Origin of the sequence: Geoalkalibacter ferrihydriticus DSM 17813, from assembly GCF_000820505.1 — a bacterium.
GTDB classification, from domain to species: domain Bacteria; phylum Desulfobacterota; class Desulfuromonadia; order Desulfuromonadales; family Geoalkalibacteraceae; genus Geoalkalibacter; species Geoalkalibacter ferrihydriticus.
Genome location: NZ_JWJD01000005.1, coordinates 1 through 115,343, shown reverse-complemented (window position 1 = coordinate 115,343; position 115,343 = coordinate 1). Strand labels below are relative to the sequence as shown.

The window sequence follows — 115,343 nt, the reverse complement described above, 5'->3', positions numbered from 1 at the left end:
TCGGCGCCAATATCGACGTGCAGCTCGCCCACCAGGACTTCAACGTGCTCCAGCAGGCCGCGGCGCATCTCAAGGAGGCTCTGGCCGGCTATCCCGGGGTGAGCGACATTGTCGACAATTACGCCCCCGGCAAGCGCGAACTCAAGTTGCGCCTCACCCCCGAGGCCCTCACCCTGGGAATCACCGAGGAAGACCTGGGGCGCCAGGTGCGTGCCGCTTTTCATGGCGCCGAGGCGCTGCGCCTGCAACGCGGCCGCAACGAAGTTCGGGTCATGGTGCGCTACCCCGAAGAAGATCGCCGCAGCCTCTGGGATTTTGAGCAGATGCGCATTCGCACCCCCGACGGGGGAGAGCTGCCCCTGGATCGTGCGGCATTCGTCAGCGAGGGGCGCGGCTACAGCCAGATCAACCGCAGCGACCGCAAGCGGGTCATCAACATCAGCGCCGACGTCGACGAAAAAACCGCCAACGCCAACCAGATCCTGCAGGATTTGCAAGCGGGTTTCCTGCCGCAACTGCGCGCCGAGTTTCCCGGACTGAATTTCGACCTTGAAGGCGAGGAAAAGGAGCGGCGCGACTCGGTGGGCAGCATGCGTCAGGGCTTTGCCCTGGCCCTGTTCGGCATCTATGCCCTGCTTGCCATTCCCTTTCGCAGCTACAGCCAGCCGTTGCTGATCATGAGCGCGATTCCCTTCGGTGCGGTGGGCGCGATCCTCGGGCATCTGCTCATGGGCTATGATCTCACCATCTTGAGCCTGTTCGGCATCGTCGCCCTCTCGGGCGTGGTGGTCAATGCCTCGCTGCTGCTCATCGACCGCATCAACCGCAGTCGCCGCGACGGCAAGGATCTCCTGGAGGCGGTCATCGAAGGCAGCCAGCGGCGCTTTCGGCCCATCCTGCTCACCTCACTCACCACCTTCTTCGGCCTCGCGCCGATGATTCTTGAAACCAGCGTGCAGGCCAAGTTTCTCATCCCCATGGCCATTTCTCTGGGTTTTGGCGTGCTGTTTTCCACAGGCATCACCCTGTTGCTGCTGCCCTGCCTGTATGTAGTGCTGGAAGATATTCGCGGGCTGTTCGGCCTGCGTCCCACCCACGGCGACCACCAGAGCGATCTGGAATCGCCCCAGACCTGAAAAAAAGCCCCCTGGTTCTGGCGGTCCGTCCTGCGCTCCATCTGGACTCGGCGCGCTGCGATAACGGCCTGGCAACCCTGTGGGGGATGGAATTCGGCGGACTCAATGAGCCGCCTTTTTATTCTCGCTTTTTTTGACTTCAAGCAGCTCGATGTCGAAGATAAGCTCGCGGCCAGCCAAAGGATGGTTCGCATCCAGGGTCACGGTCTCATCGCTCACCTCTTTGACCAAAACCACGAACTTTTCCCCTTCATTCGGATCAACTTCCAACTGACGACCGGGTTCCAGAGCCAAGTCCGCAGGCAGCAGACTGCGTTTCATTTCTTCCACCAGTTCAGTGCGATGGGGTCCGTAAGCCTGCTCCGGATTGACGGTTACGGTCTTTTTGCCGCCCTGATACATGCCGATGACCGCCTCTTCGAAACCGGGGATCACCTCCTTGCGGCCGACGATGAAGTGCAGTGGCCGATCCGCCGGCGAGGCGTCGAAAACCGTGCCGTCATTGAGACGTCCGGTATAGTGAACTTTGACGATATCTCCCTGATCTGCTCGAATCATAAAGGCTCTCCCTTTTCTTAAAATAATGCGTTCTGCCGTTGATACCCCGCCCGTCCCACCTCTGTCAACCTCCTGAGGCGAACCGCGGTGCGCTGACCTGAGGCGCGTTACAAAAGCACTTGCTTTGAACCTTGGAGTTGACTTAAAAAAGTCCTTCGCAATTAAGCGCTTTCACGGAGGGACTTGTGCCTTACAGCGAAGACAACCTGTTTCGCCGCATCCGCAAACTGGCCGGCCGCGCCATCGGCGATTTCAATCTCATCGAAGAGGGGGATCGCATCGCCGTGGGCGTTTCCGGCGGTAAGGATTCCTACACCCTGCTGCATGTGCTTGAATCCTTGCGCCGCAAGGCGCCCATCCGCTTCGATCTGGTCGCTGTCAACGTTGACGCCGGGTATCCCGGCTACCGCAAGGAGGTGGTCGAGGAACACCTGCGCGCCCGCGGCTTTGTCTATCGCATGCAAAGCACCGACAGCTACGCCATCATCGAGGAAAAACGCCGCCCCGGTTCCTCCTACTGTTCCTTCTGTGCGCGCCTGCGCCGCGGAGTCCTCTACACCCTGGCCGATGAACTCGGCTGCAACAAGATCGCCCTGGGGCACCACCTCGACGACTTCATTGAAACCCTGCTCCTCAACCAGTTCTACGTCGGCACCCTGGCCGCCATGAGCCCCAAACTTGCAGCGGACAACGGCAGGCATACCGTGATTCGGCCCCTGCTCTACGTGGAAGAGCAGGACATCATCAGCTTTACGCGGGCCAATCAACTGCCCATCATCTGCTGTGCCTGTCCAGTTTGCGGAGTGGTGGATCAGAAGCGCAAACGCATGAAGCGGCTGATTCGCGACCTGGCGGCGGAAATTCCGCACATACGCAGCAGCATGATCGGCGCGCTGAGCAATGTGCATCCCGGACACCTACTGGACAAAAAACTGCAGAATTTTTAACAATTCAACCCCAACGTGCAACAGTGCGACAGTGCGGCGGGGTGCCGCGGTTGAGTGCAGTGGCAAATGTTTGAGCCGCAGGCGAGTTTTTGCCGCACACGATGCCGCCGCACCCTGCGGTGCACACTGAAACAGTCACCCAAACTTTTGACCCACGCCAGGGAACGGATCTTGCTCAGAATTTCCTGATCAGCTTCTTCTTTTCACCTGCGAAGGGACTAGCGCGGGACAGGATTTCCGCTACAATATGCACATTGCCGATCCGGGAGAACATTCATGAAATGCCAATGCGGGGGTGAATTCGAGTTTGCCCTGGCGCGCAATGTCCAACAACTGCTCTTTCCGAAAAGCTCGCCCAGCTGTCACTGGTGCTGTTTTGGCGTGAAAAACCATATGGCCAACGGTGTGGGAGGCGATTTCTTCGAATTTCTCACCCTGCCTGACGGCAGCCAGTCGGTTTTTCTCGGCGATGTCACCGGCCACGGCCTGCACGCGTCGGTGGTCATGAGTCTGCTCTACGGCTTTATTCACCGCGCCTGTCTGAAAAGCTGCGTGCCCCTCGAAGCGGTGCTTGAGACCAACGAATTTCTCCAGTCATTCGCCGAGCGCTCACAGAAATATGATCACTTTTTTTCGTCCACGCTTTTTTTTGGCAGCATTCACCCCGAAACCCTGGAAATGCACTACATCAACTGCGGACACCTGCCACCCATGGTGCGCCGCGGCGACCAGTTGTTCACCTTGAATTCGACAGGACCACCCATCGGCTTTTTCGACCATCCGGACATCGAAATGCGCTCTTTTCGTTTCGAAAAAGACGATCGCCTCTTACTTTACACCGACGGCATTTCCGAGGCCGTCAACGCCGAAGGGGTGATGTTCGGCTTGCGGCGCCTAAGCCAGTTGCTGATGACCAGCGATCTCAATTACCTTGAATTTCTCGACGAAATATTCGCCGAATTAAAGCGCTTCGGCGCCTGCAACCCGCCTCAGGACGACTGCACCGCCATCGTCATCGACTTTCATCCCTTCATGGCACCGATGTCAAAACCCGAGAACTTGCCCGAATAGCACAGGCCGCGGACACCTGTCCGCGGCCTGGGGAATCCATCCGCTTTCGATCCATGCAGCAGAACGGGCTCAGTCCTTTTTTCTCCGCCACAAACGCCGCAGCAGGCCGCGGTTCGGGCGCTCATTTGCGCGGCGCATTTCAATAAGGCGCAATTCACGCAAGGCAGGGACACAATCGGGGTTGCACATAACCGCGATCTCGAAGCGCCGCTCAGCTTCGCTCTCCCGCCCCTCAAGGCGCAACAAATATCCCAAACGCAGCTGCGTGACATCCGCGGCGGGATTGAGTTCGGCGGCGCGCAGCAGCATATCCCGGGCAGCGGTGGCCTGCACCCGATCCTCGGGCCGCAGTCGGTGCAACGCCCAGGCGCAGGCGCTCAGGTATTCCGGATCGTCCGGACGAATGGCGACCGCCGATTGCAAAAGCTTCAGCGCCCGGGCGGTGTGTCCCTCGCGCAGCAGCGCCTGACCCTTGCGAAACGCGACCTCGGCCTGCATCAAATTTTGCGACTCCCGCGTCTCCACCCCTTCGCTCGGCGCCTCGCCCTGCGGCCGGTCAAGGTAGGCGCGGCGCCGTGATGGGTCGCTGAGTGTTTCATAGGCCAAACGCAGACGCTGAAAAACTTCATCTACCCGCGCCTGCAAATCCGGGGTGAGATGCTCATGACGAAAACGATCCGGGTGATAACGCTTGGCTAATGCAAAATATGCACGGCGCAAACCTTCGCTGTCGGTTTCCGCCGTCACTCCCAGCAGAGAGAAGTAATCCTGTGCCAGCATCCGCCGGCAATCCCGCAAAATCTCGCTGCGCGTGCCGGTGCCGGAGGGGCGGGGCGCAGCCCTCGCGGGTTCCTCAGCCTTAACTGCTTGCCGGGGTTGCTCCAGGGGCTCAATCACCCGCCCCAAAATGAGGGCCGCCAGCAGCTTTTCCAAATCAGAGCGCACCAGCGGATGCTGATCGAGCAGAGCCGCGACACTCAGGTCGCCCCGGCATTGTGCCAGCAGACGCGCTTCGGCATCGCTCAGGTCCAGACTCTGAAAACGGTAATGGGGATTGGCCGTAACCACGGGGTAATTTTCAAGGTAGGCCGACAGAAATTCAGAGGCTTTCAGTGTCGACCAGTGCCTTTGCACGCCCTGCAGAATAAGCGCTGCGGGTGAGAGTTCAATAGCGGTGATGCCCTGCTTGAAACGACGCGCCGGTAAAAACCTATACGTGCCGTCCGGCCAGGAAAAAACCTCCAGCAGCTTCTCCGTGACCTGACGCTGCAGGGCCTCGTGCAAGAGATAGGGTGAAAGCAGGCCCATCTCCATCAATACCGTTCCCTGCAAACGACCCGATTCCTTCATGCCCGCCAGAGATTGTCGGCATTCCTCCTCGGTGAGAAGTTTTTCCCGTATCAGCATCTTGCCCAAACACTCGCGCACCAGATTGGAGCGCGCGAAGATTGGATAGCCATTGCGGCAATAAACAACCTTATGCACCTCGCGGTTTTCGAGGTAAAGCAGGCCGGTGGCTTTGAGCGAATAGAGATTGTGCAGCAGTTGCGGCAGCGAGGTCTCGGCGAGATCGCCGTCGATGGCAGTCGCCGCGGAAGCGGGCGGATCCAGTGGCGGACCGATGAGAGCTTCAATGCGCGATAATAGATCTTCCAAAGTAAAGGGCTTGAGCAAAACGGCGCTGGCGCCTGCCTGTTCCAGGGCCCGCCGCAGATCCTGGTCATCCTGATAAAAAGCGGTCATAAGAATGACCGGCAGGGAGCGCGTCGCAGCGTGAGCGCGCAGCGAGCGGCAGGCCGCAACTCCAGACCAGCCGGGCATCTGAATGTCGATCAGGGTCAGCTGGTAGTCGCCGCGCAAAAGCCGATCGACACCTTCATCGGCATTGGCGCAAGACTCGGCTCTGTAGCCCCGCAATTGCAGGGCACGCGTCAAAAAGCGGCAGATACCGGGATCATCGTCAATGACCAGCAGAGGTTTGGACATGGTTTCCGTATCAGATTTGGCCGTCGTTCGCCTCCGGTCCGAGGTAGCGCAGAAAAACGGCGCGGATATTTTCCGTCACCCTTCGGTAATCCTCGAGAAACACCTGGTCGGCGCGGCGCGGTCGCTCGGGATAGCCCAAGCGCCGCGCCAGCTTGAGCAGATAGCCACGCTCGCCGGACAGATCGTTGATGGATTGATCATGCACCAGACGCAGCTTGTTTTCAAGACGGCGCAGAAACACATAGCCGCTGCCCAGAACTTGAAAATCCTCTTCTCCAAGAATTTTCAGGCGGTTCAACACACCCAGCAGGTGCGTGGTATTGGCGATACGCAGCTCAGGATGGTCGCCACCGTGAAGCAGTTGCAGATACTGGGCGAGAAACTCCACATCGACCATGCCGCCGCGCCCGGTCTTGATGTTGAAATGATCGGCGCGCTCCCGGGCGATTTCGGTCTCCATGCGGGTGCGCAAGCGATAAATTTCGTCCTTGAGTTGCGGCGGCACCGGCCGGCAGTAAACCTGGCGGGTGCGGATTTCCTCCAGACGTCGGGCGAAATCCGGCGGACCCGTCACCACCCGCGCTTTGGTCAGAGCCTGACGTTCCCAGAGCGCGGCGCTGGCCTCGTGGTAGTGCTCGAAGGCGGGCAGGCTGGTGACCAGGGGGCCTTGGTTGCCCGACGGACGCAGGCGAGTATCGATCTTATAAACATGGCCCTCGCGGGTCTGCAGAGTCAGAACCGAGATGATGCGCTGCGCCAGACGCGAGAAATATTCCTGATTGGTCAGCTCACGGAAACGCGCGGGGTCGGTGCCGGGGGCGGGCACGTTGCCGCCGTCCGCCTCGTAAAGAAAAATTATATCGAGATCCGAATGGTAGGTAAGCTCATGCCCACCAAGCTTGCCCATGCCGAGGATGGCGAAAGCGGCTTCGCGTGGCGCCTCGCCCTCTTTTCTTAGCTGAGGGATACCAAAGCGCGGCAGAAGTTCACCGCGCGCGATCTCTACCGCCTGCTCCAGGCAAACATCGGCCAGCAGAGACAACTGCTCGGTACCCTCGGCCAAACTGAGTTTGCCGCTCAGGTCGTGCAGGGCGATGCGCAGGAATTCTTCATTGCGAAAACGGCGCAGCGCCTCAAGCTTGCCCTCATAGTCATCGACCCGCGCCAGGTGCTCTTGCAGGTCGCTGCGCAAGCGCTCCACATTTTTGCGGATGACCGCGGCCTGGCGCGAGACCAGCACATCGAGGATTTCCGGATGTTGAATGAAAATGCGCGAAAGAAACCGACTGGTGCCGAACAGGTTGACCAGCATGCGAATGATTTCGCGGTTTTCCGCCAGAAGGGAATAAAACGTCGAACGCGCGCGCAGGGCGCCGAGAAAGCGTACCAGACTGTTGAGGGCCATCTCGGGCTCGGGCGAATCGACGACCTCTTGCAACAGCAGCGGTGCGATACGCTCGAGAATGCGCCGGCCGCGTTCGGTGAGTTGCGTACGCGGGCCCCCGTCACGCAGCAGCAGCAGGTTCTCATAGGCACCCTCGACATTCCTGCAACCTTTCTCCTCCAGCAGATCCTTGACCAGATCGGGCTCGGCGGCGGAGTCGAAGAGAAACAGAATTTCGGGGCGCACTTCCTCGCGGATTTTTTCCTCGCTGGTAAAAAACAGGTCACGGTAAATGGCCTGGACCCCCTGGCGGTGGCCTTCGAGGACCCGCTTAAAAGCGGCCTCGTCGGCAAACCCGCTGCGCCGCGCGAGCAGCCGCAAATCCTCTTCTTTTTTGGGCAGATTATGGGTCTGGCGTTCCTGCACCACCTGGATGCGGTGCTCCACCGTGCGCAGAAACACATAAGCCTCGTGCAACTGGCGATGGTCTTCGTCCTTGATCAACCCCTCGCGGCGAAGCAGCTCCAGAGCCTTGAGGCTGTTGCGTTCGCGCAGATGGGAATTTTTCCCGGCATAAATGAGTTGCAACGCCTGGATAAAAAACTCGATTTCGCGAATACCGCCGCGGCCGAGTTTAAGGTTGAGTTCGCCTTCGCGCTGGCGCGCCAGGTTGCGGTCGACCTTCATCTTCATGGTCTTGATGTCCTCGACCATGCCGTAATCGAGGTAGCGCCGGTAGATAAAAGGGGCCAGATCCTTGAGCACACGCTCGCCGAGTTCGCGAGAACCAGCAACCGGTCGCGCCTTGAGCAAGGCGGCGCGCTCCCAGCTCTGTCCCCAGCTCTCGTAATAGACTTCGGCGCCGCGCTGGGAAATGGCCATCTCGCCGCGACTGCCCTCGGGACGCAGGTTGAGGTCGACGCGAAAAACAAACCCGTCGGCGGTTGCCTGACCGATGGCGCGGGTGAGCATCTCGGCGAGCTTTACGTAATACTGGTGCAGGCCGATGCGGTTGCGCACACCGCCGCGACCGTCGGGAATGCCGGCCGTTTCGCCGCGCTCGGAAGAATAGATATAGATAAGATCGATATCCGAGGAAAAATTAAGCTCACGGCCGCCCAGCTTGCCCATGCCGAGCACCGTGAATTCGGGCTCGGAGGCGGCACCGCCCTCATCGGACACAAGCCGCGGCGCGCCGTACTCAACCCGCAGCAGCCGCTCGCAGATCTCATAGGCGCGATGCAGACAGGCGCCCGCCAGATCGGAGAGGGCTGCGGTGGTTTCGACCAGATCGGCCAGTCCACACAGATCGCGGCCCCCGATGCGCAGGATCTCGCGACGCTTGTAGCGGCGCAACCCCTTTTGCAGCTCATCGAAGTCGGCTTCGTCGGCGATAGAGGCACGCAGGTCGTTCGCCATTTCGCTCGCGCCCCTGCTGCGTAGCAGATCCTTGTCAACCAGCAGCCGTTGAAAGTAGTGGGCATCGCGGCACAGGATGCCGGCGAGAAAAGGCGAGGCGCCAAGAATCCTCAGCAGACGCCGACGCAGCTCGTCGTCCTGCAGGACGGCAGTGAGATCCTCAACGGACAGAGCATTGGCAAGCCGTTCGAGGTGATTGAGGGCATCGTCGGCACAGGCTGCCTCCAGGGCATCTTCCAGCAAGGGAGCCAGCAGCGCCTCGCGCCCCAAGGTTTCGTGCAGAAGCACCAGGTTGGTGGCACTGCGCCGCCCGTCCTCATAGCCGCGTTCGGCAAGCAGCGTGGCAAGCCGTCCTTCATCCCGGGCCAGGCAGGCCTTGATCGCCTCGGAAAAGGAAGCGCCGCTCACTCAGGCACCCTTGGCCGCCAGGGCTTTGAGTCCCTGAGAATAGTCGCCGGTGACCACGCCACGCTCGGTGATGATGGCGCTCACCAGGCGCGCCGGTGTGACGTCGAAGGCCGGGTTGCGTACCGCAACGGCGTCCGGCGCCAGGCGCTGCTCGCCGACATGAGTGATTTCGCGCGAACTGCGCTCTTCGATGGGGATGCCGCTGCCGTCGGCAATGCTCAGATCGATGGTCGACAGAGGTGCCGCCACGTAAAAGGGAATTTGGTGCTCACGCGCCAGCACCGCCACCGTGTAAGTACCGATTTTGTTGGCGACATCGCCGTTGGCGGCAATCCGGTCGGCGCCGACGATGACGCAGTCAATCTCGCCCTTGCTCATCAGGTAGCCGGCCATGTTGTCGCAGATCAGGGTTACGGGAATCCGGTCCCGCATCAGCTCCCAGGCGGTCAGACGCGAACCCTGCAAAAAGGGGCGGGTTTCATCGGCATAGACCAGCAGTTCTTTGCCCTCTTCCACCGCCGCGCGAATCACCCCCAGAGCCGTGCCGTAGCCGGCCGTGGCCAGAGCGCCTGCGTTGCAATGGGTCAACACCCGTGCCCCATCAGCGATGAGCGGCGCACCGTTGGCACCCAGGGTGCGATTAAGTCGCTCGTCCTCCACGGCAATTTCCTGCGCTTCGGCAAACAATCGCGCCTTGAGTTCAGGCAGGGGCAGGTCGCGATGGATTTGCGCACAACCCTTCATGCGCTCCAGGGCCCAAAAGAGATTGACCGCCGTCGGACGGGTGGCGGCGAGCAGGGCGCAGGCTTTTTCAAATTCAGAGAAAAAATCTGCGTAGTTGTCTTCCTGGATGTGGCTTGCGCCGAAGGCCGCGCCAAACGCCGCGGCCACGCCGATGGCCGGTGCGCCGCGCACCACCATGGTGGTGATGGCCTCGGCGACCGAGGGGCAGTCAGAGTATTCGCGCCAGACTTCCTCGGTGGGCAGGAGGCGCTGGTCAATCATTTTCAGAATGCCGTTTTCAAACAAAATGGGCTTGATGGACATAAGCGATTCCTTGCGCCTTCAGCTGGTGAGTTTTTTCTTCAACAGATCATTGACCGCCGCCGGGTTGGCCTTACCTTTGCTGGCTTTCATCACCTGGCCGACGAAAAAGCCGAACACCTTTTCCTTGCCGCCGCGATATTCCTCGACCTGACCGGGATTGGCGGCGAGGATCTGGTCGATGATCGCCTCGATGGCGCCGGTATCGGTGACCTGTTTGAGGCCCTTTTCGGCGATGATGGCATCAGCGTCGCGGCCACTCTTCCACATCTCGTCGAAAACGGTTTTGGCGATCTTGCCCGAGATGGTGTTGTCATCGATACGCTTGAGCATGGCGGCGAGCATCGCCGGGGTCACCGGACAGGCCTCAATGGCGATGCCCTGCTCGTTAAGGCCACGAATCACCTCGCCCATCACCCAGTTGGCGCACACCTTGGCGGCACCGTGCAACTTGACGCAGGCATCATAATAATCGGCCAGAGCGCGCTCGGCGGTCAACACCTCGGCGTCGTATTCGGGGATACCGTAGTCCCTGACAAAGCGGGCACGCCGCGCCTCGGGCAGCTCGGGCATCTGCGCGCGCATGCGCCCGATCCACTCCTCATCCACCACCAGCGGCACCAGATCGGGATCAGGGAAGTAGCGATAGTCGTGGGCCTCTTCCTTGCCGCGCATGGAGCGGGTCACCCCGGTGCCGGGGTCGAACAGGCGGGTTTCCTGCACCACCTGGCCGCCCTCTTCGATGAGTTCGATCTGGCGTTCGACTTCGTACTCGATGGCCTGCTTGATGAAACGAAAGGAGTTGATGTTCTTGATTTCGGCGCGCGTACCGAACCGTTCCTGGCCGCGCGGCCGTACCGAGACATTGGCGTCGCAGCGAAAGGAGCCCTGCTCCATGCTGCCGTCGCACACCCCAAGGTAGACCACGATCTGATGCAGCTTCTTGAGATAGGCGATGGCTTCGTCGGATGAGCGCATGTCGGGCTCGGAGACGATTTCGAGCAGCGGCGTGCAGGCGCGGTTGAGATCGACCAGGGATGAGCCGGACGTTTCCGGCGTTTCGCCGTGCATGGACTTGCCGGCATCCTCCTCCATGTGAATGCGGGTGATGCCGATGGTTTTTCTGCCGCCCTCGGCGGTCTCGATGTCGAGGTGGCCATGCTCGCAGATAGGCAATTCGTACTGGCTGATTTGATACCCCTTGGGCAGATCGGGATAAAAGTAATTCTTGCGGGCGAAAATGGAACGCGGCGCAATGCGACAGCTGGTGGCCAGTCCGGCGAGGACGGCAAAATCAACGGCTTTTCGATTCAAAACCGGCAGGGCCCCGGGCAAGCCCAGACAGACCGGACAGGTCTGGCTGTTGGGCGCCTCCCCGAAGCGCGTGGAGCAGCCGCAGAAAATCTTGGTAGCAGTGGTAAGCTGGACATGAACCTCCAGCCCGATGACCGTTTCGTATTTGGAAGACATGTTCGTTCCTCGTATCTATTGTAGGGGCAAGGCATGCCTTGCCCTGGACGACGCGGCAAGGGTCAGGACGACGTATGCGTCGCCCCTACGGCCCAATCACAGCGGCGCTTTGCGCTTGTGCCAGTCCGTCGCCTGCTCAAAGGCATGGCCCGCACGCAACAAGGTCGCCTCATCGAAGGGCTTGCCCGCCAGTTGCATGCCGATGGGCAGGCCGGTCGCGGAAAAGCCACAGGGCAGAGCCAGCCCACAGGTACCGGCCAGATTTATCGGAATGGTGAAGATATCCGAGAGGTACATGTGCAGAGGATCATCGGTTTTCTCGCCGATGCGGAAGGCCGGGGTCGGGGCCACCGGCGTCAGCACCACATCGCACTTTTCAAAGGCGTCGAGAAAGTCCTGACGGATCAGGGTGCGCACCTTCTGCGCCTTCAGATAGTAGGCATCGTAATAACCTGAAGACAGAGCATAGGTGCCAAGCATGATGCGCCGCTTGACCTCGGCGCCGAAACCCGCCGCACGGCTCTGGGTATACATTTCGAGCAGATTCTGCGCCTGCTCGGCGCGCACGCCGTAGCGCACCCCGTCATAACGCGCCAGGTTGCTCGACGCTTCGGCCGGCGCAACCAGATAATAACAGGCCAGGGCATAATCGGTGTGGGGCAGGCTGATCTCGATGATCTCCGCGCCGAGATCGCGATAAACAGCAAGAGCTTCGTCCAGGGCCTGCTTGACATCGGCATCCAGGCCTTCGATGAAATACTCACGGGGCAAACCGATTTTGAGCCCCTTGACCCCGTCGCGCAACCCGGCGCGGTAATCTGGAACAGCCATGTCGACCGAGGTCGAGTCGAGAGGATCATAACCCGCCACCGCCTGCAACATCAGCGCGCAATCCTCGACATTGCCGGCCAGCGGCCCGACCTGATCAAGAGAGGAGGCATAGGCCACGACCCCGTAACGCGAGACGCGCCCGTAGGTCGGCTTGAGCCCCACCACTCCACAATGGCCGGCGGGCTGACGGATGGAGCCTCCGGTGTCGGTGCCGAGACTTGCCGGCACCTGACGCGCGGCGATGGTTGCCGCCGAACCTCCCGAGGAGCCACCGGGCACCGTCTCCAGGTTCCAGGGATTGCGCACCACACCGTAGGCCGAATTCTCATTGGAGCTACCCATGGCGAACTCATCCATGTTGAGCTTACCGAGAATCACCATGCCCTGCTCCTTGAGCCGCGCCACAGCCGTGGCATCGTAGGGGGCGACATAGTTGGCGAGAATCTTCGAGGCGCAGGTGGTCAGCATCCCTTCGCTGTTAAAGATATCCTTGAGGGCGACAGGGATGCCTGTGAGTTGCGCTGCCTCTCCCGCCGCAATGCGACGGTCGGCACGCGCGGCCGCTTGCAACGCCTGCTCATTACAGACCGTTATAAAGGCGTTCACCCGCTCGTCGGTCACCGCGATGCGCTCAAGAAAAGCGCGGGTCAGCTCTACGGAAGACACCTTGCGCGCCGCGAGCTGTTGCTGCATTTCAACCAGAGAAAGATCAATCAATGACATGCACAAGTCTCCATTTCATCTGTCATCCTTGCCTCGTCACTCGATGACACGCGGCACACGAAAACAACCATTGACCGCCGCCGGAGCATTTTTAAGAGCTTTGTCCTGTCCGATGGAGGGCCGCACCTGGTCGTCGCGCAGGGCATTTTCCACGGGCACGGCATGAGCGGTCGGCACGATGTCGGCCACGTCGAGCTCGTTGAGCTTATCGACATAGGATAAAATAGCGTCCATCTGGCTGGTAAGCGCCTGGATCTCGTCTGCCGACAGGGCCAACCGCGCCAGTCCGGCAACTTTTTCCACCTCACCCGAGGTAATTTTCATGATTGATCGCTCCTGAGCAACAAGATTTCCTGCAAAAATGGGAAAATTAACATGCCGGGGGCAGGGTTATCAAGGACTAAGACCGGCATGCGCAGGGCCACGACGACCCGACATCGACCGATATGGGGCGACGGCCATACCATTGGTGCTATGCAGCGTGGAAACATCGGAGTATAATACATTTAAATGTGACCACAGCACCATTCTAACAGGAGGATTAACCACCATGAAAAAAATCATCGTTCTACTGATGATTGCGGCACTCGCCGCAGCCGGCTGCGCCCAGCCGCCGACCAAAACTCAGTCCGGCGCCGCCATCGGCACCGGCGTAGGGGCCGCCGCAGGAGCCGGCCTCGGTCAAGCCATCGGCGGTGACACCAAGGGCACCTTGATCGGCGCCGGCATCGGCGCGGTCGTCGGCGGCATGGCCGGCGGCACCATCGGACGCTACATGGAGCAGCAGGAAGCGGCTCTTCAACAAGCAGTGGCCGGAGTCGAGGGTGCCAACGTACAGCGCAACGTCAACACCATCGCCCTGACGTTCAGATCCGACATTCTTTTCGATGTCAATTCGGCAAGCGTGAAACCTGGGGCTTACGACGAAATCAATCGAGTCGCCAACGTGCTGAATCAGTATCCCCAGACCAATCTCATGATCGCCGGACACACCGACAGCACCGGCAGCGAAGCCTACAACCAACAACTGTCCGAGCGCCGCGCCGCGGCCGTAAAAAACGCCTTGGTGAGCAACGGCGTCAGCGCCATGCGCATCAACACCATCGGCTTCGGCGAAAGCCGCCCCATCGCCGACAACAGTACCGACTACGGCCGCCAGCTCAATCGCCGGGTGGAAATCACCATCACCCCGCAGGGCTGAGCCCGACCCTTTTAGCGCATAACAAAAGGCCCGTGCAACCATCCGGTTGCACGGGCCTTTTTGCATCCGATCTTGACGGGATTTCTTTCTAAATCCCAACTGTTCTGCATGCACCGCAGGCTACTGTCGGCCTTTGCAGCTGAACGGATATTCTAAATCAAAAATTCCCGCCGCTTATTTCAGCAGGACCGAGAAGATTTCCAGAGAAAAACACGGAGATTATTCTCGCGAAATTCATCCTGTTTATCCTGTTCATCCCTGTTGACCTGAAGTCCTTTCGGCCTTTTTGTCCTCCAAGGTTCAGGCGCGCTTCAGATAGGCGTCAATCGCCGCCGCGGCGCGCTTGCCGTCACCCATGGCGAGGATCACGGTGGCCCCGCCGCGCACGATATCGCCGCCGGCAAAGACTCCCGGCAGGCTGGTCGCGCCGTTTTCGTCCGATTCGATATTGCCCCACTTGTTGAGCTTGAGTTCGGGCTCTGTCGCTGTGAGGAGCGGATTGGCGCGGGTTCCGAGGGCATTGACCACCACTTCGGCCGGCAGTTCGAAGTCACTGCCCGCCACCGGCATGGGGCGCCGCCGTCCCGAAGCGTCGGGTTCGCCCAACTCCATTTTCTGGCAGCGTAGCGCGCGCGCCCAACCCGCATCATCGCTCAGCACCGCCAGGGGCGCGGTGAGCATGACAAACTCAATCCCCTCCTGTTTGGCATGATGGATTTCCTCGACCCGCGCGGGCATCTCGCTCTCGCCACGGCGGTACACAATCATCGCGCGCTGCGCGCCGAGACGCCGCGCGGTCCGCACACAGTCCATGGCGGTGTTGCCGCCGCCGATCACCGCCACGTGACGACCGCGCATGATCGGGGTGGCACTGTCGGTGATTTGCCCGGCACCCATGAGGTTGACGCGGGTCAGATATTCATTGGCGGAATAGACGCCCTTGAGGTTCTCACCGGCAATGCCGAGCATCACCGGCAGTCCTGCGCCGTTGCCGATAAACACGGCATCGAACTGCGCACGCAACTGTCCAAGAGTCAAGGTCTTGCCGACGATGACATTGCATTCGATGTCAACCCCGGTGCGCACCAGGCGCGCAACTTCGGCATCAATGATGTTCTTCGGCAAACGGAATTCCGGGATGCCGTAACGCAGCACACCACCGGTGTCGTGCAGGGCTTCAAAAATGGTGACCGCATGACCCTGTCCCGCCAACTCACCGGCGGCGGTCAGCCCCGCCGGCCCACAGCCAACGACTGCAACCTTTTTACCGCTGGGAGCAACAGGAGCGGCGGCAGCCAACTCGGCGTCATTGGCCATGGCCCAGTCGGCAACGAAGCGCTCCAGATAACCCACGGCGACCGGCAAACCACGATTGGCGCGGACACACTTGGCTTCGCACTGCACTTCCTGTGGACACACCCGACCGCAAACGGCGGGCAGCGCGTTGTCGCGCATGAGAATCCGCGCCGCCTCAGCGAGATCTCCTTGCGCAAGATGTGTGACAAAGGCGGGGATATCCACCGCGACCGGGCAGCCGGCGACACAGGGGCGAGTTTTACACATCAGGCAGCGCTGCGCCTCGCGCACCGCCTGCTCCAGAGTGAGGCCGAGGTTGACTTCGGTGAAATTGCGGCTGCGCACTTCGGCATCCTGCTCAGGCATCTTCTCCCGCGCAATGGCCATGCGCTCTTTTGCGCTCAGATTGTTCAACATAGCTCAAAACCCTCAGTTTTCTTGATGCAGGCCGATACGGCACTGATCCTCATGGTCACGGTACATGCTCAGACGATCGCCGAGACTCTGGAAATCCACCAGATGGCCGTCAAATTCCGGGCCGTCGACGCAGGCGAATTTGGCCTCGTCACCAATCACCACCCGGCATCCGCCGCACATGCCGGTGCCATCGATCATGATCGGATTGAGGCTGACGATGGTGGGAATCGCCTGCGGGCGGGTCAGTTCAGCGACCGCGCGCATCATGGGCACGGGTCCGATGGCGAAGACCACCTCCGGACGGCTGGCGGAACTTGCCATAAGGTTCTCCAGCTCAAGGGTGACAAACCCCTGGCGGCCGCGGCTGCCATCTTCGGTGGTGACCCGCACCTGCGCGGAAAAAGCCGCGAGTTCCTCCTCGAGAATGATAAACGGTGCACTGCGTCCGCCGATGATGGTCGTCACCTGGTTTCCGGCGGCAGCCAGCGCCTTGGCCAGGGGGTAGAGCACCGCGGTGCCGACCCCGCCGCCGACACAGGCCACCCGTCCCCAGTTTTCGATATGGGTCGGCAGGCCCAGAGGTCCGGCGACATCACGCAGATAACCACCGGGTTCAACGGCGACAATCTTCTGGGTACCGGCGCCGAGGGCCTGCACGAACAGGGTGATGGTTCCGGCATCCTCATCGGCATCGCCGATGGTCAGGGGAATGCGCTCTTCACCCGCAGCGCTGCGCACGATGACGAACTGCCCCGGGCAACGCGCGGCGGCGATGCGCGGAGCACGCAGCAGCATACGATGCAGCCCCGGGGCGAGAATTTCATTGTTCAGGACCTCAAACATAGCCACTCCAAAACGGGGAAAGGGATTCAGCCCAGAACGCGGCGGCACTCAGCCCACCGGAGGATCTGCGAAAGAATCAGGAGAGAAGTATAAAACGATAAGGCGAGGGAGAAACTTTCCAACATCGCGCACTCCTTTGGGGTGTCGAAATCATCCCGGAAACATTTGTCTACACATCATCTTCAACCCTTAACCATCTGTTTTTCAATGGTTTTTCGTCTAACGGAGTTTCTTAAACAAGGTTTTGTCGGCACTTGTCGACCGGTGTATACATAAATAGGCTGTATTTTCGCTTCCTTAACCGGTCTTTGTGGCATTTGGCCAGCCTGGTAAAAAAATTTAAAAACATTCATTGTCTAAGCTGAACCGAAATACTGTTATCCTACTGTCTTCACCCCGATGGCACAAAGCCCCCTCGGCAGCAGGCGCCCTCATCCTTATCTCGGTTTTTCTTGACACCCGCGCCACGAACACCATAATAAATAGTGCCGCCGTGCCATCCCCGGGATGCGCCACAGGCGGTTTCGCCATTTGCGGCAACGGCGTCGGAGCCGTACCACCCTGTTTTAGCTTCGAGCCCGCGACAATATTTTCACGGAGGAAGAAAAAAGATGAAAAGAATCATGCTGTTCGTTATTACCAACCTGGCGATCGTTCTCGTCCTGAGCCTGGTACTGAGCCTGCTCGGGGTCGGGCGCATTCTCGATGAGCAGGGCGTCGGCCTGGATATGTACAATCTGGTCATCTTTGCTGCGGTGTTCGGATTCGGCGGCTCACTTATTTCGCTGGCCATCTCTAAATGGACGGCCAAGCGCCTCACCGGCGCCCGGGTCATCAAATCGCCGAGCAACGACGTCGAAGCCTGGCTGGTGCAGACCGTGCGCAAGCAGGCCGAGATCGCCGGCATCGGCATGCCCGAGGTCGCCATCTACGACGCCCCCGACGTCAACGCCTTTGCCACCGGCGCCCGTCGCGACAGCGCTTTAGTCGCCGTGAGTACCGGCCTGCTGCGTTCCATGGATCGCGATGAGGCCGAAGCGGTGCTGGCCCACGAGGTGAGCCATGTGGCCAACGGCGACATGATCACCCTGGCCCTCATCCAGGGGGTGGTCAACACCTTTGTCATCGTTGCTTCGCGGGTGGTGGGCCATTTTATCGACCGCGTGGTGTTCAAGACCGAGCAGGGCCATGGCCCGGCCTTCTACGTCACGGCCATCGTCACCCAGATCGTGTTCGGCATTCTCGCCAGCACCATCGTCTTCTGGTTCAGCCGTCAGCGCGAATTCCGCGCCGATGCCGGCGGCGCCCACCTGGCCGGCCGCGAAAAGATGATCTCGGCCCTGGAAAAACTCCAGAGGAGCGTCAACCAACCGCACCTGCCCGATCAGATGGCCGCCTTCGGCATCTCCGGCAATCGCAGCCAGGGAATTAAGCGCTTGTTCATGACCCACCCGCCCCTGCAGGAGCGCATCGAAGCACTCAAGAATTACAAGTAATCAACCCTTGATGCAAGCAACGACAAAGGCCGGATCCCGCTGGGGATCCGGCCTTTGTCGTTGCAGCTCAGTTGTAAGGCTTTCTGTTACCGCGCCATCTTGCGGTACTTGATACGGTGCGGCTGGTCGGCCACGGCGCCCTTTCTCTTCTTGTAGTCCGCTTCGTATTCCGAGTAGTTGCCATCAAAGTACACCACCTGGCTGTCGCCCTCAAAAGCGAGGATGTGGGTTGCGATGCGGTCGAGAAACCAGCGATCGTGGCTGATGACCACCGCGCAGCCGGCAAAGTTTTCCAGGCCTTCTTCCATGGCGCGCAAGGTATTGACGTCAAGATCGTTGGTCGGCTCGTCCAGCAGGAGAACGTTGGCGCCTTCCTTGAGCATTTTCGCCAGATGCACGCGGTTGCGCTCGCCGCCGGACAAGGTGCCGATCTTCTTCTGCTGGTCGGCGCCGGAGAAGTTGAAGCGCGCCACGTAGCCGCGGCTGTTGACCTGCTGTTTGCCGAGAGTCAGAGTGTCCTGACCGCCAGTGACCTCTTCCCAGATGGATTTATCGGCATCCAGGGCGCGACTCTGATCGACGTAGGCCAACTTCACCGTCTCGCCGGTACGAAAGGTGCCGGCGTCGGGCTGCTCCTGGCCGGTGATGAGGCGAAACAGGGTGGTCTTGCCGGCGCCGTTGGGTCCGATGACGCCGACGATGCCACCCGGGGGCAGGCTGAAGGAGAGGTTGTCGAACAACAAATGGTCGCCATAACCCTTGCTCACGCCCTGCGCCTCGATGACCACATCGCCCAGGCGCGGACCCGGCGGGATGTAGAGTTCCAGATCGCGGCCGCGCTTTTCCGCCTCCTGGCTCAAAAGTTTTTCATAGGCCGAAATCCGCGCCTTGCTTTTGGCGTGGCGCGCCTTGGGCGCCATGCGCACCCATTCAAGTTCACGCTCTAGAGTCTTCTGCCGCTCGCTCTCGGTTTTTTCCTCGCGCCGCAGACGCTCCTGCTTCTGCTCCAGCCAGGACGAGTAATTGCCCTTCCAGGGAATGCCCTCGCCGCGATCGAGTTCGAGAATCCAGCCGGCAACGTTGTCGAGAAAATAGCGGTCGTGAGTAACGGCGATGACAGTTCCCTCATAGCGCTGCAGGTGATGTTCAAGCCAGGCTACGGTTTCAGCGTCGAGGTGGTTGGTCGGCTCGTCCAGCAGCAGGATGTCGGGCTTTTGCAGCAGCAAGCGGCACAGGGCGACGCGCCGCTTTTCACCGCCGGAGAGTACTTTGACCGAGGCATCGCCGGGCGGGCAACGCAGGGCGTCCATGGCCATCTCCAGACGGCTGTCGAGATCCCAGGCGTCATGTGCGTCGAGTTGTTCCTGCACCTCGCCCTGGCGCTCGATGAGCTCGTTCATCTCGTCGTCGGACATCGGCTCGGCGAACTTAAGATTGATTTCCTCGAACTCCTTGAGCAGATCGACGGTCTGCTGCACCCCTTCCTCAACGACCTGGCGCACCGACTTATTCTCGTCGAGATGCGGTTCCTGCTCGAGAAATCCGACGCTGTAGCCGGGCGACAGCACCGCCTGGCCGACGAATTCTTTGTCGACGCCGGCCATGATGCGCAGCAGCGAACTCTTGCCCGAACCGTTGAGACCAAGCACGCCGATTTTGGCGCCGTAAAAATACGACAGGGAGATGTCCTTTAGAACCGGCTTTTTGTTGTAGAACTTGCCGACCCGCATCATGGAATAGATGATCTTGTTGGCTTCGTTACTCATGGTGTGCTTTTTGACCTCCTGCAAAGAGTGGAAAAGAGGGGAAATTAATTTCCTTGTTTTATGCCTCAACTTTTGTTAAGATGTTCTCAGAAAGAAAAAGTCATCGCTCTTTGATTCTCTGGGATGCGCGACCGACGTTAAGGAAACCCTCGTCGACACTGTTTTTTTTTAACCTCGCGTAAAATCGTGGTGAGCAGGACCGCCCCGTAGCGGGAAGCCTGAAGCGATTTTTAGAGGCCAGTCCTTCGGTTGAAGGGCGAGATGTTCCAGCACTCCGTCGGCATCCTGGAGACCAGCTCAGACAAAGGCCCCGTTCCCCGGAACGGGGTCTTTGTGTTTTGTAACCACTCAGCTGCAATGCCCAATCACGCCGCAGCAAGCTTTCACCGCAAGCGATGGTGCCGCAGCCTGGGGTACGTCAAGCAGTTCCTGCTTTTTTTTACCCTACCGGCTGATGAGCGCAAGCAGCAGCAAGACAAACCCCAACAGCGTCAACCCCGCACAGATCAGGTTGATCCAGACCAGCAGATGGTTGGGTTTGCGCAGGGCGTATTCACGATGCGGCCACAACAACAGGTTGTCGACGCGACCCCAGAATCCTTCGGCCTTGGGTTCTTCCGGGTTTTTGGCCTTGGCCCGCTGGCCCGCGACGATGATCCAGATAATGGTCAGGGCAAACAGGTGCATAGCGACCTGGGTTACGGCATCGACTGTCATGATCAGGTGATTCATGCTAAAAGGGCCTCTTCTCCATGGATTTCGGGCAGGGTAGCAAATCTCCCCGGCGAGTCAATCCCCATTTCCAATAAGCCCTGCCCGGAACAGCACTCCTGGGCGCAGAACGATTGACATGCCGGGGTTGCTGTCTATGCTAATAACATGAGGAGACAGGTTTTTATGGGCAAACACTTGGTACTGGTCGGCGGCGGACATGCTCATCTGACCACCCTGTTAAAGTTGGGCACTTTCGTCAAACGCGGCCACCGCGTCACCCTCATCAGCCCTTCGCCCTTTCACTATTATTCCGGCATGGGCCCGGGGCTTTTGGGAGGCAGCATTGGCCCCCGCGAAGCCCGGTTCAACATCCAGCGCATGGCTGAAGAGCGCGGCGGAGTCTTTCTCCAGGACCAGGTGCTGGAGGTGGCTGCAAGTCGGCGCAGCCTGTGCCTGGCGTCGGGCAACAGGATTGATTACGATCTGGTGTCTTTCAACATCGGCAGCACCCTGGCCTGGGATGCGGGGTTGTCTTCTGCGCGCCTGGTGCCGGTCAAGCCCATCGAAAACCTCTACCGCGCCCGCCGCGACATTCTCGCGCGCCCGGCGCAGAATCTGCGTTTCGTGGTGGTGGGCGGTGGACCGGCAGGGGTTGAGATTGCCGGCAACTTGCGCCACCTGCTGGACACCCAAAAATGCCGGGGCGAGATCCTTCTGGTGGCCGGCGGCGGACTCTTGAGCAAGCTGCCCCGACGCGCACGTGATCTGGCCCGCCACTCCCTGGAGAAGCGCGACATCCGCATTCTTGAGCAGGAATCCGTCGTTGCCGTCGACGACGACGAAATACACCTTGAAAGTGGCCGCGCCCTGCCCTGCGATCTGGCCTTCGCCGCCACCGGCGTGCGTCCGCCACCGGTGTTTCGTCACTCGGATGTGGCCGTCGCCGAGGACGGGGGTCTGCAGGTCAACGCCTTTCTGCAAAGCACCTCGGATCCGCAGATTTTCGGCGGCGGCGACTGCATCAGCCTCAAGGGTCACTCGCTACCTCGGGTAGGCGTTCATGCCGTGCGGCAGAACCCAGTGTTGTTGCACAACCTGCGCGCGGCTCTTGAGGACGAGGAACTACAGGAATATCGTCCGCAGAAAAATTTTCTGGTGATACTCAATATGGGGGACGGCACAGGCATTGCCGTGCGCGGCCCCTTCACCGGAAACGGCGCCGGCGCCTTGTATCTTAAAAACTGGATCGATCACCGTTTCATGCGTCGCTTTCAAGTGAGCGGAGAAGCCGAAGACGCCACGGAAATCGTCTGACCCCTGGGGGGGGCGAGAGAGGGAGAACTACCATGGGATTTTTCGATTTTTTCCGGCCCATCCCCAACATGAGCATCGATGAGGTTCGCAGGTTTCTGCTGGAACATAATCCCGAGGAGTTTTATCTGATCGATGTGCGCCAACCCAGGGAATATGAACAAGGGCACCTGCCCGGCGCCCTGCTGATTCCCATTCATGAGCTGCGCGAACGCCTCGCGGAACTTGATGCGGCCAAAACAGCGATCACCTATTGTACCGCCGGACCACGCAGTCGCGCTGCGGCGGCCACCCTGATCCAAGGAGGCTTCCACAGAGCATACAACATGGATGGAGGCATCCGCGCCTGGCAGGGTGCCGTCGTCGAGGGGGATCCGGCGGCGCAACGCGTGCGGTTCTCATCCGAACAGACGCCGGTGCAACACCTGGCCCTGGCCTGGATGCTCGAAGAAGGCAGCCGCGCCTTTTACGCCGCTGCGGCCGAAATGATTGACGAACTCGAAGCAGCGCACTTCATGCGCCGCATGGCCGCCGTCGAAGCAGACCACAAGGCGGCTCTGGCGGCTGCGTTTCTAGAGCTGACAGGCAACATGCCTGAAGAAGACTTCCCCCGGTCGGTGGTGGGAGAGGCGGCAGACGAAGTCTATGTTGAAGGCGGACTGCTACTGAGCGAAGTTCTAATCTGGCTGCAGGACAAGTCACCGGAGGCCATTGTGGAGTTCGCCATGGGCATGGAGGCCAACGCCTACGATCATTACCTTTTGCTGCGCGTCGATCTCAAGGAGGAGAAAAGCCGTGAGCTTTTCTCCCGGCTCGCCGAAGAAGAGCAGTCTCACCTGCGCGCGCTCACCGAACGCCTGGAGCGCTTGATCAGCAGCCGCTAGTGTCGCGTGCGGTTAGTCGTGTCAAATAATTCTGAGGTATTTTTGGTGCTGTCAAGGCGTCGCCAACGCAGGCCTAGCCGTACGCTAAGTCAAGTTGGCGCAACGCAGGCAGCGCCNGTCGTGTCAAATAATTCTGAGGTATTTTTGGTGCTGTCAAGGCGTCGCCAACGCAGGCCTAGCCGTACGCTAAGTCAAGTTGGCGCAACGCAGGCAGCGCCGAAAAGAGCCAGAATTAGAAGGCAGGATTAACCGCACGGGGCACCAGCTCTCCTCAGCCCTGCGGCGCCAGGCCTGGAAACTCCAACGGCAGAGTAAAAGAAACACTGGTGCCTACCCCGGGCCTGCTTTCCACCCAAATTCGCCCGCCATGAGCTTTCACAAGTGTCTTAACAATGTTCATCCCCAGACCGATGCCGGAGACGGCGGAATTGGAACTGTCGGCACGATAAAACTTATCAAAGATTCGTTCCACCTCGGCGGGTGTCATGCCGATCCCCTGATCGCTGACCGTTATCAGGTAATCTTCTTCCCCGCGCGTCCCGCGGATCTTGATCAACCCGCCGTTCGGTGAGTATTTAAGGGCGTTGGTCACCAGATTTTCCAGGACCTGGCCGATGCGCTGACGGTCGACGATCAGTTCAAAATCCTCATCCTCCAATTCGAACCGATAATCGTGCCCCTTAGAGCCCGCCTCCAAGACCGGCTCGACCTGCCGTATCAGATCACCCACCCGGCAGGGAAAGGGATTGAGAGGCGGGTGCCTGCCCGATTCGGCACGGCTGATATCGAGAAGGGATTCAACGATGCGGGTCAGGGCCCAGGATTTATCGTGGATATAACTGAGAAACTCGCGTTGCTCGTCGGCGGAGAGATCGCCACGTACCAAAAGCAGTTCGGAAAACCCCGTCACCGCCGCCAGGGGCGTGCGCAATTCGTGAGCGGCCGTTGAAATGAATTCGGATTTGAGCTGATCGACCTCGCGTTCGCGGGTGACATCGCGCAGATGCTCGATGATGTAGCGGATGCGCCCCTTTTGTCCGAACACCGGATAGGCGCGCACATCGTACCAGCGTTTCCGTTCCGCGTCGTAGACCTCTTTGCTGGCCGGCTTGCTGGTTTGAAGCACTTCGCGCGCGGGGCACACATCACAGGATTCCTCCCGGCCGATCAGGCCGTAGCAATGCCGCCCGATCACATCCTGGGGTTCGAGGCCGAAGAACTCATAGCCGGCACGATTGTAACGCTCTACTTTGAAATCAGGGCGCAACACCCCGATGATATCGGGGATGGCATCGAGAATGGTCTCAAGCTGCAAGGAGGTCTGTGCGAGATTTTTCTCCGTGCGTCGGCGCGCGGCGACTTCGCGTTTAAGCTGGCGGTTGGCCTCCAGCAGATCCGCGGTGCGCTCCGCCACCTGAGCTTCCAGTTGGCGGCGGTGATCTTCGAGGGAACGTTCACAGGCCAGCCGCGCGGAAATATCGCAGCCGATGCTGAGCACCCCGAGGAGGCGGCCGCTCGCGTCACGCAAAAGATCGTCGTGCCATTCAACCTGCACCACCGCCCCGCCCCGCGTCATTACACCGTTGACGTTGCCGCGGCCGGGCGTTCCTGCCACCACCTCCTGCAGCAACTGTTGAATCTTTTCACGCTCCGCCTGCGGGACGAAAAGCTCACACCAATCCTGCCCGCGCACCTCAGGCAAGGAATAACCGGTCAAGCGCTCGGTGTAGGGGTTGAAATAGACGATGCGTCCCTGCGCATCGAGCACCAGAATGACGATCTGCGCCGTCTCCACCAGACTGCGCGCAAAGCGGCTGTCCATTCCGAGATACCCCAGAAGGTCCATTTCTCTTGCAACATCCATGAATGTTCCCCTTGGCGTGTGGCGGGCCGGTAAAAACCTTATATGATAAGTAGAACCAAAAATCAGAAAAAGTAAACCCCGCGTCGACCGTTTTCTTTTGCGCTCCGTACCTTCAGCACAACAACAACCGATGCGCGATGATCTGACATTCAAGATGCGGCAGCAGATCCCTTCCCGCCGCCTTGTCTAATTGAGGCAACGCCCCTGGAAACCTGTCCTTGTTTTTCTTTCTCATCAAGCGCAGTGGGCACTCAGCCCTAAGGTTGCATTTGGTCGGGATTGCTTTAGTCTGTTTCTACTGTCATGGACCCGTCTCTTATACCTGAATCCGTGAGATCCAGGTTATCAATCAAGGAGGTATGCATGAAAATCCGCAAAAAGGTCTTTGAGTTCGAATACGAGGAAGTGTTGGACGTAAAAACTCGAGAGTTGATCCGGGTCGCCTGCGCGGTGGCGGTGGGCTGTCCCGACTGACTGGGCAAACACTTCGCGGTCGCGAAGGAGCAGGGCGCAAGCGCGGCGGAACTCAGGGAAGCTCTGGCCTACGGCATCATCGCCCCGGCGGGACGCGCCAAAAATTTTGTATTGAACATGATGGACAGCCTGGGGCTGGAGGAAGAATCCGAGGAATAAAAATGCCCGGCGCGAAGAAAACCGCCGGGCGAGAAAGGAAAACCTTTGCGCTGCCGGATCAGTCCGGCGGCAGGGCGCGACCGAGCAGCTCCATGAGGTGCAGCACGTCCTGCGGCATACCGGCTTGGCGGACTCCCCAGGCCAGTTGCAGATGGCAACCGGGGTTGGCCGTGATCAGAATATCAGCACCGCTGGCCTTGACGTTGTCAAGTTTTCGATCAAGCACCTTCTGGCTGTCCTGGGAAAACTTCAGCCCCCAAGTGGCCGCCGAACCGCAGCACCAGCTTGCTTCCTGCATTTCGCGCAGCTCGACGCCGGGAATCTGACGGATGAGCTGACGCGGCTGGGCACTGATACCCTGGGCGTGACACAGGTGGCAGGGCTCGTGATAGGTAACGCGGGCGCGCACCTCCTGCAATCCTTCCGTGCGCAAGCCGACTTCGACGAGAAACTCCGAAATGTCGCGAATCTTTTCGCGAAACCGGCTCAATTTCTCATGTTCGGCACGCTCCGCCAACAGTTCTTCGTATTCTTTGAGGGCCGCCCCGCAACCGGCACAATCCGTGACGATGTAATCCACATCCTGAGCGAGAAACAGATCGAGGTTGAACAGCGCCAGCTGACGCGCGGTTTCGCGATCGCCTTCGGACAAATGCGGCGCGCCGCAGCATTTGGTGTCCTTGGGGGTCACCACGTCAAAACCCTGGTGAGTCAAGACACGCACCGTGTTGCGTGACACATTGGGGTACATCAGGGTCATGACGCAACCCAAGAAAAAACCGACCCGCCCGCGCTTTTCCCCGCGTGCGGCAACGATGTCCGGCAATTGCGGCCGCAGAGGCTTTTCCAGCTCGGGCAGCATGCCTTCAGCTTTATTCATCCACTCCGGGCCAAGCTTGAGCACCTTGAGATGACGCACCAGCCACTGAATGCCGAGACGCTGATAGAGCCGTGTCGGCAGCATGGAGGTTTCCATCATTTTGGGCGAGGGCACCATCTTCTGCAGGATGAACTCGCGAAACGCCTTGCCCATCTTACCCAGAGGATAGAAGGCATGGGCCTGGCTGCGGCACATCTCCATCACCTCGCCGGCACGCACTCCCGACGGGCACGCCGTGGTGCAGGCGCGGCAGTCCAGACAGAAAAAGGCCTCTTCCTTGATGGCCGGGGTAAATTCAAGCTTCTTCTCCGCCACGGCCCGCGCCAGCGCCACCCGGCCACGCGGGCTGGAGCGCTCGCGCCCGGTCAGGGCATAGGTCGGACAGGTCGGCAGGCAGAAACCACAACGCATGCACTGCACCACATCGTCGTAGTGGGGAGCATCCTCGGCGGTAAAATTTCCCAACGGTTCAGTGCGAGACACGGAAACCCTCCTCCACATGCACCTGCGTACAGGGATCGCCTTCGTCGAAAATTTTTCCGGGGTTCAGGATACCCTGCGGATCGAAGACCTGCTTGATACGTTTCATCACCTGCACGCCACCCGGCCCGATCTGACGCGCAAGGTATTCCTTCTTGGCCAGACCGATGCCGTGTTCGCCCGACACGGTGCCGCCCCAGGCCAGCACCTGTTCGTAGAGTTCGTTGTAGAAGGCGTGCGCGCGTTCCATTTCCTCGTGATCGCGCTCATCGCAGAGCACTGTCGGATGCAGATTGCCGTCGCCGGCGTGGCCGAAAGTGCCCACCTTGAGACGGTATTTCTCGGTGAGGCGTTCGATTTCACTGAAGGTCTCAGCCAACCGAGAGCGCGGCACGGTGGCGTCTTCCAGCAAAGTGGTGGGCGACATCCGCGCCAGGGCCGAGAGCGCAGTACGGCGCGCCGCGGCAAGGCTTGCCGCATGCTCGGCATCGCGCGCCACATGGATCTCGGCGGCTTTGACCTGCTCAAGAATTTTCTGCACCCCGGCGGCCTCTTCCGCAACCGGTGCCGGATGACCGTCGACTTCGATGAGCAAGAGCGCGGCCATCTGCCGCGGCAGGCCGATCTTGACATAATCCTCCACGCAGTTGATAACCGCGCGATCCATGATCTCCATGGTCGAGGGGATGATTTTGGCGGCGATGATGCGCGACACCGCTTCGCCGGCGGTGCGCACGTCGTTGAAATAGGCAAGGATGGTGCGCTTGTCCTGGGGCGGCGGAATCAGCTTGACGGTGATCTCGGTCACAATCCCCAGTGTCCCCTCGCTGCCCACCAGCAGATCCTTGAAGCCGTAGCCGGCGACATCCTTGACGCTTTTGCCACCGGTGGCGATGAGGCTGCGATCGGCGAGCACCCCTTTGAGCGCCATCACATAGTCGCGCGTGACGCCGTATTTGAGCCCCCGGAGCCCGCCTGCATTCTCGGCGACGTTGCCGCCCAGGGTGGAAATCTTCTGAGAACCGGGGTCGGGGGGATAGAACAGCCCCTTGGCCGCCACCGCGTTGAACAGATCAAGGGTAATCACCCCCGCCTCGGCGGTGGCGGTGAGGTTCTCCTCGTCGATTTCCAGAATGCGGTTCATGCGCGTCAGGCACAGCACCATGCCACCCTTGACCGGCACGCTGCCGCCGGAGAGCCCCGTACCTGAGCCGCGCGGCGTCAGAGGCAGCCCTTCGCGTTCGGCGATCTCCATGGCGGCAATGACCTCTTCGGTGGTGGTTGGGTAGACCACGACCTCGGGCAGATGATGCACCCCGGGGGTGGAATCATAGCCCAGGGTGAGCAGATCTTCCTTTTCGTGCAGCACGTTGGCGTCGCCCAGCTTTTCCTTGAGGTGGGCAATGGCGGTCGAGGAAATCATGGGGGTTCTCCTTGCTCAGGTTGCAGGTGTCTCTAAAAAAACTCAGATCAACGCGCATTTTCTCACATGAGGAAGATTCCGACCAGCGCGGCGATCATTCCGTAGATGAGCATGGGCACCAGGGTTCGTTTAAAGACCCAACGTTGACGGGAGCATACTTACAGTCCCATCAGCGGGTCCGTCAGACCAAGGACATACACAGCCACAAGGCCCAGGATGCCAAGGGCAATCAGGTAGAACGTTGTCGGAATAATCGTCATGCGAATCGTCCTGCCTTCCTGCCCGAGCAGCCCGACAGTTGCCGAAGCAGCGACCACATTATGGATAGCGATCATATTTCCGGCTGCTGCGCCCATTGCCTGAAGGGAAAGCATCACCGCGCCTGAAACACTCAGGGCGTTTGCCACTTCAAGCTGGAACTGGGAGAGCATCATGTTGCTAACGGTGTTGGAACCGGCGATAAATGCCCCAAGGCCACCAACTGTCGGAGCAAAGAACGGATAGACGGAACCAAAGGTTACCGCCACATAATCGGCCATGGCCACGGGCATGGATACCAGATCAGCGCCGTTGATCCCTGAATTGATAAGAATCCGCACCATCGGGATTGTAAACATCAGAACAAATCCCGCGCCGAGCAGAGTTTTTCCGGCAGACCCGGCAGCAGCGGTAAACTGGGAGAATTTCATCCTGTGCAGGAACAGCGTCAGCACGCAGACAAACAATAAAATTCCTCCGGGCAGATAGAGTGGTTCAATACTGCTGCTGACACCCGCTTCGCCAAGAATATTTCGCCAGCCGAATGACAGGCTGAGCAACGCGGACTTGAGAGCGGGAAAGACCCGGCTGGCAACCAGAATCAAGGCCACCAGAATGTACGGGGTCCAGGCCATAGGCAGGGAGATTTTTCGCTCATCAAGACTGGGTTTTTTGGGGGTAATCGTACCAAACCACGCCTTCGGCCACTCTTCTTGTGGAGCAAAGTCCCAAACCGTTTTTGGTGTCAGGAAGCCTTTCCTGGCTGCCGGCACAACAATGGCCATGCCGAACAGGGCGCCGATGAGAGAAGGGAACTCCGGGCCGAGAAAGATCCCGGTAAGAGCGTAGGGAACAGCAAAGGCCAGACCGGTAAAAAGGGCGAATGGCGCCATGGCCAGCCCCTCTTTCCAGCTCTTGTTTTTGCCGAAAAATCGGGTAAGCATCATGACCATCAGCAGTGGCATCAGGGTTCCGACGATAGCATGGCCGATAGCGACTTCTGAAGTAATGATTTGCACAAAGGCTTCCCAGCTTGAGCCGGTCGCGGTGAGTTGGTTTCCGATGGCGATATGGTCCAGCCCATTGGTCACCCCGATGATGATTGGGGTTCCGACCGCGCCGAAGGATACCGGTGTTGATTGAATCATCATGCCAACCATGATGGCACCCAGGGCTGGAAAACCAATAGCCACCAGCAATGGCGCAGCGATGGCTGCCGGGGTGCCAAAACCTGAAGCTCCTTCGATGAAGCAGCCGAAAAGCCACGCCAGAATAAGAACCTGAACGCGTCGATCCGGACTGATGTTAGTGAAGCCCGCCCGGATTGTTGAAATGGCGCCGGAATTCTGAAGAGTATTGAGCAGCATGATCGCACCGAAAATAATCCAAAGCACTGCGACCGTAACAATGAACCCTTGAATCGTTGAGGCGAGAACACGGTTAAAGCTCATCTCCCAAAAGAACAGTGCGATGCCTGCCGCTGTGAGATAAACGATGGGCATGGCCCGTCGCGCCGGCCATTGAAGGCCAACGAGCAGCACGGCTGCGACAATAATTGGTGTTCCTGCAAGTAATGCCTGGATCCCTGGTGACATAAAATTTCCCCTTGCGAAAAAGATTAATTGTACTTCTGGAATATCTTGCGAAGGTGGAACATATGGGTTTGGGGCATCAGGTAGATCAGCAAAACGATGGGAAACAGCGAGAGCAGCAAATTCATGAGGCAAAGATCCTTTCCACGCGAAAATGGACCAGGGTAGCAGAGCCCTAAAATCCAAATGGCCTTACCTTTTAAAATTCTTACCTACATCCCGTGTTACTGTCAACACAAAATTCAAATCACGTTCTGATTGCTTCAAAAGCTGTTGAAATCACGTAAAAGCGGCTATTTACAGAAAGAAAAATGCATCAAAAACGTTGTTTGCCGTTGACAGAACAGCTTCCCCAAGATAGGATTCCCAAAATAGTGGTATGACCATTCTTCCCGGAGAGTTTTTATGATTGACGCAAAGCTTGTGCAGGGTTTCAGCGAAGCGGCATCGCGCGTCGGCGCCAAAGTTCTCCCCATGCGCGATGCCTCCGCCGCGGCCGATTACATCCATATGCAGGCCGGCGGGCTGGTGCTGCTCGCACCCAGTCCCAGCCTTGAGCGCCTTGGGTTGGCCAGGGGATTGCGCGAGCGTGGCAGCGACATCGCCACCCACCAGCCCCGCACCCAGGCGCCCGCCGCGGCCGCCGGTATCACCGGCGCCAATTTCGCCATTGCCGATACCGGCACGGTGGTACTGGAAAGCACCGCTGAAGCGACGCGCCTGGCCACGACCCTGCCCACGCGCCATTTCGTCCTCCTCGACCCGCGAAAAATTGTCGCCGACGGTCTGGCTGCCGTCGCACCTCTGCGCCGCCTGCAGCAACAAACGCCACGCAGCTTTCTCGCCTACATTTCCGGACCCAGCCGCACCGCCGACATCGAACGTGTGCTGACCATCGGCGTGCACGGTCCCTGTGAACTGCACATCCTGCTGCTGGAAGGGATTTCCGAGGATCCGCTGGAGAATTAGGAAGAGGATCGGGCGCACCAGGACGCGCCCCTGACAAGGGATAACGCCCATGAATAAGCAACGCACCCGCCAATACAAGCAACTCATCGATCAGGCACTGGCCACCCCTAAACTTCAGGACGCCCTGCACAAATTCGGCGACGCTTATCTGATTTCACGACAGAACGCGTTTGCCGGACTGGATTTTGAAACATTGCGCCAGGAAATCGCCGCAATGAAGGACCAGGTGCGCGAGGAGCACGAAGAGCTGCTCGCCCGCTTCATGCAAAACGCGCGCGCGGCCGGCGCCATAGTTCATCTGGCCCGGACCGGTGAAGAGGCCAACGCCTACATTGCCAATCTGGCAAAAAAACGCGGAGTGAAAACCGTCGCCAAGAGCAAGAGCATGGCGAGCGAGGAAATCCACCTCAACGATGCCTTGGCCAAAGCCGGCGTCAAGGCAGTGGAAACTGATCTCGGGGAGTGGATCATTCAGTTGGCGGGTCAACGCCCGAGCCACATGGTGATGCCGGCGATCCACATGTTCAAGGAAGAGGTGGCGGAACTCTTCGGCCAGGTGACCGGCCGCACAGAACCGGCGGAAATCGCTCACCTGGTGCAGGTGGCCCGCGAACAGTTGCGCCAGACCTATCTTGATGCGGATATGGGCATCACCGGCGCCAACATCGCGGTGGCCGAAACCGGCGGCATCGTCTTGGTCACCAACGAAGGCAACGCGCGCCTGGTAGCAACCCTGCCGAAGATTCACGTTGTCCTGGTGGGCATCGAAAAACTCGTGCCGACCCTCGAGGACGCCGCCAAGGTCATTCGCGTCCTGCCGAAAAACGCCACCGGCCAGCCCCTGACCAGCTATGTCACCTGGATCACCGGCGCCGTACCCTGCGGCGATGCCGACAAGGAGCTGCACATCGTCCTTCTCGACAACGGCCGCAGCGCCCTGGCTGCATCACCCCACTGCCAAGACGCCCTGCGCTGCATCCGCTGCGGCGCCTGCGCCAACGTTTGCCCGGTCTATCAAACGGTGGGCGGACATGTGTTCGGACACATCTATATCGGCGCAATCGGCATCATTCTCACCGCATTCTTTCACGGCCTGGACAAGGCCGCCGAAATCGTGCGCGCCTGCATCGGCTGCCGCGCCTGCGTTGCCATCTGCCCGAGCAACATCGATCTGGAGGGCATCATCCTGCACCTGCGTTCGGTGATCGGTGAAGAAGAAGGCATCGGTGCCGGCAAGTCCATCGTCTTCAAAAAAGTCATGCGCAACCGCAAGCTCTTTCACAGCCTGATCCGCGCTGCAAGCCTGCTGCAAAAGCCGGTGAGCAAGGGCGAACGCAGCATTCGCCACCTGCCCGCCTATTTTTCCTCGTTCACCGAATGGCGCACATTGCCGACGATCGCCGCCAAACCTTTGCGCGATCTGCTGCCCGAGGTTCCGCAGAACATCGAGAAGCCGCGCTACCGGGTGGCTTTTTTCGGCGGCTGCGGCAATGACTTCATCTATCCCGAGATGGGCCTTGATTTGGTCAAGGTGCTCAACCATCTTGGTGTTGAAGTCTACTACCCCCAGGAACAGAACTGTTGCGGCATCCCGGCCCTCTATTCCGGCGACCGCCAAACGGCGGTGGAACTTGCCGAACAGAATGTGCGGGCGCTGCTCGCCGAGGATCCCGATTTCGTCGTAACCACCTGCCCTACCTGCACCATGGCCCTGCGCCGCGACTTCGTCGAACATCTCAAGGACAATCCGGTGTGGGCGCAAAAAGCCGAACATCTGGCGGAAAAAACGCTGGATGTCTCAGCCTTCATTCACAACGTGCTGCAGGATACCGCCACCCTGGAGGCGCCCGCAGACGGAGAAAAACTCACTTATCACGACTCCTGCCATCTGCGTCGTGGTGCCGGCGTGTGGCGCGAACCCCGCGCCCTTTTAGAAAGTGCCGGTTTTGAACTGAGCGAGATGGCCCACGCCGACCGCTGTTGCGGCTTTGGTGGCTCCTACTCCTTTACCAGCCATCCACCGATCTCGCGTGAGATCACCAAAGACAAGGTCAACGACATCGCAAACAGCGGCGCCTCCGTCGTCGCCATGGATTGCCCGGGCTGCCTCATCATGCTGCGCGGCGCCCTGGAAAAACGCGATCTGCCGGTGCGCGCCGCGCATACCATCGAGTTACTGGCCGAGCGGTTGAAAAAACGCTGAGCCGGCGCGGTTCTGAAGAAAAAAAGCCCCCGGGATCCTTGCGCGGATCCCGGGGGCTTGGTTATTTTCTCATGCTTCGTCTGCAGCACCCCGTCGCGCCGCAGGACGTTGCGGTAGAGTGCCGCGGCCTTGCCTACTTCAGGCAATATTCATCCAGCATTTTGACCAGGGCGTGTATCTGCGGCTTGCTGATGTGTCCGTCCGCCCCCACCTCCTGGCATTTGTGGGCAAGTTGCTCGTTGATCAGCGATGAAAACATGATCACCGTCAACTCTTTCATGACAGGATCCGTTTTGATTTTTTTGCACAGGGTCAAACCATCCATGCTCGGCATCTCGATGTCGGAAATCAGCAGATCGGCATACTCGCGTAGATCCTGCCCCTTGTGCGCCGCTTCGGCCTTGAGCATATTCAGGCCATTCCAGCACTCCTCGCCGTTAACGAAGGACGTCACCTGTTCATAACCCGAACTTTTTAAAATAGAGACGATCTGATTGCGGATGATGTTGGAGTCCTCGGCGACCAGGATTTTGACCTCCTGACGGCTGCCGCGCTTGAAGGCATCGGCCTCCTCGGCTCCCTCGACTTCGCCTTCGCCGAAGATGGTCTGCTCGGGGAAAATTTCGGTAATCACGTGCTCCAGATCGACGATCATCACCTCGCGCCCGTCGACGGTGATACATCCGGTAAAACGCGGCTTGTAGGGAGTGAAGAAATCGTCCAGCGGTTTGACATCCTTCCAGGAGATGCGGTGAATCTGATTGACCCCATCGACGAGAAAGCTGTTGACCTCGCGGTTGAATTCACACACCAGCACGACCTTGCGCTCCACGGAGTTCTCAACTTGGCGCTTGCGCAGGTGGCTGCCGAGATCGACCAACGGCACCGTCTTGCCGCGCAGCAGCAGCATGCCTTTCATGGAGGGCCCGCTCTCCGGCAGGGAGGTCATTGCCTCGGGCTCATAGGGCACGATTTCGCGGAGTTTGTGAACATTGATGCCGAAAGACTGGCCGCCGAGATAAAACTCGATGATCTCGACTTCGTTGGTTCCGCTTTCGAGAAGGATCTCCCGCTTTTCCAGCTCACTTTTCATGAGGACTCCCGACATCCGGCAAAAGATGATCTTGCGGCGACGCTTATGCTGAGCCGCAAGGAAATTAAAACCATCTTAATGCCATTCATTGCAAATTTCAAATAAAAAAAAGATTGTGTACTTAATTTATGCGTAGCAGACCGTACTTCAGGCGTCGGGAAACTCCATGCGAAAAGTGGCCCCGCCTCCAGGGGTTTCCTCGACCCAGATGCGACCGCCATACAGGCGTACCACCTTGCTGACAATTGTCAGCCCAATCCCCGTTCCGTTGGGGGTGTGCGCTCTTAATTCACCACGGTAAAAAGGGTCAAAGATTTTGTCGGCGATTTCCGCAGGCACCCCGGGACCGTGATCACGCACGAACAGAGCGCAACTGCCTCCCTGGCGCCGACCGCCGATCTCAATCGGACCACCCGCGGCGCCGGCGTAGCGCAAGGCATTTTGGATCAGATTGGCAAAAATTTCACTGAGCAGGGTCCGCGGCAGACGCATCTCAGGGAGGGATTCGACGCGGATTTCAACGCCCTGCTCGCCAATCGCGGCGCGCATCTCGCCCTGCAGTTCATAAACCACGTCGGCCACGGAAACCGGTGTGTCGGGAGGATCCAGCCGGCCGACCCGCGCCAGGGTCAGGAGATCTTCCATAAGCGCCAGCATACGGGTTCCCTGGCTTTCAATGTCTTCGAGAATGGCCAGAGCCTGCTCATCAAGGCGGTCACGGTAATGTTCATGCAGAAATTGGGCATAGCCGATGATAGGGGTCAATGGCGTGCGCAAATCATGGGAAACCGTATGCACGAAGGCATCGAGTTCGTGATTGGCGGCCTGTAGGCGGGCGTGTTCTTCTTCAAGCTCCCGCGTTCGAAGGCGAACCTCTCGCTCGCGCTCGAAGGCATGGCGACGCAGCCGCCTTTCCAGCCCTTTCATGGGGCTTATGTCGACGAAAGATTCAACACCGCCGACCACCTTACCCAGCGGCGTTCGCAGCAAATCGACGCTTTTGGAAAGAGTGATGCGCTTGCCGTCGCGCCCCCGGATGGTGCAGGTGACATTCGTGACCGGCTTGGACACCGCGGGATCATAAAGCCCACAGCGGCGCCCGCAGGGGATACCCTGGAGAAAAGAGCAGTGCCGACCGACCGCCTCTTCAGGAGAAAATCCGGTGATGCGGGCCGCTGCAGGATTCCAATAGACGATGTGCTGGTCGCAATCGACCAGGAACAGGCCGAAAGGCAAGGTTTCCAGAACCTCGGTCAGGGAGAGGGCAGAGAAAAATTCAGCAGAAGTCGACGTCATGGACTGCACATCTCGCAGGGTTAAAGGGCGTTGGGCGGCCGCCGCCCCTGCAGGGCGGCGAGAATATTGTCGACCACCATCTCACCCATGCGGCGCCTGGTCTCGACAGTGGCGCTGCCGATATGCGGCAACAACACGACGTTGTCGAGTTCGGCAAGTCCCGGGGACAGTTGTGGTTCATGTTCATACACATCGAATCCGGCCCCGCCAAGCTCTTTCTTCTGCAAAAATTCGACCAGCGCGGCTTCATCCACCACCGGCCCACGCGCAGTGTTGATCAAAATGGCTTCGCGTTTCATACGTGCCAATTGTGTACGGCCCAACAGGTGGTGGGTCTCCGGGGTCAGGGGACAGTGCAGGCTGATGAAATCACTGTGCTCAAGCAACTCATCCAGGGAGACGTACTCCAGTCCCAGTTCCCGACCCAGATCTCCGGCCAAGGGCTTTCTCTGAGTATAAAGTAAGGACAGCCCAAAGCCACGTGCGCGGCGCGCCATGGCCTGACCGATACGCCCGCAGCCGATAATGCCCAGTGTTTTTCCGGAGATTTCATGCCCCAACAGCATCTGCGGCGCCCATCCATTGAATTCGCCGGCTCGCACCATGTGGTCGCCTTCCACGAGTCGGCGCGTCACGGCGAGAAGCAGGGCAAATGCGATATCCGCGGTGCTCTCCGTCAACACTCCGGGAGTATTGGTCGCCGCCACCCCACGCCGACGACAGGCGTCCAAGTCAATATTATTGTAACCCACGGCGTAATTGGCGACGATGCGCAACTGAGGACCGGCCGCTTCGAGCAGCGCCTCGTCGACGATATCGGTCAGATGACAGAACAGCGCATCGATTCCTGTCACCTGGGCGCGCAATTCAGCCGCCGAGAGCAGACCCTCGCCCTCATGAACACGCACTTCGGCAATGGCCGCGAGGCGCTCCAGGGGACCGGGAAGAATGGGACGGGTAACGAAAACGCAAGGCTTCATGTCAGAATCCTTTCGGGCAGGGTTTAGCGGTTAAAAAATCCGTGCCTGGCGCGAAGTCCGGGCCAGGGTGACCACCGCGACCTCCGCTGCGCCGGCCCGGATCAAAGCGCTGGAGCATTCAGCAACAGTTGCGCCGGTGGTCATGACATCATCAACCAGCAGCACGCGCCGCTTGGCGACTTCGCCCGTGGCGCAAAACGCTCGACGCAAATTGCGCCGGCGCTGAGCACCTGTCAGGCCCTGTTGGTTACCGGTGACCCGCACCCGCACCAAAAGCCGGGCCGGGGCAGGCAAACGCAAGGGCTTGGCCAGCGCGCGAGCCAACAACAGAGATTGGTTGTAGCTGCGCTCGCGCAAGCGCGTGACATGCAGAGGCACGGCAATCACTAGATCCGGGGCGAAGGCGCGGATGCGGTCGCCGGTGCGCTCCAGCAGCAGCACTCCCAGCGGCCGATCAAGATCAAGGCGTCCACCAAACTTAAAGTCCTGCACGGCCTGACGCAGGGCGCCTTCATAGTGACCGACAGCCGCGGCCCAAACGAAGGGCGGCTCTTGCCGCTGACAGGTCTCACACAGGTGATCGCTGCCACCTGGGGCCGGATAAGGAAGGGAACAACGGGGACAGCAGGGTGATGCCAGGAAACGCATGCCACTGCGGCACAGAGCGCAGAAACAATGGCTGCGAGCCTCGTCATCAGCCAGGCGGGCATCGCACAGAGGACAACAGGGCGGAAGAAAAAGCCGCAAAAGGCTTTCGGCATGGCCTAGCAACATTGGCCGCGAAGCCATAGGAGTCGCCGCGCTCCTGAACAAATTAATCGGACAGCAAGGACTTGCCGCTCATTTCCCGGGGCACATCCTGCCCCATCAGACGCAGAATCGTCGGTGCGATATCGGCAAGAATCCCGGGATTCAACTTCTTCCCGCGGCGATCGGGATCGACCAGTATCAGCGGCACCGGATTGGAGGTGTGCGCAGTGTGCGCCCCACCCCTGCCGTCGCTCATCTGCTCACAGTTGCCATGGTCGGCGGTAAGCAGCAACACGCCGCCTTGTGCCAGAACCGCATCAACGACGCGGCCGACACAGGTGTCGACGGTTTCCATGGCAGCCACGGCCGCATCGAGAAAGCCGGTATGTCCGACCATGTCGCAATTGGCATAGTTGAGAACGATCAGAGCATAATCCCCGGAGGCAATCCGCCGCTCTACCTCGTCCGTCACTTCGACGGCACTCATGGCGGGCTTCTGATCATAGGTGGCGACATCGCGCGGAGATGGGATCAAACAGCGATCCTCGCCGGGATAGGGCTCCTCGCTGCCACCATTGAAGAAAAAGGTGACGTGCGCGTATTTTTCCGTTTCGGCAATGCGCAGCTGTTTCAGGCCGGCGCCCGCCACGACTTCGCCAAGCAGATTGACCAGGGCCTCCGGAGCGAAAGCCACAGGCAGGTCAAAGGTGGCGTCATATTCAGTCATGCACACATAGGCCGCCAAGGCAGGAGATTTGCGCCGCGCGAACCCGGAAAATTTTTTTTCGGTAAAGGCTCGGGTCAATTCACGCGCGCGATCGCTGCGGAAGTTGAAAAAGATGATCCCGTCACCGTCATCCACCGTGGAGGCAGGTTGAACCACGCGCGGCGTGACAAATTCATCGCCCTGTTCGGCGGCGTAGGCGGCAAGAATTGCCTCGCGACTATCGACCGCCGCCTCGCCCACGCCTTCGGTCAGAGCGCGATAAGCCCGCTCGACGCGATCCCAGCGGGTGTCGCGATCCATAGCGTAATAGCGGCCGACAATGGTTGCAATGCGTCCGCAGCCCAGACGCGCCATCTCCTCTTCAAGTTCAGCCAGGTAGCTGATACCGCTGCGCGGCGGGGTGTCGCGACCGTCTAGGAAAGCATGGACGCAAACATCCTGGATTCCTTCTTGTTTCGCCAGTCTGAGCAGGGCGTAGAGGTGGCTGTTGTGCGAATGCACGCCGCCGTCGGAAAGCAGACCAATGAGATGCAGCTTGCCGCCGCTTTCGCGGATTTTTCCCAAAGCCCCGGTGAAGGCCGGATTGGTGAAAAAATCACCGTCGGCAATGCTTTTGCTGATGCGGGTAAAATCCTGATAAACGACGCGGCCGGCCCCGAGATTGAGGTGACCGACTTCTGAATTGCCCATCTGGCCGTCAGGCAAGCCGACATCCATGCCCGAGGCACCGATGCGCGTATGCGGATAGGTCTCAAAAAATTCGTCCAGCCGCGGCGTACGCGCCATGCAAACGGCATTTTGTTCACACTGTGGATTGATCCCCCAACCATCGAGAATCACCAGGGCGACGGGTCGCTTTGCCGTGGCTGCCATCATCAGGGTCCTCCCGGGGGAAGATCGCCGAATTCCACCGGCTTGATGGCACTGAGATCGCTGCGTCCGCTCATCACCAGGGAACCCCAGGTTCCGCAGCCGGTGCAGCGGCTACGCCATTCGGGGTAGTTCGCGCGACAGTTTTCACACTCGAAGGCCACCTGCAGCCGCTCGTCCATGCCGATGGCGCGCCGGTACTCGTCGAGAGCCTCGTCGGTGCGCTTGCGCCGCCGGTGCACTTCGGCAGCCAGGAGATGAATCAAGGGGTGATCAGAGCCGGCGCTTTCCAGAGCGAAGACCTGCTCGCCGGCCTCATCCACCATTTCCAGTCGCAGACACAGCTTGGCGTAGTAGAGACAGAGGATCACATCAGTCTCATTCTGGGCCATGGAAGTGCGGTAGAAAGACAGGAGCGTCGCCGGATCCTCGGCTTCGAGGAATAGCTCTTCAAGGCGCGCAAGAAAAATACCTTTGCCGAGCTTACGGTAGCCCTCCTGCCAAACGCGCGCGGCCTCTTCCCTGCGCCCCTGCAGCCGGTGGGCATCGCCCAGGGAGACACGCGCCGGCACGAATTCGGGATCCTGGCGAATCACCTCGGAAAACTCGGATTTGGCCGGCTCGATCTCGCCGGCCTCCAAATCGACCACTGCCACCTCGTACTTGATGTGCAGCAGGCGATTTTTTTCCTCGGGTAGCCGTGGGCTGCCCTGCATCACCTTGAGCAGGCGCTTTTGCACTTCCAGGGCATCACGCCAGCGATTTTCCTTCATGGCCAGGTCGCGCAGCCCGCGCAAGGCCTTGCGGTTATCCTTGTCGATGGCAAGAATTTCGCTATAAGTCTGCTCCGCGTCGGCGTCCTGCTCCAGGTCTTCATAGGTTGCGGCCAGCTTGAAGAGCACCTCGAGACTGCGTGGATCGGCATCGCGGGCCTTGAGCAGACACTGCAGGGCTTCCTGCGGCTGATTTTCCTGCACATTGAGGCTGGCCATGGCGATCAGGGTGTCGCTGCGCCGCGGGTCCTGATCGAGGGCCTTCTGCAGCAGCGCGCGCGCTTTTTTCAGATCCCCAGAAAGCAGCTTACCCACCCCTTCACGATAAACAGCATGAATATCCCGCGACTTCTTATCCTTGCGCTCGCGGCGCCAATCGCGCATCCGATAGATGAAGATGCCGTAGGTATAGACCGCAAGCCCGAGGACGAAGCCGATCAAAATCGCTGCCACCACCACAACCACCGGCGAAGTGGTAAAGGATTTTTCGGCAAAATAAAAAAAGGTGATTTGCTGGGGATTGATGGCGGCAAAGTAAACAAAAAATGCCAAAAAAAGGACGACGAGAACCAGGAAGCTGATCAGGGGCATGGCGCTCTCCCCGGGCATAGGCCCAGACTAGAAAACTATTGAAATTTTATTCGCCGAATTTTTCCACCTCGGTCTTGCATTCAACACAATAGCGCGAAAATGGCCGGACTTCCATACGTCGCGGTGCGATTTCTTCTCCACAGCGCAAACATTCGCCGTACTCCCCTTGATCAATCCGCTCAAGCGCGGCATCGATATCACGAACCAACTGGCGTTGCGTTTCGCTGAGATTCATCAACACGTCGCGATGGTAGGTGTTGGAAGAGATATCGCCGATATCCCCGCCGCCCTCCTGGCCGAGTTCTTGACTGGCCTTGCGCGAGTCCTTGACCTCCTGAAGGGTTTCGCGACGCATCTCGAGTAGTTGACGTCGTGCCTGATCTACCTGCTCTGGATCCATGCATCACTCCTGAGGCGGGACCTGTGCCCCGTCAGCGGTTGTGGTAGGGTTCGTTGCGTACGATGGTCAAGCCGCGATAAATCTGCTCCAGCAAAAACAGGCGCGCCATCTGATGGGTGAAGGTCATGTCCGAAAGCGACAGAATCAGGTTGCCGCGCTGCCTGACTGCTTCGGCCAGACCATAAGCACCCCCCAGAATGAAGGCGATTTCGGGGGTGGCCCGCACCATATGGTCTTCCAGAAACTGCGCCAGCTTCTCCGAAGACATACGGCGCCCGCCTTCATCCAAAATCACGACCTGGGCGGCGTCTGCCACCTTGGCCAGCAGCCGCTCGCCTTCACGGGCCCGGATCCGCTCCGTATCGGGTTTGCGTCCTCCTGCCTTCTCTTCCTTGATCTCAATGATCTCAAGGGGCAGATAGCGCTGCACCCTTGCTGCAAAGTCCTCAACACCGGCACGCAGATAGGCTTCGCTTAAGCGACCGACGCACAGCAGCTTGAGCTTCACTGGGCGGCGGCCTTGTTCTCCCAGTGATATTCGGCAGGAATGCTGACCTCGGGAGCCTCGCGCCAGAGACCGTCCAGATCATAGAATTCGCGCACGGAAGGCTGGAAAACATGGACCATGACATCGCCGTAGTCAAGCAACACCCAGCGCCCTTCGTTCATGCCCTCAACCGCCAGAGGCAGGGTCTGGTGTTCGTTTTTGAGCCCCAGCCGCACACTTTCGGCAATGGCCTGTACCTGGCGGTCGGATCGTCCGGTGGCGATCAGTAGAAAATCGGTCAGCGATGAGAGAGCGCGCACATCAAGCAGACGCACGTCGGATGCTTTTTTGCCCAAGGCATGGGCGGCACAGAGCAGTGCCCGCTTATCAGATTGCAAAACTAAAGACCTTTCGGAGCCCCGATAAAGGGCGTGCTGATGCAAATAAGTTTCAACCGCCGCCGGAATCAGATAACGCACCGAGCGCGCGGCGGCTACAAGTTGGCGGATACGCGTCGAGGAAATATCGAGAAATGTTTCCTCGAGAAAAATAACGGAAAATCCGGAGCGATGGACCAGCCTTTGCGAGGCGCAATCATAACAGAACTCATCAGCCACCGCAACCGGGAGCAAGTCCGGAGGAGCTCCGCCACGGCTGCCGGGACGGGCCGTCACCACGATGTGACATAACTGGAAAAGGCGGCGGAATTCATACCAGCTCGCAATCTCGGCAAAAGAATCCATCCCCATGATAAAGAAGAATTCTTCGCCGGGAGCTTCCTTGCGCAAAACCTCCAGGGTATCTACCGAATAGCTCTTGCCGCTGCGCCGGTTTTCCAGGTCGCTGACGGCGAAGGCCGGATTGTCGGCGATGGCCGCTCGCGTCATGGCGAGGCGATGGTGAAATGGCACCTCGCCTTCCAAAGGCTTGTGCGGTGGCGTGGCGGCGGGAATGAACAAGACGCGGTCAAGACCGCAGGCCTCGCGCACCTCTTCGGCAATCCGCAGATGAGCCAGATGGATGGGATTGAAGGTGCCGCCGAGAATGCCGGTTTTCATGAGCAAAGACCTCCTCGGCAGGCAAGTGGCCGAGCGGGAGAGTATCCAGGGTGCGGCATGCGCAGGCCCCTAGGCGCGAATCTGGCCGTCGCCGAGGACGATGAACTTGCGGGTGGTCAGATCCTCAAGGCCCATGGGACCGAACGAGTGCAGCTTGGTCGTGGAAATGCCGATTTCGGCGCCGAGTCCGAATTGGTTGCCGTCGGAAAAGCGCGAGGAAGCATTGACCATGACCACGCTCGAATTGACCTCGCGCAAAAAGCGCTGGCTGTTGTGATAGTCGCGAGTGACGATCACCTCGGTGTGCAACGAGCCGTAACGGTCGATATGCGCCACCGCTTCGCCGAGATCCTCGACCACCCGTACCGCCAGGATCAGATCGAGATACTCGGCGCCCCAGTCCTCTTCAGTGGCCACTTTGACGTCGGGGGCAAAGGAGCGGGTAATGGGACAGCCACGCAGCTCCACCCCCTTGGCGCGCATGGCCTGGGCGATGCGCGGCACGAAGGTTTCGGCAATGTCTTTGTGGATGAGCAGGGTTTCCATGGCGTTGCAGACTCCGGGACGCTGCACCTTGGCGTTGATGCAAATCTTTTCCGCCATGTCGAAATCGGCGTCGGCGTCGACGAAGGTATGACACACCCCTTTGTAATGCTTGATCACCGGAATGCGCGAATTTTCGGCAACAAAGCGAATCAGCCCCTCGCCGCCGCGGGGGATGATGAGATCGATAGACTCTTCGCACTTGAGAAGCTCGAGTACCGCCTGGCGATCGGTGGTTGCGACGACCTGCACCGCTGCCGGGGGCAGGCCCAGATTCTTCAGTTCGCCCTTGAGTATCGCGCCGATGGCGGTGTTGGAATGTATGGCCTCAGAGCCGCCGCGCAGCACCACGGCGTTGCCGCTCTTAAGACACAGGCCGGCGGCGTCGGCGGTGACGTTGGGGCGCGACTCATAGACGATCCCGATAACGCCCAGGGGAATGCGGACCCGACCGACCTGGATGCCGTTGGGACGCCGGCGCATGCTTGTCACTTCGCCCACCGGATCAGGCAGGGCGGCAACCTCGCGCAACCCAGCGGCCATGGCGCAGATACGCTGGTCATCGAGCACCAAACGATCGATCATGGCCGGCGACAGACCGCTCTGGCGCGCCGCCGCCAAATCCTTTTCGTTGGCCTCCACAAGGGTCGGTCCGGCAGCTTCCAGGGCGGCGGCCATGCGCAGCAGCAGATCATTTTTTACCGCAGAGGAAAGATTGGCGAGAATTCGGCCGGCCTGCCGAGCTTCAGCGGCCAGCGAGAGCATCTGTGCGGCGATGGTCATTTCCGTACTCCTTTTGCGCTGAGGGCGGACAGAGCCGCCGAATTCAATCCTCGTCTGTCTCAGAAGCAGAAGAGATCACCAGATTGTCGCGATGAATTACCTCATCGCCGTATTTATATCCCAGACTCGCTTCGATTTCCGAAGTCTTTTTGCCCATGATACGCAGCAACTCGGTTAGATTGTAACCAATGACTCCCTTGGCAAATTCGTTGCCCGCCGGATCACACAACCGCACCGAATCGCCGCGCTCAAAGCGCCCTTCCACTCCGGTGATGCCGGATGGCAGCAGGCTCTTGCCGTTTTCGAGCAAGGCACGGCGCGCTCCGTCGTCGACAAACACCTTGCCCCGCGGCTTTTTGGTAAAAGCGATCCAGTGCTTTTTCGCAGCCATGCGATCACGCGCCGGCAGAAAATAGGTACCGATCTCTTCCCCGGCAAAAGCTCGCCCCAGAGTCTGCGGCGTCCTGCCGTTGATGATGAGTGTGCCGATGCCGTTGAGAGACGCACGTCGCGCGGCCTTGACCTTGCTCGCCATGCCGCCGGTGCCCAGCACCGAACCCTCGCCGCCGGCCATGGCCTGTATCTGGTCGGTGACACGCTCGACCAGGGGAATCAGGCGTGCCTCGGGATGCTCCTGTGGGTTACGGTCATAGAGACCATCCACATCGGAAAGAATGACCAGCAGATCGACTTCAAGCAGCGACGTCACCATGGCGGAGAGGTTGTCGTTGTCGCCGAAACGGATCTCCTCCACCACTACCGTGTCATTTTCGTTGATGATCGGCGTCACGCCGAAATCGAGCAAGGTGACCAGGGTGTTGCGGGCGTTGAGATAGCGGCGGCGGTTGGCCAGATCGTCCCGGGTAAGCAGGATTTGTGCGGCCAGATAGCCGTGAGCCTGAAAGCCTTCTTTGTAGGCGCGCATCAGGCGCGGCTGGCCGATGGCGGCTGCGGCCTGCTTGAGAGGAATGGTCTGGGGCCGGCCGCTGATGCCGAGAACGCCCTTGCCTGCGGAAACAGCACCAGAGGAGACCAGAATCACCTCCAGACCCTGGGCGCGCAGGCGACAGACTTCGTCACAGATGACCGCAATGCGCGGAAGAAGCAGGCCCGTGTCGTCGGAAATAACATTGCTTCCGATCTTTATGACTGCCCGACGAACTCGCTTGAGAAAATTTTGGCGCATGGCGCAAACTACCTAAAGCACAGGGAATCTTAAGGGAAAAGAGCCGCTATCTTAGCCGTGTGAAGGATTCGAGTCAAGGGAGGCTTCCTCGCTCGATTCAGCCGCACCTTGCCGACGGGCCTCCAGCTCACTGCCGACCGCGGCGACCAGATCTCCGACGCCTTCGCCGGTCACCGCCGAAACGGCAAAAACCCGAAAACCACGCGCCTGAAAATACTCCATGTAATGCGGCACCGAATTTCGCACTTCGGTTACATCGGCCTTGGTCAACACGACCACCTGTGGCTTTTTCGCAAGATCCGGACTGTACCGGGCCAGCTCACGGTTGATCAGATCGAAATGCCCTTCAGGGCTCTGCTCCTCGGGTGTGAGCAAATCGAGCAGATGCAGGATCAGGTCGGTGCGCTCCACGTGGCGCAAAAAACGCGTGCCCAAGCCGTGGCCTTCGGCCGCGCCCTCGATGAGTCCGGGGATATCTGCCATGACAAAACTCTTGAAGCCCCCATAGCGCACCACCCCGAGATTGGGCACCAGCGTGGTAAAGGGGTAATCGGCGATTTTAGGGCGGGCCGCCGACACCGCCGAGATCAGCGTCGACTTGCCCGCGTTGGGCAAGCCCACCAGCCCCACATCGGCGAGCAGTTTAAGCTCCATGCGCAGGGTGCGCTCCTCGCCGGCGGTGCCCGGCTGGGTATGACGCGGGGCGCGATTGGTGCTGGTGGCAAAGCGCGCGTTGCCGCGGCCGCCACGGCCGCCGCTCAGCAGCTTGCGCTGCTCGCCCGGCGTGGTCAGGTCGGCGAGCAATTCATCGCTCTCGGCATCATACACCAGGGTGCCCGGCGGCACGCGAATCACCAGGGTTTCGCCATTTTTGCCGTGCCGGTTCTTGCCCATGCCGTGACCGCCGCGCCCAGCCTTGTAGTGGACTTTGTAACGAAAATCCATGAGGGTGGAGAGATTAGCGTCCACCTCAAAGACAATATCGCCGCCGTCGCCGCCGTCGCCGCCGTCGGGCCCCCCTTTGGGTATGAATTTCTCGCGGCGAAAGGACAGGCAGCCGCGCCCGCCGTCACCGGCCTTGACATTAATTTTGACTTCGTCGACGAAATGCATGAGAAAAACTGTCCTTGGTCCTTGATTCCTTGCTACTTGTTGACAACAAGGATCAACGTTCGGATCTCAGGGATCCAGGTCTAAGAAAAAAAGCCCGGCGTCCTGATACGGCACCGGGCTTTCCTGTTGGGTTTTGAATGACAATCAGGCCGTGTAGACGCTGATCTTTTTGCGGTCGCGGTCCTTGCGCTCAAACTTCACCACGCCGTCGATGAGGGCGAACAAGGTGTAATCCTTGCCCACGCCGACGTTCTCGCCGGGATGGAAAGTGGTGCCGCGCTGACGCACCAGAATCGATCCGGCGGTCACCTGCTCACCGCCGTAACGTTTGACGCCGAGACGTTTGCCTGCACTGTCGCGGCCGTTGCGGGTACTGCCGACCCCTTTTTTATGTGCCATGGATCAACCTCCTCAAACCTTAAGCTTCGATGCCCGTGATCTTCAGGCGAGTAATGGGTTGGCGGTGCCCGTTCAACTTGCGCTGGTTCTTGCGCCGCCTCATCTTGAAAACAAGGATTTTCTTGTCCTTGTCCTGTTCGACGATTTGCGCTTTCACCTTGGCGCCCTGCAGCAGAGGTGTTCCGATTTTGACCTCTTCACCGCCGACCATGAGGACTTCGCCCAGCTCGATGGTATCACCCACCGCGCCCGCGAGTTTCTCGACCTTTACCAGATCGCCTTCGGAAACTTTGTACTGCTTTCCTCCGGTCTTAATAACCGCGTACATATAGACATTCACCTCGCTCTCGATTAGCTTCGACATACCTTCCAGAACGCTGGAACTTACCCCAAACCACACTTTCTGTCAAGCATGAATTACCACTCCCCTATCCCGGCAGAATCTCATACTGCTCCTGATGAAAAACCGGGCGAGCGGTGATGGTGATCTGCTTGCCGAAGCGTTCTTCCAGCTCCTCGATGCCGTGGCGTTCCTCATCGTAGAGAATTGCGGCCACATCGGGATGCACCACCAGAGTAATGCGCGGCGCCGCAAGCTCGTTCATTTCACGGCGCAGCTCGCGAAAAATTTCATAAGCGAGAGTGGCGCGGCTCTTGATATAGCCCTTGCCCTCGCAGTACGGACAGGCCTCGCACAGCGTGCGGCCGATACTCTCGCGCACCCGCTGGCGGGTCATTTCCACCAAGCCGAGTTCGGAAATTTTGAGGATGTTGCTCTTGCTCTTGTCGCTTTTGAGGGCTTCGAGCAGGGCCGCATGCACCTTTTCGCGGTGCGGCTCCTTTTCCATATCGATAAAATCGATGATGATCAGGCCACCGATATTGCGCAGCCGCAACTGGAAGGCGATCTCCTTGACCGCCTCGAGATTGGTCTTGAGGATGGTGTCTTCGAGATTGTGCTTGCCCACATAGCGGCCGGTATTGACGTCTATGGCGGTGAGCGCCTCGGTTTGCTCGATGATGATGTAGCCGCCGCTTTTGAGCCACACCTTGCGTCCGAGTGCGCGAGCAATCTCCACTTCGAGACCGAAAGCGTCGAAAATCGGCTCTTCGTCCTCGTAGAGTTCCATGGAATATTTGAGCTTGGGCATGAAGGTGCCGATGAAACGCTCGATCTTGGCGTATTCATCGCGCGAGTCGACGACAATGCGCCGCACGTCCTCGGTGAGGATATCGCGCACGACCTTGCAGATGACATCGAGTTCGGAATGGATCAGGCTCGGTGCGCCGCTGCCGTCCTTGCGCCGCGCCACATCCTGCCAGAGGTTGAGAAGAAATTCCATGTCGACCTGCAGGTCTTCTTCGCTCTTGCCCTCGGCGGCGGTGCGCACGATGAATCCCGACCCGGCGGGGCGAATCTGTTCGACGGCGGCGCGCAGGCGATCCTTCTCCTCCTCGCTTTCAATGCGGCGTGAAATGCCGACATGGTCGACGGTGGGCATATAGACCAGGTTGCGGCCCGGCAGGGAAATGTGCGAGGTGATGCGCGCACCCTTGGTGCCCAGGGGCTCCTTGGCGATCTGCACCAGAATTTCCTGGCCTTCCTGCAAAAGATCTTCAATGGGCGGCAGGGTCCGGTCTTCAATATCGCCGTCCTCTCCCGCCACCGGCGGCCCCTGATTGCCGCCGTCGATAAAATGCTCGACCGCTTCGACTTCGTCGAACACGTCGGCGACATAGAGAAACGCGGCCTTTTCCAGGCCGATGTCGACGAAAGCCGCCTGCATGCCGGGCAGGACACGAATCACCCGGCCCTTGTAGATATTGCCCACGATGCCCCGTTCGCGTGCGCGCTCAATGTAGAGTTCGGCAATATGGCCGTTCTCCAGCAGCGCCACCCGGGTCTCCTGGGAGGTGGTGTTGATGACCAGTTCCTTGGCCATGGGGCCTCCTTCCAAACATAGAAATATAAAAAATTCCTTAAGAATCGATGATCAATCATGGCCCGGCCGGACTCTGGCGAAAAATCACGCCGATTTTACAGGCGGGCAGATCCCGCACCCGGGCTTCGTCGCAACCGAGAAGATAGGCGGCCACCGGTAGAGGACTGCCCTGGGCCATTTTCAACACCAGGGCATCGGCGAGCAGCTCGACGTCTTCCACCCCGGGACGCAGATCAACCCGCGTCTGCTGCCCCTTTTTCAGGCGCAGCGCCGGCACTTCATCGGCCGCGAGAAATTCGGCGATACGACCCGGCAGGTCGGAGGGCGCATCCGCCGGGAGTTCAAAACGATAGACGGTGCACTCAATACTAGCGGAAGGCGAGGCATTACGCCAGTCCAGAAGTGCCCCCTCGCGCACCCGAAAACCTTCAGGCAGGCAAGCGTTGAGACGGTTGACCGCACCCTCGGCCGAGACCGGTTCGGCCAGATCGAGATCGATGATTTCCGCCTCGCTCTCCATACCCTGAGAGAGAGCCTCGCTGAAAGAGATCCGCGGATGGGGGTGAAACCCCTGTGAATAGCGCACCGGCAGTCCAGCGCGGCGCACCGCACGATGAAACAGGCTCATGAATTCAAGATGTCCGATGAAGCGCCCCTTGCCGAGCTTGGCCAGACGCAGGCGCAGACGGCAGCGCTGCTCCTCGGGAGCAGCGGATTCCGGAGCCGCGTCCTGCACTGCGGGTTCTTCGCCGAGGGTGCGCGGATCGCACAGGCGCAGGCGCAACTCTTCAAAATCACAAATACCACAACCCGTGCAGGCGCCTGTTCGGCAGTCGGGGGTGGCGGCCCCGACGCGGGCCTGGCGGCGCTCCCGCTGAAAGAACTCCTTGGGAATGCCGCAGTCGATGTGATCCCAGGGCAGAATTTCATCTTCGCCACGTTCCCGCAGGTACCAGGCCGGGTCCAGGGCGCAGTCGGCAAAAGCCTGCTGCCAGCGACCGAAGTCAAAGCAGTCGTTCCACCCATCGAAGCGGCACCCGAGATCGACCGCGCGGGAGATGACCGCTCCCAGGCGCCGATCGCCGCGGGCGAACACACCTTCGAGAAAGGACATTTCCGCGGCATGCCATTTCATGCGCAGCTTTTTCGCCCGCAGGCCATCACGCAGCAGATCCTGCCGGCGGCGGGTTTCGTCCATGCCGATCTGCGCCTCCCATTGAAAGGGCGTATGCGCCTTGGGCACGAACGTCGACACGGACACATTGACGTCGGCGCCGCCCTGCGACCCCTTACCGCTTTTCTTGACCTGCGCCGCCAACGCGATGATGGCTTCGAGATCAGCTGCGGTTTCCGTGGGCAGGCCGAGCATGAAATACAGCTTGATGACCCGCCAACCCAGAGCATAGGCCACACGCGTGGTTTCGACCAGATCCTCGGCGCTGATCCCTTTGTTGATGACCTGGCGCAAGCGCTCGCTGCCGGCCTCGGGCGCCAGAGTGAAGCCGGTCTTGCGTACCTTGCGGACCTGCTCCATAAGCTCCGGAGTCAGGGAGCCCACCCGCAGGCTCGGCAAAGAAACCGCGACGCGGCTTTCGGCAAAGCGCCCCATGAGGTTCTTCAGCAAAGGCTCGATGCAGGCATAATCGCCGCTGGACAGGGAGAGCAGCGACACCTCTTCATGCCCGCTGGCCGCCAGGGACTTTTCAACGATGTCGATGACCCCTTGCGGGCTGCGTTCGCGCACCGGGCGATAAATATAGCCCGCCTGGCAAAAGCGGCAACCGCGGGTACAGCCGCGGGCGATTTCCACCGCCACCCGGTCATGAATGGTATTCATGGTCGGCACCACGGGCGCGGTGGGGAAGGGAGCACTCTCCAAGTCGGCAAGAAAACGCCGCCGGATGCGCGGCCGTTCAGCACGCAGAGATTTCAGATTGGCAATGCGACCGTCGAGATGATAATCCACGGCAAATTGAGCGGGCACATAGACCCCTTCGATGAGCGCCAATCGTTCCAGCAATTGCGTACGCTTCTCACCGGCGGCGCGTGATGCGCGCACCGCCTCGCACAGCTCGACCAGAGCCTCTTCGCCGTCGCCGATCACCGCGCAGTCGAAAAAATCCGCCAGAGGTTCAGGATTGAACGCGCAGGGCCCGCCCACCACCACCAGGGGATGATCGTCATCGCGATCTTCACGTCGACGGGGAATGCCGCCAAGATCGAGCATCATCAGAATGTTGGTATAGGACAGCTCGTATTGCAGGGTGAAGCCAAGGATGTCGAATTGCGCCAAGGGCCGTTCCGTCTCCAGGGAGCGCAGGGGCTCCCCGGCTTGGCGCAGCTCCGTTTCGAGATCAGCCCAGGGAGCATAAACCCGCTCGGCGGCCAGCCAGGGGCGCTCGTTGAGAATCCGATAAAGGATGGCAAAGCCGAGGTGGCTCATGCCCACCTCGTAAACATCGGGAAAAGCCAGGGCGATGGAGAGGTCAACCAGTTCGGGATTTTTCTTGATGCTTCCCACTTCGCCGCCGAGGTAGCGCGAGGGCCGCGCTAGACGGGGCAGAATATCTTCGTAAGCCATGGATTTTCCGGATGAGGGGTCAAAAGAAACAACCTTGACACAAAAGAAAGCAAGTTAGCACGAGCCGCAAGCCGTCCTCAACCCTTTTGCGCGAAATAACGCAGAACAAGGCCAAGAAGGGTGTTCCCCGCACTCGCCCTGTGCTAAAGTTTGCGATTGCTTTCGACCCCATGCATGGAGAGATCACAATGCGCCCCGATAAAGACATCGAACTGCACCCCGACACCTCCAACGATGCCCCGACCTATGGTCCGCCCGACCCCGCCGGCGACAACTGGGCCATGGCCGCCCATTTGAGCGCCTTGTGCGGCTATTTTCTACCCTTCGGCCATGTGCTGGGCCCCCTGGCCGTCTGGCTGTTCAAGGGCCGCCAATTCCTTCAGGTGGACCACCACGGCAAGGAAGCCCTCAATTTCCAGCTCAGCATCACCCTCTATCTGCTCATTTCCATGATTCTGATCGTGGTGGGCATCGGTGTGTTGCTAGTCATCGCCCTGTCCCTGTTCGATCTGGTCATGATTCTCGTGGCCACCATCAAAACCCGCAGCGGCGAGAAATTTCGCTACCCGATAAGCATTCGTTTCATCAAATAGCCGGCCATCGGGCGCAACGGGGCACACGGCACGGCAGTTGCATAAATTTTTCTCAATTTTTCTTTTCAAGCCGGACGCCCTTCCTCCTACGGCCGACCGACAATGGATGACAAACGCTATCTGATCGTCTCCCGAGCTTTGGGGGAGACCGCGCGAATCAAGGACCTGCTGCCCCTGCTGGCCGCGGATTTCGGCCTCGACGCCTTTACCGCGCGCCAGCGCCTGCTGGGCCGCGGGCGTGCCTTGCTGGCTCAGGGCAAGGGCCCAAAACTTGCCGAACTTCATACCCTGGTGACGAATTTCGGCATCGACGCTCAACTGATTCGGCCCACCCCGCCGCGGTTTGCCCCCAAGCGTGTGCGCCAGGTCGAAATTCGCCAGGACCATTTGGAATTTTCCACGCCAGGCCCCCCCTGCCGCCTTGCGCGCGGCACGCGGGTCCTGGCGATACTGGCGGATCTTTCCGGCCAGGCCGCCGGCAGGAACCTGCGACGCCTCATGGTGCAAAACACCTACCAGGGCGCGGCCGCCGTAGCGCCTCTGACGCAGGACGAGATGCTGGAGGCGGTGCTGCGCACCCAGCCGATTCTCGATCTTTACCTCCTCGGCGACGAACAAGACGTCAGCGATGCCCTGCGCCTGGTCGCCGGCGGCTTCAATCCCGCCGGACTCGGCGAACGCGCCTGCCTGAGCAGCGTCGGCAACATGCGCGCCCTCATCGACCTCATCCGTGAATACGCCGGAGAATTTACCCTGAGCTGCGATTTCGGTCTGGCCCTTTTGCCAGGCTGCAGTCTGCGCAAGCCCGAACCGGGCGAGGATGCGCGCGCGGCCAATCTCAAAAGTCTGACGCGCTTCGGCTGGCTGATGAGCGATGTGCTGCTGCAAAAGCCCCCCGCACCTCAAAACCCGACCCTCGGCCTGGTGCCGCCGCCTCTTGCGCAGATCATCCGCGAGGAACTTGGCGACCAGGATGTTTTGAAAGCCGAAGAGCCCTCGGCACCCGCCCCGACGCTGCCGCCGCCTCCGACCCCCGGGACCGTCGCCGCGCGCTGGACCTGGAAGCGCGGGCTGAGCCTGGCGGTCGGAATCGCGGCAGCCGCTCTGATGTTCTCCGAGGGCGGCGGCCGCCTCATCCACCTGATTGTGTACGACGGCATGCGCAGCGGCGCCCTGCCCGGCGCGCTCAGCGCGGGATTTTTCGGCGGAGGATTTTACTGCCTGCGCATTAAACGCCTCATTGAAAACACCCCCACCAGCCGCATCCGCTCCCTGGCCATGGGCATGGTGGAACTGAATGGCCATGCGCGCCGCAAGTACGCCCTGGTCTCCCCCGCCACCCAGACCGCCTGCGTGTGGTATCGGCTGCGGCGCTACCGGCGCAACGAAAAATCCGGCTGGCAGCTGACCCGCCAGAGCGACAGCGGCGCGGTGCCCTTCCTGCTCGACGACGGCACCGGCACCATTACCGTCGATCCACAGGGCGCACGCATTCGGCCCGGTGTGCGCAATGAGGGTTTTCCAGGTCAGGAAGGATTTATGGTCCGCTCGCTGGGAGGCACCGACACCAACGAGAAGTGGGTAGAGGAACTCATTCCCGAAGGAACCTCTCTCTACGTACTGGGTTCGGCGCGGCCCTACAAGGAGCAAAGCCTGAGCCTTGCCGAACGCACCCGCGAGGCCCTGCGCGAGCTCAAGCTCGACCCCAAGGCCCTGGAAAAGTACGATCGCAACGGTGACGGCCGCATCGACGAAGAAGAATGGGATCTGGCCCGCGCCGCGGTCCAGCAGCAGGTCTTGCGCGAGCACCTGCTGAGGAACGAAAAGGCCGCGCCCGGCACCACCCGCGCCCTCGTCGGCCGCAGCTGCAGCCACACGCGTCCCTTCATCATCGCCCAGACCGAATCAGAAGCGCATCTGACCCGCGGCTACGCCTGGTGGATGGCGGCGCTGTTCGCTGCCGCGCTGGGCACCGCCGTATGGGCCTTGAAGCAGATACTGCTGGGGTTGAATTGAGAGTTAAAACCTGAGCAAAGCTCTTTCACCGCTGAGCACGCTGAGAAAACCAAAGAAAGATTTTTCTGTATTTCTCAGATTCTTCTCTGCGCTCTTCGCGCTCTCGGCGGTGAATCCCTTTTCACCACCCAACAACACGTATCAAGAAAGGATAAATCCCATGACCCTGTGGATCGTTCTCGGCGTGATCGCCCTGCTCATCGCCGCCCTGGTGCTCTACGTCATCGTGGTGTACAACGGCTTCATCAGCATGAAAAACAACATCGACAAGGCCTGGAGCAATATCGACGTGCTGCTCAAGCAGCGTTTCGACGAACTGCCCAAGCTGATCAAGGTGTGCGAGGGCTACATGCAGCATGAACAGCGCACCCTGGAGGCAGTGATCAAGGCGCGCTCCCAGGTGAACAACGCCGGCAGCGAGCAGGAGAAAATCCAGGCGCAGAACATGCTCACCGAGACTCTGCGCTCGCTGTTCATGGTGGTGGAGCGCTACCCCGACCTCAAAGCCGACAAGGCCTTTCGCAATTTGCAGGCGCGCATCACCGAAATCGAAAACCAGATCGCCGACCGCCGCGAGTTTTTCAACGACTCGGTCAACATCTACAACATCCGCCTCGCTCACTTCCCCGACGTGCTGGTAGCGCGCCTGTTCAACTTCGCGCGCCGCACTCTGTGGCAGATCGATCCCGCCCATCGTCAGGACGTGCAGGTGAGTTTTCAGGCGCCTTCGGCCTGAGAGCCACCCAGCAACGCAACGGGGCGGCCCTTGCGAGGCCGCCCCGTTTTTCTCATCCCTGCTCGTTGGCCACCCGCCGCCGTTCCTCGGGCACCTCCTGCGCCACATTGGCGTAGCGATAAGTCTCGCCCAGATAGTTCTTGAGCACCACCTCTTCGCCGAGGCTTTGCAGATAGTCGGGCAGCAGCGGGATTTTGCCGCCGCCGCCGGGAGCGTCGATGACGTAGGCCGGCACACCCAGGCCCGAGCTGTGGCCGCGCAGGGCGCGGATGATTTCCAGGCCCTCCTCCACCGAGGTGCGGAAGTGGTTGGTGCCGCGCACCATGTCGGCCTGATACAGATAATAGGGCCGCACGCGGATGGCGAGCAGCTTCTGCATGAGACGTTTCATCACCGCCGGATCATTGTTGACATCGCGCAGCAGCACCGACTGGTTGCCCAAGGGGATGCCCGCATCGGCCAGCCGCGCGCAGGCTTTGGCGGCCTGCTCGGTGATCTCGTCGGGGTGATTGAAGTGCGTATTGAGAAACAGCGGGTGGTACTTACGCAACACCCGCACCAGGGCCGGCGTAATGCGCTGCGGCAGCACCACCGGCACGCGCGAGCCGATGCGGATGATCTCCACATGGGGGATGGCGCGCAGGGCTTTGAGAATCCCGTCGAGTTTTTCGTCGGAAAGCAGGAGAGGATCACCGCCGGAGAGAATCACGTCACGGATTTCCCCATGGTTGCGGATATAGTCCAATCCGCCCTCGATGCTCTCGCGAGTGATCTGCATGTTCTCACCGCCGACCTTGCGCTTGCGCGTACAGAAGCGGCAGTACATGGCGCACTCGGAGCACACCAGAAACAGCACGCGATCCGGGTAGCGGTGCACCAGGTTGGGCACCGGGCTCTGGTTTTCCTCCTCCAGGGGATCGGCCGGACAGACGCTGTCCTGCAACTCTTCTGCGGAAGGCACCGCCTGGCGCCAGATGGGATCGCCCACTTCCTTGATCAGGGACAGATAATAGGGGTTGATGCGCATGGGGTATTCCGCCGCCACCGCCTCAAGCGGCGCGGGGTCGATGCCGAAGCGCCGGGTCACCTCACCGGGGCGGGTAATAGCAGCCTGAAGTATTTTTTGCCAGGTTTCCATATCGCTTATCTCTCCTCGCGGGAGGTGAAACGTTTGACATAAGTCAGGCGATCATCGCCCGGCTTGTAGAAATCACGGATGCGTGATTCCTCAACATAGCCGGCCTGCTCGTAAAAGCGCCGGGTGCGCTGATAGTTTCCTTGCGAGGACGTTTCCAGACACACCAGGCGTCCGCCGCGGGCGCGCGCCTGCTCCTCCACATGCGACATCAGCTTTTGCCCGATGCCGTGACCTTGAGTCGTCGGGTCGACGGCAATCCAATACAGATCAAAGTTACCCTGAGTCAGGGGCACCGGCCCGAACAGCACATAGCCGGCGACGCGGCCCGCGACCTCGGCCACCGCCACCTCGTAATCCTGCTGGCTGTGATCATTGAGCACAATGCCGAGCAGCTCAACGGCCACACCCACTTCCTCTTCGCTGAACGCCCCGGTGGCTTCGAGAATCCGCACCAGATCGGGCACATCGGTTGCCTTGAGATTACGCACGAGCGACCTCCCTGCGTTGCGCGGCCATCTCCAGAACGCGGCGGATCAGTTGCGGATAGGTCATGCCCGCAACCCCGGCGCAACGCGCCAGGCCCGCATCCGGGGAGATGTCCGGATTGGCGTTGACTTCGAGAATATAGGGCACGCCGTCGCGCAAACGGATGTCGACGCGGGCGTAGTCGCGGCATTCCATGACCTTGTAGGCGCGCAGCGCCACGTCGCGCACCAGGATTGCATCGCGGCCCTTGAGATTGGCCGGACACAGGGGCTGAGTGCCCTGGTAGCCCTGCGACTGCTCGAGCCACTTGCCCTCATAGCTGACGATGGGACGCACCAGATCGGAATGAAAGCGGATTTCGGAGAGGGGCAGCACCTCGTGGGGGCCGTTGCCGATGACCGCGACGTTGATTTCGCGGCCCTCGATGAACTCCTCTACCAAAGCACCCTGGCGGTAGGTGCGATGCACGTAGTCGATGCGCGCCTTGAGCTCGCGCTCATTATCCACCACGCTCTCGTTGGAAATCCCCAGCGAAGCATCCTCGAAACGCGGCTTGACGATGAGGGGATAGGCCAGGTCGCGCACCCGCGGATACTGCTCGCCGAGCTTGACCAGCAGGTATTTGGGGGTGGGCAGCTGATGACGGCTGAGCAGATCCTTGGTGCGCGCCTTGTCCTGGGTCAATCCCAGGCACAGAGGCGCGGCCCCGGTGAAAGCCAGACCGAGCAGATCAAGCAGCGCCGCAACATGCATCTCCTTGCGGCTCTGGCCCCAGAAGCCCTCGCACAGGTTGAACACCAGCGCGGGCGCGGCGGCGCGCAGCGCGCCGACAAAGGGGGCGATGTCGTCTCCCAAAGCCACCAGCTGCGGCGCGTGGCCGAGTGCGCGCAGAGCTGCGGCGACCGCCTGGGCCTCGGCTTCGGCGCCTTCCTCGGAGATGCGATCGAGAGCTTCGCCCTGCACCAGTAGCGGCGGAACCCGGTTAAAGCTGACCGCGACTTTCACGGCACCCCCCTTGCGCGTGCAGATTGAGCCGCAGGGCTGCGGCATCGACCACGGCCAGGATCAGCTGGTCGTAAGACAGCCCGGCTGCTCGCGCCGCCTTGGGAAAGCAGCTGTTCTGCTCGGGGCGCGGCAGAATGCCGGGCAGGGGATTGAGTTCGATGATCTGCGGCAGTCCGCGCGCATCGAGGCGCACGTCGATGCGGCACCAGTCGCGACAGCCCAGGGCATGGAAGGCGCGCTTGCACAGCTCCTCGATCTGGCGGCGCAGCAACGGCTCAAGCTGCGCCGGACAGGTGAAGATCTGCAGGGGGTCGTGCTCCTGATCCCACAGCCACTTGGCCTCGTAGGAATAGATGGGATTCACCTCGGCGGGCAGGGCATCGAGATTGATCTCGACAATGGGCAGCACACGCAGCTCTGCGCCGTTGCCGATCAATGCCACGGTGAACTCGCGCCCGGGCAGAAATTCCTCGATGAGCGCCGGCTGGTTGTAGGTCTCCAGCACCCACTGCACCTGGCGCACCAGCTCACGCCGGTTGCGCACCAGCGCCTTGTCCGTCACTCCCTTGCTTGAACCTTCGAGGGTCGGCTTGACCATGGCCGGATAGGTGAAACGCGCAGGAATGTCGCCCAGGGATGCCACCACCACAAAGCGCGGCGTGGCGACGCGGTGATGACTCAGAATTTCCTTGGTGCGCCGTTTGTCGAGGCACATCCCCAGGGTCACCGGATCACTGCCCGTATAGGGCAGCCCCAGCATGTCGAGCAAGGCGGGAATCTGCGCCTCGCGGCTGACCCCGTGCAATCCTTCCGCGATATTGAACACCAGATCCGGGCGCAAAGCACGGTAGGTCTCAAAGGCGTTGAGGTCCGCTTCGACCAGGGTCACCTGGTGTTGCGAGCGCAGGGCGTCGGCCACCGCATTGATGGTATGGATGTCGTCCCACTCGGCGTAGATGTCGTCGGGAAGGCTGCCGGGAGGTTCCGAGGGGGGTTCGCCGGACGCATCCTGTACGTCTGGCGACTCTCCCTTCAGATTGAAGGAAAGCGCAATATTCATGGTCAACCCCTTTTGAAATAGCCAATCGCCTAAAATCCAGATCCCCTTGCGGGGGATGGCGGCAGCGTCTTCGGCACCGGTTAGCCAGGAGCGGCTTGCGGCTTAAAAGGGGTCAACTTTTCAGCGGGCACGTCTTGCGGGGTCCCGGTCCTGAACACTGACGCTTATTCGTCATATACTCCCAGCGCAAAACCCTGTCAACGGAAAAATTTTACTTTAAATTTAACGTTTGAAATCAATCGGTTGCAGCATGAAAAAAGGAGACCTTAGCCCCCTGTTCGACAGCAATTTTTTTTCAGCATTTGGACCGGCGCTTCCGGGCTCAAAATGCAAAAGCCGTGACCTCAATCCCAAGGGAACGAGATCACGGCCAATCGATGAGAAGTCGGCTTGCCGCGACCCCTCTTTTCCATTCCGTCAGCATGCTTGCCTTCGGCCATGACGGCTCTCCTTTCTGATTCTCTTCGTGCCCAGCCTTAGGGAAAAAAACTCTTTCTGTCCCCTCTCAGTATACCTCACTTGACGGCCCGATCACTGCGGGATCACCAATCTCGCTACGGATCTGGTTGCGGCAGCCAGCTGGTCCGCGATATACTTCCTTGCCGCAATCGCAGGCTCCCTGCAGAACCAAACCATCAAGCCAAGCTGGGCATTCAATCATGCATAAAATTAAAGTTTTTTCGTTCTGGCCGCTGCTTCTGCTGCTTCTGGCCCTGCCTCTCCCGGCAGCGGCCCATCCTCATGTCTGGGTGGACTACTCCGTTACCGTTGTCTTCAATGAGCAGGGATTGGAAGGGTTTCGCCTGCAATGGACTTTTGACGAGATATTCAGCGAGCAGATCCGAGAGATCGCCGAGTTGCAAGGCAACGCCCCCACACCGGAGCAGGCAGCCCGCATCAAGGCCGAGCTTTTCGACAACCTGCGGAATTATCAATATTTTTCCCAGGTGTGGATCGACGGACAGGAGTTTCGTGTGCAATTTGTGAGGGATTTCCAGGTTCGCTTCACCAACAACCAAGCCGTTTACGAGTTCTTCGTGCCCTGTACGGTAGCGGCCATCGCCACGCCCAAATCCGTTCGTTTCATGGCCAGGGACCCTGAGATCTTCGTCGACTTCACTTGGCACAGGGGCCAACCGGTACAGGTCGAACAGCCAGCAAACCTGCGCGTCGTGCATGAGCTGCGCGAGGATTCCTCATCGGAACTCTTCGGCACCCTATTCGCACCCCGCGCATTGCATCTGGAGTTCATGAAAGCGTCATGATCAATAAATCGGTCCTGGCTTTTTTGTGTTTGTGTGTGTTTCTCGTCGGCGCTCAGCAGGCCGCGCCGGGCCGGGCACAGAATCCCTTCCTGACGCCTTCCCAAAACACTGCGGAAGAACAGGCGGAGAGCCGCCGCAAACCGGCCACGATCAACCCTCTGCTGGTCAGGCTCAACGCCCTGCAACGCGACTTTCGCGAACACATGACCGGCTATGCCCGACAAATTCAGGAAAAGCCCACCGGCGGCACGACCCTGCGCTTTTTGGCCCTGACCTTTGCCTTCGGGGTGGTCCACGCGCTGGGGCCGGGTCACGGAAAATCCATCGTCTGCGCTTATTTTCTGGCGCGCCGGGGCACCCTCAGACAGGCGCTGCTCTTCGGTAACCTGATAACCTTCATGCACGTTCTTTCCGCCACCGCCGTGGTTTTTGCCCTCGCCCTGTTGGGACGAAAAACCAATATCTTCGCTTTTCAGGAGTTGGAGGGCGGACTGCAGCCCTTCAGTTATCTGCTCATCATTCTTATCGGAAGCTTTCTGCTGCTTAAGGCGGCCAAAGACATCCTTGCCCGGCGCAAGCCCGTATCAGAGCAAGCCCGTGCCGATGCCGACCGCACCAGCATGGCGGCTCTGTCCCTGTCGGCCGGCCTGATTCCCTGTCCCGGGGCGGCTCTCATTCTGCTCTTCACCTTAAGTCTCGATATTTTATGGGCGGGCCTGGCCGCCATGGTCGTCCTGGCCATCGGCATGGGCTTGACCAATTCCCTGGTGGGCATCATCACCCTGGGCTCGCGCGGCGCCGTCATGCGCCTGACTTCGACCTCCCCGCGGGTGTTCCGCACCACCTATGCCTTATTTGCCGTCGGCGGCGCACTGTTCATCGTGTTTCTCGGAACATCATTGTTGCTGGGAAGCGTTGGTTCGGCCGGAGCTCGGTTTTTTTAGTCCTTGTATAAAGTAGCAGGCGGGGCCCACCAGTTTCCGGCCATACTCTTTCCTGATGCATGGCCCCTGCACTCGTCGACAACAAATCAAGCATCCCGCTCCACAAGCGGCCGCAGCTGTACCAGAGTCGCACCCCATCCACCGCGGTCTTCCCCCGCAAAACGAAAAGCGACCACCTCCGGCAGCCGACCGAGAATGGCGTGCACCCCGCGCTGTAGTTTCCCCGAGCCTTTGCCGTGAATGATGCGGACATCGAGGATGCCACGCTTGCGGCATTCCGCAAAGTAATCGGGGATCAAATACCTGACATCAGCAGGGCGAAAGCTGTGCAGGTCAAGAATGCCGTCGATGGGCAAAACGACGATCTCAGGGATGCCAACCTCATCTTCACCAGACATGGTTTATGACCCTTCCGAGGGGGTTGCCGGTCTCATTTCATTTACTCTGCCGGCCCGGGTGTGCCGCCAACGCGCCTATTTGCGATCAGCGCGGAGCACACTCCCCACCGCCACTGACTCGAGAGAGTTTTCGCGGATCGGGATGATGATTTTTTCCGCGGGCAGGCCGTAGGCTTTGGCGGCCTGAACTGTTTTAGGTTGATCATAACATCTGAGGCGCGCGGCTTGGATGTTATGCTAAACTCTACTATAATGTGGCCTCATGCATAACTACCATCTGCCCCCAGGAAAGACCGCCATGCAAGACTCTGAAATGCCCAGAGAGAAACTTCTCGCGGAACTGGCGGCGGCGCGGCGCGAGATTTCGCGGCTGAAAGCCGAAGAGACGAAACACCAGCGGGTCGAGGAGGTCCTGCGCACGAGCGAGGAAAACTTTCGGCTGCTGGTGGAAAACACCGACGAACTCGTCGTCAAGGTCGACCCCGATGGAAAGTTTCAATTCGTCAGCCCCTCCTATTGCGCCCTGTTCGGCAAAACCGAGGAACAACTGCTCAACGAGCGCTTCATTCCCCTGGTCCACGAGGAGGATCGCGAATCCACCCTCGAGGCCATGGAGAATCTTTTCAAACCTCCCTACTCCGTTTATCTGGAGCAACGCGCACTGACGAAAAACGGTTGGCGCTGGCTGGCCTGGTCGGACAAAGCCATTCTGAATGAAAGGGGCGAAATCAGCGCCATTGTCGGTGTCGGTCGCGATATCACGGATCGCAAGCTGCTTGAAGAGGCTGAAAGTGAGTCACGCCGGCTCCTGCGCAATGTGCTGGATACGGTGCCGGTGCGGGTTTTCTGGAAGGATCTGGAGGGCCGCTACCTCGGCTGCAACCTGCCATTTGCCAGGGATGCGGGATTTACGTCGTCCGAGCAGATTATCGGCAAACTTGACTTTGATCTGAGCTGGATTGAGCAGGCCGAATTGTATCGCGCGGACGACCGCCAGGTCACGGAGAGCGGCGTCGCCAAGCTTGCTTATGAGGAGCCGCAAACCACCCCCGATGGCCAACGTATCTGGTTGCGCACCAGCAAGGCGCCGCTGCGCGACGCCTCCGGAAAAATCATTGGCATTCTAGGCACCTACGAAGACATCACCGACCACAAACGAGCGCAGGAAGCACTGATTGCGGCCAAAGAGCAGGCCGACGCCGCCAACCGCGCCAAGTCCGAGTTCCTCGCCAACATGAGCCATGAGATCCGCACGCCCCTCAACGGCATCATGGGCACCCTGCACTATCTGCAAACCACGTCACTCAACCCCGATCAGAAACAATTCACGCAAATGGCCATCACCTCGGCCGAACGACTGACCCGCCTGCTTTCGGATATTCTGGACATATCCCGCATCGAGGCCGGCAAGCTTGAAATCATCGAAGCTGAATTCAACCTCAAAAACCTAAGCGATTCCGTGGCGGGACTCTTCGCGGTCACCACTCGCGACAAAGGCGTCGACCTTCAATGCACCCTGGACTCCAGCGTCCCTGTCTACCTCAAAGGCGATGAGGCGCGCCTGCGCCAGATTCTTTTCAACCTGGTGGGCAATGCCCTCAAATTCACTGATTCTGGTCGGGTCAGTCTTGAAATCAAGCCTTTCCTCGCCGACGACACCCTAGAACCGCAAATCCTGTTCCAGGTGACCGACACCGGGATCGGCATTCCCGAAGAGCGCCTGCACGATCTTTTTCAGCCCTTCTCACAAGCCGGGTGCGATCCCGCCCGCAATGACCAGGGCGTGGGGCTGGGACTCTCCATCGTCAAGCGCATTGTTGACCTGATGGGTGGCCGCGTCATGCTGGAGAGTCGGGTCGGACGGGGCACCAGAGTACAGGTGATTCTCCCCTTCAAGTTTGCCGACAGGCCCGATCAAAAACCTCAACCCGTGGGCGCCACAGCCCCGAATCAAGCAGGCGATTGCTTAACCCTGCTGCTGGCCGAAGACAACCCCGTCAACCGGCTCGCCATGCAGAGATTATTGGAACTGGCCGGACATAAAGTCATTTCGGCAGGCAATGGCCGCCAAGCTCTGGAGCTTCTTGCTGAGCAGGATTTTGACTGTATTCTCATGGATGTGCAGATGCCGGTCATGAACGGCATCCAAGCGACCAGAACCATCCGCACCTCGCGGGAATTCGGCAACAAACGCGAAATCCCCATTATCGCCATCACCGCCTACGCCATGGCCGGAGATCGCGAGCGGTTGTTAGCGGCCGGGATGAACGCTTATCTGGCCAAACCCATAGATGTAAAAGCGCTCAAGAAGGTTTTGGCCAGGGTCACCGGAAACGACATTTAATCCGACACTCTAAGGGCTCGAAAAAATATTTGCATTTATAAATTTCAAACGGCCTGCAAACAGGTTAGACTGCGTCATTTTAATCAGACCTACACCATCAAGGATCACCATGACCGAAGAGACACTCCCCACCTTTGCCGAGCTTGAACTGGCGCCCGCCATCGCCCGGGTCATCGACGAAATCGGCTACGAAAGCCCCTCGCCCATCCAGGCGCGCAGCATCCCGCCGCTGCTGGCGGGACGCGACCTTCTCGGCCAGGCGCAGACGGGCACCGGTAAGACCGCCGCCTTTGCCCTGCCGCTGCTCAGCCGCATCGACCCAGCTTTGAAAAGTCCACAGATTCTGGTCCTGACGCCGACTCGCGAGCTGGCTCTGCAAGTCGCCGAGGCCATGCAGACCTATGCGCGGCATCTCAAGGATTTTCATGTCTTGCCCGTCTACGGCGGGCAGAACATGGGCCAGCAACTGCGCATGCTCGCCCGCGGCGTGCAGGCGGTGGTCGGCACCCCGGGACGCATCCAGGACCACCTGCGGCGCGGCACCCTGCGCCTGGACCGCTTGATCGGCGTGGTCGTCGATGAGGCGGATGAAATGCTCAAGATGGGTTTCATCGATGAGGTCGAGCAGATTCTTGAGCATACTCCGGCGCACAAGCAGGTTGCGCTGTTTTCTGCGACCATGCCCAAGGAAGTTATGCAGGTCGCCCGCCGCCAGCTCAAGGATCCGGTAGAAATCCGCATCAAGGCCAAAACCGCGACAGTCGACACCATCGCCCAAAGATTCTGGCAGGTCAAAGGTCTACACAAGCTCGATGCCCTCACCCGCATTCTTGAGGCCGAGGAGATCGAGGGGATGATCGTCTTCGTGCGCACCAAGACCGCCACCGTGGAGCTGGCGGAAAAACTCGAAGCGCGCGGCTTCTCCAGTGCCCCCCTGAACGGCGACATGACCCAGGCGCTGCGGGAGAAAACCGTCGAGCGGCTCAAAAGCGGCAGCCTCGACATTGTCGTCGCCACCGATGTCGCCGCGCGTGGTCTCGATGTCAAGCGCATCAGCCATGTCATCAACTACGACATCCCCTATGACACCGAAGCCTATATCCACCGCATCGGCCGCACCGGCCGCGCGGGTCGCGAGGGCAAAGCGATTCTGTTTGTCGCGCCGCGGGAAATGCGCCTGCTCTCCGCCATCGAGCAGGCCACGCGCCAGCCCATCACCTCCATGAGCCTGCCGACACGCAAGGATATCACGGATCGGCGCATCGGCCTGTTCAAGGAGCAGATCGCCACGGCCATGGAATCCGAAGATCTGGAATTTTTCGAGGAATTCATCGACAGCTATCAGAGCGAATACGATGTCGGCCTGCGCCGCATCGCCGCCACTCTCGCCTACCTGGTGCAAAAGGATCGCCCCCTGCAACCCGAAGGCGGCCTGGCCGAAGAAGTCGTCGCACCCGAGCAGCCGTCCCGTTCCCGCCCGGCGCGCCCCAGAGAGGCACAGGATGCCGACAAGCAGCGCTACCGCATCGAGGTCGGCCGTGCCCACAAAGTTGAGCCGGGCAATATCGTCGGCGCCATCACCAATGAGGCCAACCTCAGCAGTCGTGATATTGGCCAGATCAAAATCTTTGATTCGTTCAGCCTGGTCGATCTGCCGCGCGACCTCCCGGCCGATATCCTGCGCCATCTCCAGGGGGTGTGGGTGTGCGGTCAGCGCCTGCAACTCAGCGAGGACCGGGGCGCGGGACAAGCGTTGCAGGGCAAGCCCCCCAAGCGCAGACCTTACGGCAAGGGTGGCGACCAACGGCCCTTCAAGCCGGGTCCGAAAAAACCGCCTTACAGCCGGCGGGGCCCCAAGACCGACAAGTAGGCGCAGGCGCCCTGGTCAAAAGTTCTCACTAATAAGGTAGAAATCACCCCGGATATGGACGAATTTTCTCTCAGCGGTCACGAATTCATCGAATTGCATAACCTGCTCAAAGTCACCGGCCTCTGTTCCAGCGGCGGCACGGCCAAGGCGTTGATTGCCGAGGGCCGCGTAAGTGTCGACGGGCAAGTGGAATTGCGCAAGCGGTGCAAAATCCGCAGTGGGCAAGTCGTGGATTTCGAGGGCAGGCAGATAACCCTGCGGTGAAGGCGCAAAAAGTTAAAAGCGCCCCCGCGCCACAGGCGGCAGGTCCGCAGGAATGAGGGGGCGCGGAGTGAGCCGTTCGGGCAGGCGCCTAGACAGATTCTCTGCAGAAATACACCGCACCCCTGACGCCGATTCGGCGCGCAACCCGTCTGCGCGAGGCCTCGCGTTATGCGCGCGATCCTCGCGGGGACCGCGCACAAAGTCCTTATTTACGCGGGTCGTCTTCGGGGTTCAAATATTTGATGCCCCAGGGGCCGGTGCCGTGAAGTTGGATGATGGTTTCCTCTTCCGTGTAGCCGAACATCGGCGCTCCCGGCGGCATGATGGCGACTCCACCCGGTTTGAGCGCCAGAGTTCTCGTCCGGTCGAAGGTCTCGCCATGGGCGAAGTGCAGAGTACCGGAGAGCACCGTGACCCGCTCATAGGCCGGATGGACGTGGGGCGCAAGACGGTAGTCGGCGGGAAGCTTCAGACGGAAGGTGAACGGAGCCTCCTGGCTTAAATCACCCTCGATGATGGTGATTTTTGCACCTGGAGCCATGGAGGCGATGTCGCCCCATGCCAGGTCGGAGGCGTTCAGCAGAACGTGCCCTTCGCCGTGGTAAGGCACCTGGACTCTGTCTTCCGCCACGCCACCGGAAGCCGCCAACAAGACGAGCGTTGCGATGATAAAGATACGCTTTAACATGGAACATCCTCCTTTCCTGGTCTTCTTTCCAAACCCTGAATCCGTGAGATCCGGTTTCAAAATAACTGTTCAACACGCACCGCAACCTGCGGCGCGACTGGCTGGCGCAGTTGGATAGCCAGGGTTCAAAAAACCTTCTCTGTTTGAATCCTACCTTTGAATAAAGACTACGCAAGCAGGGATACCGAAAAGAGAGGGATCCAGCTTCACCCTTGATTTTCTCCTGAAATCACCCAAGATTCTTCTCCTCGCCGCAGTCATGATCAATTTATTCTTTGTTTTTTGGGCCATTATGCTGTTCCGACATCCGAACATCCTGCCTGTCGTCAATCTGCCATTTCTCCAAAAAGCGGTAAAATAGAGTTAGCCTTTAACGAAAACCTTCTCCCTGGGGAGGAAGAAAATGGCAAACCTCTGGGCCAAGGGATCGAAATTATTTTTTCTGGCAGTGATCATCGGGGCGGCGATCCTCGGGGCATTCAAGGCCGTTTACCCTGCGATCGCAACCTCCGAGGTGTTGGGCGTGATCGTTTTGGTTGCTGTGGGTCTGGCTTCAGCACTCAATTACTTCTGGGGGCGGCGACAGGCCAACAGGGGCGCCGGGCAGAAAAAGGAGTAAAAAATCATGACCGGAAAAGCAGCCCACCTGCTCAAGACGGTACTCACTGTATTGGTCATTCTCTTGCTTAGTGCTTGCCCGCAGATCGAGCGTGCGGAAGAGCCGCGCGAACCCCCTGCCGCAGAAAGACCCGAGGAAGCGCCGCCGCCCATGGCGGCGCCTGAACCTCCGCCCACGCGCGGCGATGAACCCGGTATCAGTCGGCATGCCTGGGACCTGCTGACACATATGGACGCTGAAGAGCAGGGCTTCGGCATGTACACCTATGTGCTGTTTGCGCGGCGCGTCGATCGGCCCGGCCTTGCCGCTGATGTTGAGCAGCGCTATGAAAAAATTCTCGAGGCGATCACGGGAACAACCCTGGGGCTGCCGGAACTGGGGGAAATGACGTCTCGCCAGAAAGAGGAGACCAATCTGCTCTATGTTCCCGCCCTGGCGCCGGGGCGGGAGTTGCGCCTGGCGAACTACAATTCACCCCTGGCGCTGCGCTATCTTGCAGAAATTGCCCGCCTGTGCCGCGACGACAATCCCGAAATTGCCGAGCGCCTCGAACAGCGGCCAGGCCCTTTTCTGATTACCCTGTCACAGCCCCTCGGGCAGATCGGGGCGGCGCCGGTCAATCTGCTTTATGCCGATCTCTCGAGCACCCATACGGCCGCGATAAATGAAGTAGTTACGGCCTACAAGGCCCGCCTGACGCGCGAGCCGGTTGCTGAGATCGAACGATTCGTGTCGCTGCGCACCGCGCTGCTCAATCTGGTCCTCAACGCCGATGCGAACCTGCGCCTGGTGAAAGTCGCCCTGGCCGAGTGGGTTCCACAATAGGCGCGTGTTTTCATCTTTGCCGGCGCATGCCTGCCGCCACGGCAAAATCCAGACAGCTCGTGCGGGCCAGGGGGACGAAAAGAAAATCGCCCCCTTCGTGACCCGCTTGATGAGTCGTTGCATCCAGGTCAGGGTCGTACGCGCCAAAACCGACCAACCGCCTGCTGCCGCCAACGAGGGCTTTCGCTCGGGCGACGTTTCGCGATCTCCGGACCGCCAATATAGATTCTGCCGCGCTCCCCTCAATTGCAGCAAATAAAAGAAAGCAGTTCTAGTGAAAAATTAATTTTCCCGCTTTCGTTGCAAAAGAAAGACAACCTGATATTAATTAGAAAAGATGAAAAATGTTCTTGTTTCAACAGTTAACGAAAAGAGGCAATTATGCTCGGGTGGGCGGGCATGTTTTTCATTATCGCGACATCGCGGCAGTGACAGGGGAGGCAAAACGTGGAAACAATTCTTGGGATCATTATTTTAATCGCTGATATCTGGGCGATCATTCAGACGATTCAAAGCTCCGCAACGACCGGCATGAAAGTTCTCTGGGTGCTCATTATTCTCCTGCTGCCTCTTATCGGCTTGATTCTGTGGTTTTTCCTCGGGCCGAAAGCGCAGAAGGTTTAAGTCGGGCAACCTGAGAAGAGGCCGCCTCATCAGCGTTCCTCTCCCACCTAGCCCCGCAGCGCGCCCTGCCACAAGCCGGTGAAAAAATTGCGCGCATTGGTCCCGATCACGCGATTGCGATAGCCGCCTTCCTGCACGACCAGGGTCGGCAGCTTGAGAGCACCGATGGCACGACCGACGCGTTCGAAGTCACGTGCCGCCAGACTCCAGGTGCCGGTGGGATCGCCCTTGGCGGTATCCAGACCGAGACTGACCACCAAATACGCCGGGCGAAAGCGGACGATGCGCTTGAGTGCCTTATGCAGCGCCTCCAGGTACTGATCGCCACTGATCTGCTCAGCCAGGGGCAGATTGAAGTTGAACCCCCGGCCCTCACCCTCCCCGGCTTCATCCTCAAAACCGCTGAAATAGGGATAGGCAAAGCGCGGGTGGCCGTGGATGGAAACGGTGAGCACATCGGCGCGCTCGTAGAAGATGACCTGCTGGCCGTTGCCGTGGTGGTAGTCGATATCGAGAATGGCCACCGGACCGTGAGCGCTGAGCAACTGCGCGGCCAGGGCGGCGTTGTTGAAATAGCAGAAGCCGCCGAAAGCACGCCGCTCGGCGTGGTGGCCGGGCGGGCGCACCAGGGCGTAGGCCAGGCGATAGCCTTCGAGGAGCAGATCGGCGGCGGTCAGGGCGCAGTCCACAGAGCGCTTGGCCGCCAGCCAGGCGTTGCGGTTAAGCGGGGTGAAGGTGTCGATGCAGAAGTAGCCGGCGCGCACCGCCAACTCCACGGGAGGACGTGCCGCGTTGCGGATGGGGAACACATAGGGATAGACGGATTTACCTTCGGGCAGATTGCGGCACACCCGCTTGAAGTATTGCACGTAATCAGGCGCATGGACGCTGGTGAGAAAGCGTTCGGAATATTCGCGCGGCGGCACGGCCTCGAAAAGGCTGGTCGCTTCCAGAGCGCGCAGAATGGTGCGGATGCGCACCGGCGACTCGACATAGCCGCGCTCACGGACGTGATGAATGGCATGGCGATCGTTGACCACCAGGGCAATACGGCGCGTCCGTGCCTCGCGCGACAGAACGGCCGTTTGCGGTTTTTTCACATAGCGTGTCGGACGCAGCCGGATCGGATCGTCGCCGAAAGAATCCACCACCATCTGAATGTAGCCCGGTGAGCAGAGATGGCCGTAGCGTCGCTCGAGAATAGCGCGCACGATGGCCCGCGCCTGATCGCGAGATAGCAGACCGGGCTGGCCGAGGGGATCGAACACCAGGTAGGGGGGATTGTCGTCTCCCGGCTTGAGGGGCGTTTCGTAGGCGGTGCCGATGATGGGCAGGGCGCCGTATTTTTCGTAAAATCTGAGCCGTGCCTGGTTCTGCTTGAGGATTTTTTCATCGCGGCACAGAGCCGCGTCATCGGGCAGGCATTCAAAAAAAATCCCCACCGCTCCCAACTCCCGGGCCTCTTCGCGCACATGTTCGTAGAGCGCACCACCGATGCCGCCGCCGGTGGTCGTCCGGGCGGCGGAGATATAGTCGAGATAGGCGAATCTGAGCTCCGCATCGTAGGAGAGCAAGGCAAACCCGCGCACCTGGCCGCGTTGGTTCTCGGCGACATGGAGAATGGTGCGAAAGCCGTGTTTGAGAGGATTACGCAACAGCTCGGGAATTTTTTCGATGTCTGCGGGATTGAGGTCGGGAAACTGATCGCGCAGGATCTGCTGCGCCTGGGCGATGGCATCGCGGTTGATGGGGCGCAGGTCATCGTAGATGCGACGGATGCGGAACATGGGGGTTGTCTCCGGAAGAAGTTGTCAGGGATTGCGCGCCGGCTTGTTCATCCGGTGCGATTCAATCATCCCCCTTGAGTTCCATTCAATATCAGATTGTCGTCCATTTCCACCACAAAGGTGCAACCGCCTCCCGGAGTCTCCTCAAGCCAGGCCGTCCCGCCATAATGCCGCGCAACCTTCAGAACGATGGCCAGCCCGATGCCGCTGCCCCGCTGGTCGCGACTGGCAGGGCCGCGATAAAAGGCATTGAACACCCGCGCATGTTCTTCGCGCGGAATGCCCACCCCGTGATCGCGCACGACAAAACGCGCCCAGCGGCCACGACGCTCGGCACTCACTTCAACGGGGGCGCCCTGAGGCCCCGCATAGCGCAGAGCATTACCGATGAGGTTGGACAACACCTGGTGCAGATGGGTGCGGTGAATGCGCACGGCGGGCCAACAATTTTGCAAGCTCACCAGCGTGCGTACCTCGGGGAATTCACCGGCGAGGGCGTCAAGAACTCCAGCCAACACCTGCTCGACCCCTTCAAACTCTTCCGGAAGCTCGCCATGGCCGATACGGGCGAGGTTGTGCAGGTCGTCGATCAAGCGGTTCATTTTCTCACCCTGCGCCACAATATCCGCGAGCATACCGCGGGCGCGATCGTCCAGCCGCTCGCCATAGCGAAGGTTGAGGAGCTCGGCATAGCCGATGATGGGCACCAGGGGGGTGCGCAAATCATGGGAGACCATGTAGGAAAAATCTTCCAACTCCTTATTGGCGCCTTCCAACTCGGCGTTGATGCGCTTCAATTTTTCGGTGCGCACCGCCACCAGATCCTCCAGGTGCTCGCGGTATCTGCGCAGTTCCTCCTCGACGCGCTTACTCTCGGTCAGGTCCTGCAGAGAGCCGGACATGCGCCGCGCTCGGCCCGTACTATCCCGCACCGCCATGCCGCGCGCCCATAGCCAGCGCACCTCGCCCGCGCAGGTGAAGACGCGCGCCTGCACATCGAAAGGGCCCTCGCCCTTTTGCAGATATTCATCAAGGATTGCGCGCACACGCGCGCGATCTTCGGGATGGACACGGTCCATGAGCAGAGGCAGGGTCGCCTCGATCTCATGGGGTGCATAGCCCAGCATTTCAAAGGTGCGGGGCGACCACCACAGCGCGTCGCGGCTGGTGTCGGGCCAGTCCCACAACCCCTCGCGGGAACCTTGCACGGCCAGATCGAAGCGCTCCTGGCTTTCACGCAGATCGCGCAACAGCAGCAGGGTGCTGAGGCCGTCGGCGATGCGGCGGGCCAGGCCTTCAAACAAGGCCTGTTCGTCCCGGGTCCAATCCCGGCGGTGGGAGCACTGGTGCATGCCGAGCATCCAGGGCCTGCCGACCCGGGGATAAAGGGCGATGACCATTTGCGAATGCACACCGAACTGCTCGGTCAGTTCGTAAAAAACCGGCGGATCGCTGTCAGCATCAAACACAACCGGCCCTTGCGCGGCCAGCGCCTTGGCGCAAATGCGATCGCCGCCCGGCTTCATCGGCACGTCCACATTCAGGGCATGGGCCCCCGGATACTCAGGGCGGGTAACTTCCATCGGGATGCGATAGGTCGGCGCCTGCGGGTCGCAGGGATAAAACAGCCAAGTACGGTCGCTGCCGAACATGCGCTGCACCGCAGTCAGCACCTCCCACAACATCTGCTCGGCGTCGTCGGAGGCGTGAATGATGCGGTTGACCTCATCCAGGCATTCCAGGAAGCGAACCTGGCTTTGGCACGCCTTATTCGTCATATTGCTCACGACAATCCTTCCATGGAACCCAAAAAAAATCAGAGAGACTTTTCGTCGAGGGTGCGCGAGACGTTCACTTTTATTCTAAATCCGAAACATAAAATGACAAACGAAATAACCTCGCAATCTACAATCTTGCTGGTCGTTGCAATCTGTGTTAAATTGCCGCCTTAGCTTGCCGTCCGCACTCTCACGCCGGAGGATTTGCTGCAATGGAATTGTCGATCCTGCCCCTCACTCAGCCGAAAGCGCGTCCCCGGGATGAAAACGCCCTGGCCTTCGGCAAGACCTTCAGCGACCGCATGTTCGTCATGGAATATGCCACCGCGAAGGGCTGGCATGGGGCGCGCATCGCGCCCTACGGGCCCTTTTCCCTCGATCCGGCGGCGGCGGTACTGCACTATGCCCAGGAAATCTTCGAAGGCCTCAAGGCCTTTCGCTGCCAGGATGGGCGCATCGCCCTGTTTCGCCCGACGGACAACGTCAAGCGCTTCAACCGCAGTGCCGACCGCATGTGCATGCCACGCGTCGACGAGGCGTTTTTTCTGCAGGCCATCAAAGAACTGGTGCGCCTGGAGGCCGATTGGGTGCCGCGCAGCGAAGGCACCAGCCTCTACATCCGTCCGACCATGATCGCCACCGACCCCTATCTGGGCGTCAGACCTTCGGACACCTACCTGTGCTACGTAATTCTCTCACCGGTGGCTGCCTACTACAAGGGTGGCTTCAGTCCGGTGAAGATCTGGATATCCGACGAATTCGTGCGCTCCGCCCCGGGCGGCACCGGCGAGGCCAAGACCGGCGGCAACTACGCCGCAAGCCTGCGCGCCTCCATGGAGGCGGCCAAGCTCGGCTTCGATCAGGTCCTGTGGCTTGATGCCGTACACCGCAAGTATGTCGAAGAGGTGGGCAGCATGAATATCTGCTTCTACCTTGACGGCAAGGTGGTAACCTCGCCCCTCAAGGGCACCATTCTCGATGGCATCACGCGCCGCTCGGTTCTGACTCTGATTCGTGATCTGGGCATCGAGGTCGAGGAACGCGCCCTTTCCGTGGAAGAAATCATGGAAGGCGCCGCCTCGGGCAGGCTGGTCGAGGCCTTCGGCACGGGCACCGCCGCAGTTGTTTCGCCGGTCGGCCAGCTCACCTACCGCGATCGCACCATCGAAATCGGCGGCAACCAGGTGGGCGCGCTGACCCTGAAACTCTACGAAACCCTGACCGGCATTCAATATGGACGCCTGCCGGACCCTCACGGCTGGGTGGAAAAAATCTAGGCTTCGCCGAACGCCAAAATGTTATGCAATTGCCCGCGTGCAATGTCTGGTGTAAACTGGGTTCTCTGAAAACAACCACAGGTCAGTAGTTCAATTGGTAGAGCACCGGTCTCCAAAACCGGCTGTTGGGGGTTCGAGTCCCTCCTGGCCTGCCAGCACAGCAACCCCTTCGCCTTTTGCGAAGGGGTTTTTTTTGCGCAATTCATTGACACGCCTGTGCAAATTTTAAGCGCGGTCCCTGACAAAAAAAACGTCCCCGCTGCTACCTCCGCAACCCTCCACAACCTGCGGCAAGCCGCTCTATATGAAATGAACGCCCAATTTTCGGGAACATAAAAGAAAATGTACTCAAATAACTCTATGTGAGCTTCCAAGATATTTCCTGCCTGGCTTGAAAACCTTAGAAAATGTCGACAAGCAGGTCGATCCACAACAATCCACCTATTTTTTTTTCTATATTTTCAACTTCTTATACGATCTCCCCGCCGACCCCACAAAACCCACAACCGAACTGGCCCCTTATTTGCTTAACCACCTCAAGCTTCACCTGTACGCAACATTTCTCTTCCCCACCCCAGGCTGAAAATACGGAGGTAATGCTCATGTGTCGCATCGGCGCCATCAAAAGCAGCGACTACATTCATCCGAGCCAGGCCCTGCTGCTCATGCAATCGCAGCAGAAGGGCCATGACAACTCGGGATTCGCCATGGTCATGCATGACCTGGGCGGTATTTTCCAAAATTACAAAAACCTGCCGACCCTGTCGCTGGCCTGCACCGACGAGGGACTCAAACTGGCCGAGGACATCCTGCACGAGGCCGGCTTCAGCCGCGTTCTGCAGTGGGTGCCGGAGACCTACCCGCATCCAAACCTGGATATCATCGCCATGCCCAATTACGTCTTTGAAACTTTCAACTACCCCAAGCACCTGCGCAAGGCCAGCCAGAAAGAGAAGGAAGACCTGCTCCTCGACATGCGCCTCAAGCTGCGCTTTGCCCTGGAGGAGGGTGATCAGGGCTACGTCTACTCCTTCTGGCCCGACGTGGTAACCCTCAAAGAGATCGGTGATCCGCGCGACATCGGCACCTATTTCAACCTGTGGGAGCCCAACGATCAGCTCACCGCCAAGGTCATCACCGCCCAGTGCCGCCAGAACACCAACTACGACATCGTGCGCTACGCCGCCCATCCCTTTTTTCTGCAGGGCTACACCGCCCTGGCCAACGGCGAAAACACCTTTTATCTCAAGAACAAGGAAATGCAGCGCAAGCTGCACCGCGGCTACATCGGTTTTGAGTCGGACAGCCAGTGCTTTCTCTACACGCTGCATTATGTGCATCGTGAGCTCGGCTGGCCCCTGCCTTACTACAAGCATGTAATAACGCCGCTGCCCTTTGATCAGGTTGAACGCCGCGACGACCGCGATGAACTGCTGGCGATCCGTCAGTCAATGACACATCTGGAAATCAACGGTCCCAACACCATTATTGGGGTGCTGCCCGACAACACCTTGTTCACCTGCTGCGATGCAAAAAAGCTACGCCCGGTGGTGGTGGGCCGCTCGGCCAACATGGTGGCCATCTCTTCGGAGGTGTGCGGCATCAATGAGATCATGCCGGAGCGCAACTGGCAGGAGGACATTTATCCCAACGAACGCGAAGTCGTGGTAGTCGGCCAGGATCTGGAGGTGCAGCGATGGAAACAATGAAAATTCATGATGTCACGGCCAACGACCTGCCCTGGAAGGTCCGCTACGACGCAAGCCGCTGCACTCTGTGCGGTTCCTGCACGGCGGCCTGCTCGTTTCGCGCCATTGGCCCCAAGGTCGAACGTCGCCGGATGACCTGGTCGGAAAGCGATTTCCCCGAGCCGAAAAGCCGCTTTTCGGCGGTGCCGGTGATCCGCCAGGTCAAATCGATTCGCAATTACTGCCGCGGCTGCGGCATCTGCGAAAAAGTCTGCCCCAACGACGCCATAGGTCCAGAGCGCAACCAGGACAGCCGCCATCCTATCATCACCCGCTGCCTGGGCGGCGACTCGGTCAAGCGCGGCGGGCGCAAAAATCTCGAAGGAACGACCCGCACCCTCGACAAAATGCGCGTTGGACGCATTTCGCAGATGACCGACCCCTCGCTGGATGCCCAGCGCCACACCTTCGATATGCTCGCCCCCTTCGGGCGCATCCTTCCGCCGGGAAAATTGCCCTTCCAGGTCGGCGCAAACGGACGCCTGGAAAAGGTCGGTCAGGCGCCTCCGGTGCAATGGATCTATCCGGTGATCATCGGCGACATGTCCATCGGCGCCCTCTCCTGGCGCATGTGGGAGGGAGTGGCCATGGCCACCGCCTATCTCAACGAACAGTGCGGCCTGCCGGTACGCATGTGTTCGGGCGAGGGCGGCGTGCCGGTGCGCCTGCTTAAGAGCCGTTTTCTCAAATACATGATCCTGCAGGTGGCCTCGGGGCACTTCGGCTGGAACCGTATCGTCAAGGCCATGCCCGATATGATCGAAGATCCCGCAGGCGTATTGATCAAAATCGGCCAAGGCGCCAAGCCCGGCGACGGCGGGCTGTTGCAGTCGCAGAAGGTTGCGTCCCACATCCAGGCGATTCGCGGCGTACCCAAGGCCGACCTGCTCTCGCCGCCCAATCACCAGGGGCTCTACTCCATCGAAGAGAGCGTGCAGAAGATGTTTCTCTCCTTCAATGCCGCCTTCAAATTCCGCGTGCCGGTGGCCATCAAGGTGGCAGCCTCGGCCACCAGCGTTTCGGTGTTCAACAACCTGGTGCGCGACCCCTACAACATCGTCGGCGGGTTTTTCCTTGACGGCATCGACGGCGGCACCGGCGCGGCCCATGAGGTCAGCCTCGACCACACCGGCCACCCCATCGTCAGCAAATTGCGTGACTGCTATCTGGCGGCCACCACCCAGGGCCGCCAGGGGCAGATCCCCCTCTGGGCGGCAGGCGGTTTGGGCAAAACCGGCGACTTGGCGGCCGATGCCTTCAAGATGATGTGCCTGGGCGCCAACGGCGTGTTTACCGGCAAGTTGATCCTGCAGATGGCCGGCTGCGTGGGCAACGACATGGGCCGCTGCAACGCCTGCAATACCGGCTTGTGTCCGGCGGGCATCACCACCCAGGAACCGGCCCTCGCCCACCGCCTCGACCCGGAAAAAGTGGCGCAGAACATCGTCAATTACTTCCTGGCCATGGACCAGGAGTTCAAGAAGCTGATGGCACCCATCGGCAACTCATCGCTGCCGGTGGGACGCGCCGACGCCCTCATCTCCACAGACAAGGCGGTTGCCGAACGTCTGCAGATTCAGTACGTGTGTTGAAAGCCCTGGACACGGGACGCGGAATGCGGGACGCGAACAGCAGAATAAGATTTTCGCGTTCCTCGTTTCGCGTCCCGCGCTCCTTGAACCTTTACGAAAGGTGAAGCCATGCCTGCTCAAATATCCGCCTTCAACGAAAACAAGCAGCGCGTCTCGACCCAGCAGTTGCTGCAACAGATTTACGCGGCTTTGGAAACCGGGGAAACCGAATTCGAGGTGCTTGCGTCGGGACACCACAACATCGGTGGACCCCTGTGGACGCAAAACGGTCAGCCCTTGCGCTTCCGCGTAAAAAATCCCGGCCAGCGCGTCGGCTCCTTCGGCCTCGACGGAACGGAAATTCTAGTCGAAGGCTCAACTCCGGCGGACGCCGGTTGGCTCAACTCAGGTGCGACGCTGACCATCCTCGGTGACGGCGGCGACACCACCGCCCACTGCGCCGCCGCCGGCCGTATCTATGTCGCCGGACGCGTCGGCGCGCGCTCGGGCTCGCTGATGAAGCACGATCCCGCCTACGAAAATCCCGAATTCTGGGTGCTCAAAAGCACCGGCTCATTTTCTTTCGAATTCATGGGCGGCGGCATCGCCGTGGTGTGCGGCATCGACTGCGAGGGCTTCGATTCGGTGCTCGGCGACCGCAGTTGCGTCGGAATGGTCGGTGGCACCATTTACGTACGCGGCCCGGTAAGCGGCCTCTCCGACGAAGTCTGGCTGCTTGACCTGGACGATGCGGACCGCGAATTTCTTGCCGAGGGCCTGCCCCGCTACCTGGGAAAAATCAACCGCCCGGAATTGCGCCCCGCCCTTGAAGACTTCAGCCAGTGGAAGAAAATTCTCTCCAAGACCTACGAAGAACGCACCCGCGTCCAGCACTTGACCATGCGCGAATTTCGTCTGCAACGCTGGGTGGAAGGCGGCATCTTCGGCGACGTGGTCAGTGACGACTATACCCATGTGGCCGGGCTGGTCAACAGCGGCGCGGATCGGCTCAAGATCCCCCACTGGCAGGACAAGCGCTATGCCGCGCCCTGCGAATCGAGTTGCCCCACCGCCATCCCCACACAGGAGCGCATCAAACTGCTGCGCCAAGGAAAAGTGCAGGAGGCCCTGGAGTTGGTACTGCGCTACTCCCCCTTCCCCGGGTCGGTGTGCGGTGAGGTCTGCCCCAACCTGTGCATGGACGCCTGCACCCGCCAGTACATCGACAAACCGGTGGCCATGAAGGAACTCGGCCGCCTCTCGCGGGATGCCGCCTCGCCCCAGCCCGCCCCGGCCAGCGGAAAAAAGGTCGCCGTGATCGGTGGCGGCCCAGGCGGACTTTCCACTGCTTGGCAATTGCGTCTGCGCGGCCACGAAGTAACCGTGTACGAAGCCGACAACGAAGTGGGCGGCAAACTGCGCCAGGCTATCCCCACGGAGCGCTTGCCCGCCGAAGTTCTACGCAACGAAATCACCCGCATCAAAGAGCTGGGCGTCAGCTTGCGCACCAACACCCCCGTCGATCAGCCCTTGTTCGACAGCCTGCGCACCGAGCATGACGCGGTGGTCATCGCCAGCGGCGCGCACAGCCCGGTGGTGATCCCCTTTCCCGGCCACGAACGGCTGGTCAAGGGCATCGATTTTCTCAAGGCCATCAACGCCGGCGAGCGCCCCACCGTAGGCGAACGCGTGGTGGTGCTCGGCGCCGGCAACGCAGGCATGGATACCTGCCTGGGCGCCTACGCCATGGGCGCAAAAAAGGTGACCTCCGTGGACATCCAAAGACCGGCCGCCTACCAGAAGGAGATCGACCACGTCAAAGCCCTGGGCGGCGAAATCATCTGGCCGTTTTTCACTGACCGTGTCGATGAAAAAGGTGTGCATGGCAAAGATGGCACACTGCTGGAAGCCGACACGGTGATTATCGCCATCGGCGAGCGTCCGGATCTTTCCTACGTACCGCGCGACTGGCTGAGCATCAAGGGCATGATGGAGGTCGACGACTGCTGGCAGGTGACCCGCGCGCCGGGCGTCTTCGCCATCGGCGACACCATCCGCCCGGGTCTGCTCACCCATGCCATCGGTCACGGCTTGGAAGCTGCCGAATACATCGACGCCTATCTGCGCGGCGAAACGCCAACCGCCAAACCGAAGCCCGCCATCGTGCCCCAGGAATGCCTGAGCAAGGAGCTGTTCCGCCCACAGAACCGCGGCCGCCTCTGCGTAACCGATGCCAGAAGCGAAACCAACCGCTGTCTCTCGTGCGGCACCTGCCGCGATTGCTCAATGTGCCTTGAAGCCTGCCCGGAAGGCGCCATCAGCCGGGCAGAAAAAAACAACGGACAATACGAATACCTCTCCGACGACCACGTCTGCATCGGCTGCGGTATCTGCGCGGGGATCTGCCCCTGCGGAGTGTGGAGTATGGAGCAGGCAGTCTAAAAAGAAACCGGCAACAATAAAAAAGGCGGAGATCCCGGAAAGGGGCTCCGCCTTTTTTTATTGCCCTAGGCCTTACGGCTCTCAGCTATGGGTTTCTTTCATCTTACAGGTGTTGACCCCCAGCAGATGGCTGATGGGACAGTAGCGCATCGCGGCACTGGCAACAAGAACCACCCCAACCAGACCGAGATAGCCGATGGGGTTGGGAAGCATGAACAGCAGGCCGAGCAGAGCGATACCCATTAGAGCGCGGATGATTCGTTCGGTTCGCGAACACACGTTGTGCATCATGGCGTGGACCTCCTTGGCTCAAATCGGTACGCATGCGACATGGAGAAGGAAAAAAATTTCTACTTCCACGTGCATGCGTGTCGGCGATTTTTTTGCGCCGACTTCATGACCTATTTTATCACCATTTGAGAAATTGGAAAGCCCTTCCCGACAAAAGCCGGTCTGCCGACACAACCCGCGGAAAAGTCACTACTTTGACAACTCGCCAACTTCGACCCAGCCGTCAATCGCTTGGGCAACTTCTTCGGACAGATTGAGAAAACGCAGCCCCATGCCCGGGTCGAGATCGGAATGGCGGCTGTAGGTGCGCCGCCAGACCACTTCGCAAGTGCAAGACACCACCAGTGAAATAGGCGCCGGCAGCGTCAGCTCGACCTCAAACAGTTCGCCCGCTTGACGAGGGTTGACCGAGGCAATGAACATGCCGCTGCAACTGATATTTTTCGCATAGCCGAAAAAGGTCTTGCGCCCGTCGTCAAGCTTGGCGCGCAGTACCAGCAGGGGTTTGCGCAGGTTTTTGCGACGACTGGCCGGGAGCCAGTCCTCGGCGGTCTGCTGGGCCTTGGCGCGCATAATACACCTCCTCGGTGGGGGGGGCGAAAGGGTGAGACAATTTAACCCGCTGGAACATTCTGACTCTTGCGTAAGACAGCAAGATAAGTGCCAAGATCTCCGGCGTTTGTCAGTCCCGCGCGGGTCAGAAGTTTCGGCAGAAGCTCCTCGGGTCCGCCCCAAAGACCCTCCTTTTCACAGACGGCGAATAGCAACTGCCGGGTTTTGAGCGCGTCGAACCATTGGTGAAAAGCCTGGATCAGTCGCTGCTCGCTGCCTCCATGCTGCCGACACAGCTTTTCCCAGGTCGCTTCAAAGCCGCCGCGCCGCAGAAAGTCGCCAAGCACTGCGGACATCCGCTCAGCTTGCGCGAGCAATTCGTCGGCACGGCAATCGCCCTGGTCCCTAATCAGGTGCAGCCAGTCACCCAGCAAGTCAAAGGCCTCTACAGGATAGAAGCGCACGGTGGTCGCTCGGCCCTGCTGCAATGCCGCCACGCTTGGCCCGGTGCCGAAAGGGGTGCGCGCTGAAATGCGCGGCGAAGGATGCACCAGCGTGCCACACACCGGCGCGACACCGCTGGTTTTGGCCAACTGCTGCAAAAAATAAAAATCCTCTCCCGCGGTTCGCCGGTTCATGCCACCGGCGGCTACATAGGCCGAGGCGCGGCAGGCCAGGGCGCTGCCGACGCTGTGGTAGGCATAGGGCGAACCGGCGAGGCGCAGCCCCAACACATAGTGGCGCAGATAGAGCTCATAAAGAGTGATGGCGCGTTCGGCCACCGACGTTGCCGCAGGTCGATGAACAAAAGGCAGCACGGCCCCTCCGGCCGTGTGTGTGCGGAAATGCGTGACCAGGGACTCCAGGTAATCGGCCTGCACCAGCGTGTCGGCGTCGAGGGAGACGAGAAGCGGCTCACCTCTCCAGTCCAGCCGCTCAAGAGCCAGATCAAAGCCGATCTTGCGCGCCAGCCCGACCCCCTCTTTTTCCGGCAGCGCCCGGCCCAGCGAGGCCGCATCCACCCAGGCAAGATGTAGACCGGCGGGCCAGGAGCGCGCAGCGGATCGCAACCAGGCCAGAGTGCGCTGATTTTGCCGGCACAGGTCGACGGGTGCCTGAGCACGATTGTTGACCACGACCAGCACAAGAAAGCGCTCCAGCAAAGCGCGCGGATTAGTCGCCAGAGATTTAAGGGTTTCGGGCAGCGCATCTTCCTCGGCCAGGGCCGGAATGACGACGGCGCCGTGGAAATTTTCCCTCGAAGTGCCCTGCACTTCCCAGGGACGGGAGGTGCCGCGGCTGCGCAGATATTTTCGCACCGGATCGGGAATCATAGCAGATTGAATGCGGTTGCAAGCGGTTTATGCACAGGGCACACTTCTTCAGGTTGACCTGGGAATAAGAAGTCCATTATATTCACAGAAATAAACTCGGAAAAGAGTCACGACTTATGGCATTTAATCTGAAAACCAAGATCTGGCAGACGGGCGCTCTTGACTGGTGGGGATTTATTGACGGCGAAGACCAATACCTGGGTTCGCGCGAATTTCCTCTGCCGCCCGAAGAGGGCGATGAATGGATCGTGCGTTCGACCTGCGACAGGTACAAGGTCATCGACGGCGAAATCCGCCACACCGGCAAAGCAGAGCCACCACGCATGTACTGGTGAGGATCATGAACCTGGACATCGTGCAAATTCCCGCCGGGCGCATGGACAACTTCTCCTACCTGGTGATCTGCCCGCACAGCCGCCGCGCGTTGGCCGTCGATCCTTCCCTGGCCCCGGAAAATCTCCTGGCTGAGGTCAGGCGCCGGGAGCTGTGCGTGGACCTGCTGGTCAACACCCACGGCCACAGCGACCACACCGGCGGCAATGAGGCGGTTGTGCGTGAGACCGGGGCGCGTCTTGCCGGCCACCCTTTGGATATACCCGATGCCGCGGTCGCCCTGCACGAGGGTTTTCGCCTGCAAGTGGGCGAGGGTGTCGTAGACGTTTTGCACACCCCGGGCCATTCCCCCGGCTCCATCACCCTGTATAGCGGCGAGGGCCTCATTACCGGCGACACCCTGTTCGTCACCTTCGTCGGCCGCGCCGATCTTGCCGGCAGCAATCCCGAAGATCTTTATCACAGCCTGCGCCGTCTAGCGGCCTTTCCACCCCAGACCCGGATCTACCCCGGTCACAATTACGGCCCGCAGCCGGTTTCAACCATCGGTTTTGAGCTTGAGCACAATCCCTACCTCAAATGCCCCGATCTGGCCGCTTTTCTCAAGTTGCGGATGAGCTAATCCTCCAAGGGCACCGCCACCAGGCGAGTTCCGGCGATGCGATCATTCCAGCCCCGGCCGTGCGGATCGCCCAAGGCCAGAAAAAATCCCAGCCCCAGCGCGAGCAGACTCACCAACCCACCGACACTGTGCAGAAAGGCTTCGGAGAGCAACAGGCCGTCGCCCTCGCCGCCTTCCAGGCGCAAACCGAACAGCATTTTTCCCGGCGTCTGCCCCATAAAAAAGTGAAAGGCGGTAAAGTAGCTGAAGCACACCAGAAAAAACAGCAGGTAATAAGGCAGGGAAAGGCTTGCAAGCTCGTGCAGGGACGGTAGCAGCGCCGCTGCGCCCGGTGGTGCGAGCAGGCGGGTGGCACTGATCAGAAACAGTAAAAACGCCCCCACCACCAGGAACAAATCCAGCCAGAAGGCGCCAAAACGCGCAGCCATCGGCGGGCGCAGGGGCGCGGTGGGTGCAGAGGCCATCTGCAGATCGAGCCTTTCCGGTTGTGGCTCCTGCTCCTGTTCCGACGGAGCGGACCTTAAATCTTCTACCGCCGTTGCCTTCGGAGTCTCCGGAGCCTGCCCGGCGGCAGCAGGCTCCGGTGGTTCAAAAGGGTCGGCAACATCCTCCCCGGTCTTTCCGGCTTTGCCTTTGCGCGGTTTTTCCGCCTGATCTTCACCGAAATCGATGTCGCCCCAGGCGATTTTCTCCGCCTCCTCATCCGGCGCGGCCGGTGGTTCAGCCACGTCCCCCAGGTCTTCGAAATCAAGCTCGTCAAAGGCCGGGAAAGCCAGATCCTCCTCGTCGGAGGCAGCCTCATCGAGAGCCGGCAGATCTGCGGCGTCAACTTCCAGCGCGGAAAGGTCCTCGTCGAGGCGCAGTTCATTCAGAGAGTCATCGCTCCAGTCGGCCACATCCAGCGGTTTTTCCTGAGACGGCTCTCCTGCAGGCTCTGCAAGCTCGTTCACAGTGGCATCCATTCCGGACTCAGGCACTTCGTCCTGCAACAGACCGTCAAGTTCGCTGTCGGTACTGAAATCGAACTCGCCGACGACTGCTGTCGTCGATCCTGGGCCGCCGGCCGACTCAGCGTTAAGATCCGCGGCGGGCTCTTCCTGATTCCAATCGATATCGAAGGCATCATCGGCAGCGGATGCGGTTTTTGCGGCGGACGGCAGCGTCGCGGGCACGGCCTCCGGCTGATCTTCCTCCATAAAGCCGTAGTCAAAGTCGGCGTCCTGCGGCTTGGGCGCGCTCATTGCCGCAGCGGCAGAAGCCACCGCGACCGACTTTTCCCGATAAGGAAACAGCAGGCTGCGCAGATTGAAGCGCCCCTTGAATTCCTTGAGGTCATTGCCGCATTTTTTGCAGCTTTCCAGATAATCGAAACTGTTGAAACCACATTTGGGACACTTCATAGCGCCTCCTTGGGTGCCGGAATCCCTCGATCCGCATTGGTAGCAGGGCCGAGATCCCCATAGAGATACTGCAAAACGGTAACAACCGCAAATCCAGCGGTTTCCGTGCGAAGAATGCGGGGGCCGAAATTGACCGGTACAAACCCCGCGGCTCTGGCCTGCTCGACTTCGGCCGCCGCAAGCCCGCCTTCTGGACCGATCAGAACGGCGGCGGCACGAGGCATCCGGGGCGGCAACACCTCGGCCAGCGGCCGGCTCTCCTGCTCCCACAGCAACAAGCGTAGATCTTCGCCGCCGCGCAACGCCTCGGCTAACGGCTGAGGAGCATCAAGACGCGGCAGAATTGCGCGGCGAGACTGCTGAGCGGCCTCCAGAATGATCTTTTCCCAACGCTGTCCACGGCGCTGCCGACGTTCAGGCTCCAGACGCGGCACACTGCGCTCTGCCAACAGCGGAGTAAAGGCGACGACGCCTAGTTCGGTTCCCTTCTGCAAGATCAGATCCATCTTGTCGGCTTTAGGTAAACCCTGAATCAATCGAATGGGGAAAGCCCTCTCCCGGGCGGGAATGCGGGTGATAACACGGAGTCGAACGCCTTTTTTTGTAAGCTCTTCGATACGACAGCGACAGCAGAGCCCCTGGCCGTCGAGCAGGTCGATCTCATCCTTCGGCACCAGGCGCAGCACCCTTGCCAGATGATGCTGAATCTCGCCATCGAGGATAACTTCGTCGCCGGCAAGCTGTTCGGGGTTGACAAAAAAGCGGCGCATTCAACCGACTCGCCGATAGGTGAGACACACCCACTCGTCGCGATAGCTGACCTGCGGCCCGGCCAGGGCAAAGGGGGCAAAACCCTTTCGCACCAGGGCTTCCTTCTCTTGCAAGATACCTGAAAGAATCAGTGTCCCACCCGACGTGAGGCGCGCGACCAGCTCTGCGGCGAGGCGCACGTTCTCTTCAGCCAAAATGTTGGCAAGAACGATGTCGAAACCGCTGCCGAGTTCTTCCAGGGGCCTGACCGTAATCTCGATTGCGTCAGCAACGCCGTTGGCGGCTGCATTTTCCGCCGCAACCCGGCAGGCCTCTTCGTCGATGTCGCAGGCCACCACTTGTGCAGCGCCGAGCACGGCCGCGGCGATGGCGAGAATCCCCGAGCCCGTACCGACATCCAACACGCGCGGCGCATTTTCCTGGGCAGCCAGGGTTTCGACGAGCACCTCCAGACACAAACGGGTCGTGCCATGGGTGCCGGTGCCGAAAGCCATGCCGGGATCGAGCGTAACCAGAACTTCTCCGGAAGCGGGTGTCACCTCCTCCCAGCTCGGCCGCACCACGAGGCCGCCGACGCGGAAAACCGGGAAGTGCTGCTTCCAGCCTTCGGCCCAGTCGTCACCCGCGACCGGCACCATCCGCGGATCGCTCCAGTTCCCGGGAAAAGCCGCGTGCAGGGGAGCCAAGGCTTCACTGATTCGCTGCGCCAGCTCGGCTTGATCCTCCGTGGCCGCGAAATAGGCCTGCAACGGATAGGTATCGGGAGCATCCGCCTCGGGATCGGGCACGACAAAGGTATCGAGTTTGCGCTCAAACACCTGCACGCCCGTTGAACCCAGCGCCGCCAGTTCATGGCAAACCAGATCCACCGCGGCCGCAGGCACGCTGATATGAATTTCCAACCATTTCTGTTCCATGGTTTCTTCTCTAGCAGAGACAATAGAAAAAGACAATAAAAACCTTGACAAAGCCTTAATGTTCAAGTCTAATTCAGAACAGTTAATGAGGCTTTTAGCGCCTGCAACCTGCGCTAACAACTATCAATTCCGGTCAAGACGGAACTGTCGACGAGCATAGCGACATGGCGGAACTCCAGCATATTTTTTTGCTCTCCGATGCCACGGGAGAAACCGCCGAGAAGACCGTTGCGGCCGCACTGACCCAGTATCGCGATCTTTCAACCCGGGTGCGGCGCATCAGCAACGTTCGCACCAAGAACCAAGCCTATGAGGCCCTTGATCTGGCCTTGCAGCACCAGGCGCTGGTGGTCTACACCATCGTCAATCGCGAACTGGCGCAAATGATTCATGACGAGTGCGATGCCCTGGGATTGCCGAGCATCGACCTGATCACGCCGCTGCTCATGCGGCTGTCCGAGTTCTTCGGCATATCCCCCAAAGAGATGCCGGGACTGCTGCACGGCGTCAACGAGGTGTATTTTCATCGCATCGACGCGGTGGAATTTACCGTCAAGCACGATGACGGCCAGGAAGTACGCAACCTGCACAAGGCTGACATCGTCCTGGTGGGCGTATCACGCACCAGCAAGACGCCGCTCTCCATTTACCTGGCGCACAAAGGCTGGAAAGTCGCCAACGTTCCTCTGGTGCCGGGCATCGATCCGCCCAAGGAGCTTTTCGATGTCGACCAGAAACGGGTAGCCGCGCTGCTCATCGATCCTCAACGCCTGATGGAACTGCGCGCCTCGCGGTTGCGCAACCTCGGCCAGGATCCGCGTAGCGCCTACGCCGACTATGAAAGCATCGAAGAGGAAATCGCTTTCGCAAGACGTTTTTTCCGCCGCCAGCGCTGGGCCATCGTCGATGTCTCGGGAAAGGCGGTCGAAGAGAGCGCCAACGAGGTTCTGGTCAAACTGAAACTGAAATGACGAAACTGCGGGCAACACTGCGCGCTGCGCCGGCCCGGACGAATTACCCAAAGGAGTGATCATCATGCGCATTCTGGTTGTAGAAGACGAGAAAAAAGTCGCCAGCTTCATCAAACGAGGGCTTGAGGAAGAAGGCTATGCCGTCGATGTCGCCTATGAAGGGGACGAAGGTCTCGACATGGCGACGCACACCCCTTACGATCTGATTTTGATGGACGTCATGCTGCCGAAAAAAGACGGCATCACCGTCATCCGCGAAATGCGGGCCCGCGAGGTCATTGCGCCGGTCTTGTGCCTCACCGCCAAGGATACGGTGGACGACATCGTGTCGGGACTCGACTCGGGCTCCGACGACTATCTGACCAAGCCCTTCGCCTTTGCCGAATTGCTGGCGCGGGTACGTGCCCTGATTCGCCGCGGCACCCAGGATCGTGGCGCCGAACTGCATTTCGCCGATCTGCGTCTGGACCCGGTGACCCACAAGGTGTGGCGCAGCGACAAGGAAATCGATCTTACTTCCAAGGAATATGCCCTGCTCGAGTATATGATGCGCAACCCCAATCAGGTTCTGACGCGCACCATGATTGCCGAGCATGTCTGGGACTACACGTTCGATTCGTTCACCAACATTATCGATGTCTACATCAACTATCTGCGCAAAAAAGTTGATCGCGACTTCGACAAGAAACTCATCCACACCGTACGCGGCGTGGGCTATGTCCTAAAGGAATCGGACTGAGTTGTTTTTCCTCCGCTCCATCCGCTTTCGCATAACTCTCTGGTACGTTCTCACGGTGGCCCTCATACTGGGGGCCTCCGGTGTTTTCTGGTACCTGAGCCTGGCGCGCACCCTGCAGACGGAACTCGACGATCGGTTGCTTACCATCGCCACGAACGTCGCAGAGCAGGTGCAGGGCGCCCCCCTTCAGGATTCCGCTTTATGCCGTGGACTGGCCCATGAATTGGCCCTGAGCGGCGCGGGGGCCTTTGTCGGCATCTATGACGCCCAAGGCAGGCTGTGGTGCGAAACCTTACCCGACGCCCTGCCCGACGAAGAGGCGCCTGTTCTTGCCGCCCTGGCGGAGGCGGGCCAACCCCGCTATCAAACCATCAAGCGCAATAATGATGCCTTGCGGATTCTCGACCAGCCACTGCTCCTGGGCGCTGCGGTACACGGGATTGTCCGCGTGGGAACCAGCGAAAAGCCGGCGCAGCGCATTCTCGACCGGCTGACCTTGATTCTGCTGCTGTCTTTTCCCCTGCCTCTGGCGGCCCTGGCCCTGGGCGGATGGTTTCTCGCCGATCGGGCCCTGGCTCCGGTGGAGGACATCACCCAAACCATCTCCCAGATCAACACCGACAGCCTGTCCCGGCGCCTTCCGCAAGGCGACGAGCGCAACGAAATCGGGCGGCTGGTGAAGAACTTCAATCACATGCTGGAACAGCTCGAAAACTCTTTTCGCCGCATGCGCCAGTTTGCCGCTGATGCATCCCACGAACTGCGCACCCCCCTCACCGTGCTGCGCGGCGAAACCGAAGTCGCTCTGCGCTGGGGCAAGGATCCTGAAGAGTTGCGCCAGGTCCTTGAATCCAACCTGGAAGAGATCGATCGCATGGGCCGCATCATCGACGACCTCCTGCTGCTGGCCAAAAGCGAGGCCGGGGAGACCCCGATGACCATCAAACGGGTCAACCTCAACCAGCTTTTACACGAGCTGGCCATGCAGGGAAAGATCCTCGGCGAAAACAAAGGCATTGCCGTCTCATTCAACCTGCCCGAAAAGGCCGTACTCTACACCGACGGCGACGAATTGCGCCTGCACCAGATGCTGCTTAACCTTGTGTCCAACGGCATCAAGTATACGCCCACGGGCGGGCGCGTCGATCTGCGCCTAATCCGCGCCGACGGACAGGCGGAAATCAGCGTCAGCGATACCGGCGTGGGCATGGAGGCGGAACACCTGCAACGTATTTTCGATCGCTTCTACCGCATCGACAGCAACCTCACCCTCGAGACCGGTGCCGGCCTCGGCCTGTCCATCGTCAAATGGATTATCGAAGCGCATCACGGTCGCATCGAGGTCAGCTCCAAGCCTGGCGAAGGCAGCTGCTTCAAAGTCTACCTGCCCTTGGCCGCGGCCGATACCGACATCGATTGATCCCCCGCCTCACCTCCCTGTCCTGCATTGACATCCCTGCGCTGGATGCTTAAATAGTCTCCGAGACATTATTTTAAGGAGGATAGAATGCAGAAATTCTGGCGAATAACCCTGGTGCTCGCCGTACTGATCGGCTTTTCCCTACCACCGGCGCCGCAGCCCGCGACCGCCGCCCCCCCGGACTTCACCCAATTGGCGCAGGAACTGATGCCGAGCGTCGTCAACATCAGCACGTCGCGCACCGTTCAGCGCCGCGCCCCGACCATGCCCGGGCCGGGAGGCGATCTTTTCGATGAATTTTTCGAGCGCTTTTTCCGCGGCATGCCCGAACAGCGCCCCCGGCCGCAGCAATCCCTGGGCTCGGGATTCATTATTTCCGCCGACGGCTACATTCTGACCAACGATCATGTGGTCAACGGCGCCGATGAGATCAGGGTGCGCCTTGCCGACGGCCGCGCCTTTGACGCAGAGATCAAAGGCACCGATTCCAAACTCGATCTCGCCCTGCTCAAGATCGAGACGGGCGAAAACCTGCCCGTGGCTCCGCTCGGCGACAGCGATGGGCTCAATATTGGCGAATGGGTCATGGCCATCGGCAATCCCTTCGGCCTCAATCAGACCGTTACAGTCGGCATTGTCTCGGCCAAAGGGCGAGTGATCGGCGCCGGCCCTTATGATGATTTCATCCAGACCGATGCTTCCATCAATCCCGGCAACTCGGGTGGGCCGCTGTTCAACATGCGCGGCGAGGTGGTCGGCATCAACACCGCCATCGTCGCTCACGGCCAGGGCATCGGCTTTGCCATTCCCATCAATGCCGCGCAGATCGTACTACCGCAATTGCGCGAGGAAGGCCGGGTGACGCGCGGCTATCTCGGGGTGCAGATTCAGCCGGTCACAGATGAACTTGCAGCTTCCTTCGGCCTCAAGGAATCCCGGGGCGCGCTGGTGGTTGATGTGCTGCAGGGCACCCCTGCCGAAGAGGCCGGCGTGCAGCGCGGCGACATCATCCTTGAATTCGACGGCAAAAAAATCGATTCGCACAATGATTTGCCGCGCATTGTCGCGGCAACCCCCGTGGGCACCCAATCCCGCGCCAAGATCTGGCGCGAGGGAAAGACCCGCGACATCCGCATCAAAGTTGGCCGCCTGGGCGATGAACCACCCGAGGTGCGCGCTGCCGTCGGCGAAACGGCCAAACTCGGTTTGACCCTCGACGAACTGACCCCGGAGCGCGCCCGCAGTTTCGGCCTCGAAGGCAAACAGGGCGCCCTGGTGACGGAAGTCGAACCCGGCGGACCGGCGGCCGCAGCCAACCTGCGGCCCGGAGATCTGATCGTCGAAATCAGCGGTCGCACTGTCACCTCTTCCTCCGAAGCGCAGAAAATCTTGGAAACCATCTCCAAGGATCAAGTTCTGCGTCTTCTGGTTCAGCGGCGCGACGGTTTGTTCTACACGACCGTCAAAGCACGTTGAATTCCTAAGCCCGCCGCCCTTGGCAACCACAGCGGGGGCGGCGGGCGCCATCCTTCCGTGGCCGGCAGACATGCGCTCAACCTTTTTCGCCAGGGCGGTCAACGACCCTTTTCATGATCCCGCCGTCTATGTGCGGGTCGCCCACCGGCGCGAAGCCCTGCTGTTCGACTGCGGCGACCTGCATCCCTTGGCGGCCCGGGACCTGCTTAAAGTTCAGGCCGTGTTTCTCTCCCATGCGCACATTGATCATCTCGCCGGATTCGACCACCTGCTGCGCACCTTTCTCTACCGCGAGCAGCCCCTGCTGGTGTACGGTCCGCCCGGCATCAGCGCACGTATCGGCCACCGCCTGGCCGGCTATACCTGGAATCTGATCCGCGGCTATCCCCTGTGCATCGAGGTGCGCGAGTGGGCGCCGAGCGGCGAAGGAGCGGCGGTGCGATTTTGCGCCGCCGAAGGTTTTCAGCCGCGACCCGCCACGGCTTTTGGCTGCCCCGAGGGCCTGCTGCACGACACCCCCCACTACCAGGTGCGGACTTTGGCCCTGGACCACGGCGACATCATTTCCCTGGCTTTTTCTCTGGAAGAAAAAGTTCATGTGGCCATTCACCCCGACGCCCTCGACAGACTCGGCTACCCGCCAGGACGCTGGCTGGGGGGCTTCAAGGATCTGCTGCGCACCCAGGCGCCGGACCACACCCTGGTTGACGTGCCCATGCGCGACGGGGGAACGCAAAAGCGCGCTCTCGGTGCACTTGCCAGGGATATCGCGCACTGCGAGGCGGGGATGAAAATCGCCTATGTCACCGACGCCTCACCCACCGCGGAGAATGTCGAGAAAATCGTTGCGCTGGCAGCCAACGCCCATCTGCTGGCCATTGAAGCGGTATTTGCCGAAGCCGATCGTCATCTGGCCGAGGAGCGCAACCATCTCACCGCCGCCCTTGCCGGCCATCTTGGTCGTCGCGCCGGGGTGCAAAAACTGCTGCTCTTTCATCATTCACCGCGCTACCAGAAAGAGCCGCACCGCCTGCAAACAGAGGCCCATGCGGCATATTCCGGTACGCAAACGCCTCAGCTTCCATGAAAATGCCCCGTGCGGTTAGCCCTGCCTTCTAATTCTGGCTCTTTTCGCCAGAGCCTTTGACTTATCCCAAGCTTTCCCGCAATGCCAGCAGGTGCTCAAGGTGCTTGTTGAGCTGCACCTCCTCGGCTGCAGTCTCGTGGCGCAGGGCTCTTTTTCGATCCATGGCGATACGTACGGCATCCTGAGCGGCGCCCACGGTCTTGCTCAACTGCTCGCGCAAATCGGCGTCATAACGCCGGAAGCTCTCATCAAGACTTTGGCGCAGGGCCCAACTGATCTGCTCGATATTCTGACCGATGAGACCCTGATATTGGCGGCGCAGGCGCTTAACCGTGCGGTTGCGCCGAAAACGTTTGGAAAGGAGCTTGCGGGACAGGCGCTGCCCAAGGGGATCCAGATCGCTGATCATGACCTGAGTATTCCAGGTGGAGGGCGGAGAAAAAGCGATATAGGCGCCCTCGCCGGCGGGCGCCTGGTAGGGCACGGCAAAAATATCCGCCGCGCTGCGGCGCACCTGTTCGATGAGTTTGTTGCTGCGTTGCTGGTGCAGGGTCAGGATCTTGATGGCTTCACCGCGGGTACGCGCGCCGACGGACTGCAAGGCAGGGCTGAAAAATTTGGGGATGGCGCGCTCCAGGGTCGAACGCACCAGCCGCTCCATTTCCTCGGGGTCCTCGAGACTGTCGAGATAAGTTTCAACCGCCGGCGCGATTTCTTTCAGCGCCTGTTCCCTGAGGCGGCTCAGCTCTTCATTGAGATGCGTGACCAGACGCTTCAAATCACCGGCCAAAATGTCGGAGGCGGCCAGCTGTTCGCGTTCAATCTCGGGCAAGGTCTGCTTGAACTGATCCAGGCGTTGCTGCAATTCCTCCTGGGGCAGATGCAGGGCGCTTAGAGTCACCTGCAGCTTCATAATCGCGTCACTGAAAATATCACTCGTCTGGCGCTTGAGAGCCGCCTGCAGCACCTGCATCTTCTCCCGGCGCAGAAAGTCGATGAGATTTTCCTCCACCTCAGCCAGCCCGCTGCTCCGTCGAGCTGCGTCATCGCCGCGCAGGCGGGCGTCGAGCGCCTGACGGGCGGAGATGGGGAAAATCCGTGGGGCTTCGCCACCGGGTTGTGCCCGCTGCAGATTCTCCCGCAAAAATTCCAGGGACGCCTGCAATTCGCGGCTGTCGAGATAGTCGATTTTGTTGAAGAGATAAAAAATGCGCGGCAGCAGCGCACGAACCTGGCCGAGAAACTCCAATTCCGTCTCGGTCAGGGGCGGATCCGGCGACACCAGGAACAGGGCGGCGTCACATCGCGGCAAAGTTTGGTGAGTGATTTCAGTGTTGTGCTTCAGAGTCGATCCGATCCCGGGCGTATCGATGAGCACCACCCCCTGGCGCAGCAAGGACGCGGGATGAAAAATTTCCACGCGGCTTACCCCCCGGTGGTTATGCGGATTGCCCTGTTCACTGACATAATCGGCCAGCACCCTGCTCAGCGGCACCTCGGCCGTCGGCAGAAAATCCCGTGCAGGTTCGCCGCCGCTGAAATAAACGCGCACCTGCACGGCATCGCCGGCCAGAATATAGGTGGGGATGGAGGTTGCCGGAAGAATGTCGGTCGGCAACAGATCTTCGCCGAGCAAAGCATTGAGCAGCGTGCTTTTGCCACGCTTGAACTGACCCATGACCGCAAGGTGAAAACGCCCCTCGGCGAGACGTTGCTGCAGCATGTCGAGGTCGCGATGCGGCGCTTCGTATGCGACACCGAGATCGGACAGGCAGTCCCTGGCGCGCTCAAGGATTTCAGGCAGGGGAAGGGCTTGCTTGTGTGTGGTTGTCGCGGAAGATTCGTTCATGGGGATGCCTCACGCCGCAGGGGGTCAAACTTCGGCATACAGCCGTCAAGCTTTGTATCCTACCGAAAAAAGGCGTGGATGACCACCAGTTTGGCAGGGATCTCTCTACCGCGCAGGTCGGAGCAATCAAGAACGAAAGGCCAAAACGCCGAAAGCCGACGGGGGAGGTATCCCGTCGGCTTTCGGCGTTTTGAGAGGGAGGTAAAACGATGAAAGGGAGTCACCATCAGCAACTCGCCTGCCACAACAAGCTGCTGATGGTGTCGACTTTAGCTTACGGCGAGGATTCTGAACAGGTGGATTTGCGCAAAAAAACGCGAGCAAGTCATCACCAGCCACTGTGCGATTGCACGGTGCCGCGAAACGTTATTTGTGATATTCATACATGATGCGCCTAACCCTCAAACAGCAGATGTTTCTGGCCCCCGCCACGGTCTTGACCCTCACCACGGTGCTGGTGATATTTCTCCAGTACACTTACTGGGATCTTTCGGTCAAGCGGCAGGAAGCCGCCAAAGTCAGCCAGACCTTCGTCGCTCTTGCCGAAGCGGACCTGGCCGCGCAGCGCATGCAGGGGCTGGTTTCCCATGTCACCCGTCGGGCGCAACTCGACATCACCGCCCTGGAGACCTTGACGGAATTGCACGACCATCTGGCTGGGGCCGTTAAGCGCATCCTCACCCTTATGCCCCTGCCCGACAGCACCCGCGCGCTGCTCAACCAGGCTGTCAACGACCTCGATCCGCGTCACGGTTACGATGGCAGCCGTTTTCTCTCGGCCCTGGGCTTGTTGCGCCCGCAGCTGGTCGCCCTGGCCGAGCAGTCGCAACAACGCCGCGAACAATTGCGCGACGTCCATCTGCAGAACATCGATGAACTGGTGGCACGCACGGCGCTGATCACCATTATCGGCGTCGGTACCGCCATCCCTTTGGGCACTCTGCTCTCCCTGTTTTTCGCGCGACGTTTGCAGCGCCGCATCAAGACTTTGTCCGACAGCGCCGGACGCATCGTCCGCGGCGACCTGACCCCGCCGCCCGCACCGCAACGGGTCCAGGATGAACTCGACGATCTGGCGGTTTCCATCAATCAGATGACTGACCGTCTGATTCGGGTGGTAAGTACCGAGAAGCTGCTGGAGGGCGCCGAGGAAGAGCGCCGCCGCATCGCCATGGACCTTCACGACCAGTCTCTTTCCGATCTCTCCGATATCCTGCGCGCCCTGCAGAATCTACGCTCGGGAAATGGAAGCGGCGAGGAACTCGGCAAAATCGAAGAAGACCTGCAACGCGCCATCGCCAATCTGCGCGACGTCATGGACAACCTGCATCCCCAGACCCTGGAGATTCTCGGTCTCGGTGCCGCCCTGCAATCTCATTTCGAACGACATCTCGACAAAGCGCATCTTCCCGAGTACCATCTTTACATTTCCCCGCAGGTCGAAGGGCTGGGCCTAAGCCGTCTGTGTCAGCTCTCCCTCTACCGCATTGCGCTGGAAGCCGTGCATAACGTCATCAAGCATGCCAAGGCCAGCCGCTACGAAATCACCCTCGATCGGCGCGATGACGAGGTGGTGCTGGTGGTCGAAGACAACGGTTGCGGCTTTCGTTTCCAGGGTCAGGAGCCGATCACCGGCCGCGGCCTCAACAACATCCGCGAACGGGCCCGGGCCATGGGTGCCCGCGTGCAATGGGGTCCATCGCGCTTCACCAGCGGGACGCGCTTTGAACTCAACCTGCCCCTCAACGGCTCTTCGCGCCACGAGCGCGACAAAGGCAAGACCGACCATGGAACCAGTTAAATTTATTATTGCGGAAGATAACCCCAAGGATTTTGAATTTCTCGAGCGCCTGTTGCGCGAGGAAGACTATGTCGGCGAGATTGAACGTGCCGACAACGGCCTTGCAGCCCTTAAAATGGCGACGCAGATCGAGCGGCCCCTGGTCATCAGCGATATTCAGATGCCTGAAATGAACGGCGTCGACTTCGCCCGTGCCCTGTGGGACAAACGGCCCCTGGCACGCATCGTCTTTTGGAGCCAGTACAAGGACGAGATGTATGTGCGTGCCTTGCTGCGCATCGTGCCGCCGGAGACGGTTTACGGCTATGTCCTTAAATCCAACCCCCGAGACCGCATCGCCGCCGCCATCCGCACGGTACTCATCGATGAGCAGTGCTGGATCGATCCCGAGGTGCGCAAAGTCCAGGGCCGCACCGGCCACAGCCAGACGTCCCTGTCCGACATCGAATTTGAAGCCCTGCTCGATATCTCCCTGGGCCTCACCGACAATCTCATCGCGCAGCGCCGCTACCTGTCACGGCGCGGCGTGCAGAGCCGGCTGAACTCCCTCTATGCCAAGCTCGGCATTGACCAGGAACAATTTCACAGCGAGAAGTTCGGCGACGCCTTCAATCTGCGCAACCGTGCCGTGGCCAGCGCCTTGCGGCGCGGCCTGATCAACGCCTTTGAGCTGGAAAACGAGGAGCAGGACTTCCAGGCCTGGCTCAAACGCTTCAAATCCAGCCACCGCTAAGAAAGAAAATCCCGTCTTTGCAGCGCAACGACGGGATTTTTTTTAACTGTTCAGCATGCACCGCAGGGTACGGCGGCATCGCGTGCGGCAAAAACTCACCTGCGGCTCAAACATTTGCCGCAGCACTCAACCGCCNCGGCGGCATCGCGTGCGGCAAAAACTCACCTGCGGCTCAAACATTTGCCGCAGCACTCAACCGCCGCACCCTGCGGTCCTGTCGGACGTTGCCACTGAATAGTTACGGATTTTTTTCTTTCAGCCTGGCCTGTAGGCTCAATAACGCACCAGCGCCCGGTATTCGAGCAGCGCTTCGCCTCCTGCAGGCACCTCCACCTCCCAGACCGCGAGGTGGGCAGCCTCCTTGCGATGGGGCAGATTCTCGCGCAAAATTTCCCAATCCCCCGGCAGAGGCTCTTCCACGCGCACCCTGACCACCTGATCACTCCCATTTCTCAGGGTCAGGGCAAAGGCGGTTTCCACCACCGGAGTCTGCCGCTCGCCGCCGGAAATGCGGCGAAAGTCCGTCTGCTTACGTGCCGCGGTCACATCAAAAGCATGCCCAAGGCTCAGGCGCACCTTTTCGTTGCGGGGGGTGTGCGCAATGCGATTCTCGCCGATGAACTGGGTGTTGCCGCTGCCATCGCGCTGATATGCACGTAAAATACCCTGGGGCAAGGGCAGCCCCAAACCGTCCTGGGCACGATTGATAAATTCGATAAAGGCGCTCACCGCCAGCCGTTCACCGAGATCGGGGTAGCGGCCAGAGTAATAATAGTCCGCGCCGCGCAGCAGGTATTCCTTGCGCACGGGCACCGCGGCGGCGCTGAACAATGCAACCTGTTTGCTCTGACGCTCGGCGATACTGGTGGAGCGCGGCAGACTGTAGAGATAGTAATCGAAGAGACCCTGCGCCTCCATTTTTTCCATGGGGGCGGCCAGCGCCGCGCGCACCATCAGGTCTCGCTGCGGGCGCGGGGCATCAGTGACGCGTTGCACCGCGCCGGCCACCAGCTGCACTTGAGCGTCGCGGTAGGCGGTGCCGCTCTCATTGGTCAGGTTCACCCAGGCAGAAAGATCGAGGCGATCGCCCGCGGCATTGAGTTCGGCCGCGTAATCAGCGTGCCAGGACAAGCCCCCGGTGAGATAACTTAATTCGAGTTGACGCGTCCCAGCGCGGGGGTTGTCCACCTCGACCACCAGGGTCGGACGCTCGCGCAGGTTGGCGGGAACCTCGGAGAAAACCAGGCGCCCGGGAATTTCGGTTTCAATGCGCTCGCCCAGACGCAACACCACACCCTGGTCGCCGTAGGCCAGCAAAGTCGCCGTCTCGGTGGTTTCGGCGCCGCTCTGGGGATGAGTGCGCACCACCTGCACCTGGCGACCTATATGGTTTTTCAGAAGGTTGTGCGGGGTCAGCAGATCAAAATCAAACGACTGCGAGAGGATTTGCACATCGGCTTCGCCGTCGAGAGTTCGCAGCAAGGCAGTTTGCGGTTGCATGCGGGCGCTGACGCCATCCAGCGCCAGACGGTTTGTCCCGGCGGGCAGGCGCACCTGGCGGCGGTCCTTGACCAGAGCCAGATCCTCGTTGTAGATGGTCAGAGCGATGTCCTGCTGGTCATCGAGGGTCGAGATAATTTCATCCGCGCCAAACACCAGGGGCGCGCCAAGGAACAGCAGCGCGGCAACGAGCGCCGCGGGAACGAACCTTTTCATAATAAACCTCCTAAAAAAAATGGGCGACCGCGCAAGGTTATCAGGCCGGCCCTTGTTTGTCTTCCCGCAACTCCTCACGATCTGTCGAAGCATCCCAGGGCGGTGGAGAGCCGCGATGGTGCCACCACCACAGCAATTGTGCCACTCCGAGCCGCCTCAGCAGCCGCTGGCCTCTGCAGACTGGCGGCGCCTGCTGAGGCGCATCAAGCAGAAACAACCCGCGCACCGGCGTGCCGAGCAGTTCCGTGCTTTCCCGCACCACCAACTCCTGTGCGGAAAAATCCAGTTGCAGGGTTGCATGTCGCGCACCTTGCTCGGGTGCGTAGACGTGCAGGACAACCAAATTCGCGGCGGGTTCCTGCGCTGCAAAAACCACCAGGGTTTCGCGGCCGAGGAAATTCGGCATCGCCTGCTCACGGATCAATTCTACGACACAAGGCCGGCCGGCAACCAACTGCCCGCGAATCGCCTGCCATTCTTTGGTGCTTTGCGCCTTTAGCCAGGCCCTGCCGCCGGAATTGGCCAGACGCAGCTCCAGTTGCAGATCAAGAGAGCTGAAACGCTCATCGGCGGCCAGCTGTCTGCGCAAACTGCGCAGCAGCCACTCCTCGGGCAGCCAGCAATCAGGGATGCCGGAAAGGATGCTGCGCCATTGAACAAGACGCGGGCTGCTGGCAATCATCGCCGCCATACAGCGCCGCCGCAGATAATCCCTCACGGCTGGAGTCGCCAGTCCGCGTTGCGGCGAACAGCGGCCCAGAAAATAACCGACTGACCCCAGGGCGGCCGCGGTACCCCGCCAACCGTCCGGACGCGAATCGCGCAGCCAGCCGTGCATCCGCGCCGGCAGATCATACGCATCGACCATGCCGCTGAAATCGGCCCGCAGCGCTTGGAGAGCAGTCCTCAGGGCTGCATCCAAGGCTGTCCTCATCTGTTGCGTTTCAGAATCACCAAGTAAACTCTCGGGGCAGGACAATGCATCGCGGCTTGGATGAAAACGGCTGGCTAGCATGGAGAAATTCGCGGGACGGACATAATCAGCCCGGGCCTGAGCGCCGCAAATTTTCGGCCGCGTCAAGTCCGTCCTTGAGTTCGCGCAACCGCTCAAGGGCGCCCTGGGATTGATCCACATTGAGGGTCAGCTTGAGTCCGCAGGCCGCACAGAAAAACGGCCGCTGCGCGAGGAGCAGCTCAAGCGACGTGGCGATATGGAAGCCACAGCGGGGACAGGGCAGACCCGGCGGGGAGGGAACCATAGGCTAATCTCCGGAGTTGACTTCACGGGCTGAAATGCCCTGCTCCATCAGATGAAACAGGCGCGCCATGCCGGCCGGCACATCGGCCTGCTGAATGTTGATTTTTACCTTCATCTGCATTTCCGTTGCGCGCCCACCGCTGCTCGCCGGATCCCGGGCCAGCGCCGCTTTGAAATCGATGGGCTGCAGATCGGGCAATTCCTCGTTGCGATTTGCCGTCACCCCATGGCGCGTCGCCCGCTGGACATCAACGATTTTGACAAAAAACTCCACCTGGGCATCCTTGATCTGCAACGCCGGAATGGGCAGCAGGGACAGCAAAGGCACATCGATCTGCACGCGGCGCGGTTTGCCGTCGCCACCGACACTCTCCTGACGGAAGGAGGCCATGCGCAGCTTGCCGAAATCATCGTCATGCCCTTCGCCATGGTCGGCGTCCGCCTCGAAGCCGAACTCCCGAATGAATGCCGCCGTTGCCTGGGCCGCCTGACTTTCCGCCTCGATCATGGCGTGCAGGGGCGCACCGATCAACTGGTTAAGGGACAGCGCCGTGGTGTTATAGGAACCCTCTCTGTTTCCCGCTTTTTTCTCCGGCATGGCGTATCTCCAAATGAGGCATTATTCCGGGCTCAGCGACCGCCAGGTGCGCCCCTCTTCCTGACTTTCGATCTGCGTCCAGTTATAGTTGCGCAAACCCGCCTTGATCTTGATGGATGAAATGACCTCCGGCGGCAATTCCGCCAGGGCCGCGCCGCCGATTTCAGCCAGCACCCGGCAATCTCCGCCGCGTCCCCAGAATTCGCGGATTTCTTTCTGCATGAGAGCAAGTACGCTTTTGATTTCGGTTTTTCCCAGAATGCCGCGCGCCAGATCAGGATCCACACTCTCAACGCGCTCCATGCGGTAGGCCAGGGCACGGGCAACGACCGGCTTGAGACCTTCCTGAGCGGCATCCGCATCAAATCGCCCGCCAGCGTCGATAAGATGCGGATAATTGTTCATCAGATAACGCAGCATATCCTGGCGCAGATCAATGCGAAAGGCCTCACGACCCAGTTCCGAGGCCAAATCGTCCTTGCCCAGGGAGCGGGCCGCCGCGGCGGCGGTTTCCACGAAGCGACTGGCCAGCGCGTTACTCTGGCGTTCGAAGAATGACGCCAGCTGAACCTCGCGTCCTTCGCCGCTGCCGCCGGAAAAATCGACACCACTGAGCGAAAATTTCAACTCGATTTCCACCTCCTCGATCTCCGCCCGCGGCACCGGGAAACGGCGCAGCAAGGAATTCTGCTCGTAATAACGGCTGATATTGCGGGAATATATATCGGAGGAAAACCGCGCCTGGGCAATATCGCGCAGCAACGCTCCCAGAATTTGATGCAGCTCTGCCATAGACTTGCTTTCCGATGCTTAAGGCGAGCCCTGCTGCCCGGCCTTGATATTGTCGGTTAAGATATTGAGCACCTTGGCCATACCTGCGGGAACGTCGTCCTGCACCGCATGGACATTGATGTCCATGGTATATTCCACCGAATATTTTGAATTCTTGGTGGCCGATGAATCCTTTTTACTGGAATAAGACGCATCGAGCTTGGCACTGAAAAACAGGTATTTGGCACTTCCCGCCAGCGCCACCTTGCCCTCTTTGGAGGTCGAAGTGGTGGTGGAGGTTTCCGTCGAAGCGTTGATGCTGGCCTTAAAATTGATGGTCATGTCATCAATGCGGATGAAAGGAATGGGCACGATGGTCAGAATCGGTACGGTGAGCGTTTGCGGACCACCCGGTCCTTCATAGTCAAAGGTGACGTCACGTACCTTGCCCTGATCGTCGAAGGCCACACCCTCGATGAAACCCAAGGACGATTGCGCTGCCTTAGCCTGCGCTTCCACCGCAGCCGTCATGGGGCCACCGATCAACGCCCCAAAAGGGATATTCCCCAATTGCCTGGTTGCCGTGTCCTGACTGCCGTTTGCCATGACCGCCTCCTCATTGGTGTCGCAGCCCGATGCCTCCGCACCGATTTGCGCCCGAGTGAAAAACCCCTGCCTTTTTTGTGTTTCAAAAAGGCTTCTTTGTATGTTTTCAGTTTAACTGAGGCGCCAGGGGAGTCAATGCGAACGGGGAGAGATTTTAATGATAAAAAAGGCAGGAGCCCCGGTGGGGCTCGGACCAGCCTAGCCTGGGGCGGGGTAAGGACGGAACCTCATTTCGATTTCAGCCAATGTTCGAGTTTTTGGGTCAGATCCCCGGCACGAACGGGCTTGGCCAGATAGTCGCTCATACCCGCGTCCAAACAACGCTGTTCGTCGCCTTTCATGGCATGGGCCGTCAGGGCGATGACGGGCGTATGGCGGTTCGGTGCGCCACGGCGACCGGAACGCAGTTCCTCGACCACCGCGAAACCATCGAGTTCTGGCATCTGAATGTCCATGAGTACCAGGTCGTAGGCTTGGGCGTCGAGAGCCTCCAGGGCCTGGCGACCGTCGTTGACGGACTCCGCGCGCAGGCCGAGCTTTTCCAGCATGCGCAGGGCCACCAGGCGATTGACGGGATTATCCTCGGCGAGCAGAATCCGTGCGGCAGACCAGGGTGCAGACAGGGTAGGCACCCTCACGGTGTCTTCTTGCCGCCATTGCTTTGCGACAGCAGCCGGGACAAAAGGCAGCTCAAACCAGAAGCATGAGCCTTGCCCGGCAACGCTTTTAACACCGATCTCACCGCCCATCACCTCCACCAGCCGTCGCGAAATGGCCAGTCCCAGGCCGGTGCCACCGAAATTTCGGGTATGAGAGGCATCCAACTGACCGAAAGGCTGAAAAAGAGCGTCCATCTTTTCGGCGGCAATTCCGATGCCGGTATCCCGAACCTCGAAGCGCAACCACATCCGACCGTCGTCGCGTACCGAGTGCTCAACGCGCAGGGCGACCTCGCCGGCAGCGGTAAACTTGACGGCATTGCCGCCGAGGTTGAGGAGAACCTGGCGCAAGCGACCGGGGTCGCCGCGCAGATCGGCGGGCACTTCCGGATCGATGAAGCAGGTAAAGGTCAAAGCCTTTTCCCGCGCGCCGTGGCTCAGCAGATCGGTCACGGCGACCAGAGTGTCGCGCAGATTGAAAGCGACACTTTGCACATCCATACGTCCCGCCTCGATTTTGGAGAAATCGAGGATGTCGTTGAGAATACCGAGCAGAGCTTCGCAACTGCCGCGCACTGTCGTGGCATACCGGCGCTGCTCCGATGTCAGAGAAGTATCCAAAAGCAAATCCGACATGCCGATGATGCCGTTCATGGGCGTGCGGATCTCATGGCTCATATTGGCCAGGAACTGACTCTTGGCCGCATTGGCCGCCTGTGCCTCGACCGCCATGCGGCGGCTTTCCTCCATAGCCAGGCGCAGTTTCTCCCGGCTGACCATGAGGCGGTATCCGACCAGCCCGAGCAGCGTCAGCAGGGCGCCGGCGGCAACCTGACCGGCCCAGTAATGAGCCGCCTGAGCCGTCAGTTGGGGAGCAGGCCCATAAGAAACCAAAAAGCCCGCCAGACGCGCCTGCATATCGTGGATCGGCGTGAATACAGCCGCATGGGCGTCCCTGCCGAGGTTTACCTTAAAGGCACCGCTGCGTCCTTGGCGCAAGGTGCTGCGCAGGGATTTGAGTTCAGCGAGCCGCTTCTCCAGGACTTGAGCCGTGGTGGAGAGAGGCGGCGGCGCATGGGGGAGTTCACGCCGGGGATCCTCGATCAACCACCCTTCTTCATCGCCGGCCCAGGGGGCAAGGATCAGGCGCTTGTCCGTGACGGAATCGAGCACCTCGGGATTCAACAAGAGTGCGTATTCGCGCCCGTCCTTGAGTTCCGCAACGGAACGACGCAGCACTTCAAAGGGCAGCCCCAATTCCACGCTGCCCAGATGGCGGCCTTCGGGGGAGATGACAGGCGATACCAGGCGAAAGGCCGACATGCTGCGCCCGACTTCAAAACCGCTGAGGGAGCGCCGCTCGAGATTAGCCATCCGCACGGAATAGCGAACATCGAACAGCGGGTCGCCATGGCGGTGTGGAGCATGAAAACGCAGCAAGCTGGTGCCGTCGGGAAGATGAAAATGAAACTGGCGCAGCCCCCTCTCACGCAGCAGCTCATCGACGGGGTAGAGAGTCCGGTAGAGCCGTGCGCGGGCCAGGTCGCGCTCCTCGGCATTCTGCGCAGACTCAAGGATGGCAAAAATCTCGGGCCGCAAGATGTACTCTTGGAGGTATATCTCTATGCCTTGCTCAAACTTCTGCACAGTGGCGCGCCAGGCCACGTCCTGGATGGCTGCCTGTTCCGCGAGATAGGCCTGAACCTGCTCCAAGGAGCGCGCCCGCAGGGAGAAAGCCACCAGCAGCCAGAGCAACAGCAGCAGCAAGGCATAGAACAGGTGGGGCGCATTTTTGTTCATGGCAACAGAAAATCTCCCGCGCGCCTACCCAATTTCCCCAGCATCTCCTCCAAAGGTCGATAAGCGTTTTCTTCCGCCTTTTCAAATCCGTGGCGGCCGATGGTCCAACCAGTGCGTTCGGCAGGGCCAGCCGCGCACAAGGCCCGCGCAATGTCGGCAATGGTCTCCTCGGACAGGGTGCGGGTATTGACCACCAGGGCGAACACCGGCAGCGGCGGCGTTTCGGCCAGAATGCGCAACCCCAGGGAAGCGTAGCGGCGGGCGATGAGGGTTTTCATGCTGCCTGCGGGAACCTCGGCGCGGATGACGCTCAAGGCTACGCTCTCATGGTTGCCCAGAGCTCTGAACGGCGGCGGCGCCATTTCCGGATCGCATTGGTGCAGCAGCCAGACGGCGGAAAGGGGCCCGCAGGTGCTCAGCATCTGGGGCACGACCAGCTCCTGGGGACGGTCGGCGAGAAGGGCGCGCGGGTCGGCGGCGCCGTCGAAAGGTGCTACCAGGGCGCAGGTATAGGTGCGCGTGGCACCCTCTTCGAGAAAGAAGAGCAGGGCTTGTGCATGGGGAACCGTCTCGCGTAACACCAGATAGGGCAGCGGCCCGATCTCGGCCAGATCAATTTTGTCCTCGCTAAAGGCACGCACCACTTCGGCATTGCTGGGGCGGTAATCAATGCGGATGTCACGCCCCAGAGCACGACTCAGGTAATCGAGAAAGGGACGGGATTCGGTGACCACCCGCGCCGGGTCGACCATGGGCAGAGGGCAGTAGGTGAGGCTCCAGGCGCAGGCCGGCGCCAGCAGCAAAGAAGGCACGATCAAAAGCCCGCAGAGGACGCCGACAAACCGGCGAGCGCTTTTGAACCGAGGGTCCATCCTGTTCGTTCTCCTGGGAAGGCTCCAATCAATGCAGTAGGTGGCCACAGATTATTAATGGAATCTTACCACAAAAATAACCCCTCAGGCAAAAACAATCCAACCTTAAATAAATATCAGGCCGGTTCCAGCCCTGCGAATTTGAGCAACAGTTTTTTGGGGCCGGCGGTGCTGAAGTAAACCGTCACCTTCTGATTGTCGCCGCTGCCTTCGAGGCGCCGCACGAGGCCGACGCCGAATTTAGGGTGGCGGACCCGGGTGCCGATGCGCAGACCTTCCTCGGCTTCGGGGACCACCTGCACCTCTTCCTCGAATTCGTCGCCGACGACCGGTGCGGCCGCGCCGGATGAGGAGGCCGCCGGTGCCCGCCCCATTTGCTCGAACACCGAAGCAAGGTTGTGTCCGGCGGTTTTCGCCAGGGCCGGGGCCGAAGCCGGCGATGTCTGAGCGAGCAGCTCAGTGGGAATTTCTGCAAGAAACGGGCTGGGCGGATTGAACTGGTAGTCGCCGTAGATCCGGCGGCGCCGGGCGTGGCTGAGGTAGAGTTTTTCCATGGCGCGGGTCATGCCGACATAGCACAGGCGCCGTTCTTCCTCAAGCTCCTCGCCGCCGCTGCCGGCGCGGCTGTGGGGAAACAGACCCTCTTCCATGCCGGTCATGAATACCACCGGATATTCCAGACCCTTGGCGGCATGCAGAGTCATGAGTGTGACCCGGTCGAGGCTGCCGTCATAGCTGTCGAGGTCGGTGACCAGCGCCACCTGCTCGAGAAAATCATGCAGACCGGTTTCACTGGAGCGATGCTCTTCCATGCCGGCAAGCAGCTGCTCAAGGTTGCGCAAGCGCTCACGCGCCTCCTCGGTGCCCTCCTCACGCAAGGCCGGTCCGTAGCCGCTCGCCTCGATGAGTTCGTTGGTCAATTCAGGATAAGGCAATTGCGCGAGCTTGGCCCGCAAGCCCTCCATCATCTCAACAAAATTCAACACCCGCCGGGTTGCGGCCGCACCCAGCACACCGCGCTCCAAGGCCATCCGGCAAGCGGGGAGAAAACCTCCGGCGTCTTCCTCGTATTGCGCGATGCGCGCCACACTCGCATTGCCGATACCGCGTGCCGGCACGTTGATGATGCGCCGCGCCGAGATGGAATCCGCAGGATTGACCAGCACCCGCAGATAAGCGAGCACATCCTTGATCTCCATCCGCGAGAAAAATTTGATGCCGCCGATCATTACATAGGGGATGCGCGCCTCGACCAGCGCCTCCTCCAGGGGCCGGGACTGGGCGTTGGTGCGGTAGAGCACCGCCAGATCCCGAAGATGGCGGCCGTTGCGGCGCAGACGGTCGATTTCGTCGACGATAAAGCGCGCCTCTTCGCGATCATCGGGCAGCGTCTCAAGGCTGATCGCATCACCCTGGGGATTCTCCGTCCACAGCGTCTTGCCTTTGCGCCCGCGATTTTGCGCCACCACCTCGCCCGCGGCGTCAAGGATGGTGCGCGTCGAGCGGTAATTCTGCTCCAGGCGGATCACCGCAGCTTCCGGATAGTCGCGCTCAAAACCGAGAATGTTGCCGACCTCGGCGCCGCGCCAGCGATAAATCGACTGATCATCATCGCCAACCACGCACAGATTGCGCGTACCGCCCGCGAGCAGCCGGGTAAGCTGATACTGCACGGCATTGGTGTCCTGAAACTCATCCACCAGCACATGGCGAAAACGCCCCTGCCAACGGCGCAGCACGGCGTCTTCCTGCTGCAGCAGATGAGCGCAGAGCATGATCAGGTCGCCGAAATCCAAGGCATTGGCCTGACGCAGGCGCTTCTGGTAGAGATCGTAGATGCGTGCCACTTGCTCGCCTCGGTGGTCGTCGCGCTCGATCTCCTCGGGCAGCAAGCCGCGGTTCTTGCAAGCGTCGATGGCGGAAGCGGCCGCGCGCGGTTTGAACAGCTTCTCGCTGACATTGAGTTCGCGCAGCACCTCGCGCAGCAGGCGCTCCTGGTCCTGATCGTCGTAGATGGTAAAATCCGAGGTATAGCCCAGAGCGCTGATCTCACGCCGCAGAATACGCACACACAGGGAATGAAAGGTCGATACCCAGGGCGACTCGCCGCCGCCGAGCAGCTTTTCGATGCGGCTGCGCATTTCACCGGCGGCCTTGTTGGTGAAGGTCACGGCGAGAATCTGCCAGGGCGCCACTCCCTGCTCACGAATCAACCAGGCGACACGCTGAGTCAGCGTACGCGTCTTGCCCGAGCCGGCACCGGCAAGGATCAGCAACGGGCCCTCGCCATGTTGAACCGCCTGGCGCTGCATGGGATTGAGTTCGGCCAGCAGATCATGCGCGACATCTTGCTTGTGCATCCGTTCTTTCATCAGACTTCGCTCTTTTCTTCAAGACTGCGGGTCATGAGGGCGCGGTTGTAGGCCGACACCATGTCGCGGCGCGAGATGATGCCCACCAGCCTGCGGCTGTCCGCGCCATCAACCACGGGCAACTGTTCAATGTTACGATGACCGATTCTGCGCATGGCCTCGTCGAGATTAGCGTCTGCGGTGACGGTGATGACATCAAGGGTCGCCAGCTCCTTGATCACCACCAGGTCCATGAGATCTTTTTCGAACACCACACCGAGAAAATCCTGAACCGAGATGATGCCGGTCAGCCGCCCGGCATCGTCGACCAGGGGGAAGTTGGTGTGGCGGGTGCCGGCGATAAACTCGGCGAACTGACCCAAGGTCATGTTTTCCGGCAAAACCTCAGGTTTGCGCACCATCACCTCGCCCACCTTGATGGATTTCATGATGTTGCGCTCTTTGCCCGCCTCCAGGTCGATGCCCGCACGGGAAAGTTCAAGGGTATCGAGGCTGTCTTTCTTCAAATGGCGGGCAATGCTGGTGCCGATGACGCAGGAGAGCATGATGGGGATGATGACCTCGTAAGAGGCGGTCATCTCGAACAGGAGAAAGATGGCGGTCATGGGCGCATGGGTCGCCGCCGAGAGAAAAGCCCCCATGCCCACCAGGGCAAAGGCGCCAGGCGAAATGTTCAACGCCGGAAACAGCATCTGTACCAGTTTGCCGAAAGCGCCGCCGGTCACCGCACCGATGTAGAGAGCCGGGGCAAAAAGGCCGCCGGGCAAACCCGAGCCCAGGGTGATGGAGGTCGCCAGGGCCTTCATCAGCACCAGCGCGGCGAGCAGATACCAGACACCGTCGCCGTGCAGCACCCGCTCCATGAAATGGTAGCCGTTGCCGAACACCTGGGGAAAACCGATGCCGAGCAGCCCCACCAGCAGCCCCCCGAAAACCGGTTTGGCCAGCCGGTGCATGCGCAGGCGATCGAAAGCATCCTTGATGCGACCGTGAATTTCAATGAAGCCGGCGGCCAACACACCGACGATCATGCCCAGGGCGACATAAAAAAGCAGTTCCCAGTGACTACCCAGGGAATAAAGGGGCACGGCGAAGGCCGGGATGTTGCCGAGCAGCGCCCGCGACACCACGGTACTCATGCCGCTGGCGACGACGATATAGGTGAAACTGGAGAGTTGAAAAGAGGACAGCAGCACGATTTCCGCGGCGAAAAAGACTCCGGCGATGGGTGCGTTGAAGGTCGCCGCCACCCCGCCCGAGACGCCGCAAGCCACCAGCACCTTGAGGTGATCGCCGCTGACGCGAAACGCCTGTCCGAATTGGCTGCCGACGGCGCCGCCGATCTGCGCGATGGGTCCTTCCTGTCCGGCCGAGCCGCCGGTGCCGATAGTGATGGCCGAAGCCGCGCCGCGGGTGAAGATTGTGCGCAGGGGGATTTTCGCGCCGCGCAAGTTGACGTGCTCGAGAAAACGCGCAAAGCCGTAACGCATATCCTTGGCGAAGAAGATACCGAAAGGAATCAATAAGATTCCGCCGATCACCGGAAAGACGAACACCAGCAGCCGCCCCCAGGTCCAATAATCAGGACTGGCGCCGAGCAGAACAAAGCCCCGCTCCAGGACCGCCCATTCGAAAAATTCGATGGTCATGCGAAAGGCGTAGTTGCACAGCCCCGAGAGCAGCCCGATAACGACCGCCATGACCAGCATGAAAGTATTTTCGCTGATGCGGAAGCGGCTCTGCCAGGCGTTGCTGGCACGACGCAGCCAGCTACCAAAAATTCGATGAGGGAAAGACAGAAAAAATTTCACGGGCTCGCGGGGGCCAGTTGCAAAAGGCCGAAGAAAGGATAAAAAAAACTGTCGTCTCAATTAAACAATTAAACCGGGCGACATAGGGAGAATGTTCATGCTATTTTTTTTATCGCACGAAATCAACCTGAAATTCCTGAAAAATCCGGAGGAAAGCATGCACCTGGGACGGATTCTGATTATTTCTGTGACCCTGTTCATTTTCTGGGGTTGTGGCGAGAGCGAGGATCCGAGCCGACCCAACACTTTCACGCCCCTCAGCTCTATAGAAATTACCGCGCCCCTGACCAGCCTCGCCCAAGGCACCTCTACGCCACTGACCGCTATCGGAAATTTTTCAGGCTTGTTTTCCCGCACCATTACAGAGGAGGTTCTCTGGTCATCGAGTGATCCCCAGGTTGCCGCCGTCAGCAATCAGGCGCCGACCCGCGGCAGGGTGAGTGGTCTTGCGCCTGGAACCACGCAGATCCACGCCGAGTTTGAGGGCATCAGGCAATCCCTGGACATCACAATAACCGACGACCTTATCCTCGCCTTGACAACTGCTCCGCCGCAAGCCGAACTGCCCCAGGGAATCAGCATGCAACTGGCGGCAACGGGCTCCTTTGCAGGCGGCGATCAGGATCTGACCTTCGACGCCGACTGGTCGTCCGTGCATCCGGACATCGCCAGGGTCGGCAACGAGCCTTCCAACAAAGGGCGCCTGACCGGCGTCGCGCCTGGAGAAACGCAGATCTTCGCCCGCTTCGGCGCCACCGAGACGGTGATTCCCGTAACTGTGGCCGAAGCTCAACTGGAAAGCCTCAGCCTCAGTCCGGGCAATCCGGCGCTGGCCAATCTGGTCGCCTTTGCTTTTCAGGCGAAGGGAACCTTCTCCTCCGGCGCAGAACGCAACCTGACCGCCGAGGTCGACTGGTCGTCGAGTAATTCGACTGTAGCCCGCGTCGGCAATTCAGCTGACGACAAGGGTCTGGTTACCACCCTCAACCCTGGAAACACCGCTATCAGGGGGACTTTCGGTGGGCACACCGCAACCAGCACCCTCAATGTGGTCGGCTCACCGGCATCCGGCCTCAGCCTCACTCCCGCCGCCCCCCGCATTGCCTTGAACACCAGCTTGCAGGTGGAAGCCCAGGCCTTTCTCAGTGCGGGCGGCAGCCAGGCGGTGACGGACCTGGTGACCTGGTCGTCCACCAACCCCAACGTCGCCACTATCAGCAACGCTTCCGGCCAGCGTGGCCGGGTCACGGCTCAGAATCCCGGCGAAACACGGATCAGAGCCGTCCTCGGCGACCTTGATCAGGTTGAAATCCTGCTCCAAGTCACCAGCGCTCCCTTCGTCGCCCTGGAGATCACCCCGGATGAGCCCTTCCCCCTGCCGCCGGACTCGTCGCGAATGCTTAGGGCCAGGGGGTTTTTTGCCGACTTAAGCGTTCAGGACATCAGCCGCGACGTCACCTGGAACAGCACCGCCCCAAGCATCGCTTCCGTCCAGAACACCGGACCAGAAAGAGGTCGTGTGCGCGGCCTTGCCCCAGGATCAACCCTGATCCAGATCACCTTCGCTAATTTGAGTTCCGAAATCGGCCTCAGCGTCGCCGATCTCGCCCTGGAGTCTTTAGCGCTCTCTCCGGTTGAGCGCCGTGTGACCGCAGGGCAATCTCTGGACTTCACCCTTACCGGCCGCTTCAACGACGGCCGCAATCGCGAGCTGACCCGCGACGCAAACTGGACAAGTAGCGAGAGCGAAACCGCAGTGATCAGCAACGAGCCTGGGCACCAGGGAACGGCGCGGGGCCTGAGTCCCGGCACAGCCATTATCAAAGCAGAATTCGACAACCTGGAAGTCGAAACCACTTTGACCGTGGACTGACAGCCGCATTTTTCCCGTACTGGAGCGACTGGGTTTAAAGATTTTTCGAATTGAAAGGACTGCGTCATGCAGACACGTACTTTTCTCCGCTATTTTCTCTTCCTGATTTTCGCCCTTTTCTTTGCACTGCCCCTGCACGCAGCCGATGGTTTTTATGTCGGCGCCTGGGGAGGCGGCACACTCCTCGACGAAGCCCGGGTGCGGGGCCATCAGGGCAGTTTCAACGCCGATTTTGACGGCGGCATGGCCTTCGGCGCGGCTCTCGGCTACGATTTCGCCGAGCGCTACCCACAGATCGGCAAGGGACGCATGGAATTGGAGTGGAGTTACCGCGCCAACGACCTTAAGGACGCGCGCTTCACCGACGGCCGTTTCGCCGCCGAGGGCGATGTGAGCGTATGGAGCCTCATGGTCAACAGCTTCGCTGAATATCATGTCACCCGCCCCTGGCTGCCTTATGTCGGACTAGGCGCCGGCTACGCCCGACTCTCCCTCAACAACGCCCGCCTGGCCGGCACCCCCCTGGGCGACGACAGCGACGACGTGTTTGCCTATCAATTCGGCGGCGGTCTCGGCTATCAGGTCAACAACCATCTCACAGTCGATCTCGGGTACCGCTACTTCGCCACCCTTGACGCCACCCTGCGCCTCGCCGACCAGACCAGTGTCGACTGGGAATACGACAGCCATACCCTCCTGCTTGGCCTGCGCCTGACTTTCCGCTAACAGAATCCAAAGGCAAAGGGACACAGATTTCCAGGAGCCCCCCCGGGGACGTTGTTTCCTCGTCAACGATCGCGAGACCTTTAAATTCCCCCGCAAGAGAGTTTAACTTGAAGCAGGCTCCCAGGCATTTTTGCAACAATTAAACAACGTCCCCTAGAAGATTCGGCCTTTTCAGATTTGATCCGCGTGATATGGTTTTAGAACATTATCCGCGGGAGGTTTGCCATGTTTGCATCTGCTGAACTGGGCCATCGAATCAACAAGGAAGAATACGACGCGCAAGTGCCGGCGTTGCGTGAGGCGTTGCTTGAGGCGCAGATGGAGTTGGGGGAAAAACGCGGTTTTCCACTGATCCTGGTGCTGGCAGGACTGGAAGGCGCGGGCAAGGGCGAAACCCTTAAGATTCTAAACGAATGGATGGATCCGCGCTTTATTGAAACCCACGCCCTGGGCCCGCCTAGCGACGAGGAGCGAGAACGGCCGCCCATGTGGCGTTACTGGCGGCGGCTGCCGCCCAAGGGCAAAATCGGCATTTTCCTCGGCAGTTGGTACACCCAGCCGATTCTGGCACGTACTTATGAGCGTTGCGGCCATGCCGATCTGGATCAGGCCATGGACCGTGTCCTGCGCTTTGAACGCATGCTCGCTGACGAGGGGGCACTGGTTCTCAAGGTCTGGCTGCACCTCTCCAAGGATTCCCAGCGCGAGCGTTTTAAATCCCTGGAGAGCAAAAAAGCTACGCGCTGGCGCGTGAAACCCGAGGACTGGCGGCAGCATGAGCATTATGACACCCTGCGTCGCGCCGCCGAACATGCCCTGCGCCAGACCAGCACCGCCGACGCTCCCTGGCTGGTGGTCGAGGGCAGCGACTCCCGCTATCGCGATCTCAGTGTCGGCAAGGCCCTGCTTGCCGCCCTCCGGCAGCGTCTCAGCGCCGAACCGCCGGCCCATTCACGTCGGCCCGCCCCGCCGGCTCTGCCCGCCACCAACGGCCTGAACCTGCTGCGCAGCCTCGATCTTTCCAAAAAAAAAGATAAAAAAGAATATGAAAAAGACCTGGAAAATTACCAGGGGCAGCTCAACCTGCTGCTGCGTAAAAAAACGTTTGCCCAACGCTCCCTGATTCTGGTTTTCGAAGGCATTGACGCCGCCGGCAAAGGCGGCTCAATCCGCCGCGTCACCGCTGCCCTCGACCCACGCTGGTATCACATCATTCCCATTGCCGCTCCCAGCGACGAGGAACGCGCCCAACCCTATCTGTGGCGCTTCTGGCGACATCTGCCACGCCACGGCCGCGTGATGATTTTCGACCGCTCCTGGTACGGACGAGTGCTGGTTGAGCGGGTGGAGAAATTATGCACGGTCACCGATTGGATGCGCGCTTATGGCGAGATCAACGACTTCGAGGAGCAACTTGTGCGTAACGGCGCCTTGGTCGCCAAATTTTTCCTCACAATCGACAAGGACGAGCAGTTGCGCCGTTTCGAGTCCCGCCAAAAAACCGGGTTCAAGCGTTTCAAAATTACCGACGAGGATTGGCGTAACCGAGAAAAGTGGGATGACTACGAACAGGCCGTGTGCGACATGGTGGAGCGCACCTCCAGCGAGATCACACCCTGGACGCTGGTCGAAGCCAACGACAAGCGCTATGCGCGCATCAAGGTTCTCAAGACGTTGTGCAAGCGGCTGAAAGAGGATTTGTAGAAAAAAAAGCCTCGCACCGTTTCAGCGTCTGAAACGATGCGAGGCAGTGCTGGGCTTGCGGTTAGAGATTCAGATTAGTTGTTCCAGGGTTCCTCGCCGATGACGACATCGAATGCCGGGTCGTCTTCATAAAGCGCGATCTCCCAGGGCCAAATGGCTTTGTAGCTTGCCGCATCAGCCTGGGGCTCTCCGATCGTATAAGCCCAGACATATTCATCGGGATACAAGCCGAAGCTTCTGCCGTCGCGATCCGTGGCAAAAATATGCTGTTTGCGATCGGCACGCCCTCTGAAGGCAGGTTCATCATCCCAGCCAGTCTGGCCATTGAGAACCTCGAGCACCCTGTCCACATTGACGTGGCAGCTGCCGCACATCTGCTGTCGTGGGGCGCTCAGGCGGATGAGACCGTCAGGATCGTTGGCGGTTTTCAGATGCTCTTGGCCGGCATCGCTCAGCGCGACGTTACTTCCCACCCCATGTGCGTTGTGGCAGTCAAAGCAGGCCAGGGAACCGTGGAAGGAATCGCCGCCACGGATGTAGTCGGTCAGCATGATGTCCATATCCTGCTGATGATCGCGCCGCCCTTTACCGTCGGCGGAGACCGCACGGACGCCTTCACCCCAGGCGGGACGGGTGTACTCAAAGACATCCATAAGAGCCTGACCGTCACCCAGGACGAATCCGCGCTGGTCATTGGCCAGAGAGGAGTGGAAATTGCGCTGGGTTCGGGTATGGCATTGTCCGCAAACAGCTTGGCGCTCGGTACCGGCCAAATCAACCGGGTTGATGATGTGCGCCGGATCGCTGCTGGCGGCGTGCTGGGCGCCTGGCCCGTGGCAGGCTTCGCAGGAAACGCGAATATCCGCGATGAAGAGGTCTTTGAGATCGGACTGAGTCGGATCTTCGGCGACGTACTTGGTCTTGGCTTCATCCCAGGCCGCGACGTCAAATCCGGTCGTATGACAATTGATGCAGCGCTCCTGCCAGGATCGCCATTCCACATAGTTGTTGGAACTTGGTTCGGGAATCTCCCCGGTCAGGCCGATTTCAATGAACAGGAAGTTGTATCCGGCCCGCGCCCGGTTACCCGCATAGTCGTGAGTCACCCCGTCGACAATCTGGTAGCCGGTACCGACCGGTTGGGCGATCAGGGCGCCGGGTACCGGGCTTCCGTCATAGTACACGGCATAGCGCTGCTTACGGGTGGCGCCGACGATGATGGCGACATCCTGAGGCGTATGCAGATACGGCGTCAAATACAGAGAACCGCTCGGAATGGCCGGATCGGCATCTGCAACAGAGGGAGGGACCTGATCCAGAATCATATAGGATTTAAGCGTGTCCCAATTATCCAGAACCCAGGGGTTGAAGTTGCTCAAACCCGCTTGGGCGCCTTTGCCGCCGGGCTCAAAGGCTGGCCCATAAGTGGCTTTCAGGGTGTGCCAGCTGTCCTTCCACTCACCGTGTGCCGACTTGTGGCAGGCCACACAGCCGCCTGGGCCGGTAAAGCCAGTCGGCATGAAGGACGGGATCACTTGGCCGTCTGTAGTTTCACCGTCCCAAGGCGCGGGACCATAGACGATGACATGGCCGTCTTGCTCAAAGCGGCTCTTCTCCCAAGGCCAGATGGCGCTGTAATTGGCTTTGACGGCAGTGTCGGTCCCCTTGTAGGCCCAGATGTACTCGTCGGGAAAGAGGCCGAAACTGCGGCCTTCGCCGTCGGTTGAAAATATATGCTGTTTGCGGTCGGCGCGGCCACGGAAGGGATCATTTTCCTCACCATCCCAGCCAAGTCGGCCGTTGAGAACGTCAAGATATTCATCGACCTGGCCGGCATGGCACTGGCCGCACATCTGCTCACGCGGTTCTTTCAGGCGAATCAGGCCGTCCGGATCGTTTTCGGTTTTCAAGTGCGGTTGCCCGGAGGCGCGCAGGGCGACGTTGCTGCCGACGGCGTGGGCATTGTGGCAATCAAAGCAAGCTTCGCCACCGTGCGGATTCGAGGGCATGCCGCGATTCAACTGGGTGTTGATGTAATCGGTCAGCATGATGTCCATATCCTGCTGATGGTCACGACGACCCTTGCCGTCGGCGGAGACCTGCCGGTTGCCTTCGCCCCATGCGGGACGGGTGTAGTTGAAGACGTCCATGAGCTCGAGTTCCCCGCCGACAACATAGCCGCGCTGGTCGTTTGAGCCCTGCCCATGCAGGGTATTACCCTGTGTCCGCGTGTGGCACTGGCCGCAAACCTCGGCGCGCGCGGCGCCTTGCAGGTCGGCGGGATTGATGATGTCGATCTTGCTCCGAGACTCGGCGTGTGCGGCGCCCGGTCCGTGGCAAGACTCGCAAGAAACACGGATGTCGGTGACAAACAAATCCTTGAGGTCCGGTTGCGACGGGTCGCCGGCAACAAAATTGGCTTTGGCGGAATCCCACGCGACGGGATCGAAACCGGTGGTGTGGCAGGCGATGCAGCGCTCCTGCCAGGAGCGGAATTCGCCGTAGTTGTTGCCGCTGGGCGACGCCGTTTCGCCGGTCAAGCCGATCTCGATGAACAGAAAGTTATAGCCGGCGCGTGCACGATTGCCCGCATAGTCGCGAGTTACACCATCCAGAATCTGATAGCCGGTGCCTACCGGGTAGGCGATCAGGGCGCCATCCACCGGGCTGCCGTCATAGTACACGGCATAGCGCTGTTTACGGGTGGCGCCGACAATGATGGCGACATCCTGAGGCGTATGCAGATACGGCGTCAGATACAGAGAACCGCTCGGAATGGCCGGATCGGCATCTGCAACAGCGGCAGGGACCTGATCCAGAATCATATAGGATTTGAGCGTGCCCCAATTATCCAGTACCCAGGGATTGAAGTTACTCAAACCTGCTTGGGCGCCCTGGCCGCCCGGCTCAAAGGCCGGCCCGTAGGTAGCTTTCAGGGTGTGCCAGCTGTCTTTCCATGCATCATATGCGTCGACGTGGCAGGCGCCGCAGCGGTCGGGTCCGACGAAACTCACCTGGGCGCGGGGAGTGATGTCCTCCGTCGATGAGTTTGATCCGCATCCTGCAAAGACCAGCGGGGTCGCCAGCAGCAGGAGCGAAAACAATGCGATTTTACCTCTCTTCATAGCTCTCGCCTCTCTTTTGATGTTAACTATTTCGGCCTCGGCTCAAAGGGCAACTCTCACCTCCTTCGAATCCTTGAGCCAGATGACAATAATGGGTTTTCAAAGGGTTGCGCGCCTGGTGCGCGACAGTACCGGGCTGAAAGTTTCGACCCCGGAAATCCATGAATTAATGGCAAATCCGGCAGGTTTTGCTGTTGCTAGCATCCTTGAGACGCCCGGCGCGGTCGCCCCATTTATCTCCGTGAGGATTGAACCCCCCGGCGCCGCCCCTGGCACTGTGGCAGCTGATGCACACATCGCCCTGGGGATGACAGGCCTGGCAGGTGGCGAGATTTCTACGCGCTTCGCGCGCGTGGTCCATCGACCAGTCATGAAAGTTCGCCGCCACCGATCCTTCAAAATGGCACACATCACAATTGGTCCCCGCAGTGGTGCCGGCATGGATGGCGTCGACGTTGTCACTCAGGCCGAAACCGAAAGTACGCGCGTGCGAAGCTCCGCCGCCGCGCAGGGCGCGTCCCGAACGGCCGCGGAAATCCCCATGGCAGTCGCTGCAGAAGCTCGGCTCATGGCAGCTGGCGCACAACTGCTGGTTGGTGCGCGCGGCGATGGGATGGGTGATGTGGAAATCGCTGCTGTGCACGTTGATCAGGTNCTCATGGCAGCTGGCGCACAACTGCTGGTTGGTGCGCGCGGCGATGGGATGGGTGATGTGGAAATCGCTGCTGTGCACGTTGATCAGGTTGTTGCCGAAGTCGCCCTGCTCGTCGGCAAAGCCCGAGACGTGACACTCCAGACAATAGTCCTGAGCGTGACAGGCGGCGCAGTCCATGGCGCCGCTCTTGGCCTCGGAGCGGTGGTTGAGGGCCCACACCGGGCCGTGGGTCTTGATACGCCC

General features: G+C 59.9%; 94 protein-coding genes, 1 tRNA gene, 1 other RNA gene and 1 pseudogene (1 of these 97 running past the window's edge). 39 read left to right on the top strand and 58 right to left on the bottom strand.

Annotation, left to right across the window (positions count from 1 at the left end):
- On the top strand, positions 1–1,136 hold the final stretch of the coding sequence (locus GFER_RS12680; RefSeq protein WP_040100057.1) for an efflux RND transporter permease subunit. Its footprint begins 2,041 nt before the window's first position; the window shows 1,136 of its 3,177 coding nt (coding positions 2,042–3,177); the start codon falls outside the window, past its left edge; it ends in the stop codon at positions 1,134–1,136.
- A gap of 102 nt (positions 1,137–1,238) precedes the next feature.
- On the opposite strand, the gene GFER_RS12675 is transcribed toward GFER_RS12680, so the two are convergent.
- Positions 1,239–1,694: an FKBP-type peptidyl-prolyl cis-trans isomerase gene (locus tag GFER_RS12675; RefSeq protein ID WP_040100056.1), complete on the bottom strand. Its 456-nt coding sequence runs from the start codon at positions 1,692–1,694 to the stop codon at positions 1,239–1,241.
- Positions 1,695–1,879: 185 nt separating this feature from the next.
- Here GFER_RS12675 and ttcA point away from each other — a divergent pair, with 185 nt between their 5' ends.
- Both ttcA and GFER_RS12665 read left to right on the top strand, forming a co-directional pair.
- The gene (ttcA, locus tag GFER_RS12670) at positions 1,880–2,641 is read left to right on the top strand and encodes a tRNA 2-thiocytidine(32) synthetase TtcA (RefSeq protein ID WP_040100055.1); all 762 of its coding nucleotides are present in this window, start codon (positions 1,880–1,882) and stop codon (positions 2,639–2,641) included.
- Between the two features lie 276 nt (positions 2,642–2,917).
- Positions 2,918–3,712 carry a PP2C family protein-serine/threonine phosphatase gene (locus GFER_RS12665; RefSeq protein WP_040100054.1) on the top strand — a complete coding sequence of 265 codons (795 nt, stop codon included), beginning with the start codon at positions 2,918–2,920 and terminating at the stop codon, positions 3,710–3,712.
- Positions 3,713–3,781: 69 nt separating this feature from the next.
- Here the strand turns inward: GFER_RS12665 and GFER_RS12660 are convergent, their stop codons facing one another.
- From GFER_RS12660 to gatC, 6 genes are all read right to left on the bottom strand, one after another.
- Entirely contained in the window at positions 3,782–5,698 is a 1,917-nt protein-coding gene (locus tag GFER_RS12660) for a response regulator (protein WP_040100053.1), read from the bottom strand.
- 10 nt (positions 5,699–5,708) lie between these two features.
- Positions 5,709–8,909, bottom strand: a complete 3,201-nt coding sequence (gene glnE / locus GFER_RS12655) for a bifunctional [glutamate--ammonia ligase]-adenylyl-L-tyrosine phosphorylase/[glutamate--ammonia-ligase] adenylyltransferase (protein ID WP_040100052.1) — start codon at positions 8,907–8,909, stop codon at positions 5,709–5,711.
- Positions 8,910–9,956, bottom strand: a complete 1,047-nt coding sequence (gene mtnA, locus GFER_RS12650) for an S-methyl-5-thioribose-1-phosphate isomerase (protein ID WP_040100051.1) — start codon at positions 9,954–9,956, stop codon at positions 8,910–8,912.
- An 18-nt stretch (positions 9,957–9,974) separates the two neighbouring features.
- Complete coding sequence (gene gatB / locus GFER_RS12645; RefSeq protein ID WP_040100050.1) at positions 9,975–11,423, bottom strand: Asp-tRNA(Asn)/Glu-tRNA(Gln) amidotransferase subunit GatB; 1,449 nt, start codon at positions 11,421–11,423, stop codon at positions 9,975–9,977.
- Between the two features lie 96 nt (positions 11,424–11,519).
- Positions 11,520–12,977, bottom strand: coding sequence for an Asp-tRNA(Asn)/Glu-tRNA(Gln) amidotransferase subunit GatA (gatA, locus tag GFER_RS12640; RefSeq protein WP_040100049.1), 1,458 nt, complete (start codon positions 12,975–12,977; stop codon positions 11,520–11,522).
- A gap of 36 nt (positions 12,978–13,013) precedes the next feature.
- Complete coding sequence (gene gatC / locus GFER_RS12635; protein WP_040100048.1) at positions 13,014–13,301, bottom strand: Asp-tRNA(Asn)/Glu-tRNA(Gln) amidotransferase subunit GatC; 288 nt, start codon at positions 13,299–13,301, stop codon at positions 13,014–13,016.
- A gap of 226 nt (positions 13,302–13,527) precedes the next feature.
- Here gatC and GFER_RS12630 point away from each other — a divergent pair, with 226 nt between their 5' ends.
- Positions 13,528–14,178, top strand: coding sequence for an OmpA family protein (locus GFER_RS12630; RefSeq protein ID WP_040100047.1), 651 nt, complete (start codon positions 13,528–13,530; stop codon positions 14,176–14,178).
- 300 nt (positions 14,179–14,478) lie between these two features.
- Here GFER_RS12630 and gltA read toward each other — a convergent pair whose 3' ends face one another.
- Both gltA and GFER_RS12620 read right to left on the bottom strand, forming a co-directional pair.
- Positions 14,479–15,891 carry an NADPH-dependent glutamate synthase gene (gltA, locus tag GFER_RS12625; RefSeq protein ID WP_040100046.1) on the bottom strand — a complete coding sequence of 471 codons (1,413 nt, stop codon included), beginning with the start codon at positions 15,889–15,891 and terminating at the stop codon, positions 14,479–14,481.
- Positions 15,892–15,903: 12 nt separating this feature from the next.
- Positions 15,904–16,734, bottom strand: a complete 831-nt coding sequence (locus tag GFER_RS12620) for a sulfide/dihydroorotate dehydrogenase-like FAD/NAD-binding protein (RefSeq protein ID WP_040100045.1) — start codon at positions 16,732–16,734, stop codon at positions 15,904–15,906.
- A gap of 611 nt (positions 16,735–17,345) precedes the next feature.
- Between GFER_RS12620 and htpX the strand changes: the two genes are divergently transcribed.
- Positions 17,346–18,230 carry a protease HtpX gene (gene htpX, locus GFER_RS12615; RefSeq protein ID WP_040100044.1) on the top strand — a complete coding sequence of 295 codons (885 nt, stop codon included), beginning with the start codon at positions 17,346–17,348 and terminating at the stop codon, positions 18,228–18,230.
- Positions 18,231–18,316: 86 nt separating this feature from the next.
- Here htpX and ettA read toward each other — a convergent pair whose 3' ends face one another.
- Positions 18,317–19,996 (bottom strand): energy-dependent translational throttle protein EttA, encoded by a 1,680-nt coding sequence (gene ettA / locus GFER_RS12610; protein WP_040100144.1) that lies wholly within the window; start codon positions 19,994–19,996, stop codon positions 18,317–18,319.
- 112 nt (positions 19,997–20,108) lie between these two features.
- On the opposite strand from ettA, the gene ssrS reads away from it, so the two are divergent.
- Positions 20,109–20,292: non-coding RNA, 6S RNA (ssrS, locus tag GFER_RS18315), on the top strand.
- A 148-nt stretch (positions 20,293–20,440) separates the two neighbouring features.
- Here ssrS and GFER_RS12605 read toward each other — a convergent pair.
- Positions 20,441–20,728, bottom strand: a complete 288-nt coding sequence (locus GFER_RS12605; protein WP_040100043.1) for a hypothetical protein — start codon at positions 20,726–20,728, stop codon at positions 20,441–20,443.
- 165 nt (positions 20,729–20,893) lie between these two features.
- Between GFER_RS12605 and GFER_RS12600 the strand changes: the two genes are divergently transcribed.
- A complete protein-coding gene (locus tag GFER_RS12600; RefSeq protein WP_040100042.1) occupies positions 20,894–22,024 on the top strand; it encodes an NAD(P)/FAD-dependent oxidoreductase in 1,131 nt (376 codons plus the stop codon).
- Positions 22,025–22,056: 32 nt separating this feature from the next.
- Entirely contained in the window at positions 22,057–22,905 is an 849-nt protein-coding gene (locus GFER_RS12595; protein ID WP_040100041.1) for a rhodanese-like domain-containing protein, read from the top strand.
- Positions 22,906–23,176: 271 nt separating this feature from the next.
- Here the strand turns inward: GFER_RS12595 and GFER_RS12590 are convergent, their stop codons facing one another.
- Entirely contained in the window at positions 23,177–24,769 is a 1,593-nt protein-coding gene (locus tag GFER_RS12590) for a PAS domain-containing sensor histidine kinase (RefSeq protein WP_040100040.1), read from the bottom strand.
- Positions 24,770–25,132: 363 nt separating this feature from the next.
- Here GFER_RS12590 and GFER_RS19525 point away from each other — a divergent pair, with 363 nt between their 5' ends.
- Positions 25,133–25,402 carry a GSU3128 family (seleno)protein gene (locus GFER_RS19525; RefSeq protein WP_268746209.1) on the top strand — a complete coding sequence of 90 codons (270 nt, stop codon included), beginning with the start codon at positions 25,133–25,135 and terminating at the stop codon, positions 25,400–25,402.
- A 58-nt stretch (positions 25,403–25,460) separates the two neighbouring features.
- On the opposite strand, the gene GFER_RS12585 is transcribed toward GFER_RS19525, so the two are convergent.
- The 3 genes from GFER_RS12585 to GFER_RS12575 all read right to left on the bottom strand — a co-directional run bounded on the left by GFER_RS12585 (position 25,461) and on the right by GFER_RS12575 (position 30,038).
- Positions 25,461–26,765 (bottom strand): (Fe-S)-binding protein, encoded by a 1,305-nt coding sequence (locus GFER_RS12585; RefSeq protein ID WP_052446374.1) that lies wholly within the window; start codon positions 26,763–26,765, stop codon positions 25,461–25,463.
- Positions 26,752–28,185, bottom strand: a complete 1,434-nt coding sequence (locus GFER_RS12580; RefSeq protein WP_052446373.1) for an FAD-binding oxidoreductase — start codon at positions 28,183–28,185, stop codon at positions 26,752–26,754. Before GFER_RS12580 ends, GFER_RS12585 begins: the two co-directional genes overlap by 14 nt.
- A 158-nt stretch (positions 28,186–28,343) precedes the next feature.
- The gene (locus GFER_RS12575; protein ID WP_040100039.1) at positions 28,344–30,038 is read right to left on the bottom strand and encodes an L-lactate permease; all 1,695 of its coding nucleotides are present in this window, start codon (positions 30,036–30,038) and stop codon (positions 28,344–28,346) included.
- 402 nt (positions 30,039–30,440) lie between these two features.
- Here GFER_RS12575 and GFER_RS12570 point away from each other — a divergent pair, with 402 nt between their 5' ends.
- Both GFER_RS12570 and ldhH read left to right on the top strand, forming a co-directional pair.
- Positions 30,441–31,004, top strand: coding sequence for a LutC/YkgG family protein (locus GFER_RS12570; protein WP_040100038.1), 564 nt, complete (start codon positions 30,441–30,443; stop codon positions 31,002–31,004).
- A 49-nt stretch (positions 31,005–31,053) separates the two neighbouring features.
- Entirely contained in the window at positions 31,054–33,207 is a 2,154-nt protein-coding gene (gene ldhH / locus GFER_RS12565; RefSeq protein ID WP_040100037.1) for an L-lactate dehydrogenase (quinone) large subunit LdhH, read from the top strand.
- Between the two features lie 133 nt (positions 33,208–33,340).
- Here ldhH and GFER_RS12560 read toward each other — a convergent pair whose 3' ends face one another.
- The 17 genes and pseudogenes from GFER_RS12560 to GFER_RS12485 form a co-directional block, all read right to left on the bottom strand.
- Positions 33,341–34,300 carry a chemotaxis protein gene (locus GFER_RS12560; RefSeq protein WP_040100036.1) on the bottom strand — a complete coding sequence of 320 codons (960 nt, stop codon included), beginning with the start codon at positions 34,298–34,300 and terminating at the stop codon, positions 33,341–33,343.
- A gap of 147 nt (positions 34,301–34,447) precedes the next feature.
- Entirely contained in the window at positions 34,448–35,596 is a 1,149-nt protein-coding gene (locus GFER_RS12555) for an ATP-binding protein (RefSeq protein WP_040100035.1), read from the bottom strand.
- A 20-nt stretch (positions 35,597–35,616) separates the two neighbouring features.
- Positions 35,617–36,576, bottom strand: a complete 960-nt coding sequence (locus GFER_RS12550) for a 2-hydroxyacid dehydrogenase (RefSeq protein ID WP_040100034.1) — start codon at positions 36,574–36,576, stop codon at positions 35,617–35,619.
- 30 nt (positions 36,577–36,606) lie between these two features.
- The gene (locus GFER_RS12545; RefSeq protein WP_082048062.1) at positions 36,607–37,365 is read right to left on the bottom strand and encodes a ComF family protein; all 759 of its coding nucleotides are present in this window, start codon (positions 37,363–37,365) and stop codon (positions 36,607–36,609) included.
- 25 nt (positions 37,366–37,390) lie between these two features.
- A complete protein-coding gene (gene gpmI / locus GFER_RS12540) occupies positions 37,391–38,926 on the bottom strand; it encodes a 2,3-bisphosphoglycerate-independent phosphoglycerate mutase (RefSeq protein WP_040100141.1) in 1,536 nt (511 codons plus the stop codon).
- Positions 38,927–38,928: 2 nt separating this feature from the next.
- Positions 38,929–40,287, bottom strand: a complete 1,359-nt coding sequence (locus GFER_RS12535) for a tetratricopeptide repeat protein (protein WP_040100032.1) — start codon at positions 40,285–40,287, stop codon at positions 38,929–38,931.
- 46 nt (positions 40,288–40,333) lie between these two features.
- Positions 40,334–40,687 carry a TraR/DksA family transcriptional regulator gene (locus GFER_RS12530; protein ID WP_040100031.1) on the bottom strand — a complete coding sequence of 118 codons (354 nt, stop codon included), beginning with the start codon at positions 40,685–40,687 and terminating at the stop codon, positions 40,334–40,336.
- Between the two features lie 31 nt (positions 40,688–40,718).
- Positions 40,719–41,195, bottom strand: a complete 477-nt coding sequence (locus GFER_RS12525; protein WP_040100030.1) for a 23S rRNA (pseudouridine(1915)-N(3))-methyltransferase RlmH — start codon at positions 41,193–41,195, stop codon at positions 40,719–40,721.
- Positions 41,192–41,530: a ribosome silencing factor gene (gene rsfS, locus GFER_RS19790; RefSeq protein ID WP_412171532.1), complete on the bottom strand. Its 339-nt coding sequence runs from the start codon at positions 41,528–41,530 to the stop codon at positions 41,192–41,194. Before rsfS ends, GFER_RS12525 begins: the two co-directional genes overlap by 4 nt.
- Positions 41,531–41,596: 66 nt before the next feature.
- A pseudogene (gene nadD / locus GFER_RS19785) lies at positions 41,597–42,232 on the bottom strand (nicotinate-nucleotide adenylyltransferase); the annotation flags it as partial.
- A gap of 69 nt (positions 42,233–42,301) precedes the next feature.
- Positions 42,302–43,558 carry a glutamate-5-semialdehyde dehydrogenase gene (locus tag GFER_RS12515; RefSeq protein ID WP_040100029.1) on the bottom strand — a complete coding sequence of 419 codons (1,257 nt, stop codon included), beginning with the start codon at positions 43,556–43,558 and terminating at the stop codon, positions 42,302–42,304.
- A gap of 43 nt (positions 43,559–43,601) precedes the next feature.
- Positions 43,602–44,744, bottom strand: coding sequence for a glutamate 5-kinase (gene proB, locus GFER_RS12510; protein ID WP_040100028.1), 1,143 nt, complete (start codon positions 44,742–44,744; stop codon positions 43,602–43,604).
- A gap of 51 nt (positions 44,745–44,795) precedes the next feature.
- Entirely contained in the window at positions 44,796–45,857 is a 1,062-nt protein-coding gene (gene obgE, locus GFER_RS12505; RefSeq protein WP_040100027.1) for a GTPase ObgE, read from the bottom strand.
- A gap of 144 nt (positions 45,858–46,001) precedes the next feature.
- Positions 46,002–46,256: a 50S ribosomal protein L27 gene (rpmA, locus tag GFER_RS12500; protein WP_040100026.1), complete on the bottom strand. Its 255-nt coding sequence runs from the start codon at positions 46,254–46,256 to the stop codon at positions 46,002–46,004.
- Between the two features lie 19 nt (positions 46,257–46,275).
- A complete protein-coding gene (gene rplU, locus GFER_RS12495) occupies positions 46,276–46,584 on the bottom strand; it encodes a 50S ribosomal protein L21 (protein ID WP_040100025.1) in 309 nt (102 codons plus the stop codon).
- 100 nt (positions 46,585–46,684) lie between these two features.
- Positions 46,685–48,199, bottom strand: coding sequence for an Rne/Rng family ribonuclease (locus GFER_RS12490; protein WP_040100024.1), 1,515 nt, complete (start codon positions 48,197–48,199; stop codon positions 46,685–46,687).
- Positions 48,200–48,254: 55 nt separating this feature from the next.
- Positions 48,255–50,780 (bottom strand): TIGR03960 family B12-binding radical SAM protein, encoded by a 2,526-nt coding sequence (locus GFER_RS12485; protein ID WP_040100023.1) that lies wholly within the window; start codon positions 50,778–50,780, stop codon positions 48,255–48,257.
- A 188-nt stretch (positions 50,781–50,968) separates the two neighbouring features.
- Between GFER_RS12485 and GFER_RS12480 the strand changes: the two genes are divergently transcribed.
- The 3 genes from GFER_RS12480 to GFER_RS12470 all read left to right on the top strand — a co-directional run bounded on the left by GFER_RS12480 (position 50,969) and on the right by GFER_RS12470 (position 54,125).
- A complete protein-coding gene (locus GFER_RS12480) occupies positions 50,969–51,373 on the top strand; it encodes a DUF4870 domain-containing protein (RefSeq protein WP_082048060.1) in 405 nt (134 codons plus the stop codon).
- Between the two features lie 102 nt (positions 51,374–51,475).
- Positions 51,476–53,389 carry a GIDE domain-containing protein gene (locus GFER_RS12475; RefSeq protein WP_040100022.1) on the top strand — a complete coding sequence of 638 codons (1,914 nt, stop codon included), beginning with the start codon at positions 51,476–51,478 and terminating at the stop codon, positions 53,387–53,389.
- A gap of 160 nt (positions 53,390–53,549) precedes the next feature.
- Entirely contained in the window at positions 53,550–54,125 is a 576-nt protein-coding gene (locus tag GFER_RS12470; protein WP_040100021.1) for a LemA family protein, read from the top strand.
- Between the two features lie 52 nt (positions 54,126–54,177).
- Here the strand turns inward: GFER_RS12470 and GFER_RS12465 are convergent, their stop codons facing one another.
- The 4 genes from GFER_RS12465 to GFER_RS12450 are packed head-to-tail and all read right to left on the bottom strand — an operon-like array spanning position 54,178 to position 57,814.
- Positions 54,178–55,263, bottom strand: coding sequence for a KamA family radical SAM protein (locus GFER_RS12465; RefSeq protein ID WP_052446372.1), 1,086 nt, complete (start codon positions 55,261–55,263; stop codon positions 54,178–54,180).
- 5 nt (positions 55,264–55,268) lie between these two features.
- Complete coding sequence (locus GFER_RS12460; RefSeq protein ID WP_040100020.1) at positions 55,269–55,751, bottom strand: GNAT family N-acetyltransferase; 483 nt, start codon at positions 55,749–55,751, stop codon at positions 55,269–55,271.
- Positions 55,744–56,754, bottom strand: coding sequence for a D-alanine--D-alanine ligase family protein (locus GFER_RS12455; RefSeq protein ID WP_052446371.1), 1,011 nt, complete (start codon positions 56,752–56,754; stop codon positions 55,744–55,746). The genes GFER_RS12460 and GFER_RS12455 overlap by 8 nt, the downstream gene beginning before the upstream one ends.
- Positions 56,732–57,814, bottom strand: coding sequence for a D-alanine--D-alanine ligase family protein (locus tag GFER_RS12450; protein ID WP_052446370.1), 1,083 nt, complete (start codon positions 57,812–57,814; stop codon positions 56,732–56,734). The genes GFER_RS12455 and GFER_RS12450 overlap by 23 nt, the downstream gene beginning before the upstream one ends.
- A gap of 659 nt (positions 57,815–58,473) precedes the next feature.
- On the opposite strand from GFER_RS12450, the gene GFER_RS17815 reads away from it, so the two are divergent.
- Together GFER_RS17815 and GFER_RS12440 are read left to right on the top strand one after the other, a co-directional pair.
- Positions 58,474–59,079, top strand: coding sequence for a DUF1007 family protein (locus GFER_RS17815; protein WP_052446369.1), 606 nt, complete (start codon positions 58,474–58,476; stop codon positions 59,077–59,079).
- Positions 59,076–60,023 carry a nickel/cobalt transporter gene (locus GFER_RS12440; RefSeq protein ID WP_052446368.1) on the top strand — a complete coding sequence of 316 codons (948 nt, stop codon included), beginning with the start codon at positions 59,076–59,078 and terminating at the stop codon, positions 60,021–60,023. Before GFER_RS17815 ends, GFER_RS12440 begins: the two co-directional genes overlap by 4 nt.
- Before the next feature lie 86 nt (positions 60,024–60,109).
- Here the strand turns inward: GFER_RS12440 and GFER_RS12435 are convergent, their stop codons facing one another.
- Entirely contained in the window at positions 60,110–60,421 is a 312-nt protein-coding gene (locus tag GFER_RS12435; RefSeq protein WP_040100019.1) for a Smr/MutS family protein, read from the bottom strand.
- Between the two features lie 298 nt (positions 60,422–60,719).
- Here GFER_RS12435 and GFER_RS17810 point away from each other — a divergent pair, with 298 nt between their 5' ends.
- The 3 genes from GFER_RS17810 (at position 60,720) to GFER_RS12420 (ending at position 64,899) form a co-directional block, all read left to right on the top strand.
- Positions 60,720–62,765 (top strand): PAS domain-containing hybrid sensor histidine kinase/response regulator, encoded by a 2,046-nt coding sequence (locus GFER_RS17810; RefSeq protein ID WP_052446367.1) that lies wholly within the window; start codon positions 60,720–60,722, stop codon positions 62,763–62,765.
- Positions 62,766–62,874: 109 nt separating this feature from the next.
- The gene (locus GFER_RS12425) at positions 62,875–64,635 is read left to right on the top strand and encodes a DEAD/DEAH box helicase (protein ID WP_040100018.1); all 1,761 of its coding nucleotides are present in this window, start codon (positions 62,875–62,877) and stop codon (positions 64,633–64,635) included.
- A gap of 54 nt (positions 64,636–64,689) precedes the next feature.
- Positions 64,690–64,899: an RNA-binding S4 domain-containing protein gene (locus tag GFER_RS12420; RefSeq protein WP_040100017.1), complete on the top strand. Its 210-nt coding sequence runs from the start codon at positions 64,690–64,692 to the stop codon at positions 64,897–64,899.
- A gap of 205 nt (positions 64,900–65,104) precedes the next feature.
- Here GFER_RS12420 and GFER_RS12415 read toward each other — a convergent pair whose 3' ends face one another.
- Positions 65,105–65,587, bottom strand: a complete 483-nt coding sequence (locus GFER_RS12415) for a cupin domain-containing protein (RefSeq protein WP_040100016.1) — start codon at positions 65,585–65,587, stop codon at positions 65,105–65,107.
- A gap of 403 nt (positions 65,588–65,990) precedes the next feature.
- On the opposite strand from GFER_RS12415, the gene GFER_RS12410 reads away from it, so the two are divergent.
- The 3 genes from GFER_RS12410 to GFER_RS18305 all read left to right on the top strand — a co-directional run bounded on the left by GFER_RS12410 (position 65,991) and on the right by GFER_RS18305 (position 67,655).
- On the top strand, positions 65,991–66,206 hold the full coding sequence (locus tag GFER_RS12410) for a hypothetical protein (protein WP_040100015.1): 216 nt from the start codon (positions 65,991–65,993) through the stop codon (positions 66,204–66,206).
- 6 nt (positions 66,207–66,212) lie between these two features.
- Positions 66,213–67,031 (top strand): hypothetical protein, encoded by an 819-nt coding sequence (locus GFER_RS12405; protein ID WP_040100014.1) that lies wholly within the window; start codon positions 66,213–66,215, stop codon positions 67,029–67,031.
- A 447-nt stretch (positions 67,032–67,478) separates the two neighbouring features.
- On the top strand, positions 67,479–67,655 hold the full coding sequence (locus GFER_RS18305) for a PLDc N-terminal domain-containing protein (RefSeq protein WP_074669570.1): 177 nt from the start codon (positions 67,479–67,481) through the stop codon (positions 67,653–67,655).
- A gap of 47 nt (positions 67,656–67,702) precedes the next feature.
- On the opposite strand, the gene GFER_RS12400 is transcribed toward GFER_RS18305, so the two are convergent.
- Positions 67,703–69,442 carry a histone deacetylase family protein gene (locus tag GFER_RS12400; protein WP_040100013.1) on the bottom strand — a complete coding sequence of 580 codons (1,740 nt, stop codon included), beginning with the start codon at positions 69,440–69,442 and terminating at the stop codon, positions 67,703–67,705.
- Between the two features lie 65 nt (positions 69,443–69,507).
- The gene (locus tag GFER_RS12395; RefSeq protein ID WP_040100012.1) at positions 69,508–71,220 is read right to left on the bottom strand and encodes a GAF domain-containing sensor histidine kinase; all 1,713 of its coding nucleotides are present in this window, start codon (positions 71,218–71,220) and stop codon (positions 69,508–69,510) included.
- Between the two features lie 212 nt (positions 71,221–71,432).
- Here GFER_RS12395 and GFER_RS12390 point away from each other — a divergent pair, with 212 nt between their 5' ends.
- The 5 genes from GFER_RS12390 to GFER_RS12360 all read left to right on the top strand — a co-directional run bounded on the left by GFER_RS12390 (position 71,433) and on the right by GFER_RS12360 (position 78,258).
- Positions 71,433–72,497 carry a branched-chain amino acid aminotransferase gene (locus GFER_RS12390; RefSeq protein ID WP_040100011.1) on the top strand — a complete coding sequence of 355 codons (1,065 nt, stop codon included), beginning with the start codon at positions 71,433–71,435 and terminating at the stop codon, positions 72,495–72,497.
- Between the two features lie 79 nt (positions 72,498–72,576).
- Positions 72,577–72,652 (top strand) — tRNA-Trp (locus GFER_RS12385).
- Between the two features lie 447 nt (positions 72,653–73,099).
- Positions 73,100–74,206, top strand: a complete 1,107-nt coding sequence (locus GFER_RS12370; RefSeq protein WP_040100008.1) for a class II glutamine amidotransferase — start codon at positions 73,100–73,102, stop codon at positions 74,204–74,206.
- A complete protein-coding gene (locus GFER_RS12365; RefSeq protein WP_040100007.1) occupies positions 74,194–75,837 on the top strand; it encodes a glutamate synthase-related protein in 1,644 nt (547 codons plus the stop codon). Before GFER_RS12370 ends, GFER_RS12365 begins: the two co-directional genes overlap by 13 nt.
- A 108-nt stretch (positions 75,838–75,945) precedes the next feature.
- Complete coding sequence (locus GFER_RS12360; RefSeq protein ID WP_040100006.1) at positions 75,946–78,258, top strand: FAD-dependent oxidoreductase; 2,313 nt, start codon at positions 75,946–75,948, stop codon at positions 78,256–78,258.
- Between the two features lie 81 nt (positions 78,259–78,339).
- Here GFER_RS12360 and GFER_RS12355 read toward each other — a convergent pair whose 3' ends face one another.
- The 3 genes from GFER_RS12355 to GFER_RS12345 all read right to left on the bottom strand — a co-directional run bounded on the left by GFER_RS12355 (position 78,340) and on the right by GFER_RS12345 (position 80,435).
- Complete coding sequence (locus GFER_RS12355; protein ID WP_040100005.1) at positions 78,340–78,549, bottom strand: YgaP family membrane protein; 210 nt, start codon at positions 78,547–78,549, stop codon at positions 78,340–78,342.
- 189 nt (positions 78,550–78,738) lie between these two features.
- Complete coding sequence (locus tag GFER_RS12350) at positions 78,739–79,122, bottom strand: PilZ domain-containing protein (RefSeq protein ID WP_052446366.1); 384 nt, start codon at positions 79,120–79,122, stop codon at positions 78,739–78,741.
- A 41-nt stretch (positions 79,123–79,163) separates the two neighbouring features.
- Positions 79,164–80,435: a glycosyltransferase family 2 protein gene (locus GFER_RS12345; protein ID WP_052446365.1), complete on the bottom strand. Its 1,272-nt coding sequence runs from the start codon at positions 80,433–80,435 to the stop codon at positions 79,164–79,166.
- A 116-nt stretch (positions 80,436–80,551) separates the two neighbouring features.
- Here GFER_RS12345 and GFER_RS12340 point away from each other — a divergent pair, with 116 nt between their 5' ends.
- The gene (locus tag GFER_RS12340; protein WP_040100003.1) at positions 80,552–80,770 is read left to right on the top strand and encodes a hypothetical protein; all 219 of its coding nucleotides are present in this window, start codon (positions 80,552–80,554) and stop codon (positions 80,768–80,770) included.
- 5 nt (positions 80,771–80,775) lie between these two features.
- Positions 80,776–81,390 carry a hydroxyacylglutathione hydrolase family protein gene (locus tag GFER_RS12335; RefSeq protein WP_040100002.1) on the top strand — a complete coding sequence of 205 codons (615 nt, stop codon included), beginning with the start codon at positions 80,776–80,778 and terminating at the stop codon, positions 81,388–81,390.
- Here the strand turns inward: GFER_RS12335 and GFER_RS17805 are convergent.
- The 3 genes from GFER_RS17805 to prmA are packed head-to-tail and all read right to left on the bottom strand — an operon-like array spanning position 81,387 to position 84,478.
- Positions 81,387–82,790 carry an RDD family protein gene (locus GFER_RS17805; protein ID WP_052446364.1) on the bottom strand — a complete coding sequence of 468 codons (1,404 nt, stop codon included), beginning with the start codon at positions 82,788–82,790 and terminating at the stop codon, positions 81,387–81,389. The genes GFER_RS12335 and GFER_RS17805 overlap by 4 nt on opposite strands.
- The gene (locus tag GFER_RS12325) at positions 82,787–83,560 is read right to left on the bottom strand and encodes a 16S rRNA (uracil(1498)-N(3))-methyltransferase (RefSeq protein WP_052446363.1); all 774 of its coding nucleotides are present in this window, start codon (positions 83,558–83,560) and stop codon (positions 82,787–82,789) included. Before GFER_RS12325 ends, GFER_RS17805 begins: the two co-directional genes overlap by 4 nt.
- Positions 83,561–84,478: a 50S ribosomal protein L11 methyltransferase gene (prmA, locus tag GFER_RS12320; RefSeq protein WP_040100001.1), complete on the bottom strand. Its 918-nt coding sequence runs from the start codon at positions 84,476–84,478 to the stop codon at positions 83,561–83,563.
- Between the two features lie 164 nt (positions 84,479–84,642).
- Between prmA and GFER_RS12315 the strand changes: the two genes are divergently transcribed.
- The 5 genes from GFER_RS12315 to GFER_RS12295 all read left to right on the top strand — a co-directional run bounded on the left by GFER_RS12315 (position 84,643) and on the right by GFER_RS12295 (position 90,171).
- Positions 84,643–85,449, top strand: coding sequence for a pyruvate, water dikinase regulatory protein (locus tag GFER_RS12315; protein WP_040100000.1), 807 nt, complete (start codon positions 84,643–84,645; stop codon positions 85,447–85,449).
- A 64-nt stretch (positions 85,450–85,513) separates the two neighbouring features.
- The gene (locus GFER_RS12310; RefSeq protein ID WP_040099999.1) at positions 85,514–86,188 is read left to right on the top strand and encodes a heavy metal response regulator transcription factor; all 675 of its coding nucleotides are present in this window, start codon (positions 85,514–85,516) and stop codon (positions 86,186–86,188) included.
- 1 nt (position 86,189) lies between these two features.
- Positions 86,190–87,608 (top strand): sensor histidine kinase, encoded by a 1,419-nt coding sequence (locus tag GFER_RS12305; protein WP_040099998.1) that lies wholly within the window; start codon positions 86,190–86,192, stop codon positions 87,606–87,608.
- An 87-nt stretch (positions 87,609–87,695) separates the two neighbouring features.
- Complete coding sequence (locus GFER_RS12300) at positions 87,696–89,084, top strand: DegQ family serine endoprotease (RefSeq protein WP_040099997.1); 1,389 nt, start codon at positions 87,696–87,698, stop codon at positions 89,082–89,084.
- 70 nt (positions 89,085–89,154) lie between these two features.
- Positions 89,155–90,171: a ribonuclease Z gene (locus tag GFER_RS12295; RefSeq protein WP_040099996.1), complete on the top strand. Its 1,017-nt coding sequence runs from the start codon at positions 89,155–89,157 to the stop codon at positions 90,169–90,171.
- Between the two features lie 61 nt (positions 90,172–90,232).
- On the opposite strand, the gene GFER_RS12290 is transcribed toward GFER_RS12295, so the two are convergent.
- Complete coding sequence (locus GFER_RS12290; RefSeq protein WP_052446362.1) at positions 90,233–92,020, bottom strand: dynamin family protein; 1,788 nt, start codon at positions 92,018–92,020, stop codon at positions 90,233–90,235.
- A 385-nt stretch (positions 92,021–92,405) separates the two neighbouring features.
- On the opposite strand from GFER_RS12290, the gene GFER_RS12280 reads away from it, so the two are divergent.
- Positions 92,406–93,821, top strand: a complete 1,416-nt coding sequence (locus GFER_RS12280; protein WP_040099994.1) for a sensor histidine kinase — start codon at positions 92,406–92,408, stop codon at positions 93,819–93,821.
- The gene (locus GFER_RS12275) at positions 93,808–94,554 is read left to right on the top strand and encodes a response regulator transcription factor (protein WP_040099993.1); all 747 of its coding nucleotides are present in this window, start codon (positions 93,808–93,810) and stop codon (positions 94,552–94,554) included. The genes GFER_RS12280 and GFER_RS12275 overlap by 14 nt, the downstream gene beginning before the upstream one ends.
- A gap of 273 nt (positions 94,555–94,827) precedes the next feature.
- Here GFER_RS12275 and GFER_RS12270 read toward each other — a convergent pair whose 3' ends face one another.
- The 10 genes from GFER_RS12270 to GFER_RS12225 form a co-directional block, all read right to left on the bottom strand.
- Positions 94,828–96,270 (bottom strand): DUF4139 domain-containing protein, encoded by a 1,443-nt coding sequence (locus tag GFER_RS12270; protein ID WP_040099992.1) that lies wholly within the window; start codon positions 96,268–96,270, stop codon positions 94,828–94,830.
- Positions 96,271–96,310: 40 nt separating this feature from the next.
- Positions 96,311–97,192 carry a hypothetical protein gene (locus GFER_RS12265; RefSeq protein WP_040099991.1) on the bottom strand — a complete coding sequence of 294 codons (882 nt, stop codon included), beginning with the start codon at positions 97,190–97,192 and terminating at the stop codon, positions 96,311–96,313.
- 118 nt (positions 97,193–97,310) lie between these two features.
- Positions 97,311–97,529: a hypothetical protein gene (locus GFER_RS12260; RefSeq protein WP_040099990.1), complete on the bottom strand. Its 219-nt coding sequence runs from the start codon at positions 97,527–97,529 to the stop codon at positions 97,311–97,313.
- A 3-nt stretch (positions 97,530–97,532) separates the two neighbouring features.
- Positions 97,533–98,126: a DUF2589 domain-containing protein gene (locus GFER_RS12255; RefSeq protein ID WP_040099989.1), complete on the bottom strand. Its 594-nt coding sequence runs from the start codon at positions 98,124–98,126 to the stop codon at positions 97,533–97,535.
- Positions 98,127–98,147: 21 nt separating this feature from the next.
- Entirely contained in the window at positions 98,148–98,918 is a 771-nt protein-coding gene (locus tag GFER_RS12250; protein ID WP_040099988.1) for a hypothetical protein, read from the bottom strand.
- Between the two features lie 18 nt (positions 98,919–98,936).
- Positions 98,937–99,503 carry a DUF2589 domain-containing protein gene (locus GFER_RS12245; RefSeq protein ID WP_040099987.1) on the bottom strand — a complete coding sequence of 189 codons (567 nt, stop codon included), beginning with the start codon at positions 99,501–99,503 and terminating at the stop codon, positions 98,937–98,939.
- Between the two features lie 227 nt (positions 99,504–99,730).
- Entirely contained in the window at positions 99,731–101,962 is a 2,232-nt protein-coding gene (locus GFER_RS17800) for a hybrid sensor histidine kinase/response regulator (RefSeq protein WP_052446361.1), read from the bottom strand.
- Positions 101,959–102,834: a PhnD/SsuA/transferrin family substrate-binding protein gene (locus GFER_RS12235; protein ID WP_052446360.1), complete on the bottom strand. Its 876-nt coding sequence runs from the start codon at positions 102,832–102,834 to the stop codon at positions 101,959–101,961. Before GFER_RS12235 ends, GFER_RS17800 begins: the two co-directional genes overlap by 4 nt.
- A 116-nt stretch (positions 102,835–102,950) precedes the next feature.
- Entirely contained in the window at positions 102,951–105,206 is a 2,256-nt protein-coding gene (locus tag GFER_RS12230) for an ATP-dependent helicase (protein ID WP_235264092.1), read from the bottom strand.
- Positions 105,206–107,017, bottom strand: coding sequence for a chloride channel protein (locus tag GFER_RS12225; RefSeq protein WP_235264091.1), 1,812 nt, complete (start codon positions 107,015–107,017; stop codon positions 105,206–105,208). The genes GFER_RS12230 and GFER_RS12225 overlap by 1 nt, the downstream gene beginning before the upstream one ends.
- Before the next feature lie 97 nt (positions 107,018–107,114).
- On the opposite strand from GFER_RS12225, the gene GFER_RS12220 reads away from it, so the two are divergent.
- The 3 genes from GFER_RS12220 to pap all read left to right on the top strand — a co-directional run bounded on the left by GFER_RS12220 (position 107,115) and on the right by pap (position 111,320).
- Positions 107,115–108,890, top strand: coding sequence for an Ig-like domain-containing protein (locus GFER_RS12220; protein WP_040099986.1), 1,776 nt, complete (start codon positions 107,115–107,117; stop codon positions 108,888–108,890).
- A 66-nt stretch (positions 108,891–108,956) separates the two neighbouring features.
- The gene (locus GFER_RS17795; RefSeq protein WP_052446359.1) at positions 108,957–109,616 is read left to right on the top strand and encodes an outer membrane protein; all 660 of its coding nucleotides are present in this window, start codon (positions 108,957–108,959) and stop codon (positions 109,614–109,616) included.
- A 225-nt stretch (positions 109,617–109,841) separates the two neighbouring features.
- Entirely contained in the window at positions 109,842–111,320 is a 1,479-nt protein-coding gene (pap, locus tag GFER_RS12210) for a polyphosphate:AMP phosphotransferase (RefSeq protein WP_040099985.1), read from the top strand.
- A gap of 74 nt (positions 111,321–111,394) precedes the next feature.
- Here the strand turns inward: pap and GFER_RS12205 are convergent, their stop codons facing one another.
- Complete coding sequence (locus tag GFER_RS12205; protein ID WP_040099984.1) at positions 111,395–114,445, bottom strand: multiheme c-type cytochrome; 3,051 nt, start codon at positions 114,443–114,445, stop codon at positions 111,395–111,397.
- Positions 114,446–115,343: the final 898 nt, after the last annotated feature.

Excerpts from the sequence above, each read along its gene's own strand:
- GFER_RS12480 (WP_082048060.1), top strand. The coding sequence starts at position 50,969 with ATGCGCCCCGATAAAGACATCGAACTGCACCCCGACACCTCCAACGAT.
- GFER_RS12300 (WP_040099997.1), top strand. The coding sequence starts at position 87,696 with ATGCAGAAATTCTGGCGAATAACCCTGGTGCTCGCCGTACTGATCGGC.
- GFER_RS12405 (WP_040100014.1), top strand. The coding sequence starts at position 66,213 with ATGACCGGAAAAGCAGCCCACCTGCTCAAGACGGTACTCACTGTATTG.
- GFER_RS12315 (WP_040100000.1), top strand. The coding sequence starts at position 84,643 with ATGGCGGAACTCCAGCATATTTTTTTGCTCTCCGATGCCACGGGAGAA.
- GFER_RS12450 (WP_052446370.1), bottom strand. The coding sequence starts at position 57,814 with ATGAATATTGCGCTTTCCTTCAATCTGAAGGGAGAGTCGCCAGACGTA.
- GFER_RS17815 (WP_052446369.1), top strand. The coding sequence starts at position 58,474 with ATGCATAAAATTAAAGTTTTTTCGTTCTGGCCGCTGCTTCTGCTGCTT.
- GFER_RS12530 (WP_040100031.1), bottom strand. The coding sequence starts at position 40,687 with ATGGATCCAGAGCAGGTAGATCAGGCACGACGTCAACTACTCGAGATG.
- GFER_RS12295 (WP_040099996.1), top strand. The coding sequence starts at position 89,155 with ATGCGCTCAACCTTTTTCGCCAGGGCGGTCAACGACCCTTTTCATGAT.
- GFER_RS12465 (WP_052446372.1), bottom strand. The coding sequence starts at position 55,263 with ATGGAAACCTGGCAAAAAATACTTCAGGCTGCTATTACCCGCCCCGGT.
- rplU (WP_040100025.1), bottom strand. The coding sequence starts at position 46,584 with ATGTACGCGGTTATTAAGACCGGAGGAAAGCAGTACAAAGTTTCCGAA.
- GFER_RS12415 (WP_040100016.1), bottom strand. The coding sequence starts at position 65,587 with ATGTTAAAGCGTATCTTTATCATCGCAACGCTCGTCTTGTTGGCGGCT.
- GFER_RS12260 (WP_040099990.1), bottom strand. The coding sequence starts at position 97,529 with ATGGTTCCCTCCCCGCCGGGTCTGCCCTGTCCCCGCTGTGGCTTCCAT.
- GFER_RS12250 (WP_040099988.1), bottom strand. The coding sequence starts at position 98,918 with ATGGCAGAGCTGCATCAAATTCTGGGAGCGTTGCTGCGCGATATTGCC.
- GFER_RS12570 (WP_040100038.1), top strand. The coding sequence starts at position 30,441 with ATGATTGACGCAAAGCTTGTGCAGGGTTTCAGCGAAGCGGCATCGCGC.
- GFER_RS12335 (WP_040100002.1), top strand. The coding sequence starts at position 80,776 with ATGAACCTGGACATCGTGCAAATTCCCGCCGGGCGCATGGACAACTTC.
- GFER_RS12290 (WP_052446362.1), bottom strand. The coding sequence starts at position 92,020 with ATGAACGAATCTTCCGCGACAACCACACACAAGCAAGCCCTTCCCCTG.
- GFER_RS12545 (WP_082048062.1), bottom strand. The coding sequence starts at position 37,365 with ATGGCTTCGCGGCCAATGTTGCTAGGCCATGCCGAAAGCCTTTTGCGG.
- GFER_RS12270 (WP_040099992.1), bottom strand. The coding sequence starts at position 96,270 with ATGAAAAGGTTCGTTCCCGCGGCGCTCGTTGCCGCGCTGCTGTTCCTT.
- GFER_RS12660 (WP_040100053.1), bottom strand. The coding sequence starts at position 5,698 with ATGTCCAAACCTCTGCTGGTCATTGACGATGATCCCGGTATCTGCCGC.
- GFER_RS12420 (WP_040100017.1), top strand. The coding sequence starts at position 64,690 with ATGGACGAATTTTCTCTCAGCGGTCACGAATTCATCGAATTGCATAAC.
- gpmI (WP_040100141.1), bottom strand. The coding sequence starts at position 38,926 with ATGGCAGCCACGGCAAAGCGACCCGTCGCCCTGGTGATTCTCGATGGT.
- GFER_RS12605 (WP_040100043.1), bottom strand. The coding sequence starts at position 20,728 with ATGAATCACCTGATCATGACAGTCGATGCCGTAACCCAGGTCGCTATG.
- mtnA (WP_040100051.1), bottom strand. The coding sequence starts at position 9,956 with ATGTCCATCAAGCCCATTTTGTTTGAAAACGGCATTCTGAAAATGATT.
- GFER_RS12390 (WP_040100011.1), top strand. The coding sequence starts at position 71,433 with ATGGAATTGTCGATCCTGCCCCTCACTCAGCCGAAAGCGCGTCCCCGG.
- ettA (WP_040100144.1), bottom strand. The coding sequence starts at position 19,996 with ATGAGTAACGAAGCCAACAAGATCATCTATTCCATGATGCGGGTCGGC.
- GFER_RS12475 (WP_040100022.1), top strand. The coding sequence starts at position 51,476 with ATGGATGACAAACGCTATCTGATCGTCTCCCGAGCTTTGGGGGAGACC.
- GFER_RS12555 (WP_040100035.1), bottom strand. The coding sequence starts at position 35,596 with ATGACGTCGACTTCTGCTGAATTTTTCTCTGCCCTCTCCCTGACCGAG.
- rpmA (WP_040100026.1), bottom strand. The coding sequence starts at position 46,256 with ATGGCACATAAAAAAGGGGTCGGCAGTACCCGCAACGGCCGCGACAGT.
- GFER_RS12590 (WP_040100040.1), bottom strand. The coding sequence starts at position 24,769 with ATGGATGTTGCAAGAGAAATGGACCTTCTGGGGTATCTCGGAATGGAC.
- GFER_RS12470 (WP_040100021.1), top strand. The coding sequence starts at position 53,550 with ATGACCCTGTGGATCGTTCTCGGCGTGATCGCCCTGCTCATCGCCGCC.
- GFER_RS12550 (WP_040100034.1), bottom strand. The coding sequence starts at position 36,576 with ATGAAGCCTTGCGTTTTCGTTACCCGTCCCATTCTTCCCGGTCCCCTG.
- prmA (WP_040100001.1), bottom strand. The coding sequence starts at position 84,478 with ATGGAACAGAAATGGTTGGAAATTCATATCAGCGTGCCTGCGGCCGCG.
- GFER_RS12600 (WP_040100042.1), top strand. The coding sequence starts at position 20,894 with ATGGGCAAACACTTGGTACTGGTCGGCGGCGGACATGCTCATCTGACC.
- GFER_RS17795 (WP_052446359.1), top strand. The coding sequence starts at position 108,957 with ATGCAGACACGTACTTTTCTCCGCTATTTTCTCTTCCTGATTTTCGCC.
- GFER_RS12370 (WP_040100008.1), top strand. The coding sequence starts at position 73,100 with ATGTGTCGCATCGGCGCCATCAAAAGCAGCGACTACATTCATCCGAGC.
- ldhH (WP_040100037.1), top strand. The coding sequence starts at position 31,054 with ATGAATAAGCAACGCACCCGCCAATACAAGCAACTCATCGATCAGGCA.
- GFER_RS12440 (WP_052446368.1), top strand. The coding sequence starts at position 59,076 with ATGATCAATAAATCGGTCCTGGCTTTTTTGTGTTTGTGTGTGTTTCTC.
- GFER_RS12310 (WP_040099999.1), top strand. The coding sequence starts at position 85,514 with ATGCGCATTCTGGTTGTAGAAGACGAGAAAAAAGTCGCCAGCTTCATC.
- gatA (WP_040100049.1), bottom strand. The coding sequence starts at position 12,977 with ATGTCATTGATTGATCTTTCTCTGGTTGAAATGCAGCAACAGCTCGCG.
- GFER_RS12255 (WP_040099989.1), bottom strand. The coding sequence starts at position 98,126 with ATGCCGGAGAAAAAAGCGGGAAACAGAGAGGGTTCCTATAACACCACG.
- GFER_RS12675 (WP_040100056.1), bottom strand. The coding sequence starts at position 1,694 with ATGATTCGAGCAGATCAGGGAGATATCGTCAAAGTTCACTATACCGGA.
- GFER_RS12515 (WP_040100029.1), bottom strand. The coding sequence starts at position 43,558 with ATGACCATCGCCGCACAGATGCTCTCGCTGGCCGCTGAAGCTCGGCAG.
- GFER_RS12360 (WP_040100006.1), top strand. The coding sequence starts at position 75,946 with ATGCCTGCTCAAATATCCGCCTTCAACGAAAACAAGCAGCGCGTCTCG.
- gltA (WP_040100046.1), bottom strand. The coding sequence starts at position 15,891 with ATGTTGAACAATCTGAGCGCAAAAGAGCGCATGGCCATTGCGCGGGAG.
- GFER_RS12355 (WP_040100005.1), bottom strand. The coding sequence starts at position 78,549 with ATGATGCACAACGTGTGTTCGCGAACCGAACGAATCATCCGCGCTCTA.
- GFER_RS12535 (WP_040100032.1), bottom strand. The coding sequence starts at position 40,287 with ATGCCCCTGATCAGCTTCCTGGTTCTCGTCGTCCTTTTTTTGGCATTT.
- gatC (WP_040100048.1), bottom strand. The coding sequence starts at position 13,301 with ATGAAAATTACCTCGGGTGAGGTGGAAAAAGTTGCCGGACTGGCGCGG.
- GFER_RS17800 (WP_052446361.1), bottom strand. The coding sequence starts at position 101,962 with ATGAACAAAAATGCGCCCCACCTGTTCTATGCCTTGCTGCTGCTGTTG.
- GFER_RS12485 (WP_040100023.1), bottom strand. The coding sequence starts at position 50,780 with ATGGCTTACGAAGATATTCTGCCCCGTCTAGCGCGGCCCTCGCGCTAC.
- GFER_RS12325 (WP_052446363.1), bottom strand. The coding sequence starts at position 83,560 with ATGCGCCGCTTTTTTGTCAACCCCGAACAGCTTGCCGGCGACGAAGTT.
- GFER_RS12580 (WP_052446373.1), bottom strand. The coding sequence starts at position 28,185 with ATGATTTCCTCGACCGCCATTGCCCACCTCAAGGAAAAGCTGGGCGAC.
- GFER_RS12345 (WP_052446365.1), bottom strand. The coding sequence starts at position 80,435 with ATGATTCCCGATCCGGTGCGAAAATATCTGCGCAGCCGCGGCACCTCC.
- GFER_RS12280 (WP_040099994.1), top strand. The coding sequence starts at position 92,406 with ATGATGCGCCTAACCCTCAAACAGCAGATGTTTCTGGCCCCCGCCACG.
- GFER_RS12395 (WP_040100012.1), bottom strand. The coding sequence starts at position 71,220 with ATGACGAATAAGGCGTGCCAAAGCCAGGTTCGCTTCCTGGAATGCCTG.
- GFER_RS12665 (WP_040100054.1), top strand. The coding sequence starts at position 2,918 with ATGAAATGCCAATGCGGGGGTGAATTCGAGTTTGCCCTGGCGCGCAAT.
- GFER_RS12630 (WP_040100047.1), top strand. The coding sequence starts at position 13,528 with ATGAAAAAAATCATCGTTCTACTGATGATTGCGGCACTCGCCGCAGCC.
- GFER_RS12350 (WP_052446366.1), bottom strand. The coding sequence starts at position 79,122 with ATGCGCGCCAAGGCCCAGCAGACCGCCGAGGACTGGCTCCCGGCCAGT.
- obgE (WP_040100027.1), bottom strand. The coding sequence starts at position 45,857 with ATGCATTTCGTCGACGAAGTCAAAATTAATGTCAAGGCCGGTGACGGC.
- GFER_RS17805 (WP_052446364.1), bottom strand. The coding sequence starts at position 82,790 with ATGAAGTGTCCCAAATGTGGTTTCAACAGTTTCGATTATCTGGAAAGC.
- GFER_RS12425 (WP_040100018.1), top strand. The coding sequence starts at position 62,875 with ATGACCGAAGAGACACTCCCCACCTTTGCCGAGCTTGAACTGGCGCCC.
- htpX (WP_040100044.1), top strand. The coding sequence starts at position 17,346 with ATGAAAAGAATCATGCTGTTCGTTATTACCAACCTGGCGATCGTTCTC.
- GFER_RS17810 (WP_052446367.1), top strand. The coding sequence starts at position 60,720 with ATGCAAGACTCTGAAATGCCCAGAGAGAAACTTCTCGCGGAACTGGCG.
- GFER_RS12235 (WP_052446360.1), bottom strand. The coding sequence starts at position 102,834 with ATGGACCCTCGGTTCAAAAGCGCTCGCCGGTTTGTCGGCGTCCTCTGC.
- GFER_RS12230 (WP_235264092.1), bottom strand. The coding sequence starts at position 105,206 with ATGAAAGAACGGATGCACAAGCAAGATGTCGCGCATGATCTGCTGGCC.
- GFER_RS12340 (WP_040100003.1), top strand. The coding sequence starts at position 80,552 with ATGGCATTTAATCTGAAAACCAAGATCTGGCAGACGGGCGCTCTTGAC.
- GFER_RS12435 (WP_040100019.1), bottom strand. The coding sequence starts at position 60,421 with ATGTCTGGTGAAGATGAGGTTGGCATCCCTGAGATCGTCGTTTTGCCC.
- GFER_RS12275 (WP_040099993.1), top strand. The coding sequence starts at position 93,808 with ATGGAACCAGTTAAATTTATTATTGCGGAAGATAACCCCAAGGATTTT.
- GFER_RS12560 (WP_040100036.1), bottom strand. The coding sequence starts at position 34,300 with ATGAAAAGTGAGCTGGAAAAGCGGGAGATCCTTCTCGAAAGCGGAACC.
- GFER_RS12400 (WP_040100013.1), bottom strand. The coding sequence starts at position 69,442 with ATGTTCCGCATCCGTCGCATCTACGATGACCTGCGCCCCATCAACCGC.
- GFER_RS12365 (WP_040100007.1), top strand. The coding sequence starts at position 74,194 with ATGGAAACAATGAAAATTCATGATGTCACGGCCAACGACCTGCCCTGG.
- GFER_RS12245 (WP_040099987.1), bottom strand. The coding sequence starts at position 99,503 with ATGGCAAACGGCAGTCAGGACACGGCAACCAGGCAATTGGGGAATATC.
- GFER_RS12595 (WP_040100041.1), top strand. The coding sequence starts at position 22,057 with ATGGGATTTTTCGATTTTTTCCGGCCCATCCCCAACATGAGCATCGAT.
- GFER_RS12490 (WP_040100024.1), bottom strand. The coding sequence starts at position 48,199 with ATGGCCAAGGAACTGGTCATCAACACCACCTCCCAGGAGACCCGGGTG.
- GFER_RS12205 (WP_040099984.1), bottom strand. The coding sequence starts at position 114,445 with ATGAAGAGAGGTAAAATCGCATTGTTTTCGCTCCTGCTGCTGGCGACC.
- GFER_RS12575 (WP_040100039.1), bottom strand. The coding sequence starts at position 30,038 with ATGTCACCAGGGATCCAGGCATTACTTGCAGGAACACCAATTATTGTC.
- pap (WP_040099985.1), top strand. The coding sequence starts at position 109,842 with ATGTTTGCATCTGCTGAACTGGGCCATCGAATCAACAAGGAAGAATAC.
- GFER_RS12410 (WP_040100015.1), top strand. The coding sequence starts at position 65,991 with ATGGCAAACCTCTGGGCCAAGGGATCGAAATTATTTTTTCTGGCAGTG.
- GFER_RS12620 (WP_040100045.1), bottom strand. The coding sequence starts at position 16,734 with ATGTTTGAGGTCCTGAACAATGAAATTCTCGCCCCGGGGCTGCATCGT.
- proB (WP_040100028.1), bottom strand. The coding sequence starts at position 44,744 with ATGCGCCAAAATTTTCTCAAGCGAGTTCGTCGGGCAGTCATAAAGATC.
- gatB (WP_040100050.1), bottom strand. The coding sequence starts at position 11,423 with ATGTCTTCCAAATACGAAACGGTCATCGGGCTGGAGGTTCATGTCCAG.
- GFER_RS12220 (WP_040099986.1), top strand. The coding sequence starts at position 107,115 with ATGCTATTTTTTTTATCGCACGAAATCAACCTGAAATTCCTGAAAAAT.